This window comes from Treponema pedis, from assembly GCF_017161325.1.
Taxonomy (GTDB): domain Bacteria; phylum Spirochaetota; class Spirochaetia; order Treponematales; family Treponemataceae; genus Treponema_B; species Treponema_B pedis.
The window spans coordinates 1,038,087-1,153,429 of sequence record NZ_CP045670.1; the positions used below are offsets into that span (position 1 = coordinate 1,038,087).

99 protein-coding genes and 4 pseudogenes (1 of these 103 only partly in view) are annotated in these 115,343 nt (G+C 37.0%); 54 read left to right on the forward strand and 49 right to left on the reverse strand.

All coding sequences use genetic code 11. The features are described from left to right. Positions 1-4 precede the first annotated feature (4 nt). From DYQ05_RS04530 to DYQ05_RS04550, 5 genes and pseudogenes are all read right to left on the reverse strand, one after another. Positions 5-859: a TP0453 family lipoprotein gene (locus tag DYQ05_RS04530; RefSeq protein WP_020964753.1), complete on the reverse strand. Its 855-nt coding sequence runs from the start codon at positions 857-859 to the stop codon at positions 5-7. 83 nt (positions 860-942) lie between these two features. Continuing rightward, on the reverse strand, positions 943-2,568 hold the full coding sequence (locus DYQ05_RS04535) for an ATP-binding protein (RefSeq protein ID WP_024465791.1): 1,626 nt from the start codon (positions 2,566-2,568) through the stop codon (positions 943-945). Between the two features lie 105 nt (positions 2,569-2,673). Further along, a pseudogene (pnp, locus tag DYQ05_RS04540) lies at positions 2,674-4,756 on the reverse strand (polyribonucleotide nucleotidyltransferase). An 80-nt stretch (positions 4,757-4,836) separates the two neighbouring features. Beyond that, a complete protein-coding gene (rpsO, locus tag DYQ05_RS04545) occupies positions 4,837-5,106 on the reverse strand; it encodes a 30S ribosomal protein S15 (RefSeq protein ID WP_020964757.1) in 270 nt (89 codons plus the stop codon). A gap of 6 nt (positions 5,107-5,112) precedes the next feature. Beyond that, positions 5,113-5,955: an FAD synthetase family protein gene (locus DYQ05_RS04550; protein WP_024466863.1), complete on the reverse strand. Its 843-nt coding sequence runs from the start codon at positions 5,953-5,955 to the stop codon at positions 5,113-5,115. A gap of 264 nt (positions 5,956-6,219) precedes the next feature. Between DYQ05_RS04550 and DYQ05_RS04555 the strand changes: the two are divergent. Together DYQ05_RS04555 and DYQ05_RS13640 are read left to right on the forward strand one after the other, a co-directional pair. Further along, positions 6,220-8,310, forward strand: a pseudogene (locus DYQ05_RS04555) (methyl-accepting chemotaxis protein); the annotation flags it as partial. 84 nt (positions 8,311-8,394) lie between these two features. After that, positions 8,395-8,709, forward strand: a pseudogene (locus DYQ05_RS13640) (CZB domain-containing protein); the annotation flags it as partial. Positions 8,710-8,719: 10 nt separating this feature from the next. On the opposite strand, the gene holA reads toward DYQ05_RS13640, so the two are convergent. From holA to DYQ05_RS04585, 6 genes are all read right to left on the reverse strand, one after another. After that, entirely contained in the window at positions 8,720-9,724 is a 1,005-nt protein-coding gene (gene holA / locus DYQ05_RS04560) for a DNA polymerase III subunit delta (RefSeq protein ID WP_206183922.1), read from the reverse strand. 44 nt (positions 9,725-9,768) lie between these two features. Next, positions 9,769-10,542 (reverse strand): DUF1295 domain-containing protein, encoded by a 774-nt coding sequence (locus tag DYQ05_RS04565; protein WP_029410026.1) that lies wholly within the window; start codon positions 10,540-10,542, stop codon positions 9,769-9,771. 186 nt (positions 10,543-10,728) lie between these two features. After that, a complete protein-coding gene (locus DYQ05_RS04570; RefSeq protein ID WP_252723517.1) occupies positions 10,729-13,611 on the reverse strand; it encodes a tetratricopeptide repeat protein in 2,883 nt (960 codons plus the stop codon). 12 nt (positions 13,612-13,623) lie between these two features. After that, entirely contained in the window at positions 13,624-15,147 is a 1,524-nt protein-coding gene (locus tag DYQ05_RS04575) for a LamG domain-containing protein (protein WP_206183923.1), read from the reverse strand. Positions 15,148-15,212: 65 nt separating this feature from the next. Beyond that, positions 15,213-15,899 (reverse strand): tRNA threonylcarbamoyladenosine dehydratase, encoded by a 687-nt coding sequence (locus DYQ05_RS04580; protein WP_024469557.1) that lies wholly within the window; start codon positions 15,897-15,899, stop codon positions 15,213-15,215. Between the two features lie 6 nt (positions 15,900-15,905). Further along, positions 15,906-16,964 (reverse strand): MraY family glycosyltransferase, encoded by a 1,059-nt coding sequence (locus tag DYQ05_RS04585; protein ID WP_029409040.1) that lies wholly within the window; start codon positions 16,962-16,964, stop codon positions 15,906-15,908. Between the two features lie 63 nt (positions 16,965-17,027). Between DYQ05_RS04585 and DYQ05_RS04590 the strand changes: the two genes are divergently transcribed. The 6 genes from DYQ05_RS04590 to DYQ05_RS04615 all read left to right on the forward strand — a co-directional run bounded on the left by DYQ05_RS04590 (position 17,028) and on the right by DYQ05_RS04615 (position 24,114). After that, on the forward strand, positions 17,028-17,870 hold the full coding sequence (locus tag DYQ05_RS04590) for a DUF368 domain-containing protein (RefSeq protein ID WP_206183924.1): 843 nt from the start codon (positions 17,028-17,030) through the stop codon (positions 17,868-17,870). A 2-nt stretch (positions 17,871-17,872) separates the two neighbouring features. Further along, positions 17,873-19,135, forward strand: coding sequence for a uracil permease (gene uraA / locus DYQ05_RS04595; RefSeq protein ID WP_024465986.1), 1,263 nt, complete (start codon positions 17,873-17,875; stop codon positions 19,133-19,135). Beyond that, the gene (locus DYQ05_RS04600) at positions 19,135-21,213 is read left to right on the forward strand and encodes a putative glycoside hydrolase (RefSeq protein WP_206183925.1); all 2,079 of its coding nucleotides are present in this window, start codon (positions 19,135-19,137) and stop codon (positions 21,211-21,213) included. Before uraA ends, DYQ05_RS04600 begins: the two co-directional genes overlap by 1 nt. 12 nt (positions 21,214-21,225) lie before the next feature. Further along, positions 21,226-22,194, forward strand: a complete 969-nt coding sequence (locus tag DYQ05_RS04605; protein ID WP_252723518.1) for a phosphatase PAP2 family protein — start codon at positions 21,226-21,228, stop codon at positions 22,192-22,194. After that, positions 22,181-23,593: a tRNA uridine-5-carboxymethylaminomethyl(34) synthesis GTPase MnmE gene (gene mnmE, locus DYQ05_RS04610; RefSeq protein WP_024469562.1), complete on the forward strand. Its 1,413-nt coding sequence runs from the start codon at positions 22,181-22,183 to the stop codon at positions 23,591-23,593. The genes DYQ05_RS04605 and mnmE overlap by 14 nt, the downstream gene beginning before the upstream one ends. Before the next feature lie 92 nt (positions 23,594-23,685). Next, a complete protein-coding gene (locus DYQ05_RS04615) occupies positions 23,686-24,114 on the forward strand; it encodes a hypothetical protein (protein WP_024466565.1) in 429 nt (142 codons plus the stop codon). A 54-nt stretch (positions 24,115-24,168) separates the two neighbouring features. Here DYQ05_RS04615 and lepB read toward each other — a convergent pair whose 3' ends face one another. Beyond that, complete coding sequence (lepB, locus tag DYQ05_RS04620) at positions 24,169-25,863, reverse strand: signal peptidase I (protein ID WP_024469563.1); 1,695 nt, start codon at positions 25,861-25,863, stop codon at positions 24,169-24,171. Between the two features lie 208 nt (positions 25,864-26,071). Here lepB and DYQ05_RS04625 point away from each other — a divergent pair, with 208 nt between their 5' ends. The 3 genes from DYQ05_RS04625 to DYQ05_RS04635 are packed head-to-tail and all read left to right on the forward strand — an operon-like array spanning position 26,072 to position 29,320. Beyond that, the gene (locus DYQ05_RS04625) at positions 26,072-26,740 is read left to right on the forward strand and encodes a LolA family protein (protein ID WP_206183926.1); all 669 of its coding nucleotides are present in this window, start codon (positions 26,072-26,074) and stop codon (positions 26,738-26,740) included. Between the two features lie 38 nt (positions 26,741-26,778). Then, positions 26,779-27,900: a helix-turn-helix domain-containing protein gene (locus tag DYQ05_RS04630; protein WP_206183927.1), complete on the forward strand. Its 1,122-nt coding sequence runs from the start codon at positions 26,779-26,781 to the stop codon at positions 27,898-27,900. Next, positions 27,890-29,320 carry a MiaB/RimO family radical SAM methylthiotransferase gene (locus DYQ05_RS04635; protein WP_206183928.1) on the forward strand — a complete coding sequence of 477 codons (1,431 nt, stop codon included), beginning with the start codon at positions 27,890-27,892 and terminating at the stop codon, positions 29,318-29,320. The genes DYQ05_RS04630 and DYQ05_RS04635 overlap by 11 nt, the downstream gene beginning before the upstream one ends. Before the next feature lie 10 nt (positions 29,321-29,330). Here the strand turns inward: DYQ05_RS04635 and DYQ05_RS04640 are convergent, their stop codons facing one another. Then, positions 29,331-30,212, reverse strand: coding sequence for an Rpn family recombination-promoting nuclease/putative transposase (locus tag DYQ05_RS04640; RefSeq protein ID WP_020964776.1), 882 nt, complete (start codon positions 30,210-30,212; stop codon positions 29,331-29,333). 205 nt (positions 30,213-30,417) lie between these two features. Here DYQ05_RS04640 and DYQ05_RS04645 point away from each other — a divergent pair, with 205 nt between their 5' ends. From DYQ05_RS04645 to DYQ05_RS04660, 4 genes are all read left to right on the forward strand, one after another. Next, positions 30,418-30,840, forward strand: coding sequence for a hypothetical protein (locus tag DYQ05_RS04645; RefSeq protein WP_206183929.1), 423 nt, complete (start codon positions 30,418-30,420; stop codon positions 30,838-30,840). Positions 30,841-31,004: 164 nt separating this feature from the next. Beyond that, positions 31,005-31,172 carry a hypothetical protein gene (locus tag DYQ05_RS04650; RefSeq protein WP_192814668.1) on the forward strand — a complete coding sequence of 56 codons (168 nt, stop codon included), beginning with the start codon at positions 31,005-31,007 and terminating at the stop codon, positions 31,170-31,172. 16 nt (positions 31,173-31,188) lie between these two features. Beyond that, positions 31,189-33,072 (forward strand): adenylate/guanylate cyclase domain-containing protein, encoded by a 1,884-nt coding sequence (locus tag DYQ05_RS04655; RefSeq protein WP_206183930.1) that lies wholly within the window; start codon positions 31,189-31,191, stop codon positions 33,070-33,072. Between the two features lie 661 nt (positions 33,073-33,733). After that, positions 33,734-35,137 (forward strand): adenylate/guanylate cyclase domain-containing protein, encoded by a 1,404-nt coding sequence (locus tag DYQ05_RS04660; protein WP_252723546.1) that lies wholly within the window; start codon positions 33,734-33,736, stop codon positions 35,135-35,137. A gap of 50 nt (positions 35,138-35,187) precedes the next feature. On the opposite strand, the gene DYQ05_RS04665 is transcribed toward DYQ05_RS04660, so the two are convergent. After that, positions 35,188-35,847, reverse strand: a complete 660-nt coding sequence (locus DYQ05_RS04665; RefSeq protein WP_024468893.1) for an HAD family hydrolase — start codon at positions 35,845-35,847, stop codon at positions 35,188-35,190. Positions 35,848-35,976: 129 nt separating this feature from the next. Here DYQ05_RS04665 and DYQ05_RS04670 point away from each other — a divergent pair, with 129 nt between their 5' ends. Beyond that, positions 35,977-37,626, forward strand: a complete 1,650-nt coding sequence (locus DYQ05_RS04670; RefSeq protein ID WP_206183931.1) for an AMP-binding protein — start codon at positions 35,977-35,979, stop codon at positions 37,624-37,626. Positions 37,627-37,741: 115 nt separating this feature from the next. Here the strand turns inward: DYQ05_RS04670 and DYQ05_RS04675 are convergent, their stop codons facing one another. From DYQ05_RS04675 to DYQ05_RS04700, 7 genes are all read right to left on the reverse strand, one after another. After that, positions 37,742-39,379 (reverse strand): peptide ABC transporter substrate-binding protein, encoded by a 1,638-nt coding sequence (locus DYQ05_RS04675; protein ID WP_024467807.1) that lies wholly within the window; start codon positions 39,377-39,379, stop codon positions 37,742-37,744. Positions 39,380-39,445: 66 nt separating this feature from the next. Continuing rightward, a complete protein-coding gene (locus DYQ05_RS04680) occupies positions 39,446-40,330 on the reverse strand; it encodes an SIR2 family NAD-dependent protein deacylase (RefSeq protein ID WP_429615637.1) in 885 nt (294 codons plus the stop codon). Next, positions 40,275-41,063, reverse strand: coding sequence for a protein-ADP-ribose hydrolase (locus DYQ05_RS04685; protein ID WP_206183932.1), 789 nt, complete (start codon positions 41,061-41,063; stop codon positions 40,275-40,277). Before DYQ05_RS04685 ends, DYQ05_RS04680 begins: the two co-directional genes overlap by 56 nt. Positions 41,064-41,124: 61 nt before the next feature. Further along, positions 41,125-41,322 carry a VOC family protein gene (locus DYQ05_RS14460; RefSeq protein WP_435372828.1) on the reverse strand — a complete coding sequence of 66 codons (198 nt, stop codon included), beginning with the start codon at positions 41,320-41,322 and terminating at the stop codon, positions 41,125-41,127. Between the two features lie 137 nt (positions 41,323-41,459). Continuing rightward, positions 41,460-42,236: an ABC transporter permease gene (locus DYQ05_RS04690; RefSeq protein WP_206183933.1), complete on the reverse strand. Its 777-nt coding sequence runs from the start codon at positions 42,234-42,236 to the stop codon at positions 41,460-41,462. Further along, the gene (locus tag DYQ05_RS04695; RefSeq protein WP_206183934.1) at positions 42,229-43,176 is read right to left on the reverse strand and encodes an ABC transporter ATP-binding protein; all 948 of its coding nucleotides are present in this window, start codon (positions 43,174-43,176) and stop codon (positions 42,229-42,231) included. Before DYQ05_RS04695 ends, DYQ05_RS04690 begins: the two co-directional genes overlap by 8 nt. Further along, positions 43,160-43,771 carry a TetR/AcrR family transcriptional regulator gene (locus DYQ05_RS04700; protein WP_206183935.1) on the reverse strand — a complete coding sequence of 204 codons (612 nt, stop codon included), beginning with the start codon at positions 43,769-43,771 and terminating at the stop codon, positions 43,160-43,162. The genes DYQ05_RS04695 and DYQ05_RS04700 overlap by 17 nt, the downstream gene beginning before the upstream one ends. 342 nt (positions 43,772-44,113) lie before the next feature. Between DYQ05_RS04700 and DYQ05_RS04705 the strand changes: the two genes are divergently transcribed. From DYQ05_RS04705 to DYQ05_RS04755, 10 genes are all read left to right on the forward strand, one after another. Beyond that, positions 44,114-44,374 carry a plasmid mobilization protein gene (locus DYQ05_RS04705; RefSeq protein ID WP_024465655.1) on the forward strand — a complete coding sequence of 87 codons (261 nt, stop codon included), beginning with the start codon at positions 44,114-44,116 and terminating at the stop codon, positions 44,372-44,374. A 100-nt stretch (positions 44,375-44,474) separates the two neighbouring features. Next, positions 44,475-44,675 (forward strand): helix-turn-helix domain-containing protein, encoded by a 201-nt coding sequence (locus tag DYQ05_RS04710; protein ID WP_020964789.1) that lies wholly within the window; start codon positions 44,475-44,477, stop codon positions 44,673-44,675. Positions 44,676-44,721: 46 nt separating this feature from the next. Beyond that, on the forward strand, positions 44,722-45,747 hold the full coding sequence (locus tag DYQ05_RS04715) for an AAA family ATPase (protein WP_020964790.1): 1,026 nt from the start codon (positions 44,722-44,724) through the stop codon (positions 45,745-45,747). After that, positions 45,729-48,284: a S8 family peptidase gene (locus DYQ05_RS04720; RefSeq protein WP_020964791.1), complete on the forward strand. Its 2,556-nt coding sequence runs from the start codon at positions 45,729-45,731 to the stop codon at positions 48,282-48,284. The genes DYQ05_RS04715 and DYQ05_RS04720 overlap by 19 nt, the downstream gene beginning before the upstream one ends. A 551-nt stretch (positions 48,285-48,835) precedes the next feature. After that, positions 48,836-48,988 carry a hypothetical protein gene (locus DYQ05_RS04725; protein WP_206184163.1) on the forward strand — a complete coding sequence of 51 codons (153 nt, stop codon included), beginning with the start codon at positions 48,836-48,838 and terminating at the stop codon, positions 48,986-48,988. After that, positions 48,985-51,813 carry an Eco57I restriction-modification methylase domain-containing protein gene (locus DYQ05_RS13645; RefSeq protein WP_020964793.1) on the forward strand — a complete coding sequence of 943 codons (2,829 nt, stop codon included), beginning with the start codon at positions 48,985-48,987 and terminating at the stop codon, positions 51,811-51,813. Before DYQ05_RS04725 ends, DYQ05_RS13645 begins: the two co-directional genes overlap by 4 nt. Positions 51,814-51,820: 7 nt before the next feature. Beyond that, positions 51,821-52,867 (forward strand): hypothetical protein, encoded by a 1,047-nt coding sequence (locus tag DYQ05_RS04740; protein WP_020964794.1) that lies wholly within the window; start codon positions 51,821-51,823, stop codon positions 52,865-52,867. Between the two features lie 78 nt (positions 52,868-52,945). Beyond that, positions 52,946-53,104: a hypothetical protein gene (locus DYQ05_RS04745; RefSeq protein WP_020964795.1), complete on the forward strand. Its 159-nt coding sequence runs from the start codon at positions 52,946-52,948 to the stop codon at positions 53,102-53,104. A 43-nt stretch (positions 53,105-53,147) separates the two neighbouring features. Next, positions 53,148-54,446 carry an SIR2 family protein gene (locus tag DYQ05_RS04750; protein ID WP_020964796.1) on the forward strand — a complete coding sequence of 433 codons (1,299 nt, stop codon included), beginning with the start codon at positions 53,148-53,150 and terminating at the stop codon, positions 54,444-54,446. After that, a complete protein-coding gene (locus DYQ05_RS04755) occupies positions 54,439-56,511 on the forward strand; it encodes an ATP-binding protein (protein ID WP_020964797.1) in 2,073 nt (690 codons plus the stop codon). The genes DYQ05_RS04750 and DYQ05_RS04755 overlap by 8 nt, the downstream gene beginning before the upstream one ends. Positions 56,512-56,841: 330 nt before the next feature. Here DYQ05_RS04755 and DYQ05_RS04760 read toward each other — a convergent pair whose 3' ends face one another. The 12 genes from DYQ05_RS04760 to DYQ05_RS04810 form a co-directional block, all read right to left on the reverse strand. Continuing rightward, positions 56,842-57,042 carry a cysteine peptidase family C39 domain-containing protein gene (locus tag DYQ05_RS04760; RefSeq protein WP_252723520.1) on the reverse strand — a complete coding sequence of 67 codons (201 nt, stop codon included), beginning with the start codon at positions 57,040-57,042 and terminating at the stop codon, positions 56,842-56,844. Positions 57,043-57,044: 2 nt separating this feature from the next. Then, entirely contained in the window at positions 57,045-57,392 is a 348-nt protein-coding gene (locus tag DYQ05_RS13650; protein WP_252723521.1) for a hypothetical protein, read from the reverse strand. Positions 57,393-57,531: 139 nt separating this feature from the next. Further along, complete coding sequence (locus tag DYQ05_RS13655; RefSeq protein WP_252723522.1) at positions 57,532-57,669, reverse strand: hypothetical protein; 138 nt, start codon at positions 57,667-57,669, stop codon at positions 57,532-57,534. Positions 57,670-57,682: 13 nt separating this feature from the next. Further along, positions 57,683-58,840: a PDZ domain-containing protein gene (locus tag DYQ05_RS04770; RefSeq protein WP_206183936.1), complete on the reverse strand. Its 1,158-nt coding sequence runs from the start codon at positions 58,838-58,840 to the stop codon at positions 57,683-57,685. A gap of 74 nt (positions 58,841-58,914) precedes the next feature. Beyond that, on the reverse strand, positions 58,915-59,133 hold the full coding sequence (locus tag DYQ05_RS04775; RefSeq protein WP_206183937.1) for a hypothetical protein: 219 nt from the start codon (positions 59,131-59,133) through the stop codon (positions 58,915-58,917). A 229-nt stretch (positions 59,134-59,362) separates the two neighbouring features. Then, positions 59,363-59,626, reverse strand: coding sequence for a cysteine peptidase family C39 domain-containing protein (locus tag DYQ05_RS04780; protein WP_206183938.1), 264 nt, complete (start codon positions 59,624-59,626; stop codon positions 59,363-59,365). 5 nt (positions 59,627-59,631) lie between these two features. Continuing rightward, positions 59,632-60,774, reverse strand: a complete 1,143-nt coding sequence (locus DYQ05_RS04785; RefSeq protein WP_206183939.1) for a PDZ domain-containing protein — start codon at positions 60,772-60,774, stop codon at positions 59,632-59,634. 211 nt (positions 60,775-60,985) lie between these two features. Beyond that, entirely contained in the window at positions 60,986-61,186 is a 201-nt protein-coding gene (locus tag DYQ05_RS04790; protein WP_252723523.1) for a hypothetical protein, read from the reverse strand. Positions 61,187-61,692: 506 nt separating this feature from the next. After that, complete coding sequence (locus tag DYQ05_RS04795; RefSeq protein WP_206183940.1) at positions 61,693-62,586, reverse strand: acetamidase/formamidase family protein; 894 nt, start codon at positions 62,584-62,586, stop codon at positions 61,693-61,695. Between the two features lie 178 nt (positions 62,587-62,764). Continuing rightward, entirely contained in the window at positions 62,765-64,204 is a 1,440-nt protein-coding gene (locus DYQ05_RS04800) for a Na+/H+ antiporter NhaC family protein (protein ID WP_206183941.1), read from the reverse strand. Then, positions 64,205-64,348 (reverse strand): hypothetical protein, encoded by a 144-nt coding sequence (locus DYQ05_RS04805; protein ID WP_192814693.1) that lies wholly within the window; start codon positions 64,346-64,348, stop codon positions 64,205-64,207. 671 nt (positions 64,349-65,019) lie between these two features. After that, a complete protein-coding gene (locus DYQ05_RS04810) occupies positions 65,020-65,694 on the reverse strand; it encodes an ATP-binding protein (RefSeq protein WP_206183942.1) in 675 nt (224 codons plus the stop codon). Between the two features lie 151 nt (positions 65,695-65,845). Between DYQ05_RS04810 and DYQ05_RS04815 the strand changes: the two genes are divergently transcribed. Then, positions 65,846-66,346 (forward strand): GNAT family N-acetyltransferase, encoded by a 501-nt coding sequence (locus tag DYQ05_RS04815; RefSeq protein ID WP_206183943.1) that lies wholly within the window; start codon positions 65,846-65,848, stop codon positions 66,344-66,346. 26 nt (positions 66,347-66,372) lie between these two features. Here DYQ05_RS04815 and DYQ05_RS04820 read toward each other — a convergent pair whose 3' ends face one another. From DYQ05_RS04820 to DYQ05_RS14310, 5 genes are all read right to left on the reverse strand, one after another. Then, complete coding sequence (locus DYQ05_RS04820; protein ID WP_029410730.1) at positions 66,373-66,585, reverse strand: hypothetical protein; 213 nt, start codon at positions 66,583-66,585, stop codon at positions 66,373-66,375. Positions 66,586-67,129: 544 nt separating this feature from the next. After that, complete coding sequence (locus tag DYQ05_RS04825; protein ID WP_206183944.1) at positions 67,130-68,611, reverse strand: ion transporter; 1,482 nt, start codon at positions 68,609-68,611, stop codon at positions 67,130-67,132. Between the two features lie 179 nt (positions 68,612-68,790). Continuing rightward, positions 68,791-69,840, reverse strand: a complete 1,050-nt coding sequence (locus DYQ05_RS04830) for a restriction endonuclease (protein ID WP_024465551.1) — start codon at positions 69,838-69,840, stop codon at positions 68,791-68,793. 145 nt (positions 69,841-69,985) lie between these two features. Continuing rightward, positions 69,986-70,219 carry a beta propeller repeat protein gene (locus tag DYQ05_RS04835; RefSeq protein ID WP_024465550.1) on the reverse strand — a complete coding sequence of 78 codons (234 nt, stop codon included), beginning with the start codon at positions 70,217-70,219 and terminating at the stop codon, positions 69,986-69,988. Positions 70,220-70,509: 290 nt separating this feature from the next. Continuing rightward, positions 70,510-70,632: a hypothetical protein gene (locus DYQ05_RS14310; protein WP_275450408.1), complete on the reverse strand. Its 123-nt coding sequence runs from the start codon at positions 70,630-70,632 to the stop codon at positions 70,510-70,512. Positions 70,633-70,975: 343 nt separating this feature from the next. On the opposite strand from DYQ05_RS14310, the gene DYQ05_RS04840 reads away from it, so the two are divergent. The 3 genes and pseudogenes from DYQ05_RS04840 (at position 70,976) to DYQ05_RS04850 (ending at position 75,464) form a co-directional block, all read left to right on the forward strand. Continuing rightward, positions 70,976-71,419: a DUF1667 domain-containing protein gene (locus DYQ05_RS04840; RefSeq protein WP_024470045.1), complete on the forward strand. Its 444-nt coding sequence runs from the start codon at positions 70,976-70,978 to the stop codon at positions 71,417-71,419. Further along, complete coding sequence (locus DYQ05_RS04845; RefSeq protein WP_206183945.1) at positions 71,416-72,975, forward strand: FGGY-family carbohydrate kinase; 1,560 nt, start codon at positions 71,416-71,418, stop codon at positions 72,973-72,975. The genes DYQ05_RS04840 and DYQ05_RS04845 overlap by 4 nt, the downstream gene beginning before the upstream one ends. Positions 72,976-73,239: 264 nt before the next feature. Continuing rightward, positions 73,240-75,464, forward strand: a pseudogene (locus DYQ05_RS04850) (peptidase U32 family protein). 38 nt (positions 75,465-75,502) lie between these two features. On the opposite strand, the gene larE reads toward DYQ05_RS04850, so the two are convergent. Further along, entirely contained in the window at positions 75,503-76,357 is an 855-nt protein-coding gene (gene larE, locus DYQ05_RS04855; protein WP_206183946.1) for an ATP-dependent sacrificial sulfur transferase LarE, read from the reverse strand. A 119-nt stretch (positions 76,358-76,476) separates the two neighbouring features. Between larE and DYQ05_RS04860 the strand changes: the two genes are divergently transcribed. The 3 genes from DYQ05_RS04860 (at position 76,477) to DYQ05_RS04870 (ending at position 82,172) form a co-directional block, all read left to right on the forward strand. After that, entirely contained in the window at positions 76,477-78,318 is a 1,842-nt protein-coding gene (locus DYQ05_RS04860) for an ABC transporter ATP-binding protein (protein WP_206183947.1), read from the forward strand. 314 nt (positions 78,319-78,632) lie between these two features. Continuing rightward, a complete protein-coding gene (locus DYQ05_RS04865; RefSeq protein WP_206183948.1) occupies positions 78,633-80,225 on the forward strand; it encodes an ABC transporter ATP-binding protein in 1,593 nt (530 codons plus the stop codon). A 120-nt stretch (positions 80,226-80,345) separates the two neighbouring features. Then, positions 80,346-82,172, forward strand: coding sequence for an ABC transporter ATP-binding protein (locus DYQ05_RS04870; protein ID WP_206183949.1), 1,827 nt, complete (start codon positions 80,346-80,348; stop codon positions 82,170-82,172). Between the two features lie 176 nt (positions 82,173-82,348). Here DYQ05_RS04870 and DYQ05_RS04875 read toward each other — a convergent pair whose 3' ends face one another. The 7 genes from DYQ05_RS04875 to DYQ05_RS04905 form a co-directional block, all read right to left on the reverse strand. Beyond that, positions 82,349-83,539, reverse strand: coding sequence for a TraB/GumN family protein (locus tag DYQ05_RS04875; RefSeq protein WP_206183950.1), 1,191 nt, complete (start codon positions 83,537-83,539; stop codon positions 82,349-82,351). Further along, positions 83,512-84,513, reverse strand: a complete 1,002-nt coding sequence (locus tag DYQ05_RS04880; protein ID WP_206183951.1) for a DHH family phosphoesterase — start codon at positions 84,511-84,513, stop codon at positions 83,512-83,514. Before DYQ05_RS04880 ends, DYQ05_RS04875 begins: the two co-directional genes overlap by 28 nt. Before the next feature lie 73 nt (positions 84,514-84,586). Beyond that, positions 84,587-85,141, reverse strand: coding sequence for a cob(I)yrinic acid a,c-diamide adenosyltransferase (gene cobO, locus DYQ05_RS04885; RefSeq protein WP_225969076.1), 555 nt, complete (start codon positions 85,139-85,141; stop codon positions 84,587-84,589). Positions 85,142-85,160: 19 nt separating this feature from the next. Continuing rightward, positions 85,161-86,057, reverse strand: a complete 897-nt coding sequence (locus DYQ05_RS04890; protein WP_024467773.1) for a ParB/RepB/Spo0J family partition protein — start codon at positions 86,055-86,057, stop codon at positions 85,161-85,163. Further along, on the reverse strand, positions 86,050-86,805 hold the full coding sequence (locus tag DYQ05_RS04895) for a ParA family protein (protein WP_020964829.1): 756 nt from the start codon (positions 86,803-86,805) through the stop codon (positions 86,050-86,052). The genes DYQ05_RS04890 and DYQ05_RS04895 overlap by 8 nt, the downstream gene beginning before the upstream one ends. 254 nt (positions 86,806-87,059) lie before the next feature. After that, entirely contained in the window at positions 87,060-89,150 is a 2,091-nt protein-coding gene (locus tag DYQ05_RS04900) for a methyl-accepting chemotaxis protein (RefSeq protein WP_206183952.1), read from the reverse strand. A gap of 534 nt (positions 89,151-89,684) precedes the next feature. Continuing rightward, positions 89,685-90,557 carry a DMT family transporter gene (locus DYQ05_RS04905; RefSeq protein ID WP_024469091.1) on the reverse strand — a complete coding sequence of 291 codons (873 nt, stop codon included), beginning with the start codon at positions 90,555-90,557 and terminating at the stop codon, positions 89,685-89,687. A gap of 444 nt (positions 90,558-91,001) precedes the next feature. Here DYQ05_RS04905 and DYQ05_RS04910 point away from each other — a divergent pair, with 444 nt between their 5' ends. From DYQ05_RS04910 to citF, 10 genes are all read left to right on the forward strand, one after another. Then, complete coding sequence (locus DYQ05_RS04910; RefSeq protein WP_024467936.1) at positions 91,002-91,658, forward strand: GntR family transcriptional regulator; 657 nt, start codon at positions 91,002-91,004, stop codon at positions 91,656-91,658. A 97-nt stretch (positions 91,659-91,755) separates the two neighbouring features. Then, complete coding sequence (locus tag DYQ05_RS04915; protein WP_206183953.1) at positions 91,756-92,586, forward strand: 2-hydroxycarboxylate transporter family protein; 831 nt, start codon at positions 91,756-91,758, stop codon at positions 92,584-92,586. Next, positions 92,586-93,104 (forward strand): 2-hydroxycarboxylate transporter family protein, encoded by a 519-nt coding sequence (locus tag DYQ05_RS04920; RefSeq protein WP_206183954.1) that lies wholly within the window; start codon positions 92,586-92,588, stop codon positions 93,102-93,104. Before DYQ05_RS04915 ends, DYQ05_RS04920 begins: the two co-directional genes overlap by 1 nt. A gap of 29 nt (positions 93,105-93,133) precedes the next feature. Further along, positions 93,134-94,507: an oxaloacetate decarboxylase subunit alpha gene (locus tag DYQ05_RS04925; protein WP_029409830.1), complete on the forward strand. Its 1,374-nt coding sequence runs from the start codon at positions 93,134-93,136 to the stop codon at positions 94,505-94,507. A gap of 14 nt (positions 94,508-94,521) precedes the next feature. Then, positions 94,522-94,845, forward strand: coding sequence for an OadG family protein (locus tag DYQ05_RS04930; RefSeq protein ID WP_206183955.1), 324 nt, complete (start codon positions 94,522-94,524; stop codon positions 94,843-94,845). Continuing rightward, positions 94,842-95,201, forward strand: a complete 360-nt coding sequence (locus DYQ05_RS04935; protein ID WP_024467940.1) for a biotin/lipoyl-containing protein — start codon at positions 94,842-94,844, stop codon at positions 95,199-95,201. Before DYQ05_RS04930 ends, DYQ05_RS04935 begins: the two co-directional genes overlap by 4 nt. 10 nt (positions 95,202-95,211) lie before the next feature. Next, a complete protein-coding gene (locus DYQ05_RS04940) occupies positions 95,212-96,330 on the forward strand; it encodes a sodium ion-translocating decarboxylase subunit beta (RefSeq protein ID WP_020964840.1) in 1,119 nt (372 codons plus the stop codon). A gap of 12 nt (positions 96,331-96,342) precedes the next feature. Then, the gene (gene citD, locus DYQ05_RS04945; RefSeq protein ID WP_206183956.1) at positions 96,343-96,627 is read left to right on the forward strand and encodes a citrate lyase acyl carrier protein; all 285 of its coding nucleotides are present in this window, start codon (positions 96,343-96,345) and stop codon (positions 96,625-96,627) included. A gap of 14 nt (positions 96,628-96,641) precedes the next feature. Next, positions 96,642-97,544, forward strand: coding sequence for an aldolase/citrate lyase family protein (locus DYQ05_RS04950; RefSeq protein ID WP_206183957.1), 903 nt, complete (start codon positions 96,642-96,644; stop codon positions 97,542-97,544). Between the two features lies 1 nt (position 97,545). Next, complete coding sequence (gene citF, locus DYQ05_RS04955) at positions 97,546-99,090, forward strand: citrate lyase subunit alpha (RefSeq protein ID WP_024469095.1); 1,545 nt, start codon at positions 97,546-97,548, stop codon at positions 99,088-99,090. 63 nt (positions 99,091-99,153) lie between these two features. On the opposite strand, the gene DYQ05_RS04960 is transcribed toward citF, so the two are convergent. Then, positions 99,154-100,077 (reverse strand): CPBP family intramembrane glutamic endopeptidase, encoded by a 924-nt coding sequence (locus DYQ05_RS04960; RefSeq protein ID WP_206183958.1) that lies wholly within the window; start codon positions 100,075-100,077, stop codon positions 99,154-99,156. Between the two features lie 656 nt (positions 100,078-100,733). On the opposite strand from DYQ05_RS04960, the gene DYQ05_RS04965 reads away from it, so the two are divergent. The 9 genes from DYQ05_RS04965 (at position 100,734) to DYQ05_RS05005 (ending at position 112,160) form a co-directional block, all read left to right on the forward strand. After that, positions 100,734-101,828: a slipin family protein gene (locus DYQ05_RS04965; RefSeq protein WP_206183959.1), complete on the forward strand. Its 1,095-nt coding sequence runs from the start codon at positions 100,734-100,736 to the stop codon at positions 101,826-101,828. A 97-nt stretch (positions 101,829-101,925) separates the two neighbouring features. Continuing rightward, the gene (sppA, locus tag DYQ05_RS04970) at positions 101,926-103,758 is read left to right on the forward strand and encodes a signal peptide peptidase SppA (RefSeq protein ID WP_206183960.1); all 1,833 of its coding nucleotides are present in this window, start codon (positions 101,926-101,928) and stop codon (positions 103,756-103,758) included. A gap of 11 nt (positions 103,759-103,769) precedes the next feature. Continuing rightward, positions 103,770-104,876: a redox-regulated ATPase YchF gene (gene ychF / locus DYQ05_RS04975; RefSeq protein WP_020964849.1), complete on the forward strand. Its 1,107-nt coding sequence runs from the start codon at positions 103,770-103,772 to the stop codon at positions 104,874-104,876. A gap of 464 nt (positions 104,877-105,340) precedes the next feature. Further along, positions 105,341-105,982 carry a leucine-rich repeat protein gene (locus DYQ05_RS04980; RefSeq protein ID WP_020964852.1) on the forward strand — a complete coding sequence of 214 codons (642 nt, stop codon included), beginning with the start codon at positions 105,341-105,343 and terminating at the stop codon, positions 105,980-105,982. A 221-nt stretch (positions 105,983-106,203) separates the two neighbouring features. Further along, on the forward strand, positions 106,204-107,601 hold the full coding sequence (gene murD / locus DYQ05_RS04985; protein WP_206183961.1) for a UDP-N-acetylmuramoyl-L-alanine--D-glutamate ligase: 1,398 nt from the start codon (positions 106,204-106,206) through the stop codon (positions 107,599-107,601). Between the two features lie 70 nt (positions 107,602-107,671). Next, positions 107,672-108,709 carry a BMP family ABC transporter substrate-binding protein gene (locus tag DYQ05_RS04990; protein WP_194076543.1) on the forward strand — a complete coding sequence of 346 codons (1,038 nt, stop codon included), beginning with the start codon at positions 107,672-107,674 and terminating at the stop codon, positions 108,707-108,709. 17 nt (positions 108,710-108,726) lie between these two features. Continuing rightward, the gene (locus DYQ05_RS04995) at positions 108,727-110,253 is read left to right on the forward strand and encodes an ATP-binding cassette domain-containing protein (RefSeq protein ID WP_206183962.1); all 1,527 of its coding nucleotides are present in this window, start codon (positions 108,727-108,729) and stop codon (positions 110,251-110,253) included. A gap of 99 nt (positions 110,254-110,352) precedes the next feature. Beyond that, the gene (locus DYQ05_RS05000; protein ID WP_252723524.1) at positions 110,353-111,294 is read left to right on the forward strand and encodes an ABC transporter permease; all 942 of its coding nucleotides are present in this window, start codon (positions 110,353-110,355) and stop codon (positions 111,292-111,294) included. After that, complete coding sequence (locus DYQ05_RS05005) at positions 111,291-112,160, forward strand: ABC transporter permease subunit (protein ID WP_024470231.1); 870 nt, start codon at positions 111,291-111,293, stop codon at positions 112,158-112,160. The genes DYQ05_RS05000 and DYQ05_RS05005 overlap by 4 nt, the downstream gene beginning before the upstream one ends. 88 nt (positions 112,161-112,248) lie before the next feature. On the opposite strand, the gene glmL is transcribed toward DYQ05_RS05005, so the two are convergent. Together glmL and glmS are read right to left on the reverse strand one after the other, a co-directional pair. After that, on the reverse strand, positions 112,249-113,628 hold the full coding sequence (glmL, locus tag DYQ05_RS05010) for a methylaspartate mutase accessory protein GlmL (protein ID WP_020964858.1): 1,380 nt from the start codon (positions 113,626-113,628) through the stop codon (positions 112,249-112,251). Between the two features lie 6 nt (positions 113,629-113,634). Continuing rightward, entirely contained in the window at positions 113,635-114,060 is a 426-nt protein-coding gene (glmS, locus tag DYQ05_RS05015) for a methylaspartate mutase subunit S (protein WP_020964859.1), read from the reverse strand. 161 nt (positions 114,061-114,221) lie between these two features. Between glmS and DYQ05_RS05020 the strand changes: the two genes are divergently transcribed. Next, positions 114,222-114,743, forward strand: coding sequence for a TDE2712 family protein (locus DYQ05_RS05020; RefSeq protein WP_024468189.1), 522 nt, complete (start codon positions 114,222-114,224; stop codon positions 114,741-114,743). Positions 114,744-114,805: 62 nt separating this feature from the next. Next, on the forward strand, positions 114,806-115,343 hold the 5' end (the start) of the coding sequence (locus DYQ05_RS05025; RefSeq protein WP_252723525.1) for an ABC transporter ATP-binding protein. Its footprint extends 1,265 nt past the window's final position; only the first 538 of its 1,803 coding nucleotides appear in the window; its start codon is at positions 114,806-114,808; the stop codon falls past the right edge of the window.

Sequence of the window (115,343 nt, forward strand, 5' to 3'; positions counted from 1 at the left end):
ATTTTTAATTAGGATATATCGATTTTATAATAGCGGTAATTTTTTCCTCCGAAATATTTCCGCCCTCTACAATAAGCATATTTTCTTCTACTTTTACTTCCGCTTTTAAAGCTCTTTGTAAAATCATTTTTGCAACCTTTGTAGTCTGAGGAGTGCCGCTTTCTATGTATAAGTCATAACGATATTCATTTTGCTGCATACCGTCCGACGCTTTTTTTAAATACATTTCGATTTTTCCGAGAGGGAGCCCTAAACTGACACCCAAAATACCGGATAAAAATAAATCGGGGTTTTTTACGAAAATTCCTATATCTTGTAAATTTGAGTTTATAAGAAAATTGAATTTTTCAGGGAATTCGGGGTCTACCGGTTTTTTCATACGGCTCAACAGCTCTTGCATATCTTTTCTGTTTTGCGGCCCAAGACCCATACACGCAATAAGCGGTGAAGGTATGGAAACATCAAGATACGGAGATTCGTAATATTTATATCCTTCTTTTGTTTTTTTAGGATTCCAACCGTCTTTCTTTTTAAAAAAAGAATCCGTCATACCGTAAGGATATTTGCCCCTTGCACAAACCCGTACTTCAACTCCCGCCGCACTTATAGTTATGCCTGAGTAAATTGCGGTTGTTCTGCTCAAGGCTTGCTTCATACTTTGCCCTGTTGCGGCCGGTAAAACCTGTTCTACAATTTTCCTGTTTTTTTCCACAGGCATATAAACATATATGTCCGCATCGTCTCCGATAATTCCGAAAGGTTCTTCAATTCCTTTTAGAATCGGGGCGGTTTTACATGATTCAAAAATAAACGCTAAAATAAGCGGTAAAATTATAAATAATTTTTTTATTTTTTTCAACTTAAAACTCCATTATAAATTTTTATTATGTGTTAAATTATCGGCATTTTTTAAAAAAGACTGAAAGAGAAACATATTTTATTTTAAAAAGAAGTAAACCGAATTTCTTCAGCTTTCCAGATATCGGAAGTTTTTTCCGTTATATCGTCGCCGAAAACGGCTCCGATAAGAATAAGACGCTTGCCGCTCATCTTATATTTTTCGGCATACCCCTTTTCTTTTATCTGTAAAATAGCTTCATCGGGACTTCCCGTTCCGTCGGTTTTAAACTCGAAAACATAAACCGTATCGGCAGTGCGTAAAACCAAATCCGCACGCCCCTTATGACTGTGTACTTCCGTTTCAGCATAATACCCCATAAGCGTAAAAATTATATAAAACGCTATTTGATAATCTCTTTCCCTCACCGCTCCGTTTTTCTTTGTCGCAGTACTGTACGGAATACCTTCGCAGGCCGCATACATTCTTTTCATAAAAGAGTTTATATCTTTTGTTTCAAGGTCGGTTATAAAATTTTTTATATAAAACCCCGTTTCATCTTTCGTTATTCCCGTGAATGCGGGAGCAAGATTATTAAAAAAAAACTGTCTTACTTCTTTATTCGGAAAGCCCAATTTATAAACACCGAAGCGCTCATCATAACTTTTTATCGTTAAATACCCAGCCTGAAAAAATACGGGTATGGGATTTTCGGCATCGGGGCGGTAATCGAATAAGCTTTCCTTACTCATTTCCGCCTCTTCGGTTATATCGCGTAAATCGTAATCGCCTCCTTTTAATAAATCTATTAAAAAGGTGGGAGTGCCCGTGGCAAACCAATAATAGCCGAACTCACGGGAAGCAAAGGCATTTATAAGGCTTAAGGGATTATAAACGGGCTTTCCGTTTTGATGAAACAAATAGCCGTCATAGGTTTCTTTTAAACGCTCAAGAGCCGCTTTTTCGGTAAGAGAGCAGTTTTCCGCAAGAGCTTTTATTTCGGGCATAAAATTTGCTTCAAGTTCTTCTTGAGTAATGCCGCAAATTTCCGCATAGGATTTTTCAAGCGAAATGTCCAGTAAATTGTTTAAATCGCTGAAAATACTTATTTTACTGAATTTGGTAACTCCGGTTAAAAAGGCAAAACGTATATAGGCGTCGCAGCTTTTTAAAACTCCGTAAAAACCTTTTAATATTTTACGGTAAGTTTCATAAAGCTCATCGTTTTCATTCATTGTTTCAAGAAGGGGCTTATCGTATTCGTCCGCTAAAATTACAACCTGTTTACCGGTTTTTTCATAAATTTGTTTTAACAGCTGTTCAAACCTTATCGGAATATCCGATATTGTAGAGGGCCCGTATAACTTTTCATACTGTTGAAAAAAACTTTCAAATCTGTTAACTAAGGCCGTTTTGTCAGTGTAAATACCCGCATTAAAATCCAAATATAAAACAGGATATTCCTGCCATATCTCGCGGGTATTTTTTTCGGCATCTTCAAGGGTTTCGAGTTTTAAGCCCTTAAACAATTCTTTTTGACCGCGGAAATATGCCGCAAGGGTAGAAAGAAAAAGACTTTTTCCGAAGCGGCGCGGACGGCTTAAAAAGTAAACCTTATAACCGTTAACCAAGCTCCATACCCACTCGGTTTTATCGACATAGAAAAAATCTTTTTTACGTAAGTCTTCAAAACTTTGTACCCCGATGGGCATTTTCCTTATGTTTTTCATAGCAAATAAGTATAACATAAGGAAAATAATTTTTCAATTGAATGCTTTGTTTTTTATTTATTATAAAATCGTTTTAAGATTTTATAAAAATCTTTTATAATGCTTTTATTTTTTCTCTTCCAGTGCGTCGATATATGAAAGATTAAGCCTTCCGATTTTATCGATTAACGGGTATTTCCTGTCCTTCTTTTAAAACATCGGAAACTTTTTCAACACGGGAGCGCGAAAGTTTCGATATATGGCACAAACCTTCTTTGCCCGGCATAATTTCTATAAAGGCTCCGAAATCCATAATTTTTTTAACGACACCGTCATAGACCGTTCCTACTTCAGGGTCGCTTGTAATTCCCTTAACAATGGATTTTGCTCCTTTTAAATCGGAAGAGCCGTCTTTACCGTAAATAGTAACCGTTCCGTCGTTTTCGGTATTTATTGTTACATTATATTTTTCGGAAATTGCTTTTACGTTTTTTCCTCCGGGGCCGATTAATGCCCCTATTTTATCTTCGGGGATAGTCATCATTTCGACACGCGGAGCGTATTGTGAAAGTTCCGAACTGGGGACTGAAATAGTTTGGTTCATTATACCGAGAATATGCAGTCTTCCTTCTTTAGCCTGAGCAAGGGCGTTTTTCATAATTTCGGAAGAAACTCCGGCAATTTTTATATCCATTTGAAAACCTGTAATGCCGTCCGCAGTACCGGCAACCTTAAAATCCATATCGCCTAAATGGTCTTCTTCGCCTAAAATATCGGAAAGAATTGCATAGCGGTCGTTACCTTCGGTAATTAAACCCATAGCAATGCCTGCAACGGGCTTTTTCATCGGAACACCGGCATGTAAAAGCGAAAGAGTTCCGGAACAAACGGTCGCCATAGAAGAAGAGCCGTTGGATTCCAAAATCTCGGAAACTACACGTACAGTGTACGGAAATTTTTCTCTTGAAGGAATCATAGGGTAAAGAGAGCGGTGAGCCAGATTTCCGTGGCCTATTTCACGCCTTCCCGTGCCTAATCTTCCTACCTCACCTACGGAGAAAGGCGGGAAATTGTAGTGTAAAATAAAATTTTCTCTTCGGTCGCCTTCGATATCGTCGTAAATTTGCTCATCGAAAACCGTTCCGATTGTTACAACTCCCAAAGACTGGGTTTCGCCGCGTGTAAAAACCGCCGAACCGTGCGGACGGGGTAATACACCTATTTCACAGGTAATGGGGCGTATATTCTTTGTGCCGCGCCCGTCAACGCGTAAGCCCTTATCCAAAATATTTTTACGCAAAATATTATATTCCATTTCTTCAAAAAGGGCGTTAAAAAGTTTTAGCTGAATTTCATCTTCAAGCTGTTCGGCATATTTTTCCGCAATTTCTTCTTTTACCTTATCGGATTCCTCGCGGCGTTCCATCTTTGTGGAAAGATAAAGGGTTTTGCTCAGACGAGGGAATGCCTCATCATAAATGGCTTGTTTATTTTCAAGCTCAACTTCAAGAGGAACAAGCGGCAATTTTTCTTTTCCGGCAAGTCCCCGTAAATCTTCTTGGATTTTACACAGAGCCTTTATCATTTCATGGGCCTTTTCGAGAGCCGTAAGCATAACTTCTTCGGAAACTTCGTTAGCCCCTCCTTCAACCATTGTAATGCCGTCCTTTGTTCCGGCGACTACTATTTCCATATCGGCGGTTTCTATTTGCTCAAATGTCGGGTTTATAATATATTCTCCGTTTTTAAATGCAACGCGTGCCGCAGCTACCGGTCCGTCAAAGGGAATATCCGAAATATGAACTGCTGCGGAGCTTGCAATAACCGCAAGAATATCCGGCGGGTTTATCATATCGGTGGAAATACAGGTAGGAATAAGCTGAATTTCTCTTCCGAATTCTTTTTTAAATAAGGGCCGCATAGGTCTGTCGATAAGGCGCGAAACTAAAATTTCTTTATCTTTAGGTCGGCTTTCTCTTTTTATAAATCCGCCCGGGATTTTTCCCGCGGCATAATATTTTTCGTTATAATCAACAGTTAAAGGCACATAATCCAAACCTTCCTGGGCTTGTCCGGACGCGCAAATTGTAGCTAAGATAGCGGAACCTGCATATTCCGCATAAATTGAACCGTTAGCCTGTTTGGCCAAATGCCCGGTTTCAAGTATTAAATCGTATTCTCCTATTTTATAAGTAACTCTTTGTTTCATTATTTTCTCCAAATTAAATTCTTTCCTTATACATAAATAAAAAGGTACAAAGAGCAAGGAACTCTTTGTACCCTGTCAAATTATTTTCTGAGGTTAAGCTCTTTAAGGATTGCTCTGTAGCCCTCAATGTCGGTACGCTGATAATATTTAAGCAAACTGCGTCTGTGTCCGACCATACCCAGTAAGCCGCGTCTGCTGCCGGCGTCTTTTTTATTGACCTTACAATGTTCGGTCAACTGGTTAATTTTTTCCGTCAGCAATGCGATTTGTACCTTAATATCACCGGTATCCTTTTCATTTGCACCGAATTTCTTTACAATCGATGCTTTTTGCTCTTTTGTAATTGCCATTTTTTTTTACTCCTTACAAATAAATTCAATTGCGTCAAAGTTATTAAGATTTTCCAAACCGAATTGACCGGTGCTATCCTTTTCAAGACAAAGCCCGACTTCGCTCTCTTTTACAAAAAAAACGGCTTTTTTTACCGCACCGTCAATCGTTTTAATTAAAACCTTATACTTCCCGTAATTCGGAAGTATCTGCGTTATATACGAGCGCAGTGCCGAAAGCGAATTGTTTTCGGTTATTAACCACGCAGGACCTACGATATCGAATAAAAAAGGATAACCCAAAAGGTTTTTTGCAAGGGTAAAATCTCCCGCCGCAACGGCATTACGTATAGCGGTAGAACTGATGCGTAAATTACCGTTAAGGTTTACGGATTTTATGGAATCAAAGCAAAAGCCAATCTGTGAAGCAAGTTCCTTAATTTCAACCGCTCCAAATCCCCGGCGATATCCGCACGAAAAATCCTCACCTACGGCAAGATACTTTATACGGATAGTTTTTATAAGAATATCGAAGAACTCTTTACCTTCTATTTTAGCGAATTCCGAAGAAAAGTCAATAAGTACGACAAACCGAAAACCCAGCTCTCTGAACTTTTTAAGCCTCAGTCTTAAAGTCGATACGTCTCCGGAATAAGAGCCGTTTTTTACCGAAACGGGCGGACGGAAAAAAGTAATAATTCCTGAAGGAATTCCGTTTTTTTCAGAATAGTTTAATACATATTTAAAAAGCTCTTTATGCCCCTTATGCGGCCCGTCAAAACCTCCTATCGTAACGGAGGTTCCTTGCGGGAATAAACACTCTTTAACGGCAATAAGTTCTTCCCACGAAATTATTTTAAAATCTTCCATTCTCTTTTCTTAATTTCAAAATTGTTCTATGAGCGTTAAATTATAAGGATTTTTAGCGGTTAAAACAAGAGGATATGCCCGTATAAAGTTTTTATTAAAAAACTCCTCTCATTCTATATTTTTATCTTGCTTTTTTTTACCGATAAGTATATAATTGATTTACGTAAAGTATAAAGGAGAGTTATTGACATGAATACAAAAAATCAGTATATTACCCCCCCCCCCCCCCTATCCATATAAATATTTTAAGGAGAAAATTATAAAATGAAAAAACGTCGCTCCATAAAATTAAAGTTATTGATTATATTCGGATTGTTAACTATGGCTGCCACTTTTGTATTAAGCCTTTTAGCATCGCAAATTGCAAAAAAAGCCGTTATCGAAAAGGTAGAGGCACACCTTACAGATAAAGCGGTCGATTCCGCAGAAATTATTGACGGCAGAGTACAGGCCTTTTTCCAATTCCTTGAAGGTATTTCCCGGGCTCCCATACTGCGCGATGACGGTATTTCTTATACCGAAAAAGCTTTGTATTTAAAAAAAGAAGCTGCATTTAACAATAAGATACATCTTTTAAGTTTGGCCGATATGAGCGGTAATTTATATACATACGGTGAAAAAGTAATTGATATAAGCACACAGGAATGGTATGGGCCTACAAGGCAGGGCAAGAATTTTATAAGCGAGCCGTTTATTTCAAAATTGGACGGCTCCCTTATTACGGTATTAAGCGTTCCGATTTACGGGGACAATAAAGATATTATAGGGATGTTAAGTGCCACCGTAGACGGATTACTGTTATCGCAAGATATTGACGACATTGTTGTAGGTAAAACGGGCTATTGTTTTGTTGTCGGAACAACGGGAAATATTATTGCGCATAAAGATAATGAATCGGTTAAAACGGCTTTGAATCCTATAAAGGCATCGGAAACGGACACGGGCTTTTCTTCTCTTGCGGCTTTTGTACGGCATGCTCTTAATGTGAAAAACACCGAAATAGGTTATTATGATTATAAGGGAATATCCTGTATTGCCTCGTATTCCGCGATAAAAACTACAGGTTGGACCTTAATTATTAAAGCTCCGGTAGAAGAATTTATGGGAACGGTACAAACTTTGCAAAAGTCTTTAGCTTTTATCGGTATTATAATTTTAATCAGTGCTCTTATCGTTGTATTTCTTACGGCTCATGCAATAGTAAAACCGATTACGGGTGTAGTCGTTGCTTTAAAAGATATTTCCGAAGGGGAAGGAGATTTAACGGTGCGCCTTCCTTTACACGGTAATGATGAAATAACGGACTTATCTCAATATTTTAATAAAACAATCGAAAAAATAAAAGCTTCAATTCAGGAAATCGGAAATAATGCGGAAACTATGCTTGACATAGGAGACGCTCTTGCAAACAGTATGACGGAAACCGCTACTTCCGTAAACCAAATAAGCGCAAACATTGACGGCGTTAAAAAACAAACGCTGACTCAGGCGGCAAGCGTTACGGAAACCGCCGCTACCGTGGAAGAAATTATTCGAACAATAAAGCAGCTTAATAACAGCATTGAAAATCAGGCTGCAAGTGTAGCTCAATCTTCTTCTTCGGTAGAGGAGATGGTTGCAAATATAAGTTCAATTACTCAAACTCTCGGAAAAAGCGATAATATAATTAAAGAGCTTGCAACCGCTACGGCGGACGGTAAAGAAACATTGAGTTCTTCAAATACCATAACGCAAAAAATTTCGGAAGAATCCGGCAGCTTAATGGAAGCTTCAAGTGTTATTCAGCATATTGCAAGTCAAACAAATCTTTTAGCTATGAATGCGGCGATAGAGGCAGCTCATGCGGGTGATGCCGGAAAGGGTTTTGCGGTTGTTGCGGACGAAATCCGAAAATTGGCCGAAGAGTCTTCGGCTCAAGGAAAAACAATAACCGCTACCTTAAAAACTCTTTCAACCGAAATCGATACCCTTTCGGAATCCTCTAAAACGGTTGAAGAAAAATTCAATGCTATTTTTTCTTTGGCGGAAAATGTTAAAGAAATGAGTAACCGAATTATGGAAGCTATGCACGAACAGGAAAACGGCAGTAAGGAAGTTCTTAATGCAATCCGTAATATAAATATGGTAACTGTAGAAGTAAAAGAAGGTTCCGAAGAAATGCTGAAAGGAGGCGAAGGTGTCGCCGAAGAAATGCAAAAACTTGACGGCCTGACCAGAGTTATTACCGACAGTATGAATGAAATGGCGTCCGGAACGAGTCAAATAAATACTTCAGTGGAAGAGGTAACGGTAATAGCTCAGAAGAATAAAATAAGTATAGAGAATTTATCAAATGAGGTAAATAAATTTAAAGTAGGAAATAGTGAAAAGCGGACTGCCGTTAAAAAATCGGAAAGGACTATTGATTTAAATAATGCAATTAAACGGCACGTAGAATGGAAGGTAAAACTCCGCACCGCAATTGATTTACATGAAAAACTTGATGCCGAAACCATTTCCAAAGATAATAAATGCGAATTCGGAGAATGGCTGCACAGCGAAGCAACCGAAAAATATAGAAATTTACCCTCATTTGCAGTTTGTTTGGCAAAGCATGCTCAATTTCATAAAGAAGCGGGTAAGGTTGCCTCTACAATCAATGCGGGAAAATTTGAAGAAGCCGAACTTATGTTAAATTCCGATTCGTCTTTCAGTGCGGCTTCAAGCGAGGTTGCCTCCGCGGTTACGGCTCTTAAAACGGAAATAGGTTTATAGCAATTGCCGTTTAAACATATTTTGCAATGGAATCTCCGGATTTTCCGGTAATTTCGTAAAGACAAATTTCCATAAGCGTATTTTGTAAGCCCGTTCCCATTGAGCGGAGCTTTAAATCCGTTTCGGCAAGTAAGGCTATAATTTTTGTGCAGCGGTTTCCGTTCCAAAGGTTTGCAGCGCGTCTATATTGCGTAATTGCATTTTTGCTTGTAAAGCCCAAGCGTTTTAAAGCAAAATCATCAAGATAAGCGTTTTCACGGTGAGCTTCGTGCCAATCGTTTAAACGGCGAAAACAATAAGTAAGACCTGCAATTATCTGCACGGGAGAAGAATTTTTTGAAAGCATCAACTTTTGCGTAATGGATAAGGCAGCTTCCAAATCGGCAAGGGTAAGCGCATTAAAAAGCGTAAACGGAGTTTCTTCTTTATTGTGCGCAAAAAATTTTTCTATATCTTCCTGTGTAATTACCGAGCCTTTTTGTAAAAATAAGGCCAAATGAGAGCACGCCGTCTTTAATGCATCGGTATTGTTTTCCACTAATTCCAAAAGAGAATCGACGGCGGAGTTTTCGATTTTAATGCCTTCTTTAAAAAAGAAATTACGTATCCACTCCTGTTTTTTATTTTCGAACATTTCCCAAAATATTTTTTGCTGTGCTTTTGGAACCGTATCCGAGATTTTCTTTAAAACTGAAATTTCATCGGAAATTAAAATTAAAAAGGAATCGTTTTGAATATTATCAGCGGAAACCGAGTCAATCCAATTTGTTAAAAGTTCTATATCTTCTTTTTTTTTAATAAGTTCGGCAGATTTTAAGATAACAAGTTTAGCCGGCGAAAAAAGAGATGCGTTTTGTAAAAGAGAAATTACGCTTCCCATATCGGTTTCGCCCGCATACATTGTATGAGTTTCCATATCGCCGTATTTTTTTAAAAGAGTTTTTGAAATTGTTTCAACTGCGGTGTTTCGCTCTCCTATTTCAGGTCCCAAAAAAAGCCAAACCGGACTCGGCACAATATTCCTCCTGCCAAAAATTATTTTATAATATTTTTCCGAATTTAAAATAAAAACGGAAAAATGCACTTAGGTTTTATACTTTCAAATTCTTCAGGGAAGTCTTCTTTGTACTTTTTGTTAATTGCATAAGAGCGCGGCACTAAATTTGCCGCCGTCCAAAATGCAAAAAGAGCTCCGGCAAGGCTCCACGATAAAATAGCGAAACCGCACCATTCTATTATTTCTCCAAAATAGTTTGCGCTGGAAACATAGCGGTACATTCTTTTATGCGGAAAATAATGAGCCGTATCGCCTTCTTTACGAAGCGAGCGGATATATTTGTCCGAGTCGATATTTATAGCCATTCCCGAAAGAAAAATAAACACTCCTATTATAAAGCGCGGGTCGTAAAGCCACGAAATTCGGTACATATCTTTAGGCGATAAATAAAAAAGCCATGAACCTATTAAAAAAGCATTTACCGTGTTAAACAAAACGCCCATTAGAACGACCGTTACGGGCATCTTGCTTTTTCCTTTTAATAAAAACGGAAAAATTAAAACGCGTTGAGAGTAATGTAAAATAAAAAAACTTCCTATAATAATACGTACAAAATTTTCACCCGATGCCCAAATGCACATAAGTGTAATCATTGTAATTAAAGTCGGTACTTCCATAATAAACCATGCGGCCTTATTATTAAAAGAAAATCCCCAGTTTTTATTTATCATTTTTCCGTAGCCTGCCGGTATAAAAAACAAGGCTATAAAACAAATAAGTCCCAAACCGAAAAGAATAATTTCGGTAATATTAAATGCAAATAAAAGTTTGTTCATAAGAAAAACAAGTATAGTTTATTTTAGGCGGAAGTGTCAAGATTCGTCATTCCCGCCGAGCTTATACTTTGAATGATTTTGTCGAGTTTTTCGCTGCACGCTTCGGCAAAGCCTTTGTCCGGCAATTGCGATGCGACCAATCGCAAATAACCCAGCGTACTTTTTAATCTTTCTTCCGTTAAATTTTTAGGTTCCAGGGTTTTTATTAAACTTTTTTTTTATATTCATTAAAATAATTCTGTTTTTTAAACCCAAATCGCCTGAAAGCTTATCGATAACATATTCCATTTGAATACGTTCGTTGCTTATTAAAAACTTTTTTAAATTTTCTTCAGGGAGGCTTTTCATTAAATCGCTTAAATACGAAAATAACTTTATTATTTCGGAATTTTCTATTGCTTCCAATTCCCGTTCAAAATGAGGAGATTTTTTTACGGTGCGGGGAATTAAATTTGCATAACTTGTTTTACCTGTCGCCGCGGAACTTTTTGTTTCGGAAACGGTATCCGAAGCGGCGGATTTTTCCTCTTCAAATAAAGAAGCCGCATTATTTTTTCTTTTTTCGAATTGTTTAATTTTAGAAGCAAGCTCTCCCGCCATGGCATCAAGAGACTCAACCGTTTTATTAAGCGATGCCAAAGCTTGCGTTACCCTGCTGTCGTTTTGAAGGTCAAAACCTTTAGAAGAAACCGCCTCATTTTGAACTTGGCCGCCGTCTTGAGAAAAAATATTTTCCGAACCGCCGCCTCCAAGGCCTTCCGTATTTTTAGCGGGTATAGGGTTACCGGGTCTTTCCGGCTCATTTAAAGCGGCACGTGTATCTTCCGAAATTTTGTTTTCGTTTTGAAACTGAGCGGCTCTTTTCTGTTGAAGTAAAGGCTCCTTTTCCGGCAAATAGCCGAATCCCTCTTCTGCGTCCGTATCCGAATACGGTTTGAATCCGGTATCCCCGGTTAAGCCGCCGCTTAAATTCGAGGCGGGCTCTTTTCCCGTTTCGGAAAAATTATTCTGTTCCGCGCCGTTATTTATACCGCCGGTTGTTCCTGTTTCCCGTTTATTCGGAAAATCAAGAATTTCTTCTTCCTCGGTAAATTCCATTTTAGGTTTGGCCTCCGCCCCTCCGTTTCCGGAGCCGCTGCCGTAAGGAGTGCCGGAAGAAACCGAGGAAGGTGTAATATCGGGCAATTGAAATTCTTCTTGAGGAATTATATCCTGATTTTTTTTGCTTGAGGAAGAAAGGTTAAAAGAAGCCGGTCCTGAATCGCCTGTTTCGGGAGCGTCGTCTATGGGAGTATCCAAAGACATCGTATCGTCAATTTCACTGTCCGAGCCTTCAAACAACTCTTCATCCGCCAATTCCATTAAATCGTCAAAAGGCATTTCCAAATCCGGAGTATCTTCAATGGCTTCCCCCAGAGTAAGTTCGTCTTCCGTTTCGTTTTCGTTTTTTACATCTTGAGCGCTTAAGTTATCCTCAATCGGAGACAAATCCATTTCTTCATTAGGGGTGCGGAGTAAGTCGATGTTTTTATTTAAAATGGAATCATCGCCGTAATTACTTACGGCATCTTCATACATTTGAAGAGAATCCGGCAAATCATTTATGCCCAAATTATCTTCGCTTTGTATTTGAATCATATCGGCCGCTACTTGTACGGCTTTTGCCGTGTTTCCGAGTTTTTTATTAAGTTCCAATATAGCTGCCAATACCTGTGTATTTTTTTCGTCATTTTTGAGTATTTTTTTATACTCGGTTTTGGCTTTATCGTATTGCTCCATTTCGGTATATGCCTTACCGAGTTTTAGCCTTGCATCGATATCCTGCGGTTTTTCAGTTAAATATTTTAAAAGCTGCTCTGAAGATTCTTCAAATTTTTCGTTATGGAAATATAAATCCGCAAGCTCAAGTCTTAAATTTATTTCGTCAGGGGAAAGTTTTAAAAGACGCTCGAAAATATTTTCAGCTTTTTTATTTTCCCCGAGCATAGAAAAAAGTTTTCCTTGCGATTTTAACACTTCAAAGTCATTGCCCCATTTTACCGCTAAAGTGTTCAGGATATCTTTTGCTTTCGTATAATCTTCAAGCATCAGTGCCGTATCGGCGGTATCAAGCAATAATTTTTTGTTGTCGGTATTTTTTTCTATACCGTTTAATAACACATTAAATGCGTCAAAATATCTGTTTTGCGATTTTAATAATTTTGAATATCCTAAAATTGCCGGAAGATATTTTTCGTTTATTTTTAAAGCGTTTTTATAATAGTTTTCAGCTTCATCTTTTTCATTTTTTATTTCATATAACTCCGCAAGACGTGAAAAGTCTTTTTCGTTTTGCCCGTTTAAACCTATTATGGTTTTGTAAACGGCAATGGCTTTTTGTATATTTCCGGTTGAAACATAACAATCCGTAAGTCCCAGCAGAGCTTCATACCAGTTGGGTTTTGTCGTTAATGCGGTTTGATAAGATAAAATTGCATCTTTATAAGATTTACGTAATTTATAAATTTCTGCAATATTAAAATGTAAAAACGGATTATTGGGGTCTATACGGAGTCCCATTTTATAAGATTCGATTGCTTTAATATAATCTTTACATAAAAAATATACGGTACCTAAATGGTTGTAGGCCAGTGCATCATCGGGTTTTATTTCCAATACTTCGCTGAAACACAGGGCTGCATTTTTATAATCGCCTTGCTGTTTATAAGTATTTCCGAGATTATATAATGTAGTTTCGTTTTTTTCATCCAATGATTTTGCGTTTTTTAATATGTCAATGGATTCTTTAAATAAATTAAGCCGTCTATAAATTACACCGAGATTATTTTCAATATCTATATTATCCGGTTTTATTTTATTCAGGTCTTTATAAACCGAAAGCCCTTTTTCAAGATTTCCCGAACGGATATAAATTTTCCCTAAAAGCGATTTAAGTGCGATTACTTCATCAATATTTTCCGTATCCGTTTTTTTTAATTGAGAAATTAAAATTTTTTCCGCAAACTCGTAATCCCTTGCCAAAAGGGCTGAATTGGCTTGTTCGATTATTATATTAAAATCACTTGACATTTTTAACTCCGCTTATTCTTTTTTACTTTGCAAAGGGCGGGCATAAACTTCTTTGGAAGTCGCCCCCGAATGAGCTCCGTTTTCTTCATCGTAGGCCGCAATTGCAAAAAAATAGTTTTTCCCGTTTTTTAATTTTTCAATTTTATACTTTGTAACATTGCCCGCATCAATAGGGGAACCGGGATATTGATATTCTCCTTTTTTTTCTCCGAAATAAATTAAATATCCTTTAGTATCGAAATCCACCGAGGGTGCCCATATAAGCTCCACAGCTCCGTCGAGAGCCTTTGCAAACACCTTGGCGGGGGGAAGAGGTTCTCCGTCTTTTTCATACTGAAATACAATGGAGTGAATAAGCGGTGATTTCGTTCCGTTTGAATCGGGATAAATATCGCATGCAATTTGAAAAAATCTTCCCGTTATATCTTTGACGGCTTCATTAAATTTTACGGTTTTCCATTCAGGATAATTTTCAGTCCAATTAAACGGGCTATCGGCACTGCGTATAAAAAATTCAACATCGGTTTGTGCGGGATTGTCAAAAGAAGCTTTTAACATCTTTGCAACGGATTTTTTCCCGCCGGAATCTATTATATTTGTTTCTATTCTGCCGCCTTCAAGCGGATACTTTTCAAATAAAGAGGCGACTTCCCAGGACATGGCAGGCTCTGTAAATTGTTTTACTACTTTTAGCTCATCGATAAGACCTGAATAGTTTAAGGCGATTACAACATCGGAAGGAGTGCCCAGCATGGAATACATAACTTGAGAGCCTTCTCTGCCGGTTGAAGTTAAATAAATTATATCTTCGGTTCTTCCGTTCATTCTATATTCCAAAAGACCGGTTTCGTCGTTATATGTAATTAAGTGATGACTCCATGTTTCAGGTATGATATTTGATTTGCCTAAAAGTCTTACATCAATTCCCTTATTGTTTTTGTCCTGCCAGATATTAAAAAATTCCCATTCAAGTTTATTGTTAAGTATACTGGCTATTATATTCTGATACATAGTCTTTTTTTTATCCATCAAAGAAGCCCACCACTTTAAAATTTTACTTCCGCTTTCGGCAGCCTGCGGATAAAGCCAAAACTCTATGGTAAAAGATTTAAGTATCGTGTTTCCGGCAAAAAACGAGTCGGGCATAGGCATTAATTTTACACCGCCCGTTTTTGAATGCGGGCTGCATAATCCCGCTCCTTCACCGAATTTTGCCTTATCGGAATCCGTTCGGATAACCGAGTGTTCCGTTAAAGAATATGAGCCTGTTTCTTCAACAGGTTCGTCAAAATCGAAGCTTATATACATATCCGTTTTAGATGAAGTCTTTGAAACGGAGGAGGTCAGTCCTACGGAATCATAGCCGAATTTTCCTTTGCGGATTTTTATATTTGAAGAAGATAGTAAATTATTCCAACCGGATTTTCCACCGAATTCAAGGGCGGCTTCTTCATTGAATACCGAAAATGAAGAAAAACAAAAAAATCCGAGTATAAATAATATTTTCCTTTTTAAAATAAGTTTAAATTTATACATATCACTTTAGATTATCGGCGGAAAAGTTGTAAGTGTTTAGGGAAATAGGGCAGCTTTCACAGGTTCTATATTTCCATAACGCTTTTTATAACTTCTCCTGCAATTAAAAGTCCCGCCACGGACGGGACCCATGAAGCGGAAGCCGGAGGATTTCGTTTTACCTCACAGGGGCTTTTTGAATAAAGAACTTTTAAGCGTTTTACGTTAACGGCTTTTAATTTAGTACGCATAACCTTACATAAGGGACAAGCCGAAGTTTTATAAATGTCGGCAAATTCAAAATCGGCGCTTAATCTGTTTCCGCAGCCCATTGCAGATATAATCGGAATATTTTTTTCATTGCAAATTTTTGCAAGAAAAATTTTTAGAGTAATTGTGTCTACGGCATCGACAATAAAATTTACATCTTTAAAAAAATCTTTGCCTAAGGTTTTTTCAAAATTATCGGGTAAAATAAAATTTGAAAAAGTAAAAATTTTGCAATTAGGGTTTATATCAAGTATTCGCTTTTTTGCAATTTCGGTTTTTGGGTTTCCCAGTGTAGAATGTAGAGCATAAAGCTGCCTGTTAATATTGCTTTCTTCTATTATATCGCCGTCTATTAAAACCAAATTTTCCGCACCGCTTCGGGCAAGAGCTTCGGCCGTATAACTTCCCACTCCACCCAAACCGAAAATTGCAATTTTCGCATTTTGAATTTTTTTTAAATTTTCCGTTCCTGCAAGCGGTTCGAACCGCTGTAAAAAACTCATCGGGAGTTACCGTACTTTAAATAAAATTCCTAAAACTACAATGGTAATTAAAATTTGTAAAATCATAAACCTAAGTAAAACTTGGGTAGGCGACCATTGTAAGTTTTTTTTCATGTGGTCATGAAGAGGAAAGCGTATATTTTTAAAAATTTTTATTTTAAAGAAGCGTAAAAGGACGATTTTTAATATTCCCGTTCCGCCGTTTATTAAAATTACGCCGCTTGTCATTAAAAGGATAAAGGGATTCCCTGAAATTATAACTAAAATGCCTATAAAAAAACCCAAAGAGCGCGAGCCCGCATCGCCCATTAAAACCCTGCTGGGATAGGCATTGTGCCATAAGTACCCCGTAAGCACTCCGCAAAGAGTAAAAATCATAACAGCCCACTTCGCACCGCTTGCAATATTGGGTACTAAAAGATAAGAAGCGACTTTAACGTGGCCGAGTATAAAGTAAAAAACTATTCCCAGCGAAACAAGGGCTATTAAAATGAGGGTTCCCGAAAGGCCGTCCACTCCGTCCGTGCAATTTGTCGTATTTATGGAAATCCATAAAATTAAGGTTGAGGTTATAAAAAAAACCGCAGGCGGTACGGTAACGAAATTTGAAGTAAACGGAAGCCAAAAAGTAACCGAGCCCTGAAAGTAAACATAAAAAATAATAAGGCTCATTATTATCGAAAGAATTAAATCGAGGCTTCCCTTTAAATATTCTCCCCATGATTTTATTGAACGGTCGTCCAAATAGCCGGTCATCATAACGGCAAAAGTTAAAAGCGCCGCCAATCCTTGAGTAAGAGTGGGCTTTATTAAAATAAAAACACAAACGATAAAAATAGGAATAAATACAATTCCGGCACCGGTAGGTTTTCCTACTGCCGCTTCAGGGTTTACCGTAAATTCCCTGCCCCTGTCTTTCGGTAGTTTTGAATAAAATTTCGGTAATAAAAAAACCGTTAATAAAAATCCTAAAAATAAGCCGATTGAAATTAAAACAGTATAGGACTGTAGCAGCCTCATAGGCCCGAAATATTGAGCTAATAATTCCGAAATTTGATATAACATTTTCGTATTATACCTTATTTTTGCCTATTGTGTCTATCGGGAAATTTAGATATAATCTTTCTTATGACAAATTATATAAAGAAAATACTTGCGGGTATAGCTGTAGGTATTGCTAACGTTATACCCGGAGTTTCAGGCGGAACTATTGCGGTAGTATTCGGTGTGTATTCCGATTTAATAGATATGGCCGCTTTCGATATAGAAAAAATTAAAAATAAATGGAAAGATTTTTTAAGTTTGCTTTGCGGTGCGGCATTCGGAATTCTTTTGTTTGCAAAGCTCTTTAAAATTTTATATGAAAAATTTCCCGTGCAAATCAACTTTTTTTTTATAGGTTTAATTATGGGAAGTGTTTTTTTAATTTTCGAACTGGTAAAAGATTTCCCGCCTTTAAAAAAATCGGCAAGCGTAATAAAGTTTTTTTGGTTTTTGCTGGGACTCGGTATAATGCTTTTAACGTATTTTATAAAGGGTCCATCTTCCGAAGCGAATACGGTAATTGAAGTTCTTTCAATTAAAAACTTTTTTATTCTTTTTTTTGCAGGAATTATAGGCTCCGCCGCTATGATAATTCCCGGTATTTCAGGTTCCTTTATTCTTTTAATACTCGGCGTTTATTATACGGTTATAAAAGCCGTAAATGATTTTACACTTTCGGTTTTAGTTACGGTAGGGTTGGGAGTGGTTACGGGTATTTTCCTTTCGGCAAGGCTTATAAAATTTTTGTTGAATAAATATCCTAAAATAACTTATGCTTTTATACTCGGGCTTGTTTCGGGTTCGGTTTTGCATATTTTCCCGCAAGTATGCCAGCCGCTTAAAATGCGCTTTATCTCCGCATTGTGCCTATTGGCGGGATATGCTCTTATTAGAGTGTTTGAAAGAAAAAAGGCCGAGGAGGTGTAAAGATGTCCGCAAAAAAAATTTATCAAGTAAATGAAAAAGTGCCGGCGGCTCTTTTTCTTCCGTTGAGTATTCAGCATACCTTTGCAATGTTCGGGGCATCTGTTTTAGTTCCGATTATTTTCGGGATTGACCCCGGCATTGTGTTGTTGATGAACGGTGCGGGTACTCTTCTTTTTATTTTTATAACAAAGGGAAAGGCTCCCGCATATCTCGGTTCAAGTTTTGCATTTTTGGGGCCTTCGGCCATAATTATTTCTTCTATGGGATTCGGCTATGCACAAGGCGCCTTTGTAGTAACCGGTTTATTAGGCTGCGTTATTGCATTTATAATTTATAAATTCGGAACTTCGTGGATAGATATAATTTTACCTCCCGCCGCAATGGGAGCCGTCGTTGCCCTTATAGGATTTGAACTTGTCGGTTTAACAATCCGGGGCGGAAATATAGGTGCAAACGTTATGACCGAAACGGGAAGTGCTGCCGATGTAACCGTTTTTTTAATTACCCTCGGAACGGCAGTTTTAGGCTCCGTTTTATTTAGGGGATTTTTTTCCACGATTCCGATTTTGATTGCAATAATTGCAGGATACGCGGCATCTATTTTTTTCGGTATGGTGAATTTTTCTCCCGTTATAAATTCGGGACTTTTTACTTTTCCCAAATTTCAATTTCCGAAATTCGATTTACGGGCATCGCTTACTATGCTTCCGGTTTTACTTGTAATTACAAGCGAACATATAAGCCATCAGGTTGTAACGTCAAACATTATAGGAAAAGATTTGTTAAAGTCTCCGGGGCTTCATAGAAGTATATTTGCGGATAATTTTTCGACGGCTCTTTCCGGTTTGGCAGGGGGCGTACCTACTACAACTTACGGAGAGAATATCGGGGTTATGGCTGTTACGGGGATATACAGCGTTTACGTAATAGGAGGAGCTGCGGTAATTTCCATATGTATGGCGTTTATCAGTCCGCTTGCAGCTTTAATTACCACAATTCCGGGAAACGTAATAGGAGGGGTAACCTTTCTTCTTTACGGAATGATAGGAGCCTCGGGAATAAGATTATTGGTAGATTCGAAAATCGATTATTCCAAACCGAAAAATTTAATTCTTACTTCGATTGTTTTTACTTCGGGGTTAAGCGGCATTTCAATTAACTTAGGGCAAATAGAATTTAAGGGAATGGTATTGGCATCTCTCGTTGCCGTGGTTTTAAGCATTATCTTTTTTGTATTTGAAAAATTCGGAGTAATAGAAAAATAATGAAAGCGATAAATTTTAATATACGTAAAACGGTTTTTTCCGCGGTTTTGATTGCAGCGGTTTTATTCCCGCTTTTTGCGGAAGATGTTTTTTTAACCGGGAAGGCTGACGGTTTATATAAAGTAGATAATTTTCGTGCAAAACAAATTTGGAAAGATTCTTCCGTTTTTAAAATATGTAAGGCGGGCAATCAATGGCTTTTTTTAACCGGCAACGGAATTGCCGCAAGTAAAAACTTAAAAGAGTTTTATTATTTAAACAATACTCTCCCGAAAAAAATTATTAAATCAATCGATAAAAACGGGAATAAACAATTTACCGAAAAAGTTCAGCAGTTAAAAGATTTGGAAACTCACCCCGTAAATCCCAATATTTTTGTTACCGCAACCTCCGACAGCGTTTTTTTGACAACCGATTCGGGAAAAACTTGGAAAGACTTGGGCTGCAACGGAAGAATAAACGGGATAAAAGCCGTCAGCGTTTCGGATATGCCCGATATAAACGGTGAAAGCGTGCTTACTGTTTTTGTATCGCACGCCATTTACGGAGTTGCATATAAACAGCCTCTTGTAAATTCTAAAATATGGAACGAACTGAACGACGGACTCGGTAAGGGGCCTGAGGGGATAGAAGAGGTTTCCGATATTTCTTTTGAGCAAAGCTCCGATACTCAAAATTTAAAACAGCCTCAAGTTTATTGTTGTCAAACTTTTTCCGGCAGAATTTATAAATTAAATTGGGATAAAAAAATATTTTTCTCCGTTGCAAATTTACGGGAAGATAATTCTAAAATTACCTGTATGGACAGCTTAACGGTTTCGGAAAATACGGTAATTGCCGTTACCCCCGATAAAATATTTGAAGCTAATTTACTCGTGCCGAAAATTCAGCCTGCCTCAAACAAGTCGCTGTTTAAGAATTTTAATAAGGCAAAAAATTTCTTAACGTCTTCGAATTTTTTATGCGCATTTATCCCGAAAAAAACTACACCGTTTACGGATTCCATTTCGTTATCGGAACTGTGGCTTTTACATAGCGAAAAAAAACAAAAGACCGAATATTTGAAAATAGCGGACGGGAAAAAAGGAATTTATATTCCCACTCATCAGGCAATTAACGAGAAAAAATTTCAGGAACATTTAAAAACGATAAAAGACAATAAATTAAACGCAATAGTAATCGATATGAAAGATGAAGCGGGCTTTGTCCGGTATGATACCGAGAATAAAGAAATCGAAAAATACGGCGGGGTACGCTATACGATTGATTTGGAAAAATTTATAGAAAAAGCGAAGGCCGAAAAGCTTTATTTAATTGCCCGTATCGTTCTTTTTAAAGATAAAAATTTATACCGCTATGAAAACGGGAAGTATGCCGTAAGAGATAAAACTACAAATAAACCTTGGCAGGGGTATAATTCTTATGACGGAACAAAGGAAGCGATTGAAGAATATTGGATAGACCCGTACAACGAAGATGTGTGGAAGTATAATATTGATATTGCGGAAGAGCTTTGTAAAAAGGGCTTTGACGAAATCCAATTTGATTATATCAGGTTTCCTACGGACGGCGATAATTTGGCAAATACTTTATATCCGGCTTGTGAAAACGGAATGGATAAGGTAAGCGCCCTTATGTCGTTTCTTGCTTATGCAAGAGAGCGCATTAAAGCTCCGGTTTCCATTGATATTTACGGTTCAAACGGCTGGTACAGAACCGGTGCGCGTACGGGGCAGGAAGTGGAATTGATTGCCGAATATGTAGATGTAATTTGCCCTATGTTTTATCCTAGCCATTTTGCTCAAAACTTTTTGGCATATAGCCCCGCGGAAGAACGCCCTTACAGAATTTATTATCAAGGCTCATACCGTAATAAATTCATTGCAAGAAATAAATTAATTGTACGCCCGTGGGTACAGGCATTTTATATTCCCGTTTCATATGATAAAAAATATTACGATGTAAATTACGTTAAGCGTCAAATTTTGGGAATACAGGCTTCGATAGACGAAGGTTATATTTATTGGAATAATTCGGGGCGTTATGCGGATGTACGTCCGGACGGAGAAAAACTATGAATGAATTAACAAATGCCGTGCCTCAAGCAATTCCCGCAATTTACCTATGGGGGGATAGAATTTATAAAGGCGGTACAAACTGTTGCAAATCCCGCTCTTACGGAAGTTGTAAAAATTTTTACAGATGTTTCGGTGTACGGTTTTGGAATTTTAATCCCGCTTATTTATATGTGGTGCATTGATTATAAAAAAGGGCTGCATCTTTTGTACGTGCTTACCTTCGGAACAGGTTTAACGGACGGGATAAAACTGATACTTCATGTACCGCGTCCTTATACTTATGCGCCTGAAGTTATGCTTACGACGGAAACAAGCTTTTCAACTCCGTCCGGGCATTCTTTTACGGGAACCTTAATGTATCCCGCAGTTTTATTTTACGGCGCAAAAACAAAACTTAAAAACAAGTTAAAAATTTTTCTCGCAATTATTTTTCCTTTTGCAATAGGAGTTTCCCGAATTTATTTAGGAGTGCATTATCCTACCGATGTTTTATCCGGCTGGTTTTTAGGAGGCTTTGTATTTTTTATTTTCTTTCTCTTTACGGAAAAAATAGAAAATAAGATTTCCGGATTTGCGGAAGCTCTTTCAAAGGTTTCTTCTAAAAATATAAAATCGGTTAAGTTTGCGGCAGCTGCCGGGTTTTCTTTTTTTCTTATTTTAATTTGTAACGAAAAAGTTTACGGTGCGGGAGGCTTATTCGGGTTGGCCTTCGGTAATATTTATATATTTGAACCTCTTAAAATAAATTTTAATGCTTCAAGCGGAACTCCTGTACAAAAAATTTTCCGTTTTATTTTGGGCTTTGCCGTTTCTATAATTCCCGTTCTGGCCGTTTATTTTGCAAAAATAAACGCTTCCCATCCGCAATTCAGACTTTACGTTTTTTTGGAATTTGCCGCGGTAGGCGCAATAGCCTCGGGCTTAATGCCTTTAATTTTTGTAAAATTAAATTTATGCAGGGGAAAAAATGCAGGCAGGTAAATACGGCTTAGATGATGCGATTGCCGCAATTGCAACGGCATTAAGCCCCGCCGCTTTAGGGATTGTCCGCACTTCGGGAGCAAACTGTATTGAACTTAGCGCAAGTATATTTTCAAAACCCGGTACTCTGTTAAAAGCGGCCGGGAATTCCGTTTTGCACGGCTGGGTTATAAATCCTAAAACAAAGATTAAGATAGATGAAGTAACGGTTTGCGTTTATCGCGCTCCCAAAAGTTTTACCGGCGAGGATTCCGTTGAATTTATTTGCCATGGAGGTACGGCTGTAGTATTAAGTATTTATCGGCTCTTATTGCAAAACGGATTCCGTGCGGCTGAGGGAGGAGAATTTACTTTCCGCGCTTTTGCAAACGGCAAAACGGATTTAACCCGGGCGGAAGCCGTAAACGAAATTATAAATTCCAAAACCGATACGGCGGTTGAGCTTGCCGCAGGAAGATTATCCGGCTCCGTATTTTCGGAAATAAAAAGAATAAAGGAATCGCTTCTTAAGGTAATTGCCGCAGCCGATGTTGAAATAGAATATCCTGAAGATGAAGAAACCGTAGAAGGCGTTTTTTCTTCCGATTTAATCTTACAGGTTTTAAATCCGCTTCAAATTCTTTACGACTCTTGGGCTTCCGAAAAAATTTTTATTGACGGAGCAAGGGTTGTTTTGGCCGGAAAAACAAATGCGGGAAAATCCTCTTTGTTTAATGTTCTTTTAAAAGAAGACCGCGCCATTGTTTCGGATATTCACGGTACAACCAGAGATTGGCTCGAGGCGGGACTGAACTTTAACGGAATTCCTGTAAATCTTTATGATACTGCAGGTTTTAGATATACTCAAGATAAAATAGAAGCTATAGGAGTAGAGCGTTCTTTAAAGATAAGCCGTGAAGCGGATTTGGTATTGTATTTATTGGATTCCGCCGAAGCCGTTAAAGATTCAAAACTGAACGATGATGATTTAAATTTTATAAAGAACTCTCCTGTTCCGATTATTACGGTAATTACAAAAACGGATTTATTGGACAGCGGAAAAGAAAAACTTATTATAAAGATTTTAAAAGATGAAAATATTTTAAATTATATTTTTATTTCTGCAAAAAACTATAAGGGCATTAAAGAGCTTTCGGCGGCGGCTTACGGGCTTCTTGCCTCATCTTCCAACAACCTTTCAAAAGGAGCTTCTCTCGGAAGCGAAAGACAAAAAGAAGCGGTAAGCAATGCTCTTCAATTTTTAAATTCGGCATACGAAAATGCAGCCGCAGGATTCCCTCTTGATTTAATTACCGAAGACTTGGAAGAGGCTTTGCGATTTTTAGGCGAAGTTACCGGTGAAGTAAATTCGGAAGATATTTTAGATAAGGTTTTTTCGGGTTTTTGTGTAGGGAAGTAAGAAAAGAAATTTACTTATGCTTATTTTTAATTATTCCGATAATGATATTACGGTAATTTTAAATTTCCGTAATTTTAATATGGGAGGTTCTTATGAAAAGAACTGTGGGGCTTGTAACGCTGCAAGTTGCGTTAGCTTTCTTTTTAATTGTTGCAGGTATTTTAGGACTGATGCGCTCCAGCGGCGGAGATTTGGGAGAAGTTGTAGCTCTTTTAAACGGTCTTTTTAAAAGCTCAACAATTACTATGATTATTATAATTACGATTGCAATTACGGAATTAATTGCAGGCGTTTTTTTAATTGTAGAATTTTTCAGCGGAGAAATTAAACTGACGAATATAATATTGATTATCTTTATGATTCTTTGGATAATCAATATTGTCTTAATTGATATCCTCGGGGCCGTTAACGGAAACATATTCAGGAATACGGCATCGGTTTTAAATTATCTTTCGCAGCTTTCAAGACATTTAATGATATTGGGAGCCATTATTGCGGTTAAAGATAAAAACCGCAATTAAAAACTTTTATTAAGATAAAAGCTCAGGTGAAAAAAATCCGCCTGAGCTTTTTTTTTATTTAATTCGTCCGAATCTGGAAAACGGGAATAAAATAAGGTTTACCGTCCCCAGCATTTTTGAAGACGGAATATAGCGCGGTTTTATATTTGTTATAAATACGATTGAAAAAGCATCGTTTGAATTTAAACTTTCAAGATGATAAGAATATTCATGCCTCATATCCAAAGAATTAAAACGATTATCACCCATCATAAAATAACAGCCTTCAGGAATGTATTCTTCTTCGGCTTGAGGAAATTCATTCATATTGCGCTGACTTGTAAGGGAAAGATAAAAAAGATATTCTTCGAGTTCTCCTATAATATTTGTACGCTCTTCATCTGAAGCAAATCTTTCCGCAGTTGCATTTTCTTTATAAAGCTCGGCATTGCGTACGAATAATTTACCGAAAGCCAACTTAATTAAAACATTTAATTGAGCATTACGTTTTTCATATAAATTATATTGAGAAAAATTTTTATCCGTTTCCGGTTGCCAATTTTTTAAAAAGGCCTTAAACCAAGTAAGTCCGCCGTCGGTTGTCAATATTTTTGACGCTATAATTTCATTATCTTTTGCCATATAGTTAATAAGATACTGTCCCTTGGGCAAAAAATCGTTTGCGGAAAAAACCGTATCGGCCTTACCCTTTATTTTTTTCATTTTTTCAATTAAACCGTCGGCTTCTTTTTCCGCTTCGGAAAAATCAACTTGTTTACGCCAAGTCTCTACGGATTGAAGGCGGTTTAATTTTTCGGTAGTCATCTTTTCGGCATCGCGTACATATTCAAGCTGAGATTTGGAAAGCTCCGATAAATTCCATGCTGCATATCCGGATTCATCAAAACTTTTAAAGTCTTTTTCTCCGGCTTTTTTTATATAAAGCACCCCGTCTACAAGCATAATCTTTTCTCCGGGGAGTCCGACAATTCGTTTTACTAGCGGGTCGGCTTTTACATTTCCGTTTTCATCTTTGTTTATGTTTACCGTCGTTAATGTAAGATATTGAACCAGCTGTGAAGTAAAAAATTTCAGTTCATTATTAGGTTCATTTTTGTAATGAGGGTTTCTTATTATAACGACATCTCCGCGTTCGTACTTATGCAGTTGAGGAAAACGGAACGAAGAAAGCGGAAAGGTAGGTCCGGACAAAAATTTTATACCCGCAACTCTGTCTCCTACCATAAACTGCGGCACCATAGATTCCGAAGGAATTACATATAATTGAAAAACAAAAACGGTAAATAATAAAACTACGCAAGCCGCTTGTACAATTGCATCTACCCACTCCAAAATTTCAAAGAAAATCGAATGCTTGTGTTTAGGGTCAAGTTCGGGTAATTGCGGAAAATATTTGCGAGCTCGTTTATCGTTTAATCTGTAAAGGATAACACCGTTAAAAATAATTAAGGCAAGCCAATACAGGGCTAAAACGGCGTCCATAACTTCTCTTTCGCCGTAGATTTTTGCCCGCGATATTACAAAACAGGCAATAAAGAAAAACGGAGCATATTCCGCAATTTTTCGTAAGATATACAATTTCTTTTCCGTTGTATTTTTTAAAAAAGAAACGGCTGCAAACCCGAACCAAATTGAAAAAGCCGCTCCCAAAATAAGAGCGAAAAAGGACAACAGCCCCGCGTTATTTATAATTAAAAACACCGAAAAAACAATACCGAAAAATACTTCCAAATAAAAAAGGATTGACATTAACTTCTCCTGAAATTTTAACGGCCGATATAAAACTATATTAAACCGCTTCAAATTATAAGATTAACCCAATACTTAAATTTATGCAATAGCCTTACAAAATTAAACAATTTAAGTGATAATAAGGAAACGGAAAAAGCAATCGAATTTAAACGGAATTTATACGCCCCTTGACTTTATGCCCGTTTTTTGCTTTACTGTAAAGCAAATGAAGAAAAATATTTTTATCCCCCTTTTATTTTGTATCGGAATTTTTTGTTTTTCTCAAAATATTACCACGGCGGCGGCTTTTTTTTCCGCCGTATCCGATAAATACGCACAGTTTTCGGATTACGTTGTAGATATGAATATAACGTCAGGGGCTTCAAAGCAGCCGTGCACCGCTATGTTTAAACGGCCGGATATGCTCAGATTGGATTTTAAATCGCCTGCCGACCAATGTATAGTTTTCAGCGGGAATACGCTTTCGATTTATTTACCGGATTATAGAACAATTTTACGGCAGGAAATCGATAAAAGCTCTGCCGGCGGCACGGCTTTAGCGACTCCGCAGGGGCTATCGCTTATGAAGCGCTCTTATACGATTCAATACGAAACTTCGGCTTCTCCCGTGCAGGTGGAAGAAGTCCCATCGGAATCCGTTGTAATTTTAATAATGAACAGAAAAAGCGCTTCCGAAACTTTTAAAACCTTGCGCGTAATGATTTCCCCCGAATCGAAATTAATACGCAGAATAGAAGCCGTTCCCGTTTCGGGCGGAAAGGTTATTTTTGATTTTTATAATTACAGAATAAATGTAGGAATTAAAAGTCAAAATTTCGTATTTGATGCGCCGCCGACTGCAAAGGTTTTAGATGACTTTCTTTTTATAGAGTAACAAAACAAACCGTATTAAATTAAAATCGGAGAAATACAATGAACGAAATCGGAAAACTTCTTATCGAAACAAGAATGCAACACGGGCTTGAACTGGAGCAGGTAGCCCGAGAAACGAATATAGCAAAAAGATATCTTGAAGCCTTGGAAAATGATGATTACAGCGTATTCCCTGCCGAGCCGTATATTTTGGGCTTTTTGAGAAATTATTGCGAATATTTAGGGCTTAACCCGGAAGAATTTATAAAGCTCTACAAGCAAATAAAGATTCAGGAAACTGATTTACCTCCCGACGCTTTATTGCCCAAAAAAAACGCCGGCAGTTATCGGCTGATGATAATTGCATTGGCAGCTGCGGCCGTTATAGCCTTAATTGCAGGTTTAGCTTATTTTATCTTCAGTAAATGGCTGCCCGACTTGCAGGAAAGACAGGCGAAAAACATAACGGAAGAAAAAATAATAGAAAGCCGTAAAGCGGGGAATTATGAATTAACCGAACCGCGTTTTGAAAAAAGACTTTTTATAGGCGATTCTTTAAAAATTCAAGCCGGCGGAAAAGACTATGTACTGACTGTAGAAAAGGTAAGCCCCTCTTTAGTATTAAATACGGAAGCAGGAAACCAGATTATTAACCTTGCGGAAACTCTTAAACTCGATTTAAACGGCGATGCCGTACATGATGCTGAAATTCTTGTCGAAGATATAGATAAAAACAATCCCGAAGCGGGCTCTTTAGTGTTAATTAAAACGGGTTCAGAGTTGGCTGCGGAAGCAACGGTAAAGGCTTCAGATGTTATCGTTTCCGAGAGTTCCGGTTTTTCTTCAAATGCCGCAACCAGGGTGCTGTTTGAAGGCGGTTCGGCTTATCCTGTAACCTTAAATGCCACATTTAGGGGATACTGCCTGTTTCGCCACGAATCCGATAAAGCAAACCGCGAAGAAAGGTATTACCAAAAAGCGGAACAGCTTACGGTACAGGCCAATAACGGTTTTAGGATTTGGGCTTCTAACGGAAATGCCGTAAAAATGCAGCTTGTTGCAGGCGGAAAAACCGTGGATTTGGAAATAAGCCGTCCGGGAGAAGTTATCGTAAAAGATTTAAAATGGATAAAGGACGATACAACCAGACGTTTTAAATTTATAATAGCCGATGTCGATTAAAAATTTTTTTGTCGATTTACACGGCTGTGCAAAAAATCAAGTCGATGCGGAAATTCTTATAGGAATTATGGAGGGCTTGGGGTGGAGTAATTGCGACTCTGCGGAAAGCGCCGATTTAATTATCGTAAATTCTTGCGGATTTATAGAATCCGCAAAAGAAGAGTCGATTAATGCCGTTATAAATGCAAAAGCCGTGAATCCGAGGGCGAAAATATTGCTGGCAGGCTGTCTTGCGGAGCGATATGCGGAAATTTTAAAAACCGATTTATCTGAAGCGGACGCTGTTTTCGGTAACGGCGATTTATCACGTCTGCCTGAAGTTGTAGAAAGACTTTTTGCAAAAGAAAAAATAAAAAAAAGCGTTTTAACTCCGCCTCAAATAGGAGTTTGCGGAGGCTGCCGGCCTAAAATTCTTAATTTTCCGCGTTCGGCGTATATAAAGATTACCGAAGGCTGCGATAATTTTTGCAGTTTTTGCGCAATTCCTATAATACGCGGAAGACTTAGAAGCCGACCCATAGCGGAAATAACTTCCGAAATTACGGAATTCGTTAAAAAAGATTTTTACGAATTTAATTTAATAGGGCAGGATTTAGCGGCCTTTCAAGCTGAAAAAAATTCGGCCGAATCGGGGCTTGCACAGCTTTTAACCGCTATTTCAAAAATTAAAGGCGAATTTAAAGTGCGCCTTTTATATATTCATCCCGACCATTTTCCTCTTGATATTTTACCGATTGTTACCTCCGATACGCGCTTTTTGCCGTATTTTGATATTCCTTTTCAATCCGGTTCGGAAAAAATAATTAAAGCTATGAACCGTAAAGGCTCTCCCGAAATTTATTTACGGCTTGCCGAAAAAATACGGGAGGCTTTTAAAAACTCAAAAAGTCCGTACGGAGAGCCCTGCCTGCGCACGACCTTTTTATCGGGTTTTCCGAACGAAACGGATAATGACTTTGCGGCAACCGTAGATTTTTTAAAAAATTTAAAACCCCTTTGGTCGGGCGGCTTTACATATTCCCGCGAAGAAGATACCGCTTCTTATTCTTTTAAAAACCGAGTTCCGAAAAAAATTGCCGAAAAACGTTTAGCGCAAATACGGGAGCTTCAAACGGGAATAACCGAAAAAAAACTCGAAGAATTTATAGGTAAAACGCTTGAAGTTTTAGTTGAAGAGCTTATTCCGCTCGGCGGAGAAAGTGCGGATTCCGTAAACTTGAATGCCGTCGCTGAAAATAACGGCACCGTTCTTGCTCTCGGACGAGCTTGGTTTCAGGCCCCGGAAGTGGACGGAGCGGTAGTATTAAGTTTTGCTAACGGCAAAAAAGATTTATCAGGTAAGCCGATTCATGCGGGCTCCGTGGTAAAGGCAAAAATAATTTCAAGGAACGGTTTTGATTTGGAAGCGGCGGTAAAATAACTTGCGTTTGCTATAAATCTTTTATTTCATTTAAACTTAAACCGGTAATTTTTGAAATAAAAGAAATTTCGCAATTTTCCCGTTTCATCAGCTTTGCCGTTTCAAGTTTTGTTTGCCTTACTCCGTTATTCCAGCCCTCGGAAAGCCCTTCTTCTCTGGCGCAGGCTTTTTCACTGATTCTGTCCATTTCCCAAATTTCCTGGTGCAGCAGTAAAAGCCTTTTTTCTTCATCGCCGATAATTTCTTCGTATTCTTTTTCCGCTTCATTAAATGCGGGATTTTCTTTTAACAAGGTTTCCATATTTTTATCTCCTGTTTTATCTATGTTCTTAATAAAATATACCCACTTTTCCAACTCTTTCATTTTTATTATATCACAGTTTTGCAAAACCGTCATCAATTTTTTCATTTCAATTAAATGAAACTCAAGTTTATCCATAACAACTTGTTCATAGTTTACGTCCGAGCGCATTTGAGCGGTGCGAAAAAAATATTTATCATTATAAAAATTTTCGTCCATAAAGCAAATTAAAACGCTTTTTTTAATTTCGGAATACGGTTTACCCTTAAGGTTTTGGTCCGTATGCAGTTTTGCAAGATAGTAACTCATTCTGTCCCGTAAAAAAAGATGATTTAAAACCTGCATTTCAATTGCATATTGATTTTGTAAATTATCGACGCCTAAAATATCCAAAATATTTTGTTTTCCTACGAGATGTCCGATTTTTGTTATCGGAGATTTTAGCCTGATATGAGTTATAAGCGGTAAATTTTTATATGAAAGGACGGCATTGACAAGTTCTTTTAATAAGTGTTCATTTCCTTTTTTCCCGAAAATTCCTCTAAAAAGCAGGTCGTTGGTTAAGGTTAAATTTTTTATTTTTATTTCCATAATTTATCAGCCTTTTTTTAAGTTTTTTTTAATTGTTACACGGCATTTTATAATTATTATCAGGAAAAATTTACAAATATTTGCCCGAATTTGCAAAAAAAATTGAAAAAACGAGTTAAAACCTCTTGACAAAACCGGGGGGGGGGGGGGTATAATGGAAGAAATTTAAAGAACCGTTTAAAAGAACGGTGAAAGGAGTTTAAATATGAAACGAAATAAAATTGTTTCTGTTATCGGAATGCTCGTTGTTTTACTGAGCATGGCAGCTATGGTATCCTGCGGCGGAAATGCAAAAACCGTTACCGGTGTTTGGGAGCAAACAGCACCTGTAGATAGTCTGCTTGCTCCCAATTATTATTATTTTGACGGAAAGGATAAGGTTTATGTTGCAAGTTCGGCTGACGGAAAGGACTTTAGTAAAGTTCCCCGTCTTTCCGGCGATTACAGTGCAAAGGGCGGAAAAATCTCGATGCCTCTTACAGAGAACGTAAAATGTTCCTTTGAAGTTAAAGGCGATATATTGGCCATATACCAACGAGTAGCAGGAAATGCTCTATTTGGCATCAGTACCAGATATGAATTTAAGAAGTCGAATGTAGACGCGAATAAAATTAAAAACGCAAAATAAGGCTGTAACTTTAATTTTATTCATGCGGCGTTTATCTTAACAAATTATAAAACCTTGCAAGGCTTATTTAACCTTGCAAGGTTTTTTATTTTACAGCCTTATTACTTGACAATATTTTCCGTTAGTGTAAAATAGTATAAAAATATTTAAAGGATGGAAAAGTTATGGCGGATAAAGTCAAGTTTATAAGACATTATGCTAAAGAAGGAATAACTTTCGGTTCGTGCCTTGCGATGATAATAAGTTATACCGCATGGAAATCCGTCTTATGGGCCGTTATACACGGCTTGTTAAGCTGGGCGTATGTAATTTACTATATAGTAGTTTATTAGTTACAGTTTATGCGGTATGCGGACAGTGAAAAAAATCTTTGTATTTTTCGGATTTTTACTTTTATTTTTTTCGTGTAAAATACCCGGTAATAAACATTCGGAATATCCTGTAATACGCGGCGTTTATAATGCCGAAAATTTAAGTGCAACGGACGTTATTGCGCTTGAAGGCGATTGGATTTTTGTACCGAATAAATTCGTTTCCCCGTCGGACAAGTTTTATCAATATACCAGATTTGAACATATAAATTCCAGTTGGACGAAATACTCCGAGCCTGAACCCGAGTACGGTTATGCAACTTATGCAGTAAAATTAACGAACTTATCCGCCGACGGAGTTTATGCAATTAAAACCGCCTGTGTTTCTTCCGCATTTGTTGCATATTTAAACGGATTGGAATTTATGCGTTCCGGTAAACCTGCGGTTTCAAAAAAAGAAGAGGTTTTTAATTGGGATTCTTCTTTTATGGTTTTACCTACCCGAAGAGCGAAAGAAGCGATTCTTGTTTTTCATATCTCGAATCACCACGATAAATTTCCCGGTTTTCAAAAACCTGTAGAAATCGCTTTTTATTCCACTCTCGCAAATGCAAAAAATAAAGATGTTTTAGTTTTTACCATCTTAGCCGGAGTTTTACTGGTAACCTCCGCCTTTTTTATTTCACTTTATATATTTTATCCGAAAGAAAAAACTTCTCTTTATTTCGGTCTTTTATGCGTAAATTTCGGTGTGCGTATTTGCTGCTATGATGAAGTTTTATTTACGACAATTATTCCTAAAATAAATTCCATATTTTTGTTTAAATTGGGCTATGCGACTTTTTCGCTTGCTTTAGTTTTCGCTTCGCTTTTTATACACGAATTATTCGGAAAGATAAAAATGCGTTATCTTTATATAATTCTTTTTCCGGCATTTTTATATGCGGCAATTAACTTGTTTGCACCGATTTCGGTTTCTACGAATTTGCTTGTTTATGCTCAAATTTATGTACTGGCGGCGGCAATATATAATGTTGTAATTACCGTAATGGAAGCGTTTAAGCGTAATAAGTATGCTCATCTTTTTTTGCTGGGGGTTTTGGTTTTTTTATCGATGAGCATACGCGATATGTTAATTGCAAATAAAATTATAGAAGGCGGTTTTTTATCGCATTTCGGAGTTTTAACCTTAGTCGCCCCGATGGCAATTATTGTATTGCAGTATTTTAAAACCACATCGGAAAATGTAATCGGGTTGGCTAAAAAAATAGAGCTTACAAATACGGCTTTGGCTAAATTTGTTCCTATAGAATTTATGAATTTCTTAAATAAAAAACATATAGAAATTCGGTTGGGCGATAATATTTTAAAGGATATGTATATTGCCTTTATTCACTTAGGTATGAAAACCGGATTGGAAACCGAAGCCGAAAGGCTGAGCGTTCTTCAGATTTATAATAAAACTCTTGCCGATATAAATCCCGTAATAGAAATACATAAGGGGTTTATCGATAAATATTTGGCGGAAGGGCTTATGGTTCTTTTTTACGGAACGGCGGAAGATGTTATAGATTGTATGCTCGAAATAAAGGAAATTATAAGAGTTGAAAATTTTGAACGCGAAATACGCGGTATGCAAAAAATAAAACTTGCCTGCGGGGTACATTACGGAAAGCTTATGATAGGTACGATAGGGGAGCAGGCACGAATGGACAGTACCGTTATTTCCGATGCCGTTAATATAGCTTCGCGGCTTCATTTTTATGCCTTAAAAAAAGAAACGGAAATTTTTGTAAGTGCCGCCGTAAAAAATAATGTAAGTTCGGAAGCGGAAAGCCGGATAAAATTTAATTTCGGCGGGTTTGTAAGATTTAGAGGTAAAGAAGAGCCGGTATCGATTTATGAGGTAAATAAAATATGAAGGCTGTAAACAAACGATTGATTTTAGGCTCCGTTCCGTTTTTTGTTCTTTTCGTTTTTTTATATTCGGTTTATTTACTGAGGCCTTTGCATGAAACGGAAATTGTTGCTCTTAAGGCGGTTAAAGGAATTGTAGAAATACCGGCAGGTTCTGCAAATTCGGTATTTAAGTTAAGCGGTGAATTTTATTTTACTCCGAATCAGTTTTATTCTTTACGTAATACTGAAAAAGAAACTTACGGGCAAATTCCCGGAACTTTTAAAGATACGGTATTAAATTCGAGATTCGGATACGGCTCTTACGGGCTGCATATTTCAGGTTTGGAGCCTACAGGTATTTACGCTTTGCATGTGGGTCATGCATTGAGCAGTTCCGCCGTTATTATTCACGGAAGGGATATAACAAGGCAGGGACAGCCGGGGATAAATAAAGAAACGGAAATTCCCGGTATAAAATCTTCTAAGGCAGCCTTTAGACCTAAGCCTGACGGAACGGTGGATATAATTATCAATATTTCCAATTTTAGAAACAGAAAAGCCGGGTTTTCTTCTTCGTTAATTTTAGGAGAGGTTAACAGTGTAGGCGATATGTTCCGAAGCGGTTTAATCTTTCATGCAGGGCTTTTTGCCGTTATTTTTACCGTTGCGGTTTTCTTTTTTTGTTGTCGTTTTTTTATAAGCAGGCATCATTTGTTCTTTGGTTTTCGTTTGCGTCCATTGCATTGGCAATACGGGGAGTTGTTTTTTACCCTCATATTGCTCCGATTATTTTTACTGAAATGCCGTGGCGGTTAAATTTTATTCTGAGGTATGTTACCGTTCCGCTTCCTGTAATATTTTTTACTATATTTTTAAAACGTGCATTAAATATATGCTGGAAAATTCCTTATACGGTTATCCTTTCGGTTTCCTGTATTTATGCAGTTTCAACTTTAGTTTTGCCGCCTGAAATTTCTTCGGGTATTTTAATTTATTATCAGATATTTGCATTTTTATGTATTATATATGCACTTATTGTTCCCGCGGCGGGTTTGATAAAAAAGCGGGAGCTTGCCGGTTGGATTTTTACCGCCTTGGCGGTTTTGATTTTGTTCAGTATATACGATTTATTGGTATCGCTCGGATTTTTACCGGATTCGTTTTTTATCCATATAGGTTCTATGCTTTCAATCGTTATTTTATCCGTTATGGTTTTAAACGAATATGCAAATTCAATTAAAAAGATTCAAGATTTAAATGCCGAAATGCAGTTAATAAATAAATCTTTAATCAGATTTGTTCCCGACCAAATTGTAGGTCTTTTACAAAAAGAATCCATTACCGAAGTAAGCCTCGGGGATAATGTGGAATTAAAAATGCCGATACTTTCGATAGATATACGTTCTTTTACGCATACTTCCGAAAAACTTTCTCCCAATGAGGTGTTCGATTTACTGAATGAATATTTTGCTCTTGTAGCTCCTATTGTGCGTAAGTATAACGGGATTATAACAAAATATTTGGGTGACGGTTTTTTTGCATTGTTCCCGGACGGAGCCGACTCGGCTCTTTTATGCAGTATCGAAATACAAAAATCGATTATGGAAAACCGAATTGCGCCGCCTAATTCTCCGCCGCTTAAAGTAGGTATAGGAATAGATTTCGGAGATATCCTTTTAGGGACAATAGGCAATATACATCGAATGGACAGTATTATAATTTCAAAATCTTATCATATTGCCGAAATTTTGCAGGAGTCTACGAAAAAGTATACTTCATCTATAATTATTTCCGACAGGATTTTTGCGGCTCTTAACGAGCAGGGCGGTCATTATATACGTCCTATACAAAGAATTAAGACGGCTTTAAACGAAGAAAATTTTTTGTTTGAAGTTTATGACTGCGATGATATTTCCGTACGTGAATTAAAACACCGCTCTAAAGGTTATATAGAGCACGGCGTACAGGCAATATTTAATAGAGAGTTATCAAAAGCCGGTAAGTATTTCGATAAGGCTTTGGATATTTTCCCCGATGATTGCGTTGCAGGTTATTATAAAAAACTGTTGGAAAGCGTAAACGCTTAAAAAAATCTTAAAACGGAAATCCGTAAGTATATAAAATTTTACACAGGGATTTAATTTACGTGTATAAGGTTTAAAATATCGGTCGGGTATTTAACTATTTTATCCGCACCTGCGGTTTGCAATTCGTTAAGTTCTCTAAAACCCCATAATACTCCTACCGTAACAAGCCCCGCATTTTTTCCCGTTTGGATATCCGTAGCGGTGTCGCCTATGTAAAGGCATTCTTCTTTTTGTACGTTTATTATTTTAAGGATTTCGTAAACTCCTGCCGGGTCGGGTTTAAGCGGTACGGTTTCCCGTGCCCCGAAAATACAGGAAAAAGTGTTTTCTCCGAAAAGGGTTTTTACTATTTTTTCGGTTGTAGGCTGCGGTTTGTTTGAAAGAACATTTACGGAAATGCTTTTTTCGGTAAGAGTTTTTATAAGGGAGTGAGTTCCGGCATAAGCGGTGCATAAATATAATGCGTCCGCATCATAAGCGGCGTTATACTCCTTTAAGATTTTATTCTCAAGCTCCGTATCCGTTTTTCCGTATCTTTCCAAAACCCGTTTTATAAGAGTGCGGGCTCCGTTACCTGTAAGCGTTTTAAAATCTTCGGAAGGTATCGGAGCCATTCCGTATTTTGAAATTTCTTTGTTTACAAAATATGCAATGGAATTAAGAGAATTGGTTAATGTTCCGTCTAAATCAAAAATACAAGCCTTTATCATAAAGAAAATTATATCAAAAAAAGTTAAGTGAATCAACACGGTTTATTTTGAACCGGTAATCGGTGCCGTAGCATATTTCTCTTTGCAACCTTTTTATTTTCATCGTGTCTAATTATCCGTGGAGTTAATATGTTTTGTAACGATTATATTGATTATACCAAAAGCGATGATTGGGATACGGTATATGAGTCTTTTTCTTTAAAAACGCCTGAGCATTTTAATTTTGCTTATGATGTAATAGATAAAATAGCCGCCGAGCAGCCCGAAAAGGAAGCTCTCGTGTGGTGTGATGATACGGAAGAGAAATTTTTTTCGTTCGGAGAGCTTGCAAAGCGGATAAATAAGGCGGCCAATTTTTTTAAGGCAATGGGGATTAAAAAGGGCGATACCGTGCTTCTTTTTTTAAGAAGACGGTATGAATTTTGGTTTATTTTGCCTGCATTACACAAAATCGGAGCGATTGCGGTTCCGGCTACAGTTCAGCTTGCTTCTCACGATATAGAATACCGCATTCAGTCTGCAGGTATTAAAATGATAATAGCTGTTCAGGAAAAAAATTTACAGCAGGAAATTCAAAAAGCGGCCGAAGCCGCTTATAATAAACCTCTTTTAGTTTGGGTACACGATAAAATGGACGGTTGGATTTCTTTTGAAGAGCTGGTAAAAAATATGAGCGATGAGTTTACGCCGCCTCAAGGAGATTCTTACCCTTGCGGAAAAGATACTGCGCTTCTTTATTTTACCTCAGGCACATCCGGAAATCCGAAAATGGTGGAGCATAATTTTTTGTATCCGCTCGGGCATATCGCGACGGCAAAATTCTGGCAGCATGTTAAAGAAGGCGGCAGACATTTAAGCGTTGCGGAAACGGGCTGGGCAAAGGCTATGTGGGGGAAAATTTACGGGCAGTGGCTTTGCGGTTGTGCCGTTTTTGTATATGATATGAAAATATTTATTCCGCGGCAAATGCTTGAAAAACTGGAGAAGTATAAGGTTACTTCGTTTTGCGCTCCGCCTACGGTATACCGCTACCTTATTCACGAAGCAATCGAAAATTATGACCTTTCGGCATTGGAAGAATGTACTACGGCCGGAGAGGCTTTGACTTCGGATATTTTTGATACTTTTAAGAAAAAAACCGGTATAGAGCTTAGAGAAGGTTACGGTCAAACGGAACTTACACTTGCAACCGGTATATTCCCGGGAATGAAAATAAAACCCGGTTCTATGGGAAAGCCTGCCCCCGGGTATGATATAGATATTATCCGTCCGGACGGGACAAGCTGCGAAACGGGAGAGCCGGGTGAAATTGTTTTAAGGCTGGATAAAAAAGTTCCGTGGGGAATGTTCGGCGGATACTATAAAAATGAAGAAAAAACCGCCGAAGTGTTTAAAGACGGTTTATATTATACAGGCGATTCCGCTTATCGCGACAGCGACGGGTATTTTTGGTTTGAAGGGCGGACGGACGATTTAATAAAAAGTTCGGGGTTTAGGATAAGTCCCTTTGAGGTGGAATCCGTGCTTTCGCAGCACCCTGCCGTATTTGAGTGTGCCGTTACCGGGGTGCCGGACCCCAAGCGCGGTCAGGCGGTAAAAGCATTCGTAGTTTTAAACCGCACATACCAGCCGAGTCAAAGTTTAGAAAAGGAGCTTATGTTTTTTGCCAAGAAAAATGCAGCATTATACAAGGCTCCGCGTTCTTTGGAATTCGTTGATGCTCTTCCTAAAACACATAACGGAAAAATAATCCGCGCCGCTATCGGAAAAAAAGAATAGGGGCAGCCGATATTTAAATAAACCCCGACATTTAAAAAAGTGTACCGGGGTTTATTTTTTCGGGATAAAATAAGTAAGTGCGGATTATATCAATTCAGATTTGAGCCGCTTAAAATCAATCTTCAATATAACTATATTTTAAATTATAAGTTCCCTGATAAAATTGCATTACATTTTTTAATCTCTTTTGCATAAAGATATTATAAGTTTGGTTGGCATAAGGCGCAATACAACATTCTTCTACAAGAAGAATTTCTTCCGCACGTTTGTACCCTTCAAGTTGTTTGTTAAAATCGGTGCTTTGTTTTGCTTCCGTTACAAGTTTATTGTATTCTTCGTTTTCCCAACCTATAGGAACAATTTTATTCCCGGGTAAAAACAAATCCAAATAACGTGCGGGGGAATCTACACCGCCTGCCCATGATTTAAATCCGATTTGATAATCCAAGGTTTTGTTCCGTTTTTTAAAAACCGTGCCCTCCACTTTATCAAGTATAATATTTACTCCCAGTGTTTTCGATAAGCTTTGTTGTAAATACTCGTTAAACTTGGAACTTTCGTTTGTAGGGAACATTATTTCGATAGTAACTTCTTCGGGGTTGCCGCTCATTCCGAGTTCTTTTAAGCCTTCGATAAAAAGAGCCTTAGGATTGGGCGTTTTTTGTATAAGAGTTTTTATCGGTTCTCCCGCAAGGTTTCTGTAATTTTGCCCCTCCAGTTCCGTTGAAAGAGAAACAAAACCGTAAGCGGGTTTATAAATGTTGTCAAACAAATCGCTGCAAATTTCTTCACGGTTTAAACTTGCCGAAACGGCCTGTCTTATTTTTTTGTTGGAAAAAAGTTTGTCTTTTTGATTCATAAAAACATATTGAACACGGCTGTCCGTTCCGGTAATTTCCGCAATGCCGGTATCTTTTTTTAATTTATCAATCCAATTGATTGAAACTGCATTTGCAATATCTATTCCGCCGCCGATAAGTTCTCCTAAGGCCGCATTTTCTTCGTTTATTATTTTAAAAGTAAGCCGTTCAAGTTTTACATTTTCAGCGTTCCAAAATTTTTCATTTTTTACAAGTTCTATTTTACTGTTATGAATCCAATTTGCAACTTTAAATGCTCCGCAGCAAATTATCTTATCGGCATCGCTTCCGTAAGACTTTTCAAAGGTGTTTATAAAATCTTCTCTCTGAGGAGGAATTTTTGCAGCCAACTCATCAAGATGTTTGACGGGAGTTTCGGTAAAGATTTTAAGCGTTTTTTCATTTTCGGCAATTATTCCTATTTCGCTGTACTCTGCCGTGCCTTTTAAAATTGCTTGTGCATTTTTAATATAATCATAATACATTGCCATAGGCGATGCCGATTCTTTGTTTATAATTCTGCGTATGCTGTACACAAAATCGTTTGCGGTAACGGGAACTCCGTCGGACCAAAACGCTTCACGCAAGTAAAAAGTCCATTCGGTAAAATCTTCATTATGCTTCCAAGATTCCGCTATGCCGGGTAAAATACTGCGTTTTCCGTCTTCGGTTTGAATATTCGTTAAATGTTCATTTATATAATCGAGGACTATAAACGAGTACCTGTCCGAGGCTTTCGCGGCATCTAAAATGGCAGGTTCCGCACCGAGAGAGGCTGTAACCTCTTGTTTAGCCGAGCCGGCACTTTTTAAGTTACCGCTTGTCTCCGTATTGCTGCAAGCGGTTATAATCAGTGCGGCAGATAAAAATAGAAAAAAATATTTTGTTTTCATATACGGTTTAAGTATATAGGTTACCGCCGACTTATTCCAGTAGGGAAGACTTAATTATTACGGCAATTACCGTTTTATTTTTTCCGAAATATCTTCCAACGCTTTTTTTATATCCCCTTGGATAAAAAGCGTTTGCTCCGTTAGTTCCGGAGGAATATGATATGCTTCCATATTGATACTGATATATCGGGCATTGTTATTTTGCCGCGTCATTTTCATAAACGGATATTTAATAATACCGGGTGTATTGTTTCCGACACCTAATTCAAGAAAAACATTTCTTTTATTTTCATGCCGCATTAAAAAATCGGTATACCGCTTATGTGCGCGATGCCATGCCTCATCTTCAACAAAGGTGCCGTCGCTTCTTAAATGCATCGTCATCGGAGCGGCGCATACGGGACAATACGGAATCAATGCGGAATGTATTTTCATATCGCTTTGCCGCTCTATCATTTCTCTTACCGTCTGTTCATTGCTATACGTTTTATTATGACAGGGTACCGAGCACTGCCACAATCCGTAATCGCCTTGAGTGTAAAATAACCGCTTAGTATCAAAGCCCGCTTTTTGTATTTGATGGTCTACATTCGTAGTGATAATAAAATAATTTTTATCTTGTAAGATTTTAAATAAATCGGTATACGGCTTTCCTGCCTGAACATCGTAGCGGTTGTAATAAATATGCCTGCTCCACCACGCCCAATATTCTTCCAAAGACGGAAAAGGATAAAAGCCTCCTGAATACATATCCTGTATTCCGTATCGAGCTTGAAAATCCGAAAAGTATTTTTCAAACCGTGCACCCGAATATGTAAAGCCTGCCGCCGTTGACATTCCAGCTCCGATACCGGCGATAACGGCGTCCGCTTTTTTTAATGTATCTGCGATTATGCTAATGCTGTCGGAGTAAGGCTTTGTAGATACGCTCATCTTGTTCTTTAAATACATTGAATACAACCTTTATACCGCTTTGCACGGTATGTAAATAATCCTTTACCGTGCGTACGGCAATCCGTGCCGCCGTATCGTTCGGAAAACGGAATTCCCCTGTGGAGATACAGCAAAAGGCAATACTTTTCAGTGCGTGCTGCCGCGCCAGTTCCAAGCAGGAGGTATAACAAGATTGCAACAGCATACAATCTTGTTCGGTTACCGCTCCGCTTACAATCGGCCCTACGGTATGCAGCACATACTTACTCGGCAAATTAAAAGCGGGAGTAATTTTTGCGCTGCCCGTTTTTTCTTTATGCCTTTGTTTTTGCATAATTTCATGACAGGCAAGCCGCAGCTGTATTCCCGCACTCGTGTGAATGGCGTTATCAATACAGGCATGGCGGGGTATAAAGCAGCCGAGCAATTCGTCATTTGCCGCATTGACAATTCCGTCCGTATTTAACCGGGTAATATCTCCTTTCCACAAGTAGATATTAGGCTCCGGTTCTTCCAAACTCATATAATCTACAACGCCCTTATTGCGCAGTTCTTCCTGCAAGTATTCGTCCTGCACTTTTATAAATGCGGAAGAAACGGGAACGGGCGGCCGTACATTGAATAAACTCCTTAACAGATTTTCCTGCGCCTTTTCATCTTGCGGAATTTGAGAAATCGTAAGCTGTTTATACTCGGCGTTTTCTTTTATCAATTCACCGATTAAATATTTTCTTCTTTCGGTTTGCGTCATAGTTATCCTTTTAACACGACAAATTCATTTCTTTTTCTTTGGTTTTAGTACCGGTAACTCATCATACATTGAATTGAATAATCCGGTTAACTAATTGTTCCAAAGGAAATAGTTCGAACTTTGTTCCCGGAGTATCAAAAAAGCATACCGGCGGATTATTTTCTCTGCAATCAGTCTTATATCCTAAACCGTCTCTATAAAACTTGATTGACCTTTCCATATCTTTAACACCTAAACAAATACAAGTAATCTTGTTTATCGTTACCTCCTAAATTCTATTTTTCTCTCTAAATAATTGTTAATATTATACTCTTTTTAAGGTTTTTTCTACCCTGTTTTATTTTTACAGATAGGGCATAACAGCCATTCTGTTAGTATCATCTTCACCACTTCCTTTTAATTATAATCAGCGTATCTCCACCAAGCTATTGTTAAAATCAATCCTAAAATACTTATCCCCAATAAACTGATTACGCCCCCTAAATTAAATATCACTTTTCCTGTAATACCACTTGCAAGTGCAGGAACAGACCACGGAATATATTCACCTAAATTAAGAGCTGAACCAAGTTGAGAAAAAAGCATTGTAAAAATAATAAACGCCAATGGTAATAAATACCCACGCCCTAAGCAGGCAAAAAATGCAACCGGAGTAGAGAGTAAAACCGTAAGGGTAGTACAATAGCCAAAAGTAAGCATTCCTTTGAAAAATATTATTGAGCTCCAACCGGCAAGTCCAATCAATTTACCGGCCAACAATCCTAATAAAAGTGCAAAAATAGATATAATATAACTCCATAAGGCGACAACTATAAACTTGGATAATACTATCGTATCTCTTTTGATTGGAAGTGCTAATAAGTCTACCATTGTTTTATCAGAGTATTCTCTGCCAAAAACCCAAGAGGTTGTAAAACCGAAAATGAGTAAGCCTCCAACAGAAATTACTTGCGATAATGCCATAAAGTATGATGACCAATCCGTTATCCTAATCATCTCTATTTTTGCAGAAATCAAACCAAGATTTTTTAAATACTCCGGATATTTCATCATAACTGCAAATAGCCCAACAATAAAAGGAACTAAACAGATCGAACAAAGAGTTATTATAGAAAGTTTTGATTTTATCAACTTTCTCCATTCAATTAAAATACAGGAAACAATCCTATTCATTATGCGCTCCTTCATTGTAGTCATGAATTATTCTAACGAAATAATTTTCTAAATCTTCTTTTTCAACAGTCAGAAGTTTTGGGGGATAACCTGAATTAACCAGCAATTTAGCAATTTCTTCCGGATATTTCACGGATTTTATATCAGTCAGTTCCACGAAACAGATATTATTTTCTAAGTCTGATTTGAGATCCACTTGATAGCCTTTATTAGATAATACTTCTTTTATAGCCCTGTTATCAGAACCGCTTACTAACAACTTTTTTTCTAAGTACTTATCTAATTCTTTACTCTCAACTTCTCTTATCAGTCTACCCTCATGTATAATTATTATTCTGGTAGCAATTTTAGCTATTTCTTCCAGTTTATGACTGGAAATAAGAATCGTTGTACCGAGAACATTCGCTAATTCATTTAATAGTTCTCTAACCTCAATAACTCCTAAAGGGTCTAATCCGTTGGTCGGCTCATCGAGAATTAGTATTTTAGGTTTATGAATAATAGCTTTTGCAATTCCTAAGCGAGCAACATTTCCCAAAGAAAGGTGTTTTACTTGTTTATTTTTATGTTGGTTTAATTTTAATTTCTCAATTACTTTGTCAATATTATCTGTATTTCTAACCCCTCTTAATGTACTAACAATTTCTAAATTTTCCTTCACAGTTAAGTCCGGATAAGAATAAGGCGTTTCAATAATATAACCTATTTCATTCCGAACCTCTAAATTATATTGGTCTACCTTTTTCCCTTGGATATAACATTCTCCTGTTGTAGGTTTTATCAATCCTAAAAGCATTCTCATAGTTGTCGTTTTTCCTGCACCATTCAACCCTAAAAAACCTACTATTTCACCACATTTTATTGATAGATTCAGGTCATCAACAACAAGATGTTTTCCATATTTTTTAGAAAGATTTATTGTCTTAATTGCCTCTTTCACTATTATCCTCCTCAATAATTTGCCCAACAATTCCTTGTATTAATAATTTTAATATCGTATCAAATTGCTTTTCGCCGATTTCTTCGATGTGTAATATGCTCATAGCAATCGTTCTAAATAAAGCGGAGACAATTTCTACCGATAAAGTTTCTCTAATATTGATTCGGGATACAATTTTTTCAACCATTCTATCATCTAAGAGATGATGGGTTTTTATCACTTCTTTGGGCAATTTTCTTATGAGTAGCTCCATTTCATGATTTTTGAAAATGGTATACACAAATGAATAGCGAAAATCCTGATAAAAATCATATAGTAAGCGCACAAACTGATCTGCATTTATTTGATTTTCTTGTCCTAATTGTTCCGTCAGACAGTTCATAATATCTATTTGATATTCTTCCAAGACTGAAAAAAATAACATTTCTTTTGAAGCATAAAAATTATAAAAAGAACCCTTGGAAATATCTGCCATTTCTACCATTTGGTCAACTGTGGTTTTCCTAACCCCATATCTTTTAAGACAATCCTTTGCAACCTTATGTAATTTCTTTCTAATTGCTTCTTTTTCTTCATCGGTAAAAGCAGTAGCCATAACTCTCCCCTAAATACTATATGACTTTTTTTGTATTTATAGTCATAGAGTGTTATATCATATAAAATCAAAAATGTCAAAATGGCTTATATCTTCATGGTTGACAATTTTCTGTTTGCCATCATTCTTTTCACTTGCTTTTCTTACTGTCTTTTAATTTGCCATCTTTGGCAAAAGTGAATTTCCGTTGTTGTAGAGATTAAGAAAGAAGTGGAATAGCAAGCATAGGAAAGGGGTACCCTTTCCGTAAAAAATCTCTATTTTCCGCAGTTCCGGCGGTAGAGATTTTGCTTGCTGGGAAGTGTCCCAAACCCTCTATGAACGCAGAAAGGAAATTCACCTATGAATAACAGGAAAAGAAATGTGCAAATTAAGTTTCGTGTTACGGAAAAAGAACGAAACTTGATTGAAGAAAAAATGAAACAGGTGCCTACAAGAAATATGGAAGCGTACCTTCTGAAAATGGCGATAGACGGATATATCATTCAGGTCGATCACAGCGATATAAAGAAAATGACGGCAGAGCTTCAAAAAATCGGGGTCAACATCAATCGGATTGTAAAAAAAGCTATAGCTTATGAAATTTTACATTTACATGAATAGGATTCTTTCTTTAGCGGAACTCTTGAAAAAAAATACAGCATCTGCTATATTGACATAGATAAAAACATAGCAGATGCTGTATCGGAAAAGAGGTGTACTAATGGCATTTTCGGAGTTTGTTATTTTTGTACGAAAGAAACTTAATTTAAGTCAAAAACAGCTTGCTGATGCAATAAATGTAAGCTATTCAACTATTAACCGCTGGGAAAATTGTCATGTTATGCCAAGCAATTTAGCGGTAAAAAGTTTTTTGTATTTTTGTGAAAATAATTTCATCGATATTCCGGATGGTCTATTATAAAACCACTTGCCATTTATCGTTGAAAATTTGAGGAGGTAAAAAAATTATGGCAAGAGCAGATTTGCTATGTGAGTTAATAAAATACGGTTTAATAAATGATTCTTCAAACTTTAGGAAAGCTACTGAGGCCTTATGTGCCGAAGAACGTTCAAAGCAGCATACAGTACTTGCAGCAAAAATTGATGAATTATTAAAAAAATCGCATAAAGCTATCGCTAAAGATAATGTACTTTCACCAGCGACTATCCGTGGTGGAACAAGTGAACAGAATCTTTTTATGGAAAAGATTCCGCAAAAAAGACTAGATCATTTAATTCTTCCAAATCATATTAAATTAACCTGTCAAGATTTAATAACAGAACAAAACCGTTCCGATTTGCTGCAATCATACGGCATAGAACCACGAAATAAAATTCTTTTAATTGGTCCTCCTGGAAACGGAAAAACTTCATTGGCAGAAGCAATATCTGAAGCATTGATGATACCGCTTCTTACAGTTAGGTATGAAAGTATTATAGGTTCTTATCTCGGAGAAACCGCATCCCGATTATCAAGGTTGTTTGATTATGTGAAAACCAGAGAATGTGTTTTATTTTTTGATGAGTTTGAAACACTCGGGAAAGAACGTGGTGACACCCATGAAACTGGTGAAATTAAACGTGTAGTAAGTTCTTTATTGATGCAGATTGATGCGCTTCCAAGTTATGTTATTGTTATTGCTGCTACAAATCATGATACTTTGCTTGATAAAGCAGCATGGCGTAGATTCCAAATCAGACTAGAAATACCAAAACCAACTCGAAACAATCTAGAAGAGTATTATCGTTTCTTTGAAAAGGAAAAAGATTTTAAGTTTGGTTTGCAACCAAGCATACTTGCGAGGAAAACATTAGGTATAAGTTATGCAGAAGCAGAGGAATTTGCATTATCAGTTTATAGACAATATATTTTAAGTCTGCCGAATGATAATGCGAAGGAAATTACCGAGAAAGTAATTCGTAGTTGGCAATCTCAAGTAATTATTGCAGATAAAAATAATGGAGGATTAGAAATATGCCAGACAGACCTTTAATATTATTTCCGTCTCCAGAGAGAGCAGATCGTGAACACAAGCCTCCCGTATTTACAAAGACAGTAAGGCCATCTTTTAGAAAGCAGTTCACTCGGCTACAACCATCTTTTACTTTACTCAAAACTGCTTTTGAACAGAAGGCATTAAAGATTCAGCAATCTCTCACTGGGATTAACCCTGAATTTGCTTTGGTTTTTGAAATAATCGGAACTGTTGATAATTTCTATACGGCAGTGAAGAATACGGATGGTTTTGAATGGATATTTGACAGCGAGACTGAACCATTTGATCCAGATGATGATTTTTACCAAGTTGACAACACCTCTAATGAAAAACTTAATACTCCACTAAACGGGAAGTTATACTGCGTAATGTCTAATCAACAGGCGATGTTGCAATTATTATCATTGTGGAAAAGATATCAAAACGGAGAAACTAATGTATTCAAGCGGGGTTTTGTAGGACTCCGTGATATTTTTACCCATATAAAAGATTTAAGGAAATGGGATTCAAGGGATAGAATTGAAGAAACACACGCTTTAGAATATTGGCGTGAATCGCTAGAAATTGATGGGAATTCTCCTGTTCCATTCGAAATTGAACTGTTCTTTAGAAGTGATGCAGCAAAAAGAAGTATTTCTACCGAAACGATTCATCACGAAATTCGATCGTTAGAAGGACATGTAATTCAGGAATGTATAATAGATGAAATATGTTACCATGGTATGTTAGTTGAATTACCAAGAACTTCTATTGAGAGCTTAGTTAATCGATATGAAGAAATCGAATTGTCACAAGTTGATGATATCATGTTCTTTCGTCCTGTTTGTCAGTCTGTATTTGTTTCCGCAACGGATTCAGAAATATATAATTCTACTGAAGAAACATCATTACCGATAGGTGATGCTGTGGTTGCTGTTTTCGATGGTATGCCAATGCAGAATCACCGCCTGCTTCGTGGACGAGTCATAGTTGATGACCCTGATGACTATGCGACGGGATATGAAAGTAAATATCGTGTTCACGGTACATCAATGGTTTCCCTGGTAATTTATGGTGACATTAAAAGGAATGACATTCCTATTAGTAGTCCTGTTTATGTGCGACCTGTCCTACGACCGAAACAAAACGGCTTTGATAAGATAACAGAAGCTGTTCCTGATGATAGCATGTTTATTGATGTTCTTCATCGAGCTGTAAAGAGAATGATGGAAGGAGATGGTCAGGAGAGTGCAACAGCACCCAATACTAGAGTAATTAATTTATCTATTGGAGACCCTGTGCGACAGTTGGCTGTCACAATGAGTCCAACTGCGCGCTTGCTTGATTTTCTGGCTTATAAATATAAGATTTTGTTTATCATAAGTGCCGGCAACCACCCTGAGATTGTAAATTTTGTAGAAACAACTTTCGATGAACTAAAATCTCTCGATATAACACAAAGGAGCAATGTTTTTGGTGAGACTATAAAAGATAATCAGCGTAACCTTAAAATATTGGCACCATCAGAAAGTTTGAATGGGATTACAATCGGTGCTCTGTACGATGATTTTACCGATACAAATGAAACCGATCGTTTTATTTGGGCTGTTGACAGAGGACTACCATCACCAATATCTGCAATTGGAAAAGGATATCGTTCTATCATTACTCCGGACTTGTTTTATTATGGTGGTAGAAAATTTATTAGAGGAAGATTTGATGGCAAAATTGATTGGGTGGAATCTTCGCGTGAGCCGGGATGTTTGTCTGCTGTTCCATATGGAATGGGGAATACCGATGGATGTGCTTTCTCTTTTGGAACGAGCGATGCTGCTGCTCAAATAACACATGAAGCGGCAAAATGCCATGATGTGCTGAATCAGATATTTCTTGACGAAACAGGTGTCAAAATGCCAGTAGATTCTACTGCAATTCTTTTGAAAGCTATGCTCACACATGGTGCATCATGGGAATCTATTGCTAATAAGCTTGCTTCATCAATGAAAACCTCCCCAAAGCAATTAAGTAAATGGATTGGAAACGGTATCCCTAATATAAGTCGTGTTATAGAGTGCACTAAAGAACGTATAACTCTTATCGGACTTGGAGCATTAAAGAAAGACGAAGGGGATATATTTAGACTCCCGCTTCCTGTAGACTTTTCGACTCGTCCAATGAAACGGAAGCTGACTGTTACATTGGCCTATCTTTCTCCTGTTGTACCAAATAAGCAAACATATCGAGGTGCACAACTATGGTTTAATATTGATGATGGTGGAAAGGGGCTTGTTCCAGATAGGCAAAATACAGAATGGCAGGCAGTTCGTAAAGGTTCATTACAACATGAGATTTTTATTGGAGAAAACCCAATCGTCTGGAATGATGATGACCTTATCATAAAAGTAAATTGTAGAGAGGAAGCAATTAAACTTAAGAAAAACGAAATACCATATTGTATATTTGTAAGTTTTGAAGTGGCAGAAGGGTTTGATGTGGATTTATATACTGATGTTTCAACAAGAATTCGCCCTCATGTCCAGATTTCAAGCAACTAAAAAGTTTTGCCTTTTTCTACTCTAAAAACTGTTATACTGATACTTCTTTCATTTTTATTTGTTACGCAGTTAAAAGGCGATTTTGAAAGAAAAGGTATATTCCCCTTACTTTGTCAAAACCGCCCTCTGAAAGCCTTGTATTTCAAGCCCTAATTTACTTCTACTTCGTAACATGGGCATGAAAAAAGTGGTGTTCTTATACTTCCTTTAACAGAAGCGAAAGATCACCGCTTTTACGATTTCCTATTTAATCTTGATTCCCACAACATACCTTTTGTATCTGTGGTAAAATACTTCTATCTGCAAGAGTTTTTACAGCACATCAAGGCTTTTTCCTCAAAAGTAGTAAATTGGTAGTAAATTCAATCTGTTCTCTTGCAAATATCCTTGTATTTCAAGAGGGTTGAGGGTTAATTATTAAAATTTCCCATAAAGTAAAACACAATATTGAATTGGGCAGTTAAAGGGATCGAGTTCCATTAACCGCAACTACTGATTTTTTTATAAGAATGTGGTATAATCAAAGGCAATTAGACTTTACGGAGTTACTTATGAATATGTCAGATGAACATATAACCGGTCTTACGCAGTTGACGGAATTATTTGAAAGGAATAAAAAGCAGTACAATACATCGGCTTATGATGAAGCAAATACCCGCACGATTTTATCGACAAGTTTTTTGAGCTTTTGGGCTGGGACGTGAGGAATGAAAAAGGGTATTCTGAGCAGTACCGCGAGGTAATCCGTGAAGATAAGGTAACGATAGGCGGCAAGGTTAAGGCTCCCGACTATGCGTTTAGAATAGGCGGAGTAAGGAAGTTTTTTGTAGAAGCAAAAAAGCCGAGCGTTAATATCAAAGATGACCTTGAACCGGCATTTCAGGTAAGGCGGTACGGGTATACGGCAAAACTTCCCTTGTGTATACTCACCGATTTTGAAGAATTTGCCGTGTACGACACTCGCATAAAGCCTTCTCCGTCCGATAAGCCGAGTACCGCCCGTATCTTTTACTGTACCTTTGACGAATATCATAAGCACTTCGATTTTATTTTTAATACTTTTTCAAAAGAGGCAATTTTAAAGGGCAGCTTTGATGTATATATTCAGGAAAATAAAAATAAAAAGGGCACTTCCGAAGTTGATAAGGAATTGCTTAAACTGATTGAAAGTTGGCGGACGGAATTGGCAAAAAATATCGCCTTACGCAATCCTTCTTTAAGTATTTATCATTTGAATACTGCCGTACAAAAAATTATCGACCGCATTATTTTCTTGCGGATTGCAGAAGATAAGGAGATGGAAGAATACGCTCTTCTTAAAAAAACAACCGAAAGCGGTGCGGTCTATCAAAGGCTGCAATCCGTGTTTGACAAGGCAAACGCAAAATATAATTCGGGACTTTTCAAACCGCATGATTGGCTGCGCAGTTTGGTTATTGACGATGCGGTTCTTTCTTCCATTATAAACGGACTGTATTATCCCGAATGTCCATACGAGTTTTCGATTTTACCGGTGGAAATACTCGGCAATATTTACGAGCAGTTTTTGGGAAAAACCATTAAATTCCGAAATGTAAAAGGAGGGCACACCGCCCTTATCGAAGAAAAGCCTGAGGTAAAAAAGGCGGGCGGTGTCTACTATACGCCTCAATACATAGTCCGCTACATTGTTGAAAATACAATAGGTGTAAAGATAAGGGGAAAAAGCCCTAAATATATTGCACAGCTCAAAGTTGTTGATCCTGCCTGCGGTTCAGGCTCCTTCCTTGTGGAAGCCTATCAAGAGCTGCTTAATTATCATTTGGACTATTATTCAAATGAAAAGAAGCGAGGAGATGCGCTTAAAAAGAATCTCATTTACGAAACTACAGGCGGTTCATATAAGCTCACGATTGAAGAAAAGCAGCGAATATTGCTTAACAATATTTACGGCGTGGATATAGACGGTCAGGCGGTGGAAGTTACAAAACTGTCGCTTTACTTAAAACTTTTGGAAAACGAAGGCAGCGAGACGCAGGGGCAGCTTTTTACATTTTCCGATCTAACCCTTTTACCCTCACTTGATTCAAACATCAAATGCGGCAACAGTCTTGTCGGCTCCGACTATTACAACGAAAAAGATTTAAGCCTTTTTGACGATGAAGCCATGAGGAAAATCAACACTTTTGACTGGGACAAGGAATTCCCCGAAGTCTTTGCACAAGGCGGCTTTGACTGCGTGATAGGAAATCCGCCGTATGTCAAAGAATATACCAATCGCGATTGTTTTGAAGGTTTATATTCTCATCCTTGCTATCAGGGAAAAATGGATTTATGGTATTTTTTTGGATATCAGGGGATTGTTTTTTTGAAAGATGACGGACTCATCGGTTTTATTGCACCTAATAATTGGATTACGAATGCAGGTGCTTCTGGTTTTAGAAATTTTATACTCAATAATGCAAAAATATTAAAATATACGGATTTTGGTAATTATAATGTTTTTGAAAACGCTTCGATTCAAACAATGATTTATATTATGCAAAAAACAAAAGACGCCGAAAGCTATACTGTACCCTATTCCCGTCTTAATAATGATAAGTCCTCAGTTTCGGAAGTTGTTGATTTTTTAGTGAATGATAATGCAGGCGGAAATACTTATTTTACTGCGCATATAGAAAAATCACAGTGTCTTGATAATTATATTTTATTTTTGAATCCGAAAATTGCAGAAGTTTTGAATAAAATACAGACAGCCGGTAATACTTTTTTTGAAAAAGATGAAATTATTCAAGGAATTGTAGGAGCCCCTGATGAATGTTTTATAGTAAACGATATATCTAATTTTTCAGAAGCAGAACAGCAATTTATAAAACCGTACTATACAGGTTTATCTGATAGATATGCTTGCAAACCTACTGATAAATACATTATTTATTTATCGGCACAAAATTTTAACAACCAAAAGTTATCAAATTTCCCTAATTTTTTTAGTCACTTTGATAAATATAAACCCGAGCTAAAAAAAGCAAAAATAAAATATAAAACACCGGATAAACCATATTACTATCTTCATAGAGAAAGAGAAGAAAAATTTTTTGTAGAAGGAAAAGAAAAAATTATTTCTCAAGGAAGAACTTTATTTCCAAGATTTTACTATACAAAGGATTCATTTTACGCTTCGAGAGCCTTATTTGTTATTCAATCAAATAGATTTAATCTAAAATTTTTAACGGCTCTTTTAAATTCTACACTTGCCCGCTTTTGGCTCAAACACAAGGGAAAAATGCAGGGCAACAATTTCCAAGTAGACAAAGAACCACTGCTTGCAATACCGCTTATATCCGTTTCCGACGCAGAAGAAGCTCCGCTCATCAGCCTTGCAGATCAAATGCTTGAAACACAAAGCAGGCTGCAGCAGGCTATTTCCGATGAGGATAAAAAACTCTTGGAACAGCGGGCAGCAATTCTTGACAAGCAGATTGATAAGGCGGTATATCAATTATACAGTTTGACGAAAGAAGAAGTGAAAATTGTGGAGGGGAGGTAGGAGAAAGATGGAAGATATAAATATAGCAACTAGCGATGCATTGATGAAAAAACTAAATGCTAATACTATAGAATTACATTATTGTTTTTCTGATAAAGAACATAGGATAGATGCATTTATCGAAAATAGATGTGAGTATGAATTACTCCTATTTATGAAAGAAATATCTAAATATGTTGAGTTAGAATTTATATTTGAAACTGAATTAACTCAAGCGGGCGGAATAAGGAAATTTTTTAAACTAATACCTACTAACTTATCAAAAAGTGATAATAAAAAGATTGCAATCGGTATTATTACAGCACTTTATGTAAATATAGCAACAACTTGTCTAATAAGTCCTCTTTCTATCGCAATAACAGAATCTATAAAATATGCAATACATAGTATGTTTGAAGATAAGGAACTATCGGAACTACAGAAAGAAAAATTACGAGAAGAGATAAAGGCATTAAAGCTTGATAACCAAAAGAAACAGGAAGAAATTGAGAAAAATGAACAACTAAAAATAAGGAGATCTAATTTTTATGAAATATTAAACAACTATGAAAGATTAGAATCTGTTGAATTTATAGGTGAGGATGAAGATAAAAATAGAATACTTGAGTATGGTAAAATTTCTCAAGATAATTTTAAAGACTATATAATTGTTCGAGAAGAACTAACTGATCAAATAATTGAAAATGCTAAAATTGTAATTATTTCACCGGTTTTAACAAAGATGAATAAAAATATAAAATGGAAAGGTCTCTATAATGGCGAATTGATAACACTCACAATGAAATCGGAAGAATTTATTACCAGTATTGATGATGGTCTTATTGAGTTTAAGAACGGATTCATTATTACCTGCAATTTAAGAATTGAGCGGGAAAAAACAAAATCAACAGAGGAAAAACATAAATATATTGTTACAGAGGTTATAAGTTATATTGTGGATGATAAAATATTAGAAACATTAGAAGGGAAAGCATATAAACAATTGAAAAAAGAGAATGAAGCTATTCAAGATTTACCTTTTGACGAATTAAAACAAGATGAAACAGATAAATAATATGCAAATAAAAATATATTTTCATAAAATATTATCTGTGTGTCTACAAAGTCATGATTTATCAGCCTTGCAGACCAAATGCTTGAAACGCAAAGCAGGTTGCAGCAGGCTATTTCCGATGAGGATAAAAAGCTCTTGGAACAGCGGGCAGCAATTCTTGATAAGCAGATTGATAAGGCGGTATATACGCTGTATGGGTTGACGGAAGAAGAGATTGGAATTGTGGAGGGGGAGTAGATGATAGGTAAGTATATTCTTATATGTGGGGAGGTATTATTAAATGCAAACGATTAATTGGGAACAAGACCATATTTTGTATATTGCAAATGAGGTTCCTGAAAATTCCGATAAACCGGATGAAAAACACTTACGTACTGTAATTGAACCGTGGTTAACTGCTGTTTTTCAGAGTGAGCATCTATCGCTTTTGACTGGTACGGGTCTCACAACAGGTATTTGTTATGAGGCTGGGGTTACACCTCAAGCTATGGGGAGAATTGATTTCAATATCTGTAACGAAGAGATACATAAATATGCAGATTCTGCAGCAGAAAATCTTTCACGTGGAGCAGCTAATTTTGAAGACGATTTACGAACAGCAATCGAATTACTCAAAGGAATGAAGATTTTAAACGATTCAAAAACTCCCGAACTTGAAAGTGAAATAAATAACCAACTTAAAAATTTAGTAACCAATTTGCAATCTAATGAAAAAAAGGTATTGGCAGCTGCAGATAAAGGCACGGAAGCACTCGCTCTTTTGCGGCGTTTTTTAATCAGTTTCAGCAGCCGTACTGCGACACGGGATAGGCTGCATATTTTTACTACCAATTACGATCGTTTTATTGAGTATGCTTTGGATGAAGCGGGAATTTATACACTTGATCGATTTATCGGAAAATTGGATCCCACATTAAGAATGCATAAAATGGAACTGGATTTTCATTATAACCCTCCCGGCATTCGCGGAGAACCGCGATATGTGGAAGGAGTCGTTCGTTATACTAAATTACACGGCTCGCTTGATTGGCATTTTAGCAATGGAGAAATTCATAAAATCCCAATGCCATTCGGCTCAGAACCTAGAGGAGAAAATACCGGTAATCCTTATGACACTGTTGTTATTTATCCTAATTCATCAAAAGGAATTGATACGGCTTATTTCCCTTATTCTGAATTATTCAGAGATTTTTCCACTGCAATATGCCGCCCTAATTCTGTGTTGGTAACATACGGCTATGGTTTTGGTGATTCTCATATCAATGCTATCATTCGTGATATGCTTACTATTCCTTCAACACATTTGGTTATTATTTCTTTTGATAAAGCAGGCGATAAACCTGCGGATAAAAATGATGGAATTCGAAGCCCGGGGCGTATTGAGAAGTTTGTCAATAACTGTAATGCTTCGCAATTAACGCTGCTCATAGGGAATCATTTTGGTCATATCAAAACCTTAACGGAGAATTATCTTCCCAAATCGGCTATCGATAGAATTTCCGATAGAAGACACAAAATAGAAGAAAAAAGAAACACCCAAAAGAAAAAGGGCGAAGAAGCAGAGGGTAACGATGTATAAAGAATTCGATTATACAAGAACTCAAACTATTGGAACAGTTGAGTTTGTTTCTCCTAAAGAAATAAAGGTGTTATTGGAAATTAATGCACCGCAAGCAACAGCAATAAATGCAGGTATCCCGCAGCTGTTTCCAAAAGTAAATGGATTCGTGCTTATTCCTAATGAGGCGGGTGCCTTGATAGGCATAATTTCATGGATTGGAATAGAATATTCTCCTTATCCAAAAAGGAAAAGTTATAAAGATTTTGACTTAATTGACCTCCCTTTCCCGCTCCGAAAACTTTCAGTTAGCCCCTTGGGTATTTTAAAAGAAAAAAATGGAAATTATGAAATAGAAAGAGGTGTTTATAGTTATCCGTCAGTCGGTGATATTGTGATTATTCCCGATCAAAATCAATTACGTGCTATCGTTCAGAATAAAGACAGTACGGCAAAGGTCAAAATAGGTATTTCACCAATGGCTGCGAATGCACCCATTTATATCAGCCCTGATAGAGTATTTGGGAGGCATGTTGCTGTCCTGGGAAATACAGGGAGCGGAAAATCTTGTTCTGTAGCAGGATTAATTCGCTGGTCGCTTGAAACGGCAGAACGAGAATTAGCATCTGGTGCAAAATTAAATTCTCGTTTTATTATTCTTGATCCAAATGGAGAATATACTAATGCTTTTGATAATCTATGCACAATACGGCGTTTTCAAGTTGTGCTACATCCTTCGATGCAAGAGGAACAGACTATAACTCAATTAAAAGTTCCAAGCTGGATGTGGAATAGTTATGAATGGAGTTCGATTGCGCTTGCAAGCGGCAGAACACAGAGACCTTTATTACGCCGTACTCTTCGAGAAGTTCGATGTGGCGGACGTATTGATGAAAACAATGTTCTAATAGCCCCGCGTAGATTTATAATCAGTATGTTAGTATCTCTTAGAAATTTTGAAAGGCAAGGGATTGATGCAATTGCTAATTGGCCAGGCAAGGATAATTTAGGAGCGACATTGCAATCAGCAAGAGAATCTCTTACAACGTTTTTAAACACATTGCAAAATGAGCCGAAGAAAAAAATAGAGGAAATCATAGCCGCAATTGATTTAGTTCTTGAGCGAAGACCTAGAAATAATAAGAATAATTATTATCCAGCTTTTAATTTAGATGACATTCATAAGGTTTGTAATGCTATTCTTAATAGCGAAAGTGCATTTGGAAAGTTAGAAAGCTATCAAGGTCCAGATGAAGATAGTCCCGTTTTTTTTAAGAATGAAGACTTTTTAAGTCATCTGGAGCATTTAGTTCAAGAAAGTAATGCTCAACAATTCATGGATTTTTTTATGATGCGAGTTCGCAGTATTCTAACAGATTCGAGGATTGCTTCTGTTGTTGAAACTGCAACAAAAGAAGAGGTTACACTTGAACAATGGCTTAAATCGTATATCGGGAGTAGTACTGATGAAGGGACCATTAACATCATTGATTTATCTCTTTTACCTTCTGAGATATTATTTGTAATTGTATCTGTTTTATCACGGGTAATATTTGAAGCACATCAACGATATAGGCGAAATACAGGAAACATATTGCCGACTACGTTAGTGGTAGAAGAAGCTCATAATTTTATTAAACGTTACGATGGAGATGCAGATGAAATTACGGCAAATAGATTATGTACACAATCATTTGAAAAGATCGCAAAAGAAGGCAGGAAATTCGGTTTAGGTTTGTTACTCTCATCTCAGCGACCATCAGAATTATCGCAAACGGTTTTATCACAATGCAATACTTTTTTACTTCATCGCTTAGTTAATGATAAAGATCAAGAAATGGTAAAAAAATTGGTGCCGGATAATTTAGGCGGTATTCTCAATGAATTGCCGATACTACCAACTAAAAAAGCAATTTTATTAGGATGGGCAGCCCCGATCCCCGTTATTGTAGAAATGAATACACTCGATGAAAAAAATAGACCAAAATCAAAAGACCCTGAATTTTGGAATATCTGGACAGGAACAGATAAGCGAGAAATAAATTGGAAAGATATTGCAAATAAATGGCAAAGGGAAAATAACTAAATTTAATTACAAGGAGTTCCCCCTAAGGTACTACAAAACAGTTAGTGAACAAGCAAAACTGCTGGAGAATCCCGCTTTTGGATTCCTTAAAATTCACCGTTACGGAAAGTTTGAACTTCCTATAGCGGTGAATTGATATGCACAGTCATATATATGAATAGACGGTGTTTTGCATTTTTACAAAACTCATCTTTAAGATGAACATTCTTATCTTAGCCGCTCAATTTAAACCTGTTGTTTTAGCTTTTACCAAATGCTTGAAACACAAAGCAGGCTGCAGCAAGCTCTATTCGATGAGGATAAAAAGCTCTTGGAAAAGCGTAAGGATTCTTAATTGCCCTTAAGTGCCTGCACCGAAAAGCCCATAGCAGTGCCCGCTTTTGCGGGCACTACAAGATTAGTACCGTGCGTATCGGTTCCGGCAATTTCACGGATTGATGTTACAGAGTATTTTGCTTTGTAGTGCGAAGCAACCATAGCAAGACAAGCCGCCCCGCAATCGGTGCCGTCGAATTGGGTGATAAGTTTCATACCTATTTTTTTTGTTTTAATGTCTTTTCGTAGTTAGGTTTAAAAATAAATAATGCAGACCCTATATCTATACCTATATCCAAAAAAAACACAGGCTCTTTTTTTGTAATTTCCGTGTACGTGTATTTAATACCTGACCTTATACTTAAAAGTTTTGCTTTAAGTGAATATTTGTTTGCAGGAAAAATTGTAGACTCTGATGTAATAGCAAATTCCACCCCTGCATTAAATTGAAAACGGGAAATCAGTATAGGATCTATTATATGAAAGCTTGTAAAAAGATTTAAATTATATTTATCGGAAACACGATATAAGGTATTAAAATCCAATTCGGTATTTATAAACGACATTACATAAATACTTTGTTTTGCATCTTTTACACCTTTTTGACTTGCAATATTTGTTATATCAACATAAAATGGGCTTAAGGAAAAATTAAGACCTGTATCCCTATCATAAAAATAAAATTTGAACGCTGAAGCATTAAAATCAAAGGAAGCTTTGGGGGGTATTTTTCTTAAAAAGACCGCCGAGTTTAACATCTCCCAACGACCAATACGGGATTATATCAACTGCGTATATTTGTAATGAAAATAAGATAAGGCCTATCATAAATAATTTTTTCATATACAAACAAGCCTCACAACATCTTCTTAGGTTTTATCTTAACGGTTTTTTCTTTACCATTGGAATCAATATAGGTTATTTTAAACGCCGTATTAGTCAAACGTTTAATATCATTTATACTGTATTCCAATACAGGACGGGAATTTATCTTTGTTATTATGCTTCCCGGTCTAAGTCCTGCATTCCATGCAGAAGAATGTTCTATTAATCTTTCTATAAAACCATAATTATTTTCATCAAATAAAATCGAAATACGAAGTTTATTTTCTATATGACTATCAATAAAAAGATTAAAGTATTCACTTGGAATTCTTTGCTTATAATAAAACAGAGGGTTTTCATTATCTCGCAAATCAAAAAGCATATCAAAATATAATAATATATCCATACCGATTATATCTATATTCATATCGTCAATAGATAATGTTTCAAAAATCTTATTTTCAAATTTTAAACCCATAAACTCAATAGTTCTTTTTACAGCATAGTAATCTTTTTTATAAGGATGTGCTGTAGGATTAAAAACTTTTATCTTAACATTTGAATTTATTTTTACATCATGCGAGTCCTCAGATAGTCCTGTTTTAATAGATCCGGTATCTATCATAGCTTTGTACGTTTTTCCGTTACTTTTTAACGGTATTGTTATACGATAATGTTCTTTAAAATCGTCAATAAAAACCGATGTTGATATCATATACTTATCAGGTTTTTCATTATAAATTCTTATAAGTGAATCCGTCATTGATATTTCAAAGATTTTATTCTTAAATATATCTAAACCTATGATTCCTGCAATACCGGGGAAAAATTTAACAAGCAGAGGTTCATCGGTTACATTAAATTCATGTTTTAAGTTTAATTTATTACCTGCCAATATTAAACTGTCAGCAGAATACCGTACATCAGGTATTTTCAAATTTAGGACATAGTAAGATTCATTGATATTGGATACAGTTTTAAAATTATTATAGTTTTCTTTTTTATCAAAAACAATAGAAGTTGAACACCCCGTATCAAACATAAAATAACCTTTTTTCTTGCCTATTTCTGCATAAACAAAAATCTTCTTATTTTCTTTATCATACAGAAAAGGTATTTCTATCATTTCAGAAGCAAATAAGACAAAAGTTGTAAAAACAAAAAATGCGGTAAATAGATATTTTTTCATAAGAATTTTCCTAAAATGCCGTATGCATAAAAGACACATACGGCACAATAAAATATTTTTAATTATTTGGAATTTCAATCTATATCAATTGAAATTCCTATACCTCCATCAATAAAGGGAAATCTAATACGCTTTCGAGGAGGATTTTTAAATCCAGGTATACCTATTCGATCATTCAAACTTTTTCCAGAATCATCGTCTCCAGCATCATTTCTAGGCGGCACAGGAAGCGGCGTACCTCCATCAGAATCTTTTCCAGGACAAAAAGGACAAGGACATCCGTCATCAACCATTACCATCTCTGTTTCAGACGCAGGCTGAAACCCATTGCTCAATAAATCTCATAAAAACTCTTTTGTTTAGGCTCCTACACCTAAACTTAAATTTAGTATTATATTAAGTATAGCATACTTTATTTATTTGTCAAGTGTTTATTTTAGAAATTTGCAATTTTTATTTATTTATTTTAGAGAACTCCAAGACCGCAAAGGTTAATTGAAGACTTGGTTATAAAAACTCCCTTTAAAATTCCTTTGCGTCCTTCGCGGTTAAATTAAATGGCAAACAAAAAAATAGGGCTTCCTTATCTCCTTTTAAAACTTGTACAGAAAAGTCCATAACCTTACCCGCTTTTACAAGCCGCTCCGCAAGATTTGTACCGTGAGTATCGGTTCCGGCAATTTCACGAATTGATGTTACAGAGTATTTTGCTTTGTAGTTCGAAGCAACCATAGCAAGACAAGCCGCTCCGCAATCGGTGCCGTCTAATTGGGTGATTAAACGCATTCGTTTTAAAGCAACTTCTCCGGTGTTATTTGCACCGTTTTTTCTTTACCGTTGCCGTCAATATAGGTTATTTTTAAGTTACTGCTCCCGCCTATCAATATTTTTATTCCCTCTATATTGTATTCCGACACCTCTTTTGAATTTAACCTAGTAATTATAGTACCCGGTCTAAGTCCTGCTTCCCATGCAGGAGAATTTTCTATAAGCGAAGTTACAATAAGGCGGTTTTGGTCGAAAATATCAAGATGATATATTCCTATATTTTCTAAGCCTGAGCTTCCTATAAAAAAATTAAAATATTCATAAGGATAACGCGGTTTATAATAAAACACGGCTTTTTTTTCATTGCGTAAATCAAACAGCATATCGAATAATGCTAAAAATTCCATTCCGATTATATCTTCAGATAAACCAATAGAGTGAGTAGTAAAATCTTCATTTTTAAATTTTATCCCCATCACCTCAACAGTCCCGGTTTCAACTATAAAACTATCATATCCCGAAAGTGTTTTTATTTTAAACTGTTTTGATTTTTTAATGTTATGAGCAGTCGGGGATAAAAGTATACATCCGCCGTATGAGGCTCCGGTATCAACAAATGCATTATAGGTCTTACCGTCAATTATAATCGGAATAAATATTTTTAATTCAACTGATGAATAGTTTTGGATAGGTAAAAAATCATTATATTCATCAGGCTTTTTATCATAAATTCTTATAACCGAATCGGTCATAGATATTTCAAATATTTTATCTTTAAAAACATTCAACCCTATTATGCCGATATAATCCTTTCCCATATTCGGATTATCCGATACCATAAAGTAAGAATTTATTTTAAGAGTATTACCTGCAAGTACAACATCATCAATGGAATATACCGATACGGAATCTTGCACACCGCCGATTATTAAACTGTAATTTTCAGCAACAACTTTAAAATTATTATAATTTTCTTTTTTATCAAAAATCAAAGATGCAAATGTTCCGGTATCAAATAAAAAATACCCTTTTTTACCTGCAATTTCCGCATAAACAAAGATAGATTTTTTTTCGTTATCATAATAAAAAGGGATTTCAATTACTTCCGAAGCAAATAAAACAAAGAACATAAAAATAAAAAATGCAGTAAATAAATGTTTTTTCATACAATTTTTTCCTATATACCCTATAGATATAATCTATATGGTATAACAATTGGTTCTGCTGAATTTTTAATCAAAGAAACTCCTTCTTTGATTTATGGGAGCGGAATTTTAATTTCGATACGAATACCGCTAAGATATTTTTAGTGTAACATGCCTTAGTTGAGTTGTCAAGTAAAAATTACATAAATATCAACAACAAGTGAAAAAGTAGTCAAGCGGAATGGAAGGGGCATCTGGTTTCGGCTGCATTAACCGATTGCCTGTTTCTGTACGGAAGACTTTCTGTAGAGAGTGTATTAAGCGGTATATCATACTCTCTTGTGTAGCGGTATCCTTTTTTTAATGCACTATATTCAATAGGAGCATTAAATCTATCCCGCAAAAATTCAATATCGCGGTTTATTGTCGGCACGCTGCATTCAAGTTTTTCAGGAAGCCTTGTGCAACTAGGATATCATTTCGCTTTGATTTCTTTATGAATATACGAAAGGCAAACAAGCGAACATCAGTTCGCAAGGTTTGAGGATTTTAGCATGTTCGTAATGTAATGAGAATATGCATCAAAACTCTACATATTTAATGAGGTACGATATTTCAGTGCATCATTAAATGTTCTATATTCACTCCCTGTTTTAATCATGAGAATAATGCCTCGATAAGAAAATCCATTTGAGCAATGGATTGATTGCCGCTTAAGACGGTTTGCTTTCTGTTTTGCATACGATAATCTAAGGCTTATTTTATGCAATGCAGATAGCATTGCATAAAAACGCTGCCCGAGTTTTGATTCGCTGTCCGTTTTAGCGGATACGATGAAAAATTTCCTTACAGAACAAAGCCGTAAGGCTTTGATAAAATCTGCGGTTGATGAATTTATAGGGACAATTAAAATACCGCTCTATGCTATCTATAAAGTTTTTATCCGATTAGTCTTTTTTTTCCCGCATGTTTCGGCGTACCGATACGGAAGGTATTTCCTCCCGCCTCATCGGTTAAGCAAGCCTGATTAGCAGATAGGAATCCTCTCATCGTCATATACATACCTGCGTCCGTATAATCCCAGCCGTAAGCATTGGATATCAAGCGATGCATTTCGCGGTAACCCGCTTCAATTGCTTCATCGCATGTAGCTCCGCAAGTATTGACAAAGAAATCAGTTTCGGTTTCCGTTATAGGCCAATTCAGTTCAAAGTTTTTTAACAGGCGCACACGCACAACAACACGACCGCCTATTTCAATACCGTTTCCGATAACCTCGCCATCACCCATAGTTGCATGAAGATCACCGAGAGCCAAAAGAGCTCCCTTAACCCTAACAGGAAACCAGACCGTAACCCCTTTTGTTATAATGGCACTATCCATATTACCGCCATGGTTATATACATGTCCTGTCGGAATATCTCGTTCATCATGAGCACAGCCTATTACACCTATCATAGGTTTGATGGGCCACTTCATATCTTTAAAGTGTACATATCCGTCCTTGACCTGAATAATATGAGTGCGCAATTCGCTCTTTTCTATAAAAGGTCCGCAGTCGGGGATTGTACATACAGCACCCGCTTCATTAACAGTAATATCTAAAATATCGACCGCAAGTACATCGCCTTTTTCCGCTCCTTCTACAAATACAGGCCCGGTTGCAGGATTAACGCGTTTCCAATCTATGACTTCAGCCAAATCCGTTTCTTTTTTTATCTGATTTCCAAAACAATCTACAGTTATAAATTCCAATATATCCATAGGCTTTACATGTGCTACAGGCTCAGCATTTTTGGAAAAAGTATATGTTGTTTTTTCTACAGTTAACATTATTTTCTCCTATAAAACTTTTTACAGCAAATATCAATTTGTGAAAAAAAAATTTTGTATGCAATTTTGCAAATTGCAAAGCTGCATACAATAAACGATGTTTTGTGCAAAGCACAAAACTCGAAGATAAACAGTGAGGCTGAATTTCTGCCGAACTGCTTATCGAATCTCCCTTATGCTAAAATATGAATCCTGCCAAAAGGAATAACAGGGCGGAAATAACGGCAAATCCTACAGAATAAGGTACACATGTCGATGCATGTCTATCCGCTTTTAATCCGAAAACGGACGAGGTCAACATCGTGTAATCACAAATGTAACACATATTGCATCCGAAACAACCGGCAGAAATCATTGCCGCACCTGTAAGATACGGATTAGCTCCTACCGAAATTGCCGCCGGTAAAATTATTGGGAATGCTATCAGCAAAAGACTCCAGTTCAATGACATAATCCACTCGGAAAGACAGAACACAGTAAAGACAATAAAGGGTAAAAGATTGGGACTTACAAAACGGCTAACCAATCCGGTCAAATAGTCTACATAACCCATGTCCGACAATACCGCATTCAGCATATATGAAAGACAGAAAAGTAAAATCAGATTCATAAAATCTGCAAAACCTTCTACTAAGCAGACTTCAATATCTTCCGAGCCGATAATTCCGCGAATAAGGTAATATGCCGCAGTTGCGGGAAGCACAACCATCATTGCAGGAACAATATCAAAATTGAAGAAAAATGATGCAGCCATCATACCGATAAGCGGTAAAAAGAAATCCGGTAACGTTCCGTGTTTTTTACCGGACTCATCTTCTTCAGTCTCCAATTGTGCATATAAACTCTTATCCGGACTTTTTATCGTTCCGAATTTGGGCAGCTTCCCTAGTGCAAAAAGCAATGTACCCAGTACGGCAATAATCGGATAAAACTGGAAAGGAATAGATTTAAAAAAGGCCGTCATTCCCGTACCGTCCGCATTCATGCCGCCTGATACATAAAGACCTCCTAAAAATGCTGCCCATGAAGTAATGGGAAACAAAACTCTCATAGGCTCCGCTAATGTGTGGATTATAAACGCGCCGTCCTCTCTAGGCATTTTCATTTCATCATACATAGGAGCCATAATATTCCCGCCTACGGCGATTGTCATATAATCGTCAAAAAAAAGCGGAAACTGCATCAGCCATGAAGCAAGATTTAAATCTTTAGGTTTTTTTATCATACGTCGAATCAAGCGTGCAATTGCATGCATAGAACCGGCTTTACCCAGCAGCTTACTGAAAACATTCAAAAAACAGCACATAAGTACAATCCATGCAAAATCCGCATTTGCCATTGTTGCGAAGAGTTGGTCAATAAACCCCTGCACAAATCCCCTGCCTTTAAGCAAGGCTATACTGAAAAAAGTGCCTAAAATCAGAGTTTCCAAAATTCTTCGGCTGACCAGCGTATAATAAAGAATAAATACGATGACCAATGTTCCTACACTTGCACTTAAACCTTCTTTTCCGGGTGTGAAAAAGGCGGCCAAAAGTATTACAAGCAATGCAATACCGAATGTCATTAGTTTATGCAAGATTGTCTGCGGTGCCAATATTTTCTTCAAAGAAACCATCTACTTCCCCTCCTTAAAAAAGCCTCTTGAAAGACCTGTGTACAATAACGATACGGCAAACTTAAATACTGCCGTCCTGCTGAAAAGCCGCTTGTCCGATTTTAAAGCGGTTATTTTCATTTTGCATGAATTACTTTTTTTCATTGTAATCCTCCCCTTAAAATAATTTTATATGTAACCGCAAAGAATTGAGTCGGTGTTCCGCCGCTCAGTTTGCAAAGCGTACCGGAATTTAGGAAGAGTTTATAAAACCTTCCGAATTCTTTTCAGCCTTGCTGTCTTTACGGCGGCATAACCTGAGTAAGATATAAAAAAACGCACAAGCCGAAATTATGCCGGTTTGCGCGTGATAATGTGATAATGTTGTATTTTTGTTAGAGCTTACATGTCGAGTGTCGAGTGTCGAGTGTCGAGTGTCGAGTGTCGAGTGTCGAGTGTCGAGTGTCGAGTGTCGAGTGTCGAGTGTCGAGTGTCGAGTGTCGAGTGTCGAGCTATTATGAAGGCAGACTCGTTCTTGTCAAGTAGCCTGCATGAGTTTTGAGAATATTTTTCGTATGGAATTATATATTCTTTTTCCATAATAAAATTAGTATAACACAATTTTCTTTTAATGACAAGATACCGAATTTCCTCACGTTAAATCTAACCGAAAAAAAAGCTGTTCATCATGTAAAAATCTAACCTAAAACGGTACTGTACGGCAGGGCAAGAAACAAAAGACGAAAATTCTCGATGAGTTTATCGCAACGACTAAGTACAACCGAAAATATGCAATTTATATCCTATGATTTTGCAGAAATCGTCCTGTTTCCGCTTCATCGACAATAATAATAGAATCTTTTTTTTTCAATTGAAAGAAGACAATTTAACTGCCGTAAAACATTTTCTTCATTATTTTCCATTTCATTTTTAAAACTGAAAATTTGTAATCCGGTTTGAACGGCAAGAGTTTTTGCAAATTCGGTTTTGCCGGCACCGGGACTTCCGTACAAAAGTAGATTTATACTTGAATTATTTTTCAAAAGGTTTACCGCTAATTCACTTGTTGATTTTTCAATATTTACACCATCGCTAAAGAATGTACATGCTATTATTTTTGCAAAATATGAATTGTCAACAAATGTACATCGTGCAATATTTATATCCAATTGGGTATTCAAATCAAAATATGTTTGCTTATATATTTTTTCATCTTCTTTGAAATTGTTTTTCAGTATTTCACAATATTTAAATGGATTTTTATGGTTTTCATCCGGTGTAAATATATGGAGTTGTTTTTTTGCTATGCTTTTTTCAATCAATGCATTGACAACTCTTTCCGCATGTTCTTTGTTATCAAAGACTGTGAGCAATATGTTGAATAGCCCAAGTAATGTTGAATACTGAGCAATATTGTGAATATTGCTGCAAATATTATAAAGATATAATACCGCCGCTAAGCATTCATAGTTACTTTCATTTTCAATACGCCGTATAATATTTCCGTACATAGACACACTCCTTATTACAATAATTTTGTGCAGCTATATTATAACACACTCAGTCTATCAGGTGATGATAGCGGTAATGATTCTTGATAATTTTTATTTAATGTGGTAGATTATTAGGGTTAGAATATTTTGAAATTTATGGGAGTATACTTTGAATATTTTAATAAAAGAAACGGATGAATCCGATTTAAACAATATAAAACAATTATGGGCGGACAGAGATGTTATGCAATTTGTCGGCTTTCCCGACGGACTCGTGCAATCGGATGTCGATATGAAAAGTTGGTACAAGCGGATAAAAGCCGAATATCCTCGCACCAATCACTACTCGATTTATGATGACGGCACATATTGCGGCGAAGCCTATTATTCAATTGACGGTGAACATAATTTTTTGGCGAGTCTTGATATTAAATTGCTAAAACATGCTCGCGGTAAAGGTATCGGCGAAAAAGGTTTACGATTTGCAATCGAAGAAGCCTTCAAGCATGGAGCGGAAAAAGTGTTTGTTGACCCGAATCCTAAAAACCTAAAAGCGATTGCCCTCTATGAAAAGCTCCTGTTTAAGCGGGTGCAATGTCCACCCCATTTACTCGAAGAAGTTGAAACCTATAAAGCTGTGTATATGGAAAAAGAAAATCCATATTTTTGATAACCAATTCCGAAAGTTTTATAGTTTCAAGCTTTTTTATTTATTGCAGTAATAAGAATATCTCCATTTCGCAAAGGAATAGAAACACGTCTATCAAATGTTACACCGTCATCACTATCTATCTGATGAGCCAAAAACAGTTTAACCGGTTCTTGGTGCAAGGTCGCTTCCAATTCATATATTAAAACTATTAATTTAGATACAATAAGGTCATATAAAGACAAAGATAGCTTCATCATAGTTTCGGCGGACTTTTGTGAAAGCGGCGGTAATAATTGATATAGTAATTACAATATTATTACGCAAACAAATACGATGGCAATAATAAAAACATATCTACAAAAAATAAAAATAGAATCGGAGTTTTTCAAATAGTAAATTTTATTTTTGAAGATTTTGCTTGAAATAATTGGTGTTTTCTTCCTTAAATTGGTTGTTATAAACATAAATTTCAGTATTATCGGAATTTTCTAAAAAACAATCTTTAAAATAAATATAGGCTGATTGAGAAAATGTTGTGATTGATACAAAAATTGCAAAAGTGTACTTTTTCCTGTACCATTCAGTCCATAAATTAAATTTACTTTTTTATCCTTGGTCTAAGATAACTTTATTTATATAGCTTGCAACATTATGTATAGATATTTTTTTTTATTATAATAAATATCTTTTAAAAAATAATGATTTTCAATAAGCGAATAACAAAACCGAACCGCTTTATCAAAAAGAAAAGTATTGATTTTAGAATTGAATCCAAAAGATTGGATTCTCCAATTACCATCTTTATTTTGTCTCGGATTCATCAATATAAATTATTCTATCTTCGGGGGTGATGCAGACGGAATTCTTAGGCGCTAAATATGCATGATTTTCCGAATCAATATAACCGATAATGACAATATCGGAGTCAACTTGATGTTGTTTTAAGTCTTTGAAAGTTGTTGCTCCTTTAAATCCGAAATAAGATAATTTTTCTTCCCGTAAAATTCTACCGTCTAAATTCAAAAAATCATAGAGCATCGGTGAAATATACGGATGACGAATGCAGTTAACGATTAAGTGTGCATCGATTGTTTCTTTAAAAACGATTTCGTCGCCTTTTATTTTTTCCTGTATGATTTCGGCATTCTTTTCGTTGATTATTTCTGCAATTGTGTGAACTGCCGGATTTTCCTGTTCAATATTGTACACGGTTAATACGGTACGCATATCGACATTTTTTATAGTTTCTTTTTCTTTGCTTTCGGAAAAAACAACGGCAAGCACGGCTTCTTTGATATTTACTTTACGCAAAACCTCAACATCGGAATAGTCGCCGTTCACATAAATAATACCGTTGATGTCGGGATTTTCCTGTTCCGTAATAAGCACAATTTTTTTTGAACAAAACTTTTTGTTGCTTAATAATTCTTCAATTACTTTTTTTGAAGAATTGGTGTAACCGCATAACACGATATGGTCTTTAATATCTAACGACCCTAATTTTCCTTTTTTTATATTTTCCATAATTTCCCCCATCTTTGATGATATGATTGAAATGAAAAAACCGATAAATGCTATATTGGCAAACAGCGTCAATGATGCAAATATTTTTCCGGTTATTGTTGCCGGTTTATCGTCGGTAAAGCCGATAAGTTTTAAGGTATACACAATGTGCGGAAATAATGATTGTCCGCCTGAATTTGAGCTTTCGGCTAAAAATAAACCGATTGAATTTAAAATAACGATTACAAATGTTGCGGCGAATAAAACTAAAAATGAAAAATATGATTCTTTTAGACTCCGCACAAGTAATGAAATATGTGAAAAAAATTTCCGCAATTTCAGAATGCGTAAAAAGCGCAGCAACTTTACAAACCGCAAAAAGCGGAAAGCTTTGAGTACGCGTAAAAAACGGATAAGCGGCAGCAATGCAATTAAATCCAATAATGCCGACGGTGAAAAAACCCATTCAAGTTTATTGAACAGTGCAGAGAAAAATCCTGTCTTTTTTATATCGGATATAAAATCGGTTGCAATGTAAAACCTCACGGCATATTCGATAATGAAAAAAACAGTTAAGACATTGTCAAGTTGAAATATCCATGCCGGTAAATTTTTATCTTGATGATACAATTCAAAACATGTCAGCGTTACGGAAAGTAAAACAATAACCAAAATAACAATATCGCTGTAAATTTGTTTTGCATTATATTCACTTTCAAGATACCAATATAAAAAACCTTTAATGCCTTTTTGTTTTGTTTGTGCTTTTCTATCTATCATATTATTCCATCCGTAAGATAATTTTTAAGTTTTAATTTTATGCCATATCACATAAGGAAGCGCGGTACGAATACGATACACGCGTTCGTTTTCAGGCAAAGCCTTGCTGATGTGCTATGAGAGCCACCGGTATTTCAAAAATGTTTCGCGATAGTTATTTTAGTTTTTGCATGTAATGTCTATAAAACATCTAAATTTTGAATACCCATATTAAGCAACATTTCGATAAATTGATCGGCATTAATTAATTTTACTTTGTTTTCGATTGCTAGTTTTTGACATTTTTCAGAAAAACTGTCTGCCATTGAAATAACCCAATATTGATTTGAATATTCATCATTATTGTATTTTTGTGTTTTTGCAAATTCACTTATTTGTTGAACAGCCCAGTCTGAGGTTTCTCCATCGTGAAATTTTGCTTGAATATTTACAGCAGTTGAAATCTTATCAAAATATGCGACAATATCAACATCCTCACATCCTTTTTTTTCACTGGGATTTTTTGCAGGAATTATAACACTACTTGCACCGAGAGTTTCAAAGTATTTTTTAATAAGTTGTTCAAACTTATCCGGATTTAAGTATTTTTTAATAACATCTTTACAGACGGGTATTGATTTATTAAAAATTTCCGACTTTAAGTTTATCGGTTTATTGATTTTGAAGTTTTTAATTGCGTGCGTAATGCTTTCCGCTAAGTCACAGATATCTGCGTTTGTACTGCGTATTTTCATCCGAGCAGTTAATCCTGCATCGGCATATTCTTTACGCGGAATATCTTTACAGATAGGTTTTACTTTTCGTATAAAACCTAAATCGATGGAATCGTCTTTATTCTTTAATTTTAACAGCCCTGTTTTTTTATCACGAAGGATTGGTATACCATTCCAATCAGTTGCAGGCAATGTAAGCGTTTTATCCGAAGCTAAAAATGCGTATGCATCGGTTATTTCATAAACGGAAAAGCTCTTCAATGAAGGTACAATAACCCAATTACCCTTATCCATTTCAGCGACAAACCTCCAAAGGTTATACCTGTTTTTCGGCAAAAACTCCCAGCGTTTTTGAAATTCCTCTTCAAAAAAATCCCAATCATTTTCCGATACCTTATTCAAAAATTCGGTATTACAAAAATCGGAAAACCCGATAGATAATAATCCGTTTTCCAACATCGGATAACTGATATTTTCTAAATATGAAATTCGATGTAACCAATATCTTCTTTTCATAGTTCTTTCTCCTCTTATTTTCTTTAATTATAATAGATTATAATAGATTTATTTTTCGCAACCATTAAAAATGATTTGTGCGAATTTCAATTTTTATGTATTGCATTTGCTCAACATGCGGCGGATTTCCCCGCCGCAAAACTGTTTAGTTACGCCTACTCCAGCTTCTGCCGTCATTTATAGAGTAGAACAAACCTTTTTCGGTAGTTGCAAGGATTTCTTTTCCATTGTCGGTTAAATCCTGAAATGTACCTTGCGTAGAACTACCTGAATAACGAGTACTCCATGAACGCCCGGCATTTGTCGAGTATTCAAGTTTCTTTGCATCTTTGGGGTTGATTCGTATCAGCTCCTTTCCTCTGTTTAGTATCTGTGACATAGATACCTCCTTAAAAAAAATCTTTATATTTACTCACTTCCGCCCGCCGTATACAGCCATGAAACGGCAAACAAAACGGTACGGCAAAAGTGTAAATACGGAATTGAGTATCTTTATTATTGTGATGATTATAAACAAGCGGGTCTATCAGGAAATGATAGAGCGTATAATTTTTAGAAATTATTTTGAAAGAAAAAAGCGGTTGCGAAAAATAAATTAATATAAAAAAGAAAGCAAATGCAAAAAAACTCGGAAAAGTGCCGTGGGGATTGACAAAGGAATTTATATTTTCATAATTTGCTTGCTGCTTGCTGCTTGCTGCTTGCTGCTTGCTGCTTGCTGCTTGCTGCTTGCTGCTTGCTGCTTGCTGCTTGCTGCTTGCTGCTTGCTGCTTGCATTATAATTTTCTTCATTATGTCTATTTTAGCAAAATGCCGATGATTTGTCAAGGTAATTTATATTTTCTTTAATACCTTAAAGCGGTCATTATGTGTATAGACGGTCATTTTTATGCTCTTAAGCACTGCAAGTAAGTACTTTAAAACCTGCCTATTTTGACATTTTTGAGCGGTTTATGTCGCTTTACTGTTTTTCGTGTCCGCTTTGAGGCAAAAGCGTTTTTCTATTTAAAGATTTATGAGAAGTTTTTTTAACACTTAAAGACAAGACTTAAAGTATTATATTATAAACCCTTGACAAGAGCATTGTTTATTTTAATAATAAAAAAAATAAGCTCTTTAAAAGAGGAAGTGCCTAATGCAAATAAAAAACTTTACGTGTACGGCTTGTCCGCGAGGATGCGGGTTAACGGTTCGGATTGAAAATTCCGAAAAACAAAATTTAAACGAAATTACCGTTACGGGAAATAAGTGCCCCAAGGGAGAAACTTACGGAAAGCAGGAAGCCGTTTGCCCTATGCGAATGCTTACAACAACGGTTGCATGTATTGCAGGCGGAAACAAAAGACTGTCGGTAAAACTGAGCGGCCCCGTTCCTTTAAAATCTTTTCCCGAATATATGCGGCATATTCGCTCCGTTACAGTATTATCTTCGTGTAAAGCCGGGGACGTTATCGTAAAGGATTTTTGTGCGAGCGGAACCGATTTAATTGCAACCGGGTCTTATGATATTTCCGGTATAGTCTTGAATTCTTTAGACGGAAGTTCCGAAACCGGAAGCTCCGAAGGAGGTATTTTATGAAAACGGTTTTAACTGTAGACTGCGGAACGCAAAGTTTACGCGCAATGATTTTCGATTTAAGCGGCAACCTTTTAGCTTCTTCCCGTATTCCTTATAAGCCTCATACTACTCCCAAACCGGGCTGGGCGGAACAGGAGGTAAGTGTTTATTGGAATGCCCTTAAAAATGCAATCGGTTTATTAAAAAAAGAAAATACGGAAGCTTTTAAGAATCTTTGCGGTATGGGTGTTACAACAATGAGGGCAACTACAGTCTTAATCGATAAAGACGGAGAAGTATTGCGTTCTGCAATTGTTTGGCTCGACAATAGAACCGCCCGCGGACCGTTTCACCCTAACGGACTTATGCGTGCGGTTTTCCATGCGGCAGGTTTATACGATGCGATAGTTACGGTTCAATCCAGTGCCAAAATAAATTGGATACGCGAGCAGGAGCCTGAAATTTGGAATAAAACTTGGAAAGTGCTTTTTCTTTCAGGTTGGTTTATTTATAAACTTACGGGCGAGGTGTGCGATGCTGCGGCTTCAATGATAGGATATGTTCCCTTTGTAAACAAAAAACGGGATTGGGCTGAAAAACCTTCGATTGAACAGCTTTTAATTCCGTTGGAAAAAGAAAAACGGAACAAAATAGTGGAAAGCGGAACTCTTATCGGCCTTCTTACAAAGGCGGCTTCGGAAGAATTGGGTTTACCTGAGGGTTTGCCTCTTATTGCCTGCGGAAGCGATAAGGCTTGCGAAACCATAGGAGCGGGAGTTACGGATTCTTCCGTTGCTGCTTTAAGTTTCGGCACAATGGCTACAATAGAAGTTTGCGCGGACAAATATTTTGAATATAAAAAACTTTTCCCCGCTTATTGCGGCGTTATACCCGGCACTTGGCTTTCGGAATTGGAAGTGTTCCGCGGTTATTGGATGATAAGCTGGTTTAAAGAGGAATTAGGCAAGGAAGAATGTAGACGTGCGGAAGAGTTGGGCGTAATCCCCGAAACCGTTTTGGATAAACTTTTGGACGAGGCTCCGGCAGGCGGTAGAGGTTTAATGCTTCAGCCTTATTGGGGTGCAAGTATTTTCGATAAATATGCAAAGGGCAGTATAATAGGCTTCGGCGATGTTCACGGCAGGGGCGATTTATATCGTGCCATCATCGAAGGCTTGGCATATTCTTTGCGGGAAGGTTTGGAAATAATTGAAGCAAAAGGCAAGTTTAAATGTGAAAAGGTTGCAGCTTCGGGAGGAGCCTCTCAAAGCGATGCAATTTGTCAAATTACTTCGGATATTTTAAATAGAAGTTTGGTGCGATGTAAAATTACGGAAGCTTCTTCTTTAGGCGTTGCAGTTATTACCGCAGCGGGAATCGGAGCGTACTCTTCCATAGGGGAAGCTGCAAAACAAATGGTTGTTTACGAAAAAGAATTTATTCCGGGTCGGGAGCACAGAGAATTATATGACGGACTTTTTTCGGTTTATAAAAAAATATATCCGGCATTAAAAGATATTTGTAAGGATATTCAAAAAGTAACCGACTATCCGGAAACCAAAAAGATGAACGAATAATTTTTTGTACCGCCTAAAGGGCAATTTATATTTTTAAATTGCCTTTGATAAAAATAAAATTTTCTGAAAAAAAAACGTTTCTTGCAATAAATCATAGTTACGGAAAATACGATAAGTATAATAAAAATAAAGCTTTTAACTCGGCATAAAACACTTTTCCTTTCTCATTGCCGATAATTTTCTTTTATGCTATACTCTTCTTGCAAGAAAAAATACTTAAATTGCCGGCGGGCATTTGTAAGTTTAAATGTAAGGAATAGATGTATGAATATAGAACTTTTAGCACCGGCAGGGAATACGGAAGCTCTGGACGCTGCAATAAATGAGGGTGCCGACGCGGTATATTTGGGATTAAAAAGTTTTAATGCCAGAATGCGCTCTTCCAATTTTGCGTGGCCGCAATTTGAAGCCGCCGTTGAAACTCTTCACAAAAAAACAAAAAAGTTTATGTTACCGTAAATACGGTTTTAATAGAAAACGAAACGGAAAAAATGTACCGCTTTTTAAATTATTTAAATGCGGTAGGTCCTGACGGAATTATAGTGCAGGATTTGGGAATTGTGCAAATGGTAAAAACTTATTTTCCGAAATTAAAATTGCATGCTTCAACACAAATGAATATAGCCTCGGCAAAGGCTGCAAATGCTTTAAGCCGTTTCGGGGTTTCACGTGTAGTTCTTGCGCGGGAACTTTCGTTAACGGAAATTGCAAGTATCAATTCGGAAACTTCCTGTGAGCTTGAAGTTTTTGTTCATGGGGCTCTTTGCATTTGTCAATCCGGCTTGTGTATGTTTTCTTCTTACCTCGGCGGAAAATCCGCAAACCGCGGAATGTGTTCGCAAGCCTGCCGCCGTTTATACAAAGCGCATACGCCTCAAGGGGATAAAGAAGGCTACTATTTTTCTCCGTACGATTTACAGCTTATCGACTATGTTCCCGATTTGGTAAAAGCGGGAGTCCGTTCGTTTAAGATAGAAGGAAGAATGAAAAGTGCCGAATATGTAGGTACCGCAGTTTCGGCTTACAGATATGTTTTAGATAATTGGGAAAAAGATAAAAAAACCGCAATTGAAACCGGACGAAGAATTCTTGCAAACGATTTTGCCCGCAAAAAAACTTCCTTTTTATTTATAAATTCAAAAGCGGAAAATATTTTAAATCCGTTACAGGCAGGCGGTACCGGAATTTTTTTGGGCACGATAGAAAAAACCGCCGATTTTAAAATTACCGAGGTTGCAGGCAAAACAAAAGAAGAACCTCTAAGAAAGGTTCATTATGTATTGCTCAAAGGCGGCGGTTATACTCCGTCCTTCGGAGATTCTATCAGACTTCATACAAAAGACGACAAGGGCAGAGAAAGCTGGAAACTTCAAGATATACGAGAGGAAGGCGGTAAAACGTGGCTGCAAGTTCCCGATAATTTCGGCATAGGCGACAGCGTTTATCTTTTGCAGACAAAAAATATGAGTAAACACTATCCGCAAATCTTACCTAAAAATTTATCGGCATACCGCCGCCGCCCTCTTGATGAAAAATTGCCCGAGCTGAAACTTTTTCCTGAAGGAAAAGCCGACGTAAAAGAAACGGTTCAGGGAAATTCCAAGCAAAAGAAAAACGGAAAAAAAGCCGATGTAAAAAACGTTCTGACAAAATCCAATGTAGATATTTTCCCCGACGGCTTTTACGTTCAAGTATCTTCAATTAACAGTTTGCATACAATTCTTTCGGATAAACCGGTGCGGGTAATTATTAATTTAAACGAAGATACAAAAAAAGGTTTTGAAGAATTTTTATCGACGGGAAAGCCTTTGCCTTTTTCAAAAAAAGAAATTTTTATTTCACTTGACCCCTTTATGCCGCAAGATAAAATTGCTGAACTTGAAACCTTTTTACTTTATTTAACCGAAAGCGGCTACACTCAATTTGTTGTAAATAATCCGGCGCATATTACAATGCTGAAAAACAAAAAAGCTAATTTAATTGCGGGCGGATATCTTTACGGTTTTAACCGATGGGCTTTAAAATGGCTTCAGGAAAACGGCATTACGCAATTTACTTCTCCGATTGAAAATTCTCAAAAAAACTTGGAAGAGGTTTATGCCCCCGGAATGAGAAAACAGGTTTTAATACCGGTATTTGCATATCCCGCTCTTTTTAGAATGCGCTTTACCTTACCGGAAAGTTATAACTTTTTATATTTTTCGGATAAGCAAGGAGAAGCCTTTAAAGCCTTTTCAACTCCGTCATCTTCTTTTGTATTGCCTGAAAAACCGTTTTCCATTACCGACAGAATTACGGCACTGGAAAAAAAAGGCTTTGCAAAATTTTTACTTGATTTTTCGCATACCGAAATCGAGCGCGGCGAATACCGCAAAATAATTGCCGCTTGCCGTAAAAATGAATTTTTGGAAGATACTTCGCGCTTTAACTGGAAAGAAGGTTTTTACGACCCCGTAAAAATAGAAGCAAGAAAAAAAATGCAAAGCTGAAATTTGTTTTAAAACATACAAGAGCTTTAATATCGGGCTTACTCGTCCATACTCCCCGAACGTAAGCCCTCAATATCGAGAGTTATATATTTAAACCCCTTGCTCTTTATTTTTGAAATAATTTTTTTCTTTTGCTCTAAAAATTCTGTAAACAGGTTTTCAGGTATTTCAATACGTACTACAGGATTATGAAAACGTATACGGCATTCCGCAAAACCGCTTTTGTGTAAAAACTTTTCGCTTTCTTCTATTTTTTTTAAAAGAGGTATATCCAAAAATGTTCCGTAAGGAAGGCGCGTTGCAAAGCAAGGTGCCGAGGGCTTTTTCGCAATGGAATTAAGCTCCAATTCTTCGGCAAGACTTCTTATTTCATTTTTTGTAAAGCCGCATTCGGCAAGCGGGCTTTTTATATTAAGCTCCTCCAAAGCTTTTTTCCCCGGACGATAAACCGAAAGGTCATCAAAATTCGTTCCGTCTATAATAGTACACAGTTTTTTTTCTTTACAGAATTTAATTACATTTTTAAACATAGCTTTTTTACAAATAAAACATCTGTCTTTAGGGTTTTTAAAAAGAGCCTTAGGCATTTTTTCCATATCTACGGGAATAACAAAATGATTTATTTTCAGTTCTTTGCATAATTTTTTTGCCGCAACAATTTCTTCATCGGAATAAAGAGGAGTTTTAAAGGTTACGGCATAAAATTTATTTTTAAAAAAATTCAATGCAAAAGTTTTTGTATAAACGGTTTTATTTTGTAAAAGCCGTGCGGTAACTCCTGCCAGTAAACCGCTATCGACACCGCCTGAAAGTGCAAGACATAATCCGTTTTGCAAGTATTCTAAAATAAGTGAAAGAAGTTTATTATATTTTATTTTAAGTTCGGAATTCATTGCAAAACGAGCATAGCATATTTATCGTAATTAAAGCAAGTATAAAGCTTTTATAAAAGAATGCTATAGCATAAAAAAAATTTTTATGCTAAACTGTTTTTTAAGAATCGGGGTATAAAATGAACAACTTAAAAAAATTACTGTCTTATATGAAAGGACAAGGCTCCTTGTATTTTACCGCATTGATGTTTACGCTTATTTCGCAAGTAATTGTTGCAATGCAGCCTCAACTAATTAAAATTACAATCGACTCCGTTTTAGGCGGTGCAGCCTTACCTGATGCGTGGCTTTCATCTTTTATTTCACCTTTTCAAAATCATTTAAACGGTTTTACCGGCCTTTTAATTATGGCGGCTTTTATAGTTTTTTTCTCTTTTATAAGAGGGGTATTTACCTTTGCAAGAATCAATCTTGCAAGCATTGCAACGGAGCGTTCAATAAAAAATTTACGGAATAAACTGTACAATCATATTCAGCTTTTACCTTATTCATTTCATTCAAAAGCGGAAACGGGAGATTTAATTCAGCGTTGTACTTCCGACATAGAAACTGTAAGGCTTGCTTTATATTCACAAATTATGGATACGGTAAGCGCCGTGTTTTTAGTAATTTATACATTGTATCTGATGTCGAGGACAAATACAAAGCTGATGCTTATCTCGCTTACGATTATGCCTATTACGTTTTTTTCTTCCGTAATATTTTTTAAAAAAATACAAAAATTGTTTAAAAAAGCGACGGAATATGAAGCTGCGATGACAACGGCGGTTCAGGAAAACCTTACGGGGATACGTGTGGTAAAAGCGTTCACCCGTCATCAGTATGAAATGGAAAAATTTAAAAAGCGGAGTGAAACGTATAGAAATCAAAATTTGAAAATAAATAAATGTTTTGCGGTCTTTTGGGGGCTTACCGATGCTCTTTCTCTTGGGCAAGTTTTCGGTATTATCTTATACGGAAGTCTTTTGGCATATCGCTCGGAAATCTCAGCGGGCGATTTGGTAGCCTTTATTTCGTACACCGGTATGCTTATATGGCCGGTGCGCCGTTTGGGAAGAATTATAAGTAATATAGGAAAAGCCTTTGTAGCGGTTGACAGGATTGAAAAAATCTTAAACGAAAAAGAAGAGGAAATTTTTCCTACAAACGAAAAACCTGAAATTAAGGGCAACATTATTTTTGACTCCGTTTCATTTACATATCCGCAAACGGATACGGCGGATACTGTAAGTAAAGAAAACGGAAGCGGTCAAGCTCAAGATAAAATAAAAAGCAAACCGGCACTTGATAATATTTCTTTCAGTATAAAAAGCGGAGAAACAACGGCAATTTTAGGACCTACCGGTTCAGGGAAAAGCTCATTGGTTCATTTACTTGCGCGGCTTTACGAATACGATTCAGGCTCGATTAAGATTGACGGTAAAGAATTAAATACTATCGACAAGGGCTGGATACGCTCGCAAATCGGACTTGTTTTGCAAGAGCCTTTTTTATACGGCAGAACAATTATGGAAAACATAAAGCTGAGTAATCCGGATATTTCCGATAAGACGGCAAAACATTATTCCAAAGTTGCCTCTCTGGACGGCGAAATAATCAATTTTGAAAAAGGTTATGACACTCTTGTGGGCGAGCGCGGGGTTTCTCTTTCCGGAGGGCAAAAGCAGAGGCTTGCCATTGCGCGTACTCTTATAAAAGATGCTCCCGTTTTAATTTTTGACGATTCTCTTTCTGCGGTAGACACTCAAACGGACATACACATAAGAGAGGCTTTGCATAAAGAAAAAGGAAACAAAACTATGATAATTATTTCGCATAGAATCTCGACTGTTTGCGATGCCGATAATATTATCGTTTTGGAAAACGGAAAAATAACTCAACAGGGAAAACACGAAGAGCTTATAAAGCGGGAAGGCTTATACAAACGTATTTATAAAATTCAATCGTCAATACAAAACTGAACATACGTAAGATGTATAAAAATTTCAAATTTTAAGGAAACTTTCTTTGGGGCTTTATATTTAAAAATATATTAAAGATTATGTATTTTTTAGTAAAATAATATCAAATATTTTAATAATTTTATTATAAATATTAAAATTATGATTGACTTTTTTATTCCGCTATATTATATTATTTATGTCGGACAACGAAAATTTTTATGTACAGGAAGGTATAAAATGTCGGGCGATACGGTAATGATGTACGGTTCCTGTCGTTTAATAAATTTTCTTACGGCAAAAGCCTTGTAAATAAAAAAGTTAAGGAGAAAGAAATGAAAAAATACATTAAAAAATACTTACCTGAAACCGTTTTCGTATGGTTTTTAGGCTGTATTTCTTCAGGCTTCAGTATTATCGGCAAATACTATGCAAAAGATGTCCTTGATTCCGTTGCTGCTCTTAACTTAAATCTTTTTTTTAGGGCGATTGCCGTTGTATGCTGTATTTATGCTGTAGGGTATCTCGTAAACTATATGCATGAAACAATTAGAACAAAAACCGTGCAAAAAACCTTATTGGGTATACGCTGCGGTCTTGCACAAAAAATATCATCGTCAACATATACCGGATTTCACAAAAAACATACGGGAGAATATTCTTCATGGTTTGAAGCGGATATGGGGTTAGTTGAACAAAACGGTTTAGTCCCCGTTTTTCAAATTGTAATTTCCGTTTCAGCTTTTATTATTTCCTTCGTATCTCTTATCAGTATTCATTGGATTATTGCAGTTCTGGCGGTAATCGAAGGCGTTATTTTATTATTTTTACCTAAACTGTTTGAAAAAGGAATTGCCGCAGGTACTGAAAAAGTAATGCAGACTATCGGTGTTTTTACGATACGCTTACAGGATTTACTTTTGGGTTTTGATACCCTTTTTTCGTTTAATAAGCGCAAGTTAATTCCCGAAGAAATTCATACCGTAGGTACCGAAAGAGCAAAGGATATGGTTAAACTGGTAAAAAAACATATTGTTTCCGCTATAATTATTGCCGCTGTAGGAATGCTGTTTTATCTTTCGATAATAGGAGTTACCGGTTATCTTGCAATTAAAGGATTGGTTACAATCGGTACGATATTGGCAACGGCTCAAATTGCCGATACCTTGTCCAAATCCCTTTCCGAATTTTCAGGATATATTATAAAAATTAAATCCGTAAAACCTGTGTTTGAAAAATTTGAAAGTTTAGAACAGGAAAGTGTAAAACAATTATCGGCGCCTTCTTTTAAAAAAGATTTTTATATTCAAAATTTAAATTTCTCCTATGATAACGAAGGTAAAAAAATTCTTTCAAATCTAAATATGAATTTTGAATTGGGCAAAAAATACGGAATTATAGGAGAATCGGGAAGCGAAAAAACCACAATGTTTAAATTGCTTACCGGAATGTTAAATGAATACACAGGCGGAATTTATTATGACGGCACCGAGCTTTTAAATCTTGATAAAAAAATCTTGCGTGAAAACGTTGCATATATAGACCAAAACGTTTATATCTTTAACCGTACTATCCGTGAAAATATTTGTTTGGGAAGTAATTTTTCAAATGAAGAATTGGAAAAGGCAATAAAAGATGCCGCTCTTGAATTCGTTATAAAAGAATGCGAAAACGGACTTGATACGATAGTCGAACAAAACGGACAAAATTTTTCAGGAGGACAAAGACAGCGTATTGCACTTGCACGGGCTCTAATTCACGGCAGAAAAATTCTTTTAATTGACGAAGGAACCTCCGCTCTTGATGAAAAAAACGCCTCCGAAATAGAAGAAAAACTTTTAAATAATAAAGACCTTACGGTTATAATGGTAAGTCATCATTTTTCGGAAGCGGCAAAATCAAAGTTAGATGCAATTTATAAAATATAACCGTTTATAAAAATTCAATATTGCTTTGAACGGCTTTAGAGTCGATTTTTTTAAGGTTTAAATTCCTTTTATAAATATATATTGAATATTTTTATATTTTAGTTTACACTGAAATAAATTATGGAAGAATTTGATACGATAGAAACCGGAAACGAAAAATTTAAAACCGGAGTTTGGAAAAAAGTTTTAAAAGAATTCGGCTTTTTTAAAATTTTACTTTTAGCAGGTTTGTCTATGGGCGGTTTAACCGGTATGCTGGAAATTGTCGAACCTAAATTTACCGCATACATAATAGACACCGTTGTAAAAGAAAAGAATTTAACAACCTTTGTTCCTGCAATTATTTTTACGGTAATATTTTTAGCAGTTTACGGAATATGTGTTTTTTTCTTTGTAAAGTTTGCAGGCGATTTGGAAATAAAAATGTGCAATCGTCTTAGAATAAAATGCTTTAATAAATTACAATCTCTTTCGCTTTCATTTTTCGATAAAAATGCCGTCGGCTGGTTAATGGCGCGTATGTCTTCCGATATAAACAAACTTTCGGGAATTGTATCTTGGGGATTAACCGACATTTTATTCGGCGGCTGTTTAATGCTTTCGGTTATTGTTGCAATGTTTTCGGATAATATAAAACTTGCGCTTATCGCAATGATAACCTTACCTTTAATTATTGTATTAAGCGTTTATTTAAGAAATAAAATTTTAATCGCACAAAGACGAGTGCGAAAGATAAATTCGCAATTAACCGCCGCATACAACGAAGATATTCAGGGAGCAAAAACTACAAAAACACTTGTTCGCGAACAATTAAATGCAAAAGAATTTGAAGCAAAAACCGAAGAAATGAAAACAAGTTCAATCCGCGGTATTTTAATTTCTTCAGTGCTTATGCCTTCCGTCCAGTTAATAGGCTCCTTGGGAATAGGTTTAATGGTAATATACGGAGGAAGTTCCGTAATTTCAGCTGCAATTACGCTGGGAATGCTTGTAGCGTTTTTTTCTTATGTTACTCAATTTAACGGGCCTCTTGCCGAAGCTGCCGATTTGTTTGCGGAATTTATTTCCGCGCAAGCCGCTGCGGAAAGAATATTCGGGCTTCTTGAAGAAAAATCCGACATCATAGAAAAAAGCGAAGTTGTAAAAAAATACGGTACGGCTTTAAATCCTACAAAAGAAAAGCGTCCTCCCGTTACTGGTTCGGTGCGGTTTGAAAATGTTTTCTTTTGGTACAAAGAAGGAGAGCCGGTTTTAACGGATTTTAATTTATCGGTAACTGCGGGTGAAACCGTTGCCTTAGTCGGTGCAACCGGTGCGGGAAAATCGACGATTGTAAATTTATTTTGCAGATTTTATGAGCCCAAAAAGGGTCGTATTTTGGTAGACGGAATCGATTACACCGATATGAGCGAAAACTGGATTCATGAAAACTTAGGTTATGTTTTACAATCTCCGCATTTATTTTCAGGCACTATAGCGGAAAATATCCGTTACGGGAAATTGGATGCAACCGATGAAGAAATTATAGAAGCTGCAAAACTGGTGGACGCTCATGATTTTATTATGTCAATGGAAAAAGGTTACGATACGCCTGTAGGAGAAGGCGGAAGTTTACTTTCTACAGGACAAAAGCAGCTTATTTCTTTTGCAAGAACTATTGTACGGAATCCGCGGCTTTTTGTTTTAGATGAAGCGACTTCTTCAATCGATACCGAAACGGAGCAAAAAATTCAAAATGCAATTTCCAAGGTTTTATCCGGAAGAACTTCTTTTGTTGTTGCACACAGGCTTTCCACTATCCGCAATGCCGATAAAATTATTGTCGTTGAAAACGGCAAGATGCTTGAAGCGGGCAGCCATATCGAGTTGATAAAACAAAAGGGATATTATTATAAACTTTACTCAAATCAATTTATTGCGGAACAACAAGCGGCTCAATTGAGATAAAATACGTGGAGCATATTGGAAAGTTTACTTTGCAAGGCCTTACCTTATTCTATAAGCGTTTTCATTTGCGCTGCGAAAGCACAAAATCATCAATCCTTGACATTCGAAAATGTCTTTCGGTTGATGATTTTATACCCCCTTGTGTTTTTATGCAATCGACAATAATAATGTATAATTTAAAAAGATAAATTTGCAATCAGCGCCGGGACCGTAATAAAAGTGCCTATGGCGCTTCCCAGCGATGAAAGAATCAGCACCAGTAAAACCTTTGTAATTCTGTTTTTATACCAGCCTTTTACGGTTGAAGTATCGGAGGTCAGATTTTCCATATCCCGGACTTGAGGTTTTTTTGCCCATGCCTGAACAAGCCCCGAAAGCATTCCTATACCCAAAAAGGGGTTTACGGTTGTAACGGGAGCGCCCAAAAACGATACTAAAATAGAAAGCGGGTGCCCCAAAGCGATAAGCGCTCCGATTGCGGCAAGACCGCCGTTCCAAAAAATAAATGAGGTAAGCATTTGCCCCGTCTTTGCTCCGCCGCCCTTGTAAAACCCTAAAGCAATTAAGGAGATAATTGTGATGGGGAATATCCAAGCCGCTATTTTACTTATTGCCGATTTAGGCGGAATAACTTCAATATCGGAAACATCGGTTGTTTTTGTTCCCTCTTCCAGCTCTTTTATAAAACGTTCCGTTCCGGGAAGATGGCCGGCTCCTAATACCGCAATAATTTTTTTTCCTTTACTTTCCCAAATTTTTGAAGCCAGATAACGGTCGCGCTCATCAATTAAAACTTCTTTTACCTTCGGAAGATACTCCGCCATTTCTTCCATCATATTATCCATTGCACTTTGGGTTTTTAATTTTTCTATTTCGGCTTCGTCCAGCTTTTCGTTTGAAAAGCCTGCACTTAAAAGTGCCGCCAAAAGTTTTGACCTTCCCATTCCGCGGCTTTTTGCCCAAGCTCTTTTTAAGGTCGTATGAATGGGACGGTCTACCATTTCGGTTTTTATTTCGAGTTCTTGCGAAACTTCAATTGCGGCTTTCATTTCATATCCGGGTTTTACCCCCAAATCCGAGCCCAATTTTTTTTGAAACGATGCTAAAACAAGATTGGCAAGAAGAAGAAAGCCCTTTCCTTCTTTAAGTATTTTGGAAATATCTATTTCCTGCCAACTCTTTTCCGAAACGAGAGCTTTGTAACGTGTTTCGTCCAGCTCTACACATACGCAATCGGGCATTTCTTCCCGAATTACAGTTTCAACTTCTTTTATACTTTCCTTTGAAACATGGGCTGTGCCTAAAAGTATAATTTCTCTTTCTTTTGTTTGAATTCGCTTTAAAATTTTTGCATTAACTTCTTCCACAATGATTCCTTTTTTCCTATTGAATTAGCCTTTTCAAGAATTAAACCTAAAAAAGCTTTTTTACCCGGGTATTTTTTTGCTTTTATAACTCCGCCTGCCATGTGAGCATGGCCTCCTCCGGAGCCTATTCCTTTTACGGCACTTTGAATTATATAGCCTGCGTCCAAAGCCTTGTCGCGACTGCGTGCGGAAAGTTTAAATTCTTCGCCGCAGGTTTCTATTACAATTACAAAAGCGATGTCTTTTAGCCATAATAAAAAATCCGCAACAACGGAAAGTAACGCTCTGGAATAATCTTTTTCCAATTCTACAAGAAGAAAATTACCGATACGTATATAACTTGTAAAAGCCCTTCCTATTTCTTCAAGCTCGTTTACATTAATTGTAGTTTTAATCATTTGTTGTGTCGCTTGAACGTCGACTTTAAAATAAAGTTCGTAATAAGCGTCCATATCCTCTCGGCTTACATGTCTTGATAAAAAATTCGTATCAAGCTGAATGCCCGTCATTAAGGCTGCGGCAGTTATTCCGTCATATTCTTTTCCGGCTTCCTTCCAATAAGACCAAATAATAGAGCAACAGGCCCCCATTTCAGGCCGTATATCGGTAAAGGCAGCCGTCGATTTTGCACGCGGAGGATGATGGTCTATTACGCCTTTTAAAATTCCTCCGACGGTTTTTACCGTTCCTTTAAAAGGCGAGCCGTCTACTATGATAACTTGATATTTTTTTAAGTCTTCGATTTCGTCTAAGGATATTAACCGCCGGTTTAAAAATTTTACAAATTCCGTTAAAGGCAAACTTTGAATCAGCCCGCCGTAAGCAATTTCGGTTTTATATCCGTAAAGCTCCAACAATACCGCAAGAGAGTATGCCGCCCCTATTGCGTCATGGTCGGGGAAGTCGTGAGTTTGAACCGATACGGGCATATCTTTTTCAAGTATGCTGCAAAGTTTTTCAAAGTATTTTTCCATAACTAAAACCTTTTAAAAAAGCAAAATAAAGCGGATTTAATTACCGTAGGGCACTAATGTTTTTTTTTAAAATTTAAGATTCAATTCCGCGGCGTGCCTGTACCCCGTCATTAAAGTAATGCTTAATCATTTTCATTTCGGTTACAAGGTCCGCAGCTTCTATAATCTTTTTATTTGCATAACGTCCGGTTAAAATAAGCTCTACGGTATCAGGCTTATTTTTTATGATGTTTAAAATGCGTTCGATATCAAAAAGCCCGTAAAGCAAAGCAACATTCACTTCTTCCATAATTACTACATCGTACTCGCCGGACATTATAATTTTTTCTATTTTGTCCAAGCCTTCATTTGCACGGGCAATATCTTTTTCGCTTGGGTCATTGTGTACAAAATGAGCTTCTCCGTATTGCTCAATCACAAGATTGGGCAAATACTCGGGGGCTTTCAGTTCGCTATAGCTCATTCCCTTTAAAAATTGCCCGATATAAACTTTGTAGCCGGCACACACAGCCCGCAAAGCCAATCCGAATGCCGCAGTGGTTTTTCCCTTACCGTCGCCGGTATAAACTTGAACATAACCTTTTTTCATATCTACCTCACAAATAATATCAGGTTGCCGATTTGCAATTGTCCGTCGGCTTACCTTATTAACCGTTTTTCAATTTTTGATAAAGAGAATCCAAATCATCTTTTGAAAAATAAGAAATCTCTACGGTTCCTTTTTTTAAAGTACCTTTTATTTGAACCTTTGTTCCGAGCGAATTTATAAACTGCTGTTCTATATCTCGCAATTCAAAATTATCTTCGCCGCTTGAAGTTTTTTCTTTTTTGTCTTTTTTTGCAATTCTGCCTACGCCCGAATTAAAATTTGCCGCCATAGCTTCGGTTTCCCGCACGGACAAATTCGATTCTATAATTCTGCCGAATAAAACCTGTTGGTCCGCCGGATTTACTACGGACAAAAGAGAGCGGGCATGTCCCGCCGAAATTTTATTTAACCGCACCGCTTCCTGCATTTCTTCAGGCAATTTTAAAATTCTTAAACTGTTGGTAATTGCCGAACGGCTTTTACCTACACGTCTTGCAAGTTCTTCGTGGTTAATATTCGAAATATTCATAATTTCCTGATATGCAAGAGCCTCTTCCAAAGCATTTAAATCTTCACGCTGAATATTTTCGATTAAGGCGACTTCAAGCTTTTTATTATCTGCAAATGAGCGCAAAATAACAGGCACTGTTTTTAAACCTAAACTTGTTGCAGCCCGTGTTCTCCGTTCGCCTGAAATTATAAAATAGCTTCCGTTTTCCGTTTGTTCGGCTACTATGGGCTGAATAATTCCGTGTTCTTTTATAGAAGAAGCAAGCTCTTCAATCGTTTCTTCATCGAAAGTTTTTCGGGGCTGGTACGGATTCGGTTTAAGTAAGCTCGGATTTAAGTTTATTATTGTTCCTTCCGCGGTTACTGCTGGTTCTTCAGAGAGTTCGGGGCTATTATCCGATAAAAGAGCGTCAAGGCCCTTGCCTAAAGCCGGTTTTTTAGACATGGAGCATAACCTCTTTTGCCAATTTTTCGTAGCTTCTTGCACCGACGCATTTTGCATCGTAACTGCAAATAGGCAGTCCGTGGGAAGGCGCTTCGGAAAGTCTTACATTCCGCGGTATAATTGTGGCAAAGACCTTATCTTTAAAATAGCTTGAAACTTGTTGAACTACTTCCTGCGCCAAGTTTGTTCTTGAATCGTACATAGTAAAAAAAATACCGCCTATTTGTAAATTCGGATTTATGCTTTTTTGAACGCGTTGTACTGTTTGAAGTAAAAGGGTTAACCCTTCAAGAGCGAAGTATTCGCATTGAAGCGGAATATATACTTCATCTGCGGCTGCAAGTCCGTTAAGCGTTAAAATCCCTAAGGACGGCGGACAATCTATTAAAATATAATCATACTCGCTTTTTACTTCCGCAAGGAGATTTTTTAAATAAAACTCCCTGTTTTGCTCATCGACAAGCTCAACGGTTGCTCCCGATAAATCTATCGAAGCGGGAACCGCAAAAAGGTTAGGTACGGCGGTTTGATAAACGGTTTTTTTAAATTCGCTTTTTTGAGCAAGAGCGTCATAAATAGTGGGACGTTTTTTTTGTACGCCCACACCCGATGACATATTCCCTTGCGGGTCGAAATCAATTAAAAGAGTTTTTTTTCCTGCCAATGCGATATACGCTCCCAAATTGATAACGGAGGTAGTTTTACCTACCCCGCCTTTTTGGTTTACAAAAACAAAAGTTTTTCCCATAATTTTCAGTATACACAATTTTTAAAAAATATGTAAGATAGAAAGGTCATAAAAGAAAGAGTCCGAAAAGAAGAAGAGGGGCTTTTATCGAAGCAAAAGGGTTTTTTGCACTTTCGGGCGGTTAAATTAAATAAACCCCCGCCCTTTTATACGGTATAAAAAAGCGGGGGAAAAAAGTTTAAGCTTTTTAATAAAAACTTGAGGACCAGGGAAAATCAAGTCCCATAACCTTAAGTTTTTGCATTTTAAAATTATTAAACCTTAAATTTATTTACCTCTCGTACTAAGGATTCGATACTCATCTTATTTTTTTGAGTAATATCGTTTACTTCCTGTACCGCATTATTTATCTGAATAGCTCCTGAAGCCATCTCGTTCATACTGTCGGTTATAGTACGGGTTAAGCCGTCAAGTTTATTCATCTCTTCCGCAACGCCTTCACCGCCTTTAAGCATTTCTTCGGAACCGGCTTTTACTTCTATTGTAACCTCATTTATGTTGCGTATTGCGCTTAATACTTCCTTGCTTCCGTTTGACTGTTCATGCATAGCCTCCATAATACGATTGCTCATTTCCTTGACGCTTTCCGCTAACGAAAAGATTGCATTAAACTTTTCTTCTACGGTTTTTGAAGCCTCAGAAAGGGTTTCAATTTCATTTGAAAGATTTTTTAATGTCGATGTAATGGTTTTACCCTGTGCGGAAGATTCTTCCGCCAGTTTTCTGATTTCGTCCGCTACAACGGCAAAGCCCTTTCCCGCATCGCCTGCGTGGGCGGCTTCAATAGCCGCATTCATAGCTAAAAGATTTGTTTGGCTTGCTATGTGCTGAATAACGGAACTTGCTTCCATAAGAGAACCGGATTCTTCCGTAATCTTTTGTGTTATATTATTGGAAGATGAGAGAGTGTCTTTACCGTCCGCCGTAGCTCCTGCCAAGGACTTAATAATACCGTCGCTTTTTTCTAAAGTTTGAGTAATTGAAGCGATATTGGCTACCATTTGTTCAACGGAGGAGGAGGACTGAGCAACCGAAGCTGCCTGAGTTTCAATACTGTTATTCAGTTGTTTTATAGTACGTATAATTTCTTCGATGGTAGCTGCCGTTTCGGTAACGCTTGCGGCTTGCGTCATAGTTTGGTGTTTTACACCGTCAATGTTTGCACTTATTTGGTTTATTGAGCTTGCGGTTTCAGTCATATTGCTTGCAAGAGCTTCGCCTATGCTTTGCATAGTATTGGAATTATTACTTACCGACTTAATTAGCGTTCCTATTTTTTCGATGGTTTTGTTAAAGTATTGGGCGAGGTCGGTAATTTCATCATTACCGTGCATAGGAAGACGTACCGTTAAATCTCCTTCACCTTGGGCTATATCTTTTAATGCGTTTACTACGGTGTTTATAGGTTTTACTATTGTGTGCGCCGTAATGAAAACAATAACAAGGGCTCCAAGTAAAATAGAGATTCCTATTATATACATTGATTTTCTTAATGTTTGAATTGTCCCCATAAATTCTTCTACGGGGGCTGTTATAATTACAATCCAGTCCGTGGTTTTTACTTTTGCAAAAGAAGCTATTCTGTCTTCGCCGTTATGTGTATAATAACCGTAATCCTGTTCCGAGGTCATAGCACGGTCTAAAAAATTTGCAAGAGTTGTAAAAGAAGAATTTTGTTTTGCAGCTTCAATAAAGTTTTCTTGTTTTTTTACCAAATCGAAATCTTTGTGAGCAATCATTGTTCCGCTCAAACCTATAATATAGCAGTAACCTGTTTGCCCTACAACAATATCGTCAATTTGTTCCGAAAGCCATTGGGCATTGACCGTTGCAAGCAATACATATATTACTTTGTGATTATCATCGTAAATAGGTACGGCAAAAGACATAATAAATTCTCCGCTGAAGCGGGAAACCAGCGGCTCGCTTAAAAAATTCTTTCCGGCTTTGGCGGACAGATACCAATCTCTGTCGCCAATGAAAACGGTTTGTTCGTTTTCGGCATAACGATTTCCGTTTAAATCGCATAGATTCAAATTTCTTATTTTATCATTAAAAGCGGCTTCTTTTTTTAAATAAGCGGTTTTTTCGCGGTAAGAACTGTCGGTGTTTCTAAGTATGGGTGCCCTTGCAACACCTTCCAAAAATTGAAACATCGCGGTTATTCTTCCGTCTATTATTTCCGCCGTGCTTGAAGATTTGGCAAGCAAGTGTGCCTGAACCCGTTCCGTTACCGCCTTTTTTGCTAAGTTAACTGACAGAAGGCCGAGAATAACACCTGCAATTAAAATTAAAATTCCGAACACTATAACAAGTTTATTCCGAATAGAAAATCGTTTTGTCATTTTATCTCCTCAATTTTAAGTTTTGTATTTATTTAATATGTTTTTTATAAGCCTGTTGTAAAATCTTGTTTATGATTTTAATTTTCGACTTATATCTTTAAATACAATTACCCGTCTTCAATTTTTTGAGAAGCGTTTTTGTTTTCATCTAAACCCGTTAAGGTTTTATAAATCCCGAACTTCACAATACGGTCCCTCCGAAAAAATTACAGTGTTATAAAATACACCGTAATAAAAGAAGGTCTAAATTCCAAAGGGCATGACAATACGCTCTTGTATGACCTTCTAAAGTAAATTTAGAATTGGAGCTCTTCATTTTGAGACTTCCAACCGGACGACTTTTTGAGATTTAACTACTTTTACATTGAGAAAATATACTATAAATATAATGACATTTATAATTTAAACTTTCAGGGAGGGCGGGGATACGGCACGAATTTTTTCGTTCATATCGGTTATTTCTCCTTTCGGTTTATACAATAATTATATACATATATCGGAAATTTTGCAAGAGTAAAAACAATATTTTTTGATTTATTTTTCTCCTTTTAGTGCAAAGACGATAATACTTACGATAATTAATGTTCCGCCTATTATTGTGCCGGCATTTAAGGTTTCGCCCAAGGCAAGATAGCTTAAAATACTTGCAATAAGCGGATTAACGAAAATGAAATTAGTAACGTCGCTGGTTTTTTCGGCAATTGCAATTCCTTTATTAAATAAAAAGTATCCCAATGCGCTGGTAAAAATTCCTAAGTATATAAGACTTCCGATGTATTTTATGTCGGCAGTAAGAATTTGTTTATATCCGCCTGAAGAAAACGGCAATAAAATAATTGCGGCGCATATCATACTGTAGGTTACGATTTCTATTGAAGTATATCCCATCTTTGCAAGCTTTCTGCTTAAAATATTATATCCGCAAAAACAAACCGCAGCCGATAAGGTCCATAAAATACCTATGTTTATAGACAAAATGCCTTTCCAAAGTATAATAATTAAAACACCGCAAAAAGCGGTTAAAATTGAAACATAGCCTATTTTACTTATTTTTTCTCCGTAAAAAAAAGAAGCTATTGCAGCCGTCATAATAGGGGTTGTGGCTATTATGATACTCGATGTTGCGGCGGTAATGCTTTTTAAACCTGTGTTAAACACTATAAGATATAACCCGAAACCGAGGGCTCCCGATAAAAAAAATAACGGAATATGTTTAGCCGTAAACGGTCGCCTCAAATTATTAAATTTACCTATAATTAAAAGAACAATACTTGCAATAGAACACCTGAGAAACCCTAAAACTTCGGCTCCGAAATGCCCTAAAGCAAATCTTGAAAAAGGAAAAGATGAAGCAAAAAAAACGATTGCCGCAAAAGCGAACAAGTAAGACTTTAATTTGTTGGACATAATAACGCTCTTTATTTTAATATGGATTTTTAATTGTAATTATGATACAATAAGGAAATAATGAAGTCAAGTATGAATATTATAGTCGTAAATATACCGGCTCCCATATTCATGCCGTTCCTCCGGTTCTTATCGTAACAGTTCTTCTTTTTATTCCGCAAGAGGTAAAATTTATAAAAAAATTATACTCCGGAAGATTACGAAGAAAATTTAAACATCGGGGAATTTTAAAACGGTTTTATAAAAACGGAAAATTAAAAAGCGAAACCGAATACGACAATGTCGGAAACATTTTGCAGGAATCCGATTTCGATAAAAACGGTGCCGTAATTTCCGTAAAGGATTGAGAATTTTTAATAATTTTTACGTTTACGGCTTGCACCGATATCGGAAAAGAGTTTATAATAAAATATATTTAAAATAAGTTTGGAATAGGGAAGATATATGGTTATAAAAAAAATGAAGCCTATCAGGGAACAGGTATACGACGGATTAAAAGATATGATTTTTAGCGGAAAAATTTCTTCAGGAGAAAGAATTGTAGAAGTGGATTTTTCCGAAAAACTCGGTGTAAGCAGGACGCCTTTGAGGGAAGCCTTGCGTATGCTGGAACTTGAAGGGTTTGTATCCTGTTCCGAAAAAGGCGGCGTTATAGTAAATTATATATCGGTTCAAGATATAGAAGAAATTTATTTGATAAGAGAAGCTTTGGAATGTATAGTCATAAAAGAAGTTATAAAAAAATACAGCGAAAATATGGCGGCGGTTGATAATATTTTAACGAAAACCGCAAGTCTTATAGAAAATAAAGCCCCTTATGAAGAAATTATAGCTATGTTTGAAAAGTTTAATCAAACTCTTTACAACATATCCCGATTGAAACATGTTTCCAAACTTATAAACAATATGAAAGAATATTCAAAAAGATTCCGTCTTTTGTGTCTGCAAGACGAAACCCGCCTTAAAGAAGCCTTTGACGAGCATTGTAAATTGGTCGAGATTATTAAGAAAAAGGATATCGACGAGGCCTTAAAGCTCAATAAAATTCACTTAAAAAAATCTATGAATTTTGTCTTGGAAAAAATGACCGAACTGAAATAAATGTTTTTATTTCTATAAAATAATATACCTGTTGTTGACAAAAGAAAAAAATTACTGTATTCTGTATACAGTATGCAGTATACAACTAGGAGGGTATATGGCGAAAAAGAATTTTAAGGAATTGTTCGATATTCGGGAAGGTAAATGGGGCGGTTTAAATTTCCCAATCTTCTTATGCATGTTGGTTCTAACCTGTGTTACGATTTATGTTCCGTTCGGTGAAAAAGAATCCGGGTTTTTAAGGTCCAACTTTATATCAATATTCGCATTGCTTGCGGTTTTTGGTATTTTGTTCGGAGAAATAGGCGACAGGATTCCGTTTTGGAACAGTTATGTAGGCGGCGGTACGGTAATGGTTTTCTTTGCCGCTGCGATTTTCGGTACCTACAAACTTGTTCCCGAGCCGGTTATAAAATCCGTAAATATTTTTTACGGCAAACAGCCGGTAAACTTTTTGGAAATATTTATTCCGGCGCTTATTGTAGGCTCCGTTTTGACAATCGACAGAAAAATCTTGATAAAATCTCTAAGCGGTTATATTCCCCTTATAATAATAGGGGTAATCGGAGCTGCGGTTTCAGGTGTTCTTTCGGGGCTAATCTTCGGAAAAAATCCTATAGATGTTATAATGAACTATGTTCTTCCGATAATGGGAGGCGGAACGGGTGCGGGAGCGATTCCCATGTCGGAAATGTGGGCTTCAAAAACGGGTAAGCCGGCAAGCGAATGGTTTGCATTCGCAATTTCCATACTTACTATTGCAAATATTATTGCAATTTTAACGGGTGCCGTTTTAAATAAGCTCGGAGAAAAAAGAGCCGCACTTACGGGTAACGGCAATTTGGTAATGAATTCTTCCAATGAACAAATTAAGACTGAAGAAGCGTCCGTAAAATGTGAAATGATTGATGTTTTGCGGCTTTTGTAATGACCGGTATATTGTTTATTGCAGCTCATATTTTAGGAGAGGTTTGGGAAAGTTTCGGATTTTCGTTCGAAATACATAGACTTGCCTTTTTAATTATTTTAACTATGATTTTAAATATAGCGGGAGTAATTCCGCAAAAATTGAAGACGGGCGCAAAAATAATGCAAAACTTTTTTTCCAAATATACTATTTGGATATTGATGACGTCCGTAGGTTTTTCGACCGATGTAAAAGAAATTTTAGCGGCTCTTTCTTTTTCAAATCTGGTAATAGCTCTTTCCATTGTTTTCGGAGCGGTAATTTTTATAATGTTTGTTGCTAAAAAAATGAAATTTTATCCTATCGAAGCCGGTATTACGGCAGGGCTTTGTATGGCTAACAGAGGCGGCGCGGGAGATGTTGCCGTTTTAGGCGCCGCTAACAGAATGGAGCTTATGTCTTTTGCACAAATTTCCTCGCGTATAGGCGGAGCTATGATGCTTATTTTGGGTTCCATAATATTCGGAATTTTTGCATAATCGTAAATTTAAACGGCAGGTAAAATTTAGTGAAAACTGTTAAAATTATGGAAACCTGTTTACGGGACGGTCATCAATCGCTGATGGCCACCCGTTTAAAAACGGAAGAAATGCTGCCCATAGTTGAAACTATGGATATGGCGGGGTATTATTCTATGGAAATGTGGGGCGGTGCAACCTTTGATGCCGCAATCCGCTTTTTAGAAGAAGACCCTTGGGACAGGCTTAGAGAAATTCGAAAACGTACGAAACATACAAAACTGCAAATGCTTTTACGCGGGCAAAATCTTTTAGGGTACAGGCATTATGCCGATGATGTCGTAGATAAATTTATCGAAAAAGCCGTTTACAACGGAATTGATGTAATACGCATCTTTGATGCATTAAACGATATAAGGAATTTAAAACAAGCTTGCCTTTCCGTAAAAAAATATAAAGGGCATGCTCAGCTTACTATATGTTATACTATAAGTCCCTTTCATACAATTGAGTACTATAAAAAGCTTGCAATGGAAATGCAAAAACTCGGAGCGGATTCTATAGCGGTAAAAGATATGTCGGGAATCTTACTTCCCGATGTTTCTTTTAAACTGATAAAAGAATTAAAAAGCGTTTTAACGGTTCCGCTTGAACTTCATACGCATGCTACGGCGGGTCTTGCAAGTATGTCTTATTTAAAAGCGGTTGAAGCCGGTGTTGATATAATCGATACGGCAATATCTCCGTTGGCGGGAGGAAGCTCTCAGCCTGCAACCGAAAGTATCGGACGGGCATTACAGGAATTGGGATACGGCACAGGGTTGGACATGGATATATTAAAAAAAATAGCCGAATACTTTAAACCTATAAGAAATAAATATATGGAACAGGGTATTATGAATCCGCAAGCCCTTATGACGGAGCCTTCTATCATAGAATATCAGCTCCCGGGCGGTATGCTTTCCAATATGCTTTTACAGTTAAAATCCCAAAAAGCTGAACATAGATATGAAGAGGTTTTAAGGGAAATACCCGAAGTAAGAAAGGATATGGGTTATCCTCCTTTGGTAACTCCCTTAAGCCAGATGGTAGGGACACAAGCCGTTTTTAATGTGCTTTCAGGCGAGCGTTATAAAACGATAGCGAAAGAAATTAAGGACTATGTAAAAGGCTTGTACGGCAAACCTCCGGCAATTATTTCGGCGGAGATAAAAGAAAAAATTATAGGGAGTGAAGAGGTTTTTACCGGAAGACCTGCCGATTTGATTAATAATGAGTACGATAAGTTAAAGGAAGAATCAAAAGCTTTTGCAAAAACGGAAGAAGATGTTTTAACATATTCTATGTTTCCTAAAATAGCGCAAGGCTATCTTGAAAAAAAATATGCTCCTAAAATAAAAGAGCGGCATATTTATATTGTTTAATTTAAGGAGAAATAGTGAAAGGTTTTTTAACGGAAAACGGATATATAGGTATTACCGAAGCCGTTTATATAACATCGGTAAGTATGGCCGTCGTCTTTGTTGTTCTTATTTTAATTTCGTTGATTGTTTCTTTTATGAAATACATTCCGAAGGAAAAAACCGTTTCGGATAAAAAATTAAAAAAAGAAACGGATACGAACACCGGAAAACACCGCATAAATTACGGTGATGAAAAAATAAGAGTTGCGGCCGCAGTTGCGGCAATGGAAGCCGCAGGGGAAAAAGACGGTGCCGTTATACATATACGTTCAGTAAAAGAATTGGGAGAAATAAAATGATAAAGGTTTATAAAATAAAAATCGATAACAAGGTATATGAGGTGGAACTTGAATCCGTTACCGAAAAAGACGGTGTAATATCAGTATGCAATGATACGCCTCTTGAAAAAAAAGATAATTTTGAAAAAACGGAAAGCGCAGGCGGTATTGCGGTTGAAGCTCCTATGCAGGGCTTGGTTTTGGATATTTTTGTTTCCGTAGGAGATACGGTTTCGGAAGGAGAGGAGCTGATAGTTTTGGAAGCAATGAAAATGCAAACCCCCATTGTAGCTCCTCTTGCAGGAAGAATTAAAACAATATCCGTTTTAAAAGGCGAAAATGTAGAAACGGGCAAAGTCTTGCTTACCCTTGAATAGGAATATCATTATGGAATTGATAAATACATTATATACGACAACAGGGCTTTATATGCTTACTCTTAATAAGGCGATTATGATTATAATAGCCCTTGTCCTTATATATTTAGCAATAAAAAAAGGATACGAACCTTATCTTCTTTTGCCCATTTCTTTCGGAATGCTTTTGGTAAATTTGCCGGGCGTTCCGAATGCGGGTTTAATGGAAGAAGGAGGCCTTTTGTATTGGCTTTATAAGGGCGTAAAATTGGGTATATATCCCCCTATGATATTTTTGGCAATAGGGGCAAGCACGGACTTCGGGCCTCTTATTGCAAATCCTAAAAGTCTATTGCTGGGAGCCGCCGCCCAATTCGGAATCTTTGCAGCCTTTATAGGTTCGGTTATGCTGGGGTTTTCGGGTAACGCCTCGGCTTCCGTCGGAATTATAGGAGGAGCGGACGGACCTACCTCAATTTATCTTACTTCAAAACTTGCCCCGGAGCTTTTAGGCCCCATTGCCGTTGCAGCTTATTCTTATATGGCGTTAGTTCCTGTAATACAGCCTCCTATTATTAAACTTTTAACTACAAAGAAAGAGCGAAAAATAAAAATGGTACAGCTTAGAGAAGTAAGCAAAAGAGAAAAAATTTTATTTCCGATAATTGTTACGATAATTGTTATTCTGCTTATTCCGTCTTCATCACCGCTTATAGGAATGCTTATGCTCGGAAACCTTATAAAAGAATCGGGAGCAGTTCCCAACCTTGTGGAACATGCACGGGGAGCGATGCTGTATATTATAACAATATGTCTGGGAACAACTGTAGGCGCTACGGCAAATGCGGAAACGTTTTTGACATTTGCTACAATTAAGATTCTTCTTTTAGGGCTTTTTGCTTTTGCCTTCGGCACTATAGGAGGGGTTGTTTTCGGAAAATGTATGTGCAAACTTTCAGGCGGAAAGATAAATCCTATGATAGGGGCTGCCGGAGTAAGTGCGGTTCCGATGTCGGCAAGAGTTGTACAAAAACTCGGACAAGAAGAAAATCCTTCCAATTTTTTGCTTATGCATGCAATGGGTCCTAATGTAGCGGGAGTAATAGGGTCTGCCGTTGCGGCGGGAACCTTATTGGCAATATTCAAATAGAGGAGTAAATGTATGGAATTAAAATTGACAGCCTGTGCGGGAAGTACGGAAAAAAGCGATATTTTAATATCCGTGGAACCTTGTGAGCGGGGGATAGAATTATCTTTAACGAGCAAGGTTATGGGACAGTTCGGTGAAAATATCCGAAAAACCGTTTTGGAAACACTGGAAAAAATGTCGGTAAAAAATGCTAAAGTAGTTGCAGACGATAACGGAGCCATAGAAGCCGTAATAGAAAGCCGAGTGCAGACCGCCGTTTTACGAAGCTGTGAAAGCACTAATTATCCGTGGAAATAAGAGGTAGATAAAAAATGAAACTGAGAAGATCAATGCTGTTCGTTCCCGCAACCAAACCGGGGCCTATGCGGGACGCTTATGTGTATAAACCGGATTCGGTGATGTTTGATTTGGAAGATTCGGTAGCAATTACCGAAAAAGATTCCGCAAGAATTCTATTTTACAATATGATGAAAAAATTCGGCTCTTTTTACAAAGAACTCGGAATAGAAACCGTAGTTAGAATAAACGCCTTGGATACGGAATTCGGCATAGAAGATTTGGAGGCTGCCGTAAGAGCCGGAGTAGAGGTAATAAGAATACCCAAAACCGACTGTGCTGAAGATGTAAAAACGGTAGAAGCGCATATCGAAAGAATTGAAAAGGCTGCGGGTATTCCCGTAGGTACTACCAAGATAATGGCTGCAATAGAAAGCCCGCTTGGAGCGTTAAACGCCTTGGAAATTGCAAGGTCTTCTTCCCGACTGATAGGTATGGCCTTGGGCGGCGAAGACTACGTTACAAATTTAAAAACAACTCGTTCGGAAAGCGGTATAGAAATAATGACGGGCAGAGCAATGATAGTAATGGCTGCCAGAGCTGCCGGTATTGCGGCATTGGACTCGGTGTATTCCGATATTGAAAACGAAGAAGGTTTTATAAAAGAAGCCTCTATGATTAAACAAATGGGCTTTGACGGTAAATCGCTTATACACCCTGCACAAATAGAGCTCATTCATCAAATATATACCCCTGATGAAGCCTTAGTAAAAAAATCGCTTAAAATTATAAGAGCTAAAGAAGAAGCGTTAAAAGAAGGTAAGGGCGTTTTTACCGTTGACGGAAAAATGATAGACAAGCCCATTATTGAAAGAGCCGAGCATATCTTAAATTTAGCGGCAGCCTCCGGGCTCAAACCGGAAGAGGAGGACATTTAAAGTGAAAGAAAAAAGAGTAGATAAAAAATTGCTTTCTTCAATAAAAGGATATGAAAACAGACAGGCCTATGTTTCGCCGTTCGCTTTTCAACCTGAAGGAACAATGGAGGAAGGAAAGACTTTAAAAGACCGTGTAAGAAGATGTAAGGTGGTTGAAACAATTGAAGAAGCCGTTAAAAAAACCGGTTTAAAAAACGGAATGACGATTTCATTTCACCATCACTTTAGAGACGGCGATAAGGTTCTTCCCATGGTAATGAATGTTCTTGCAAAAATGGGTTTTAAAGATTTGAGAGTTGCCGCCAGTTCTTTTACCGCAGCCCACGAATGTATGGTAGAACACATCGAAAACGGAGTCGTAAACAGAATAGAGTCAAGCGGTGTCCGCGGAAAACTTGCAGAAGCAGTATCAAACGGAATATTGGCTTCCCCTGCCGTTATCCGCTCTCACGGGGGGCGTGCAAGAGCCATTGTAGAAGGCGATTTAAAAATAGACGTTGCTTTTTTAGGCGTTCCGTCTTCGGATTGTATGGGCAATGCAAACGGAGTTGTAGGTAAATCCGTTTGCGGTTCTTTAGGTTATGCAATGGTGGATGCCCGTTATGCGGAAAAGGTTATTCTTATTACGGATTGCCTTGTCGATTATCCCAATAATCCTATAAGCATACCGCAGACGGATGTGGATTTTGTAGTTAAGGTAGATGAAATAGGAGATTCCGAAGGTATTATGTCGGGAGCGACACGGTTTACAAAAAATCCGAAAGAAATATTGATAGCTAAAAATGCCGTAAAAGCTATGACGGCTTCAGGATACTTTACCGACGGATTTTCCATGCAAACCGGTTCGGGCGGAGCGGCTTTAGCGGTAACACGTTTCATAAAAGAAGAAATGTTAAAAAGAAACATTAAATGCAGCTACGCCTTAGGCGGAATAACCGCCGCTTTTGCCGAATTATTGGAAGAAGGATTGGTTAAAGAAATTTTCGACGTTCAGGATTTCGATTTGGGCGGAGTGGAATCCCTTACAAAAAATCCCGGCCATAAAGAAATAAGTGCCGATTTTTATGCAAGCCCCTTTAATAAATCGGCGGCTGTAAATAAATTGGATTTTGTCGTTTTAAGCGCATTGGAAATAGACAGGGATTTTAACGTAAATGTAATTTCAGGTTCCAACGGGGTAATTAGAGCCGCTTCGGGAGGACACTCCGATGCCGCAGCCTGTGCAAAAATGTCTATAATAGTCGCCCCTCTTTTAAGAGGCAGGCTTCCTATAGTTATCGACCGGGTAACTACAATTGTTACTCCGGGAGAAACCGTAGATGTTCTTGTAACGGAATTGGGAATAACCGTAAACCCTTTGCGTGAAGACTTAAAGACTAATTTTAAAAAAGCCGGTATAGAACTTATCGAAATGGACGAGCTTATCGAAAGAGCGAAATTTCTTACGGGAGAATCCGAAGCGATAGAATTCTCCGATGAGGTTGTTGCCGTAGTGGAGTACCGAGACGGTTCCGTTATCGATGTAATTAAAAAAGTAAAACAATAAAATTTTATATCCGCACTGCAATTCGTTTAGAGGATTTCAGTGCGGATTAAATTGCCGTAGGTTTTAACTTTTTGCGTACTTTTGTATTTTTTTCCAAAGAAGGATAACCGCAATAAACATAACAATATCCCCCGATATTGAAAGCGTCGCTCCTTCCCGGGAAAAACCAGCTTCGATATCGCTTGCATCGAATGTCATTTCTCCCGCCGTTAAGTCGGATATAATACCTAAAAATAAATTGTTAAGCGAATGTAAAATAATTCCCGCTTCCATGCCTCCCGTAATATAAATTAAAGCGCACCAAAGTATTGCGGAAACAAACAGCTCAAGTCCCACCCAAATATTTGCGGGGAAGTGGGCAATTGAGAACAAAAGTGAAAGAGTAAAAGACATCAATATCCATGCGGTATTTTTGTTTTTAAACATAATACCGAAAACCTGTAAACCCCAACCGCGAAAAAGCATTTCTTCTCCCGCACACTGAAGAGGAGTAAAAAGCAGGGTAAGAAAAACCGCAAAAAGAGTTGACTTTGAAAAAATAAACTCGGGTATGCCGTCCAAAAAGGTTTGTCCTATTATACAAACCGCAGCTATCGGCGTTAAAACCGCAAGGCATATAAAAAACCAAGATAAGCGGAATTTACCGAATACCGATATTAAATTTCCGGCCTTTTTTTTAAAGACTATTTTATTTGTAATCATACCTGTAGGAAATAACAAGAATAAAATAATATCGGTAAATTTATCCGAAAATGGAAAGTCTTCAGTATCGAAATTTAAAAATTGTGAAAAGGTATTTGAATTTCCGCTTATTTTTAATATAACCTCAATTATAATAAAAAAAATTGCAATCAGTATAAAGTAAACAAGTATATAAGCCGAAAGCGCCGCAACAACTCTTTTTTTTGAAAAGCCTTCGCTTTGTAAAAGCTGAATATAATCGGGCTTTAATTTAAGATTATACCCGTTTAAAGATTTTTCAGGCATATAGCTTCTCCGTAATTTTTATTTTGCAATTATATATTTTTTATTTGCGGCTGTAAACGGGAGCGGGAGGGAGGCCTTTTTATATTTTTTTTAAGTCTTCGGTTTAAGTTATTAAAAAAATTATCTATTAGCTTGAATATTATTTTTATTTTATGTAAAATAATTTTCGATTATTCTTAATATACGAAGCGTTTCAAAAAAGCGCTGCGGCATCGGGCAATAGCATTCGATATTCCGGTATTTAAGATAAATCTTTATCGGGTTCGACTCCCGCTATACATACCTTTAAGTATGGAATTTCACGGTTGAAAGATATTGGGAAAGCCGGTCTCTTTTAAAACGGACCTCTTTTAAGCGGCTAATCGGTTTTCGGCACTTATGCGGAATTTTCCGAATAATGCAAATCGGTAACGGGCTTTGAATTGCGGCGGATACCGAAATTGTTTACATCATTTGCATATTTTATACCGTGCCGGAAATGTGCCGGTTGCATTGTAACCGGTTACGGCGTTTCGGCTATGCCGTAAAATAAAAATAATGTTTGTAAATATTTCTTAAGCCGAAATCCGCCCCGCTTCGGTGAAAACCTGTTGCCGCTTTTTATTGACACTGCCGGCTTGCTTTTAGGCAAAAGCCGTTTATTATGGAGGAGCAGTATGCGTATACAATATGATGAAAGAGCCTTATTATTTAAACACGGAAAATTTATAAAATTGCTGGGGCCTTGCTTTTTTTTAAATTTAAAAAACTACAAAATAGAAAAACATTCCGTTTACGAAGAGCTGTGCACGAATGCCGATAAAACAACTCTTTTACTTAATAAAGACTTTACGGAACAAGTCGAATTTGTTGAATTACAGGATAATAACATCGCCTTATATTTTGATGACGGAATTTTTAAAGATGTATTGACGGCAGGTAAACATATTTTTTGGAAAAATAATCACAAAAAAGAATTTATAACTGCGGATTTAAACAATCCCTGTATCGACACCGGAATAATAAGTGAAGAAGTTATAAACAGTAATTTTTTACAAGATTATATTATACGCGAAACGGTGGAGTCTTACGAAAAAGGCCTTTTATTCATAGATAAAACTTTTATCAAAATACTTGAGGCCGGCTCTTATTATTTTTGGAAAGGAAGCAAACTCGTAAATATCATTAAAGCGGATATGCGCTCCCGTCAAATTGAAATTTCAGGACAGGAAATACTTACAAAGGACAAAATTTCTCTTAGATTAAATTTTGTTTGTCAATATAAAATCGCAGACCCTATAAAAGCCTTAGCCGAAACGGAAGACTATGAAAGTCAGCTTTATACCTGCTTACAGCTTGCTTTACGCGAATACATAGGAACTATGACATTTGATGAATTGCTTGAGAAAAAAGAAGAAGTCAACAAGTTTGTAATAAATATACTTAAAACGCATGAAGAAAAACTCGGAGTAACGATTATCTTTTCAGGATTAAAAGATATTATTCTGCCGGGTGAAATACGCGACATCATCAACCAAGTTTTAATTGCGGAAAAAAAAGCTCAGGCAAATGTTATTACCCGCAGGGAAGAAACCGCTTCTACGCGAAGCCTTCTTAACACTGCAAAACTGATGGAAGAAAATTCGCTTTTATTAAAATTAAAAGAGCTTGAATATATAGACAAAATAAGCGAAAAGATAAACCAAATATCCGTAACGGGCGGCGGACAGATACTCGACCAATTAAAAGAAATCTTTACCGGTAAACTGTAATATAAAGACAAAATATATATTTTCTCCGATTGTCATAATTCTTTTTTTTTGTTATTATACTCCGAATATTATTTTTAAGGAGTAATTAGCTAATCTTATGGACGACAACTCGACAAATCAGAGAAAAAAAGGCGGGTTTTTCAGAACCCTTTTTCGCGGAATAAATTTTATCCGATTACTTATAATTAACATTGTATTCTTTCTTTTCTTTTTCAGCTTTATGGGAATAATGGGCTCGGTGCCTTCACCTCAAAAAAAGACCTTTTCACGCATTATAGAAAATACGGTTTTAAGGGTTGCTCCGGTAGGCGTGGCAGCGGAAACCGAAGGCGATTTTTTCCCTTTTACATCTATAGGTCTTTATAAAAATTCCGTTGTTTTAATAAGCGATTTAACAAAGGCAATTAAAAATGCGGCTTACGACAGACGGGTAACCTCGCTCTATTTGGATTTTTCGGAACTGTCGGGCCTTTCTTCGGGACACTTGGCGGAATTAGGCGGTGCAATTTCGGAGTTTAAAAAATCGGGCAAAAAGATTTATGCTTATTCCGTAAATTACGGAACATCTTCATTTTATCTTGCATCTTATGCCGACAGAATCGGAATCGACCCTTTAGGAGAAATCTCGTTTGCAGGGTTTAAATCCCGTCCCGTTTTTTACAAGGGTTTGGAAGATAAATTCGGCATTAAGTGGAATGTTTTACAGGCTGGGAAATATAAGGGTATGGCGGAAACCTATTCCCGCGAAAACCTTTCGGAAAATGTCCGCTCGAATTTAAAATCGGCATTTGACGCTTTATGGAATAAATACGTTTCCGATATTTCGGGCAATTTAAACATTGCTCCCGAAAAAATTAAAAACTTTGCGGAGCATAATTTCGCTATTGTAAAAAAGTACTCGGGAGATACCGCACGGGCGGCCTTGGAAGAAGGGCTTGTTACCGATATTGCTTCGGTAGACGAATTTGCGGTAAAAATCGGTTTTGCGGACGGTGAGACCTTTATGTCTTCGGTAAATACAATAAGTTACGGCGATTATAATTTAAACTTTACCGAAATACCGTCAAAGAATTCGGTAGCCGTTATTTACTTAAACGGAGCTATTACGGGCTCTTCCAAAAATACACAGGAAGCGGCGGTAAGCTCAAAGCTGATTGAACTTTTCGATATGGCTCAAGATGACCCGTCCGTTAAAGCGATTGTTCTCCGTATCGACTCCGGAGGAGGCGAGGTTTTCGCTTCCGAAGAAATACGCAGAGCAATCGAAAGAGCAAAAAAATCGGGCTTACCGGTTGTAGTTTCTATGGGTTCGGTAGCGGCCTCGGGCGCATACTGGATTTCCTCTTCCGCCGATTATATCTTTGCAAGTCCGTATACAATTACAGGTTCAATCGGCGTATTGGGTACGGCACCCTCGTTTCAAACCGCATTGAAAAAACATCTGGGAATTACCGCCGATTTGGTGTATGCGGGGCAAAAACCGGGCCATTCCATTTTTGAAGACCCCTCCGTCGAAGAACTTGATGCAAGGCAGCTTGAAATTATGCATATTTACGAAACCTTTATACAAACCGTTTCTTCAGGCAGGAACATACCCGTTGAAACTGTAGCGGACTTGGCAGGCGGCAAAATTTATTCCGGCGAACAGGCATTAAAGCTGAAACTTGTAGACGAGCTGGGTTCTTTTAATGACGCCGCTTCTTATGCCGCAAAACTTGCAAACATTCAAGGCGGTTTTTCTATAAAACCGATAAAAAAATCTCTTACGCTTACACAGGAAGTTATAAAAAATTTTTTAAACGGTGCCGACAGCTCCGTATTAAAACAACTTGGCTTTGCCGATTTATATGCGGCGTTTGAATTTTTAACGCTTAATTCCGAAAAAGGCATTTATCTTTATATGCCCGAAAGACTTATCTGGGAAAAATAAGAGGTGAAAAAATGGCTATAAACTGCGGAATTGTCGGGTTACCCAATGTAGGTAAATCGACCATATTTTCGGCATTAACAAACGCTCCTGCGGAAGCCGCCAATTATCCGTTTTGCACAATTAACCCCAATATAGGAATTGTAAATTTGCCCGATAAAAGGCTGAAACTCTTGGCGGAACATTTTAACCCCAAGCGTGTTATACCGGCAGCCGTAGAATTTGTCGATATTGCGGGCCTTGTAAAGGGTGCCTCCAAAGGCGAAGGATTGGGCAATCAATTTTTATCGCACATACGGGAGGTGGGAGTTATAGCCCACGTTGTCCGCTGTTTTGATAATGACGATATAGTCCACGTTGCCGGAAAAATAGACCCTGTTGCCGATATAGAAACCATTAACATTGAACTTGCCCTTGCCGACTTGGCGAGTTTGGATAAGCGTACCGAAAGAGCGGAAAAAGCTATGCGCATGAGTAAAGAAGCTCAAAAAGAAGCGGCGGTCGTTATAAAGGCAATCGAAAAAATACGGCCTCTTTTACAGGACGGAAAGGGCGCCCGCTTAGCCGATTTAACCGATGAAGAAAAAGATGCAATATACGACACACATTTAATTACAATGAAGCCTCAAATGTATGTCTGCAATGTTGATGAAAACGGAATGACCGGCGATAATGAATACGTACGGGCGGTAAAAAAAATTGCGGAAGCCGAAGGTGCGGACGTTGTAATAATTTGCGGTAAATTCGAAGCGGAACTTTCCGATTTGGAAAGCGAAGAAGAGCGCCTTACATTTTTAGCCGAAGCGGGCTTGGAAGAATCGGGCCTTTCGCAGCTTGCAAGGGCCGCCTATAATTTAATCGGGCTTAGAACCTTTTTTACCGCAGGAGAAGATGAATGCCGGGCTTGGACAATACATGCAGGAGATACCGCCCCTAAGGCTGCCGGAGTAATTCATACCGATTTTGAACGCGGATTTATAAAAGCGGAAGTTTACGGGTTTGACGACTTTGTAAAATACGGCTCGGAACAAAAAATAAAAGAAGCGGGCCGCTACCGCCAAGAAGGCAAGGCCTACACAGTACGGGACGGAGATATTATATTTTTTAAATTTAACGTATAAGCCGGATTAAAATACTTAAAGATACCGCAATTATTTTTAATTTCGGTATCTTAAGCCTTGACAAAATCTGCCTTGCTTTTTATAATGTTTACTATGGTACAAAAAGATATTTATTTAGAAAAAAATTTAAATACTTACTCAAAAACCCCTAGACAAAAAGTGGGAAAATATCGTATAGTCCCCCCCCCCCCTCTATATCAAAACAACACAGTCTATAAATTAACTGAAAACATAGATATTTTTCTTTTTAATAATAAACGCATAAGACGCTTTTTTTACTTTGTCTTATGCGTTTTTTTATATATTTACCTCTTTAAAAATAAATCGACATTTTTATTTTTTAATTTTTTAAAGCGGTTTAACCCCTTGAGTTTTTACGGGGCAATCGGTGCAGCGTCTTTCGAATATATCGGAGCTTACAAATATAGGAAAAAGCCGGCGGGCATAAACGCAAGGAGAAAAAAATGAAACAAAGTAAAAGAAAATCTTTTGTTGGAGCGGTAATTTTTACTGCATTGGTATTGGTTGCCGGACTTTTGGCAGGCTGCCCGAATGGTGCGCCTAAAAATACTAACACAAGTAATACAGGTAACACAGGCAATGCGGGTAGCACAGGCAACACAAGCAATGAAAATCAGAATAGTATTTTTAAACTTTACTATGGTACCATAGCCGGGTATACGTGCAAAAAAGAAGAACTTCCTTCCGTTATGGTAATACCGCATAAAGTAAGGGGTTGGGCTATTACAGGAATAGGCCAGAGAGTTTTTGAAAACTGTACGGGCATAACAAGCTTAGACCTATCCGCCTGTACAGCCCTTTTTCAAATAGGCCATACAGCTTTTTCAGGCTGTACGGGCTTAACAAATGTGGACTTATCTGCCTGCACACTTCTTACCGCAATGAGTTATGACGTTTTTTGCGGTTGTACAAATGCAGAAATAAAACTGCCTGAAAGCATAACCCTTATACTCGGTCATCCTTTTGGAAGCAAAGAAGATGATTTTTGCAAAAAAGTTCTTATAAAATCGGGTCCGAATTTTGAAAGAATAAAGGAGCTTTTAGTAGAGTCAGGCTATCCTGAAGAAAGAATCGGACAGTATTGATTAACCCCTGCTGCCGTTTTAAAGACAAGTTTTTTAAAAGCGGCAGGTGTATAATCCTATCTTTATTAATCCTATGCTTTTTTAAGCTCTCAAAAAAGCATAGGGTGGAAGTAACTGAACTCATCTATGTTTATTTTTCCTTATTTTTAACTTTTACAGATGCGAATCCGCTCGGAAGCGCCGCTTTATTATTCCTCCTTTTTTTGCTATACTTATTTATTATGGAAATATCATTGCAAAATATTAAAAATTTATCCGTTACGGTCATGGGCTTAGGCTTAAACGGAGGCGGCTCTGCAACCGCCGATTTTTTTGCACGGCATGGTGCAAGGGTAACGGTTACCGATTTAAAGCGGGCGGAAGAATTGGCTCCTTCAATCGAAAAGTTAAAAAAGTTCCCGAACATACGCTTTATATTGGGTGAACACCGCATTGACGATTTTAAAAATGCCGATGTTGTAATTAAAAATCCGGGAGTTAAACTTGAAGGGAATAAATATTTACAGGAAGCAAAACAAATCGAATCCGACATTTCCGTTTTTCTTGCAATGTCAAAGGCTCCTATTTTAGCGGTAACGGGCAGTAAAGGAAAATCGTCTACCGTGAGCGCTCTTTACTACGGTTTAAAAAAACTTAAGTTTAATGCTTTTTTAGGCGGAAATATTACGGTAAGCCCCCTTTCATTTTTGGAAAAGACAAACGGTGCAACACCTGTCGTGCTTGAGCTTTCAAGCTGGCAGCTTGCCGATTTAAAAAATGCAAATTCATTAAAACCTAAAATTGCAATTATCACTCCTATAATGCCCGACCATTTAAATTGGTACGGCACAATGGAAAAATATGTTGCGGATAAAAAACTTATTTATAAAAATATGAATAATAAGGATTTTTTAATTTGCAATTATGATGATACATGGGGCTCTTCGTTTGCAGCTGAAACCGCAGCAAAAGTTTTTTGGTACGGCGAAAATAAATTGCCTGAAAATTTAAGCGGAGTTTTTTTCGATAAGGCCGGAAACGGGGTTTATAAATCGGCGGGCAACGGGGAGGATGAAACCGTACGGCTTCTTTCCGCAAATTGTAAAGTGCCGGGCGTAAAGTTAAAACAAAATGTTTTAAATGCCGCATTGGCTTTAGTTTTATACGGAGCGGAGCCTAGAGAAGTTTTTACCGTCATGAATGAATATGCGGGTATAGAACACCGTATGGAATTTTTTTATGAAACAGACGGAATTAAATTTTATAACGATACGGCCGCAACGATACCCGAAGCGGTAACGGCCGCATTAAACGCTTTTACGGAGTCTCCCGTTTTAATTTGCGGCGGTACGAATAAGTGTTTGGATTTTACTCCTCTTGCCGAAAATGCTCATCTTGCAAAAAGTGTATTTTTGCTTCAAGGCTCCGGAACCGATTTACTTATTCCAATGTTGGAAAAACGCGGAATTAAATATCAGGGTGCTTTTTCAAGTTTAGATGAACTTCTTTTAGCGGCAAAATCCGAATTAAAATCCGGCGATACCGTTTTATTTTCTCCGGGGGCTGCAAGTTTCGGAATGTTTAAAAACGAATTTGACAGAGGAAATTGCTTTAAAGAAAAGGTAAAAGAATTCTTTTAATTGTAATTTAAATCCGTTTTAATTTCGTAAGCCCTAGTTTATTTTTTCTAATTTTGTTATATTATATATTATGAAAAAAATAATTTTTACTGTTTTATCCTGTGTTTTTATTTTCGTATTTTATTCCTGCAATAAAACCGAAAATAAACAAACCGACTCGCAAATGAATATTGCGGTTTTTTTGCCGGGCGTACGTGCGGGAAGTCCCGTGTATGAAATGCTTGCTTCCGGAGTGGAAGAAGCCGTCAATTTTGCAAACCGAAACGGAAAAAATGTAGAGGTAAAAATTTTGGAAGCCGGAACCAATCAGGCGGATTGGGGAACAAAGCTGACCTCTCTTGCAGTAGACGGAAAATACGGCTTAATTATTTCTTCCAATCCTTCTCTTCCGCAAATAGCGGAACCTGTTTCAAAACAATTTCCGAATCAAAAGTTTTTGCTTTTAGACGCTTACTCGGAAGGAAATCCGATGATAACTACTTTCCGTTATAATCAAAGAGAACAGGCTTATATTGCAGGTTATATTTCGGCGCTTGTAAGTTTAAGCAATATGAAATATGCAAATGCGGAAAAAAAACTCGGGCTTATTGCAGGTCAGGAATATCCTGCAATGCTTAACACTATTTTGCCCGCTTTTTTAGAAGGAGCAAGGGCTGCCGATAATGATTTTACCGTCGATTTTAGAATTGTCGGAAACTGGTACGATGCCGCAAAGGGTGCGGAGCTTGCCCGTGCAATGTACGAAGACGGTGCCGATGTAATTATGCCTATTTCAGGCGGAGCGAATCAGGGTGTTCTTGCCGCCGCAAAGGAATTGGGTTTTTATGTTTCGTGGTTTGATGATAACGGTTATGCAAAGGCGGAAGGCTACGTAGTATCAAGCTCCGAAATGAAACAAAAACAATTGGCTTACGAACAAACCCTTAATTTTATCGAAGGAAGGTTAAACGAGGGTTCTTCAAATACGCTCGGCATTAAAGACGGTTATGTTAATTTTATTTCAGATGACCCTATTTATATAGAAACCGTGCCGGAAGAAATCCGCAATAAACAGGAAGCTATGTTAAAAAAAATAGCGGACGGTTCTTTGGACCTTTCAATAAAATAAAACCGGCAGTTACGATTTTGAAAAAAAACGGAACGGCTGAATTAAGCGGTATTTGTAAAACCTATAAAACCGAAAATAAAACTACCGGAGAAATTTTTACAAATACCGCATTAACCGATGTTAATATAAAGTTTTTCACTTCGGAAATACATGCCTTGCTGGGCGAAAACGGAGCGGGAAAGTCCACTCTTGTAAATATACTTTCAGGACTTATCCCTCCTACAGGCGGCTTAATTAAAATTGCAGATAAAACGTACTCTTTTAATTCTCCTAATGATGCCTTAAATGCCGGAATTGCAATCGTGCATCAGCAGCCCCGCCTTGCGGAAAATGCAACCGTTTTTGAAAATATAATTATCGGTGCTCCCAAAAAGAATATTTTTTCCGTCTTAAATATTAAAAGCGAAAAACAAAAAATTGAAGATTTAAAGTCGCTTTGGAAAGTACGGCTTAATTTAAATGAATGCGTAAAAAATCTTTCATCGGATAAGAAATTTTATACGGCAATGTTTTCGGCTCTTTATAGAAATCCCGCATTTTTAATCTTGGACGAGCCTGCCGCAGTTTTTTCAAAAAACGGGCGTGCCGAATTTTTTACTTTATTAAAAACCGTATGCAAAGAAAAAAGCTTGGGAGTTATTTTAATTACACATAATGTTTCCGATGCAATAAACGCTTCGGATAAAATTTCGGTTTTAAAAAACGGGAAACTGCACGGGACTTTTTTGACTTCCGTTTTAATCGAAAAGAACGGTGCGGAAGATTTTATAAAAGAAAAAATGTTTTTAAAAAAAACGTTTTTAAATTTACCGGATAAAAAAAACGGGGACACTCTGAAATCAAAGATAAGTTTTACGGTTTCTCTTTGTTTTAATAAAAACAAAATTCCTTTTGTAAATAATTTTAAGTTACAGGCAAAGCAGGGGAAAATTACAGGTGTTATAGGTTTTCCCAACAGCGGTTTGGAGCTTTTGGAAAATATTATTTCTGGTATGAGTAATGTACAAATGTTAATGGCAAAAGAAGATTCTAAAAATAATTTTATTGAAATAAACACATTAAACGGCAATACAATTATTCCGATAAAAAAAATAACGCCTTCCGTTTTATTAAAACATAAAATCGCCTTTATTCCTTCCGACAGAAATTACAGGGCTTCAAATTCCGTATTAACTATAGAGGAAATTTTAAACTGCTATAATTTAAAAAAGAATTTTTTAAATAAACGGGAGTTTTCAGCCTTTGCGGAGAAAATTTTAAAAGAAGAAAACATAAATGCGGTACCGGGACGTCTTGCAGGAACTCTTTCAGGAGGTCAGCTTCAACGTATTATTTTATCCAGGGCTCTTTCGGAAAATCCTGAAATAATTATTGCCTGTGAACCTGCATGGGGCTTGGACGCTGCAACTACGGAAATGTTAATGAAAAAATTTCATACGGTTGCAGAAAACGGAAAAACCGTTATAATTCTAACAAAAGAATTTGATACGGCTTTATATAAAAATTATTTTGATGCCGTATATTTTTTAGGACGCGAAGATTGAAAAAGGTAAGGCTGCCGGCTTCGGCTCCGGCATTTTTTTTTAGGTATATTTGTAATTATAATTCTCATTGCGGTTGCCGCAAAAAATCCCGCCGAGGCATTGCGCGAATTTTTTATTACACCTTTTTCTTCAGTTTGGTATTTCGGAAATATGCTTAACAAGGCATCTCTTTTTTTACTTGCATCATGCGGGGCCTTATTTGCATTTAAATGCGGAAGTTTTAATTTAGGAGGTGAGGGGCAAATTTATTTTGCAGGTTTTTTAACTTCGCTTTTATTGCAAGAGGTTTGGAGTTGCGGCCCCTTTGTTCAGTTTACGGTTTCGTTGTTTACAGTGTTTATTTTAACCGCATTGATAGGTTTTATTTCAGGTATTTTAAAAAATAAATTTAATGCAAATGAGCTTTTAACTTCATTTTTACTTTCAAGCGCCGTTGTTCCCGTATTGAATTATTTAATAAGCGGACCGTTCAGAGATACCGACGGAAATCTTTTGGCAATGCCTTCAATTAATGATGAATTTAAATTAACTCTTTTTTTTCCGCCTTCGACATTAAATGTTTCGTTTATTTTTGCAATTATAATCGCCGTATTTTTTATCCTGTTTTTTTCAAAAACAAAGTACGGTTATCATTTAAATATTTCAGGTAAAGCTCCGGAGTTTGCAAAGTTTGCAGGTTTTTCCGCAAAGGCTCCGAGCCTTGCAGGTATGTCCGTTTCGTCCGGTATGCACGGGCTTACGGGTTTTTTTGCAATAACGGGAACTTGGCATTTTTGTCATTTGGAATTTTCTTCGGGAATAGGCTGGGCGGCGCTTGCAATAGCTTTAATTGCAAAGCAAAACTTTTTTGCAATAATTCCTTCCGCTTTGTTGTATTCTCTTATCCAAAGCGCCTCGGATACGGCTGTAATGTCGGGAAGTTTATTTTTCGATACGGCGGTATTTTTACAAGCGGCCGTATTCTTTTTTATATCGGCGAATTTTTTTAATCTTAAATTGTATAAAAAGTTTTTATATCTTAAAATGAGGAAGTTAAAATGAGCGGTTTAATTTCTGCAATTCTTAAAATTTCAGCACCGCTTTTGTTTGCGGTAACCGGAGCTCTTATTACGGAATATTCAGGCGCTCTTGCCGTTTTTATGGAAGGAGCGATTATTCTTTCGGCTTTTTTTTGTACGCTATTTACAATTATTTCAGGCTCTCAAATTTTAGGATTTATTTTTGCTTCCGTTTTAACCTCGCTGATTCTTTTTGCTTTAGCCTTATTTACATTTAAAACAAAAGCAAATCCTTTTTTAACGGGGCTTTCTTTAAATCTTTTCGCGGCAGGTTTTGTTCCCTGGGCTTCCGAATTGTTTTTATCGAAGCGGGGTGTTATTTCCTTTGAAGAATTTTTAAGCACGCATAACTTTGTACCCGTAAATAATTTTTTCCCGTTTTTTACGGCTTTATTTTTTTCCGTTCTATTGTTTTTATTTTTAAAGTTTACTTCTTCAGGAATTAGTTTAAAATATTCCGGGGAAGCTCCTGAAGTGTTAACGGCACGGGGAGAAAATTGCGAAAAATATAAAGTGCTTTCATGGACGGCAGCGGGTTTTTTTTCCGCTTGTGCGGGAGCCGTTCTCGTATTCCGTCTTGCAGCTTATACGCCCAATATCAGTGCGGGAAGAGGCTGGACGGCGCTTGCCGCGGTTTTTTTAGGTAATAAAAATCCGCTTTTTTGCGCCGCCGCAGTGTTGATATTTTCTTCCGCAGAATATGCGGTAAATATTATGCAAGGGTCTTTTAAAATACCGTCCGGCATTTTACTGTCGTTCCCTTACGTTATTGCGTTGATTTTATTCATAATTTCGCATGCGGTGAAAAAACGGAGGCTTATTTTATACAATGCAGATAGCATTGTATAAAAACGCTGTCGAGTTTGCCTTTCGACAAACATCGGATATTATATGCCGTTTTTCAGCTTCGCTTGTTTATTTTATAGGGACGTAGAGCTTATACCAAATGTTTTTTTAAAATACGGATAGCCATTCCGGGATTTTCCGTTGCTAAAAGTCCCATTGCGGACAAGATATATTCTTTATCCAAAAGGAATTTGGGATTTTTAGGTTTTAAACTGAACGGATTGTCTTCACGGAAAGTACAGGCTTTCATAATTTCCGTATAATTAGGGTTGTAAACTAAAATACCGCCGGTACCTATTATGTAAGGCAGCTTTGTTAAATCCTTCCCTTCTTGTTGAAAACTTGCACCGCAGCCCGTATAAACGGGAGTTAAAGTTCCTACATGGCGACTCATAGAAACATCGGCGCAAACCTTTGCAACCGCACAATCAAAAGCCATATCTTTTTCGGTTTGTGAAATAAAATCGGTGTGCTCATTCCGTTTTTTTACTTCTTCTTCGATATTGAATTTATATTCTTTCGGAAGATAATGACGAAGTCCGTGCGGGCCTGAAACTTCGGCTACTGTGGGAAGAGAGTAGCGCATACCGAGGTCTCCTTCTACGGTACGTTTTAAAAACGCTTCCGGAAGCCCGTATAAAAAAACCGAGCCTTGAGTAGGGTCTCCGTCCGCCGCGGAATGAACATCGGTCGTAGCTCCTCCTATATCGAGAATAACCAAATCGCCAAGACCGTCTTCCTCATCCGTTCCTTCGGAAAGTACTTGTGCCGCTTTTAACACGGCGGCAGGTGTCGGCATGAGAATATTATCAATTGATTTTTCAACATGCGACATTCCCTTTGCATGAATAATATTATGCATAAAAATATCGCGTATCGTTTCTCTGGCACTTTCAACATTCAGTTTATTTATTTTAGGCATTACATTTTCGGCAATACGGTACTTAACCTTATCTTTAAAAACTGCAATAATTTCATCTTCGGCGCTTTTATTTCCCGCAACAACTACGGGAACTTTTACACCGTAATCGGCAAGCATTTTTGCATTATGTGTTATGCACCTGCTGTCGCCTCCGTCCGTTCCGCCTGCAAGTAAAATAATATCGGCATTGGAATTGACGATTTCTTCCGCTTCGCCGTTGTTTAAATTATGGCTGTAAGTATGGATAACTTTTGCTCCCGCTCCGAGAGCGGCGCGTTTTGCAGCTTCGCTTGTAAGTTCGGGAACAAGACCGATTGCAATTATTTTTAATCCGCCTGCTGCGGAAGAACATGCAAGACTTTTTACTACAGTGTAATCCGTGCCGGTTTTTTCGTGCAAAAGATTTATTGCATTTTTATAACCTATCATTACATCGGTTTCTACGGTCGTATAAGCCTTTGCCGTTCCCACTATTTCTTCTTTATCGGCATCTACAAGTGTAATTTTTGTATTTGTACTTCCGAAATCGACAAATAAATAACAGTTCACCTTAATTTACGCTCTTGCACTTTCAGGAAAATCGGCGTGTAAATCGTTAATGGTGGTTTCCACGGAAGTTCCCGGAGGATATACATGGTCAAAGCCCATGGCTTCAAATCTTTTTTTTACTTCCGTAAAATCCTGTTTGCCTACTACAATGTTTCCGCCGACATAAAGCTTAATACCCTTTAAACCCGCTTCGTCGCATTTTTCGCGTAAACCCTTGCAATCCAATTCTCCTTGCCCGTAAAGGGAAGAAACTAAAATTGCATCTGCATTTGTTTCCAGTGCGGCATTTATAAAATCCTCTTGCGGGCTTAAAACACCTATATTGACCACCTCAAAGCCGGCTTCCGTTAATGAGTAGTCTAAAATTTTATTTCCTACAGCATGACAATCCGAGCCGATTACACCCAGAACAAGTTTCGTTTTTTTTGCCATTTCCGACTCCTAAATTTATCGTGTAAAATCAGTGTATTACTAAAAACGGAAAGTGTCAAGATATGAAAAATTTACGTATAATAAGCCGACATATTGAATAAAAAATAGTATAAGTGTACACTATAACGATACTAAAATATTTTATATAAAGGATAACCTTAATGAAAAATATAAAAATTAATTTTGATGTTTTGGAAATGATGGTTTTCTTTTGGGAAAGCGTTGCTTCAAAAGATAAAATCAGTGATGATTATTTTGTAAGCGTTGCCGAAAAGCCTCAAATGGAAGTAGTTTACGGAGAAGGATTTTCTAAAGATTCCGTTCGGAGGGTTCTTTCCGCCATCTCCAACAGAGAGCGTCTAAATGACCGCACACAGCAGGAAAGCCGTTTTTGGAATAACAATATGTGGATTTTGGAAGATTTACAGACAATGCACAATATGATGGCTCCGATAAAAACTTTAAACTTAAAAGAGTTTATAGAAAAATATAAAGACAACAAATATGAAGAAATCGAAATTATTTTTATTCCCGCTCATACGGAAGAGTATTACATAAAAGACAATAAACTTTATATCAATTTTTTTAAATTGATACCTAACTGCGATAATCCTACGGATATAAAAATTGCAGGTATGGAATTAAAAGAATATATAGACAAAAAAATAGCTGAAGCGGTTTAAGATTTATAAGGTCTTCCGGTACTGTTTTTACGGTGCCGGAATTTATTTAAAGGGGGACGTAAATGAGTGTTAAACGGCAGGAAAGTATCAAATACGGAATATTAAGCAATATTTTATTTATGCTTAAAAATGCTCATCTTTATTGTAAAAGCGTTTACCTTCTAATTATTTTTGAAGCTTTTTTTTATGCTGCGGATAATGTTTTAAGTATATTTTTATTGCCGTCAATTTTAACTTTAATTCAAAATGGAGGCGGCGTACAGCCTCTTTTTAAAACTATAGTTTTATTTTCTTCCGGTATTGTTTTATGTAAAGGTTTTTTAGGCTATATCGAAACAAACTCTCTTTTCGGAAGGGTGGAAATTAGAAGCCGCCTTGTTTTTTTACTCGGTAAAAAAGCGATGACAACATCTTATAATAATTTATATAAAGAAGATTTTATCAATCATAAAAATAAGGCAATGCAAACTACGGACAGCAACAGTGAAGCCTGTGAAGCAATTTGGGATACTCTGTCAAGTCTTTTAAAATATATATCAGGTTTTTTAATTTATATTATTTTGCTTTCTTCAATAAATTTTAAAATAATTGCGGCGGTAC

Bases quoted from the DNA above. Each gene is read 5' to 3' on its own strand.
- DYQ05_RS04535 (WP_024465791.1), bottom strand. From the start codon at position 2,568: ATGAAAAACATAAGGAAAATGCCCATCGGGGTACAAAGTTTTGAAGAC.
- rpsO (WP_020964757.1), bottom strand. From the start codon at position 5,106: ATGGCAATTACAAAAGAGCAAAAAGCATCGATTGTAAAGAAATTCGGT.
- DYQ05_RS04550 (WP_024466863.1), bottom strand. From the start codon at position 5,955: ATGGAAGATTTTAAAATAATTTCGTGGGAAGAACTTATTGCCGTTAAA.
- DYQ05_RS04565 (WP_029410026.1), bottom strand. From the start codon at position 10,542: ATGAACAAACTTTTATTTGCATTTAATATTACCGAAATTATTCTTTTC.
- DYQ05_RS04570 (WP_252723517.1), bottom strand. From the start codon at position 13,611: ATGTCAAGTGATTTTAATATAATAATCGAACAAGCCAATTCAGCCCTT.
- DYQ05_RS04575 (WP_206183923.1), bottom strand. From the start codon at position 15,147: ATGTATAAATTTAAACTTATTTTAAAAAGGAAAATATTATTTATACTC.
- DYQ05_RS04580 (WP_024469557.1), bottom strand. From the start codon at position 15,899: ATGAGTTTTTTACAGCGGTTCGAACCGCTTGCAGGAACGGAAAATTTA.
- DYQ05_RS04585 (WP_029409040.1), bottom strand. From the start codon at position 16,964: ATGTTATATCAAATTTCGGAATTATTAGCTCAATATTTCGGGCCTATG.
- DYQ05_RS04590 (WP_206183924.1), top strand. From the start codon at position 17,028: ATGACAAATTATATAAAGAAAATACTTGCGGGTATAGCTGTAGGTATT.
- uraA (WP_024465986.1), top strand. From the start codon at position 17,873: ATGTCCGCAAAAAAAATTTATCAAGTAAATGAAAAAGTGCCGGCGGCT.
- DYQ05_RS04600 (WP_206183925.1), top strand. From the start codon at position 19,135: ATGAAAGCGATAAATTTTAATATACGTAAAACGGTTTTTTCCGCGGTT.
- DYQ05_RS04605 (WP_252723518.1), top strand. From the start codon at position 21,226: ATGCCGTGCCTCAAGCAATTCCCGCAATTTACCTATGGGGGGATAGAA.
- mnmE (WP_024469562.1), top strand. From the start codon at position 22,181: ATGCAGGCAGGTAAATACGGCTTAGATGATGCGATTGCCGCAATTGCA.
- DYQ05_RS04615 (WP_024466565.1), top strand. From the start codon at position 23,686: ATGAAAAGAACTGTGGGGCTTGTAACGCTGCAAGTTGCGTTAGCTTTC.
- lepB (WP_024469563.1), bottom strand. From the start codon at position 25,863: ATGTCAATCCTTTTTTATTTGGAAGTATTTTTCGGTATTGTTTTTTCG.
- DYQ05_RS04625 (WP_206183926.1), top strand. From the start codon at position 26,072: ATGAAGAAAAATATTTTTATCCCCCTTTTATTTTGTATCGGAATTTTT.
- DYQ05_RS04630 (WP_206183927.1), top strand. From the start codon at position 26,779: ATGAACGAAATCGGAAAACTTCTTATCGAAACAAGAATGCAACACGGG.
- DYQ05_RS04635 (WP_206183928.1), top strand. From the start codon at position 27,890: ATGTCGATTAAAAATTTTTTTGTCGATTTACACGGCTGTGCAAAAAAT.
- DYQ05_RS04640 (WP_020964776.1), bottom strand. From the start codon at position 30,212: ATGGAAATAAAAATAAAAAATTTAACCTTAACCAACGACCTGCTTTTT.
- DYQ05_RS04645 (WP_206183929.1), top strand. From the start codon at position 30,418: ATGAAACGAAATAAAATTGTTTCTGTTATCGGAATGCTCGTTGTTTTA.
- DYQ05_RS04650 (WP_192814668.1), top strand. From the start codon at position 31,005: ATGGCGGATAAAGTCAAGTTTATAAGACATTATGCTAAAGAAGGAATA.
- DYQ05_RS04655 (WP_206183930.1), top strand. From the start codon at position 31,189: ATGCGGACAGTGAAAAAAATCTTTGTATTTTTCGGATTTTTACTTTTA.
- DYQ05_RS04665 (WP_024468893.1), bottom strand. From the start codon at position 35,847: ATGATAAAGGCTTGTATTTTTGATTTAGACGGAACATTAACCAATTCT.
- DYQ05_RS04670 (WP_206183931.1), top strand. From the start codon at position 35,977: ATGTTTTGTAACGATTATATTGATTATACCAAAAGCGATGATTGGGAT.
- DYQ05_RS04675 (WP_024467807.1), bottom strand. From the start codon at position 39,379: ATGAAAACAAAATATTTTTTTCTATTTTTATCTGCCGCACTGATTATA.
- DYQ05_RS04680 (WP_429615637.1), bottom strand. From the start codon at position 40,330: ATGTATTTAAAGAACAAGATGAGCGTATCTACAAAGCCTTACTCCGAC.
- DYQ05_RS04685 (WP_206183932.1), bottom strand. From the start codon at position 41,063: ATGACGCAAACCGAAAGAAGAAAATATTTAATCGGTGAATTGATAAAA.
- DYQ05_RS04690 (WP_206183933.1), bottom strand. From the start codon at position 42,236: ATGAATAGGATTGTTTCCTGTATTTTAATTGAATGGAGAAAGTTGATA.
- DYQ05_RS04700 (WP_206183935.1), bottom strand. From the start codon at position 43,771: ATGGCTACTGCTTTTACCGATGAAGAAAAAGAAGCAATTAGAAAGAAA.
- DYQ05_RS04705 (WP_024465655.1), top strand. From the start codon at position 44,114: ATGAATAACAGGAAAAGAAATGTGCAAATTAAGTTTCGTGTTACGGAA.
- DYQ05_RS04710 (WP_020964789.1), top strand. From the start codon at position 44,475: ATGGCATTTTCGGAGTTTGTTATTTTTGTACGAAAGAAACTTAATTTA.
- DYQ05_RS04715 (WP_020964790.1), top strand. From the start codon at position 44,722: ATGGCAAGAGCAGATTTGCTATGTGAGTTAATAAAATACGGTTTAATA.
- DYQ05_RS04720 (WP_020964791.1), top strand. From the start codon at position 45,729: ATGCCAGACAGACCTTTAATATTATTTCCGTCTCCAGAGAGAGCAGAT.
- DYQ05_RS04725 (WP_206184163.1), top strand. From the start codon at position 48,836: ATGAATATGTCAGATGAACATATAACCGGTCTTACGCAGTTGACGGAA.
- DYQ05_RS04740 (WP_020964794.1), top strand. From the start codon at position 51,821: ATGGAAGATATAAATATAGCAACTAGCGATGCATTGATGAAAAAACTA.
- DYQ05_RS04745 (WP_020964795.1), top strand. From the start codon at position 52,946: ATGCTTGAAACGCAAAGCAGGTTGCAGCAGGCTATTTCCGATGAGGAT.
- DYQ05_RS04750 (WP_020964796.1), top strand. From the start codon at position 53,148: ATGCAAACGATTAATTGGGAACAAGACCATATTTTGTATATTGCAAAT.
- DYQ05_RS04755 (WP_020964797.1), top strand. From the start codon at position 54,439: ATGTATAAAGAATTCGATTATACAAGAACTCAAACTATTGGAACAGTT.
- DYQ05_RS04760 (WP_252723520.1), bottom strand. From the start codon at position 57,042: ATGAAACTTATCACCCAATTCGACGGCACCGATTGCGGGGCGGCTTGT.
- DYQ05_RS13650 (WP_252723521.1), bottom strand. From the start codon at position 57,392: ATGTCGTTTATAAATACCGAATTGGATTTTAATACCTTATATCGTGTT.
- DYQ05_RS13655 (WP_252723522.1), bottom strand. From the start codon at position 57,669: ATGAAAAAATTATTTATGATAGGCCTTATCTTATTTTCATTACAAATA.
- DYQ05_RS04770 (WP_206183936.1), bottom strand. From the start codon at position 58,840: ATGAAAAAATATCTATTTACCGCATTTTTTGTTTTTACAACTTTTGTC.
- DYQ05_RS04775 (WP_206183937.1), bottom strand. From the start codon at position 59,133: ATGGTTGATGACGGATGTCCTTGTCCTTTTTGTCCTGGAAAAGATTCT.
- DYQ05_RS04780 (WP_206183938.1), bottom strand. From the start codon at position 59,626: ATGCGTTTAATCACCCAATTAGACGGCACCGATTGCGGAGCGGCTTGT.
- DYQ05_RS04785 (WP_206183939.1), bottom strand. From the start codon at position 60,774: ATGAAAAAACATTTATTTACTGCATTTTTTATTTTTATGTTCTTTGTT.
- DYQ05_RS04795 (WP_206183940.1), bottom strand. From the start codon at position 62,586: ATGTTAACTGTAGAAAAAACAACATATACTTTTTCCAAAAATGCTGAG.
- DYQ05_RS04800 (WP_206183941.1), bottom strand. From the start codon at position 64,204: ATGGTTTCTTTGAAGAAAATATTGGCACCGCAGACAATCTTGCATAAA.
- DYQ05_RS04805 (WP_192814693.1), bottom strand. From the start codon at position 64,348: ATGAAAAAAAGTAATTCATGCAAAATGAAAATAACCGCTTTAAAATCG.
- DYQ05_RS04810 (WP_206183942.1), bottom strand. From the start codon at position 65,694: ATGTACGGAAATATTATACGGCGTATTGAAAATGAAAGTAACTATGAA.
- DYQ05_RS04820 (WP_029410730.1), bottom strand. From the start codon at position 66,585: ATGATGAAGCTATCTTTGTCTTTATATGACCTTATTGTATCTAAATTA.
- DYQ05_RS04825 (WP_206183944.1), bottom strand. From the start codon at position 68,611: ATGATAGATAGAAAAGCACAAACAAAACAAAAAGGCATTAAAGGTTTT.
- DYQ05_RS04830 (WP_024465551.1), bottom strand. From the start codon at position 69,840: ATGAAAAGAAGATATTGGTTACATCGAATTTCATATTTAGAAAATATC.
- DYQ05_RS04835 (WP_024465550.1), bottom strand. From the start codon at position 70,219: ATGTCACAGATACTAAACAGAGGAAAGGAGCTGATACGAATCAACCCC.
- DYQ05_RS14310 (WP_275450408.1), bottom strand. From the start codon at position 70,632: ATGAAGAAAATTATAATGCAAGCAGCAAGCAGCAAGCAGCAAGCAGCA.
- DYQ05_RS04840 (WP_024470045.1), top strand. From the start codon at position 70,976: ATGCAAATAAAAAACTTTACGTGTACGGCTTGTCCGCGAGGATGCGGG.
- DYQ05_RS04845 (WP_206183945.1), top strand. From the start codon at position 71,416: ATGAAAACGGTTTTAACTGTAGACTGCGGAACGCAAAGTTTACGCGCA.
- larE (WP_206183946.1), bottom strand. From the start codon at position 76,357: ATGAATTCCGAACTTAAAATAAAATATAATAAACTTCTTTCACTTATT.
- DYQ05_RS04860 (WP_206183947.1), top strand. From the start codon at position 76,477: ATGAACAACTTAAAAAAATTACTGTCTTATATGAAAGGACAAGGCTCC.
- DYQ05_RS04865 (WP_206183948.1), top strand. From the start codon at position 78,633: ATGAAAAAATACATTAAAAAATACTTACCTGAAACCGTTTTCGTATGG.
- DYQ05_RS04870 (WP_206183949.1), top strand. From the start codon at position 80,346: ATGGAAGAATTTGATACGATAGAAACCGGAAACGAAAAATTTAAAACC.
- DYQ05_RS04880 (WP_206183951.1), bottom strand. From the start codon at position 84,513: ATGGAAAAATACTTTGAAAAACTTTGCAGCATACTTGAAAAAGATATG.
- DYQ05_RS04890 (WP_024467773.1), bottom strand. From the start codon at position 86,057: ATGTCTAAAAAACCGGCTTTAGGCAAGGGCCTTGACGCTCTTTTATCG.
- DYQ05_RS04895 (WP_020964829.1), bottom strand. From the start codon at position 86,805: ATGGGAAAAACTTTTGTTTTTGTAAACCAAAAAGGCGGGGTAGGTAAA.
- DYQ05_RS04900 (WP_206183952.1), bottom strand. From the start codon at position 89,150: ATGACAAAACGATTTTCTATTCGGAATAAACTTGTTATAGTGTTCGGA.
- DYQ05_RS04905 (WP_024469091.1), bottom strand. From the start codon at position 90,557: ATGTCCAACAAATTAAAGTCTTACTTGTTCGCTTTTGCGGCAATCGTT.
- DYQ05_RS04910 (WP_024467936.1), top strand. From the start codon at position 91,002: ATGGTTATAAAAAAAATGAAGCCTATCAGGGAACAGGTATACGACGGA.
- DYQ05_RS04915 (WP_206183953.1), top strand. From the start codon at position 91,756: ATGGCGAAAAAGAATTTTAAGGAATTGTTCGATATTCGGGAAGGTAAA.
- DYQ05_RS04920 (WP_206183954.1), top strand. From the start codon at position 92,586: ATGACCGGTATATTGTTTATTGCAGCTCATATTTTAGGAGAGGTTTGG.
- DYQ05_RS04935 (WP_024467940.1), top strand. From the start codon at position 94,842: ATGATAAAGGTTTATAAAATAAAAATCGATAACAAGGTATATGAGGTG.
- DYQ05_RS04940 (WP_020964840.1), top strand. From the start codon at position 95,212: ATGGAATTGATAAATACATTATATACGACAACAGGGCTTTATATGCTT.
- citD (WP_206183956.1), top strand. From the start codon at position 96,343: ATGGAATTAAAATTGACAGCCTGTGCGGGAAGTACGGAAAAAAGCGAT.
- DYQ05_RS04950 (WP_206183957.1), top strand. From the start codon at position 96,642: ATGAAACTGAGAAGATCAATGCTGTTCGTTCCCGCAACCAAACCGGGG.
- DYQ05_RS04960 (WP_206183958.1), bottom strand. From the start codon at position 100,077: ATGCCTGAAAAATCTTTAAACGGGTATAATCTTAAATTAAAGCCCGAT.
- DYQ05_RS04965 (WP_206183959.1), top strand. From the start codon at position 100,734: ATGCGTATACAATATGATGAAAGAGCCTTATTATTTAAACACGGAAAA.
- sppA (WP_206183960.1), top strand. From the start codon at position 101,926: ATGGACGACAACTCGACAAATCAGAGAAAAAAAGGCGGGTTTTTCAGA.
- ychF (WP_020964849.1), top strand. From the start codon at position 103,770: ATGGCTATAAACTGCGGAATTGTCGGGTTACCCAATGTAGGTAAATCG.
- DYQ05_RS04980 (WP_020964852.1), top strand. From the start codon at position 105,341: ATGAAACAAAGTAAAAGAAAATCTTTTGTTGGAGCGGTAATTTTTACT.
- murD (WP_206183961.1), top strand. From the start codon at position 106,204: ATGGAAATATCATTGCAAAATATTAAAAATTTATCCGTTACGGTCATG.
- DYQ05_RS04990 (WP_194076543.1), top strand. From the start codon at position 107,672: ATGAAAAAAATAATTTTTACTGTTTTATCCTGTGTTTTTATTTTCGTA.
- DYQ05_RS05005 (WP_024470231.1), top strand. From the start codon at position 111,291: ATGAGCGGTTTAATTTCTGCAATTCTTAAAATTTCAGCACCGCTTTTG.
- glmS (WP_020964859.1), bottom strand. From the start codon at position 114,060: ATGGCAAAAAAAACGAAACTTGTTCTGGGTGTAATCGGCTCGGATTGT.
- DYQ05_RS05020 (WP_024468189.1), top strand. From the start codon at position 114,222: ATGAAAAATATAAAAATTAATTTTGATGTTTTGGAAATGATGGTTTTC.